Below are 80,771 nucleotides of genomic sequence, written 5' to 3'. Positions count from 1 at the left end.
GTTTGGGTTTGGCGTTTGCTTTCGGTTTTGCTGTTGCTTTGGCTTTGGCGTTGGCTGTTGCTTTGGCTGTTGCTTTGGCTTTGGCTTTGGCTTTGGCTGTTGCTTTGTCCCTTCTCCCGCATGCGGGAGAAGGTGCCCGAAGGGCGGATGAGGGGAGCTCTCCAGCTTTTGCTTGTAGAGCTTCCCCTCACCCCAACCCCTCTCCCGCGAACGGGAGAGGGGCTTTTGTCTGCTTGGATTTCTAGATCTTGTTCCTTGCCACCAATTGTTTGGCAATGATGATGCGCTGCATTTCATTGGTGCCTTCACCAATGCACATCAGCATGGCGTCGCGATGGAAGCGCTCGATGTCGTATTCCACCGAGTAGCTGTAGCCGCCAAAGATGCGCATGCCTTCCTGCGCGCAATAGGCGCCGGTTTCGGTGGCGAAGTACTTGGCCATGCCTGCTTCCATGTCGCAGCGCTCACCTTTGTCGTAAGCATTGGCCGCACTCTCGATCAGCAGCTTCGACGCTTCAACCTTGGCCGCCATCTCGCCCAGCTTGAGCTGGATGGCCTGGTGCTCGGCGATCGGTTTGCCGAAGGTCATGCGCTCCTGTGCATAACGCACCGACAAGCGCAGTGCACCCTCGGCAATGCCACAACCGCGCGCAGCAACATTGATACGACCCAACTCCAGGCCACCAACCGCATGCTGGAAGCCCTGGCCTTCAACGCCGCCGAGCAGGCAGTCCGCCGGCACCTTGTAGTCCTGGAATACCAGCTCGCAGGTATCGATGGCGCGGTAGCCGGACTTCTTCATCTTCTTGGCGACGATGAAGCCCTCGCCCTTCTCGGCGATGAACATGGTCATGCCCTTGTGGCGCGGCTGCGCCTCCGGGTCGGTCTTGACCAGCAGCAGCACCATGTCGCCATACATGGAATTGGTGATCCAGGTCTTGGCGCCGTTGATGACGTAATGATCGCTATCGCGCTTGGCTACCGTGCGGATTGCCTGCAGATCGGTGCCGGCGCTGGGCTCGGTCAGACCCAGCGCGCCGCGCAGCTCGCCGGTCGCCATGCGCGGCAGGTACTTCTGTTTCTGCGCTTCGGTGCCGCAACGCTCGATGGCTGCGGCCATGATCAGGTGCGAGTTGAAGATGCCGGTCGGTGCCATCCATACCGACGACACCTTGATCACGATCTTGGCGTAGATGCGCGCAGGCAGCCCAAGCCCGCCGTACTCCGGCGAGATGGTGGCACCGAACAGACCAAGGTCCTTCATCTCCTCTACCAGGTGATGCGGGTACTTGTCTTCGAGGTCGTACTCCTGCGCGATAGGCGCGACCGACTTCTCCACCCAATGGTCAATCGAGTCGAGAAGTGCCAGCTCTTCGTCAGGGCCCCACAGTTGTTCCGGTTCGGTGCTCATCATTGCGCCTCAGTAGTTGACCTTGTCTTCCACCGAATGGCCGCGCTTGGCGATCAGCATGGTGCGGTTGAAGGTGCAGACCAGCTTGCCGTCCTGGTTGAAGCCGTCGGTACGGCAGGTGACGATGCCGGCACCCGGGCGCGACTTGGATTCGCGCTTTTCCAGCACTTCCGATTCGGCAACCAGGGTGTCGCCGACGAACAGCGGATGGGTCATCTTGATCTCGCTCCAACCCAGATTGGCCACCGCCTTCTGGCTGACATCGGTGACGCTCATGCCGACCATCAAGGCCACGGTGAACGGTGAGCAGACGATGACCTTGCCGAACTCCGACGCCTTGGCATATTCCTTGTCGAAGTGCATCGGATGGGTGTTCATCGTCAGCAGGGTGAACCAGGTGTTGTCGGTCTCGGTGATGGAGCGGCCCGGGCGGTGCTCGTAGATGTCGCCGACATTGAACTCTTCGTAGTAGCGGCCGAAGGTTTCGCGGAAGCGGTTTTCGGAAATCTGCTTGACGTTCTGAACCATGACAATGTCCTTTTGGTGCGGGTTGGGCTGGCGCTGGGCGCAGCTCGGTCAAAGAGGGGTGTGATCAGGCGTTCAATGGAGCGTTGAGGTCAGCCGGCGCGGACGCCGAGTGCACCCAGTGCGATTGCGCGTTCGGCAGCAATTTCGATCGGGCGATCCACCAGCTTGCCTTCGAGCTGGATGGCTTCGCCGCCGCTGGCGGCCAGTGCCGCAACCACGCGCTGGGCACGGTCGTACTCGGCGGCGGTTGGCAAATAGCGGTTTTGGATGGGCTCGACCTGGGCCGGATGGATCGCGGCCTTGGCAGTAAAACCAAGGTCGATCACGCGGTCGGTTTCATCCACCAGGCCGGCTTCGTCCTTGATGTCGAGGAAGGGCACATCGAGGCAGCCGACGCCTGCTTCGGCGGCAATCGTTGCCAGCTGCACGCGCGGGTGGAAGAAACTTTCCCAACCAGCGCGGCCACGCAGCGCGACGATGTAATCGAAGCCGCCAAACATCAGCGCCTGCAGGCGTGGAATGGCAATGGCCAGCGCGCGTGCATCTAGCAAACCCTTCGGCGTTTCGATCTGCGCAATGAACACGGTATCGATGCTCGCGAGTGCGGCATCGGCCTGTTGCAGTTCGGCCACGGTTTCGACTTTTGGCAGCATCACGAAGGCCGGAGTCAAGCCGGATGTCGCCAATGCGTTCAGATCCGCTTGACCCAGCTCGGTGGACAAGGGATTGATGCGCAGACCTATCTCACCATGGCTTTCTGGCTTGTCCGCAAGAAACGCGAACAGCGAAGCACGCGCACTTTCCTTGTCGCCCGGCGCGACCGCGTCTTCCAGATCAATGCAGACCTGGTCGGCGCCGGTGGCGACCGCCTTGGCATAGCGCTCCGGGCGCGAGCCCGGCACGAACAGCAGGCAGCGGCGCGGGTTGTTCAGTGCGGCGCTCATGGTGCAGCCACCTGTGAAGCAAAGTGTTCGGCGATCTGACGACGTGTTGCGTACCAGGTGCCTGGCTTCTGCGCGACGTATTGCAGGAACTTCTCGAACGCGCCGATGCGACCCGGGCGGCCGATGATGCGCAGGTGGAGGCCCAGCGACATCACCTTGGGGCTGTGCTCACCTTCGGCGTACAGCGTGTCGAAGCTGTCGACAGCGTAGTCCAGCCAATCCTTGGGCAGGTAGGACGGGGCCACCCACATCTTCATGTCATTGGTATCGAGTTGGTACGGCACCACGATCATCGGCTTGTCGCTGCCGTCGACATCGCCCCAGAACGGCGCATCGGCCGAGTAGTCATCCATGTGGTAGAGGAAGCCTTCTTCCTGCAGCAGGCGACGGGTTGATGCGGTGTGCAGGTAGCGCGACAGCCAGCCAACCGGACGTACGCCGGTGGTCTGTTCGATGCTGTCGGCGGCGTCGCGGATGAACTGACGTTCCTGTTCCTCGTTGAAGCGGAACTGGTGGATCCAGCGGTGGCCGTGCGAACACACTTCGTGGCGGCTGCCACGCAGGTAGTCGGCGATTTCCGGTGCGCGCTCCAGCGACACGGCAGCAGCAGTATAGGTGCTGGTGACGTTGAACCTGTCCAGCAGCGCGGATACGCGCGCATGGCCTTCGTTGATGCCGTAGCGGTAGTTGGATTCGTTGCCGTAGTTGCGCACCGGCTTGGACAAGGTCACGTGCAGCTCGTCCACCGGTTCGGTGATCTTGTCTCCCTGGCCCACGTTGTACTCGGACAGCTCTTCAACATTGACGACCACGGACAAGGCCAGGCGTGCGTTGTTGGGCCACTGGTAGACGGGTTTGGACATGGTGGTCTCGGTGCGGTTGTTGGTTGCGTGGTGGGGTTGCTTTGCTGCTTCTGCTTTGCTGCTTCTGCTTTGCCGCTTCTGCTTTGCCGCTTCTGCTTTGCTGCTTCTGCTTTGCTGCTTCTGCTCTTGTGCCGTCATTCCCGCGGAGGCGGGAATCGCTCTTCGTTCTTCGCCTTTGCGCTTTCGCCTTTGCCGTGGAAGTCAAAGGCCAGAGCGATTCCCGCCTTCGCGGGAATGACGATCTGAGAGTTGGTCGGGAATGACGATTTTCACGGTGGCCGGGAAAGCCCCTACCTCAATGGTTCTCCTCACCACCCGAAACATTGATCGCCTCGCCAGTGATGTACACCGCATCGTCCGAGCACAAAAACGCCGTTGCAGCGGCCGTATCCGAAGGCAGACCCGCGCGCCCAGCCGGAATGCGCGCACGCATATCCGCCAGGTACTGTTCCACGCTCTTGCCCTGCTTCTCAGAGAAATATTCGTTCTGCCATGCGCCAAGGCCCGTAGTCACATGGTTAGGGCACACTGCATTGACGTTGATCCCATGCGCACCCAACTCGAGCGCCGCGACGCGGGTCAGGCCAACCAGGCCATGCTTGGACGAGCAGTAGGCCGCCGCATGCGGAAACGCCGACTTGGCCGCCTGCGAGGCGATGTTGACGATGCGGCCGCCGCCCTGCGCGATCATCTGCCGGCCGGCGTGCTTGATGGTCAGGAAGGCGCCGCGCAGGTTCACACCCAGCACCGCGTCCCATTCCTTGGCATCGATGTCGACCAGCGACTTCATCAGGTAACCAATGCCGGCGTTGTTGACCAGGATGTCGAGGCTGCCAAAGCGTTCCACCGTGGCCTTGACCACCGCTTCCACCTGCGCCTCTTCCAGCACGTCCAGGGCCATTGCCACGCACTCACCGCCGGTGCTGGCGGCCAGCTCGGCGGCAACCTGCGCCAACTCCTCATCGGTACCCACCGCAGTGACCGGCATTTCGGCGCCACGCACCTGGCCGATGTCGGTCAGCACCACCTTGCAGCCTTCCTGCAGCAGACGGCGGGCAATGCCCTCGCCCAGGCCGGCGCGGCGACCAGCGCCGGTGATGAGTGCGACCTTGCCCTGCAATTCGGGGAAACGAGCCATGACCAAAGTTCCTTGTGCGCTTACAGCGCGCTGGTGAGGATGAACAACGGATTGTCAGCGTATTGCTGGAACTGCGCTGCACCGGCTTGAACGGCCGGATCGGCCAGGTCGGCGCCAAACGCAGCCATGTCCGGTATCCGCATCAGCTCGATGTACGCGTACGGGGAGCTGCCTTCACCAATCAACAGACCGCTGGCCTTGAGTACCTCGAACTTCTCCACCGACGGCAGCGCATTGACCACCGGCAGGTCGCTGGCACGCGCCCAGGCCTCGTATTCCTCACGGCTGACGCCGGCTTTGAGGTTGAACAGGACGATCACGGTTTGCATGGCTTCCTCCCAGGTAAAAGACTGTGGCACACTTTGTCCGGACAAAGTGTAGGCATGCCATTCGTCCCCGGTCAACGCCGGAGGCGGAAATCCCCCACCGGCGTATCTACCTGCCGTAACCCAAACGATTGAGGTGCTTTGATGAAGCGTTATTACCCGTGGTTGATGGCGGTAGTGGGAATGTTGGTGTTGCTGGTCTCCAACGGTCTGACCGTGACCGGCCTGACCGCCTTTGACGAATCCCTGCTCAAGGACTTCGGCTGGAGCCGCAGCGAGCTCAAGCTGCGCGACCTGATCACCCTGGTGCTGGCCGGCTGGATGGCACCGTTCCTGGGTGCGCTGATCGACAAGGTCGGCCCGCGCAAGCTGGTGCTGGCCGGCATCGCCTTGTTGGCGGCGCTGTATGCCGCCTATGCACACATCCATACGCTGGCCCATCTGTACTGGATCCACGTCGGCTTTGCCGCGGTGCTGGTCGCCGCCGGCTTGAACGTCGCGGTGATCTTCGTCTCGCAGTGGTTTGCCACCCATCGCGGCACCGCGATTGGTATCGCCCTGGTCGGCACCAGCCTCGGGGGCATGCTGTTCCCCAAGCTCGGCGTGCACTTGATGCAGAGCATGGACTGGCGTGCCGCGCTGCTGTGGGAAGCCGCGATTCCGCTGGCCTTCCTGATCATCGCCTTCCTGTTCGTGCGCAGCCCGCGCCCGGGCGGCATCCAGCCGTGGGGCGCGGACACGCTGGCCGCCAAGGCAGCCGTCGGCAAGCCGGCCGCGTCCTCGTTGCCTGACCTGAGTTACCAGCAGGCGATGCGCACCCGTACCTTCTGGGTGCTGGCATTCGTGGCTATGACTACGTTCTTCTCGATCATGGCGGTCGCGTCCAATCTGTTCCTGCACATGCGCGACCTCGGCTTTGAACCGGCCACCGCAGGTAATGGCCTTGGCCTGATGTTCGGCCTGGCAATGGTGGGCAAGTTCATCTTCGGCTTCCTCGCCGATGTATTGCCGGCCAAGCGCGTATTCCTGGTCAACCTGAGCATCATGGCCGCAGGCGCATTGATCCTGGCGACGATGCGCGCCGACCTGATCTGGTATTCGCTGGCCCTGTTCGGTCTGGGCTGGGGTGGCCTGTACACGATGATCCAGCTGCTGGCGGTCAACGCCTTCGGCTTGAGCTCGGCCGGCAAGATCCTCGGCACCATCACCCTGCTCGATGCGACCACCGCCGGTCTCGGCATCTGGGTGACAGCCAAGATCTTCGACATCACCAAGAGCTACCACATCGCTTTCAGCCTGATCTGCGTACTGATCGTGCTGGCCCTGCTGGCCGCAACGCTGGTGCGCGACGAACGTTCGCGCGCTTCGGCTGCCTGATCCCCACTGCTGCAACGGAGAGACCCCATGCCCGTGATGGAAACGTCCAACCTCACCGCCCGCCAGTACTGGGAGCAGGTCAAGGCCAACCCCAACCGCGCCAAGTTCGGCTTCGGCGCGCGCCCGGCCATCGTCAACATCGATGTGCAGCGCGCCTATACCGACATGGACGCGTTCAAGACTGCGTATGAGACCGACCCGCGGCAGATCGAGCACATCAATGCGCTGTCGGCGCAGGTACGTGCGCTCGGCCTGCCGGTGGTGTGGACCTATGTTGCCTATCTGGAATCGGGCGAGGACGCCGGCACCTGGGGCACCCGCACCAACACGCCGGACTCGCTGCAGAACATCAAGCACGGCTCCGAGCGCGCGCAATTCGACCCGCGCGCCGATGTGCAGCCGGGCGATATCGTCATGCACAAGCGTATGGCCAGCCCGTTCTTCGAAACCAACCTGTGGTCGCTGCTGACCTTCCACAAGATCGACACGCTGATCATCACCGGCGGTTCGACCTCGGGCTGCATCCGCGCCTGCGTGATCGACAGCCTGTCGCGTGGGTACCGCAGCATCGTTCCTGAAGAATGCGTGGCCGATAAACACGAGATTCCGCACTTCGCCAACCTCAGCGACATCATGCTCAAGTACGGCGACGTGGAATCGGTCGAGTACGTGGCCGCACAGCTGCAGGCCTTGAGCGCATGAACACCACACCGAAGTCCGATCCGGGCCTGTTCGATTACTGGCCCTATGACAGCCGGCCGAAGATCGAATGGCCGGGCGGGGCCCGCGTGGCGCTGTGGATCGCGCCCAACATCGAGTTCTACGAGTACGCGCCGCCGGCCAACCCGCAGCGCAAGCCGTGGCCGCGTCCGCTGCCGGACATCCAGGGCTATGGCACGCGCGACTACGGCAACCGCGTCGGCCACCAGCGGATGATGCGGGTGATGGACCAGTACGGCCTGCGCGGCTCGGTATCGCTGTCCACGGCCATGCTCAAGCACCATCCGGAAGTGATCCAGATGGCGGCCGAGCGCAACTGGGAATTCTTCAGCCACGGCATCTACAACACCCGCTACACCTACGGCATGGACGAGGCGCAGGAACGCGAGATGATCGCGCATTCGATGGCGCTGATCACCGAGCACACCGGCCAGCATTGCGATGGCTACCTGGCACCGGCGCTGTCGCATTCGGACGCCACCATCGACCTGTTTGCCGAGGCCGGTGGGCTGTATACCTGCGACCTGTTCCATGACGACCAGCCGACGCCGGTGAAGACCCGCTCGGGCAAGCGCTTCGTGTCGGTGCCGTACTCGCTGGAGCTCAACGACACCATCGTCTACGTCACCAACAAGATCGAGCCGCGCCGCTACGGGCAGATGATCAAGGACGCCTTCGACCGCCTGTATGCCGAAGGTGAAAACTCCGGCACGGTGATGTGCGTGCCGCTGCATGCCTACCAGGTCAGCCATCCGCATCGGTTGGCGGCGTTCCACGACGCAATGGACTACATCTGCAGCCACGACAAGGTGTGGAAGGCCACCGGCCGCGAGATCGCCCAGCACTATCTGGATAACCACTACGACGATGCGCTGGCCTCGATGGCGGCGATCAACGCGGAGGACGCGGCATGAGCCTGGATCGCAGCTTCCTCGAGTATCCGCAGCTGCGCCACGGCATGGACCACGCGCGCTACAGCTGGTCGATGCTGGCCGAGCGCCCGCCCGTGCGCTGGCCCGACGACAAGCCGCTGGCGCTGTGGATCAACCTGAGCCTGGAACACTTCCCGCTCAACCCCAAGGGCGAGGGCTTCAAGCCGCACGGCTCAATGGTCATGCCCTACCCGGACCTGCGCCATTACACCTTGCGCGACTACGGCAACCGGGTTGGGGTGTTCCGCGTACTGGATGCGCTGGAAAAGTATGGTCTGCGCGCCAGCACTGCGGTCAATGGCGAACTGGCCGAGCGCTACCCGGCCCTGCTGCGCAGGTTGAAGGCGCGCAGCGCCGAGCTGGTCGCGCACGGCTGGAACATGGACAGCGTGCACTACGGCGGGCTCGACCCGGCGCGCGAAGCTGAATACATCCAGCGCAGTTTGGCCGCGCTGGCCCCGTATTCGGACACCCCCATCCAGGGCTGGTTGTCACCGGCCCGCTCGCAGTCCGAAAACACGCCGGAACTGCTGCAACAGGCCGGTTTGCAGTGGTTTGGTGACTGGATCAACGACGAGCTGCCCTACCCCTTCCAGACCGCCAACGGCCCGCTCACCGCACTGCCGTTGTCACTGGAATTGGAAGATCGCTTCATCGTCGGCGAAAATCTGCATGCCGAGGCCGAGTATGCGGACCAGATGGTCGATGCCTGCGATTTCCTGCTGGAGGAAGCGCAGCGCAGCGGACAGGGTCGCCTGCTCGCGCTCAACATCCATCCGTGGGTGATGGGCCAGCCGCACCGCATCAAGCACCTGGAACGCGTGTTCGCCCATCTGGCAGACAACGCAGGGCTGATCTGGAACGCTGCGCCTTCGCAGATCATCGCCGCCTCACGTTGAGGCGGCGGTTCCAGGCAACCGTCGTCGCCCAAACCGCGCCGGCCTTTACCCAAGAGCCCTTGCATGAACACTGAAGCCAACACCGCCCTGCCGCCGCGCGAAGCGATGGAATTTGACGTCGTCATCGTCGGCGCCGGCCCTGCCGGTCTGGCCACCGCCATCCGCCTGCGCCAGCTGGCGGTCGAGAAGGGCCAGGAATTGTCGGTGTGCGTATTGGAGAAAGGCTCCGAGCCCGGCGCGCACATCCTGTCCGGTGCGGTCATGGACCCGCGCGCGCTCAACGAGCTGTTCCCGGACTGGAAGGAACGCGGTGCGCCGCTGCGGCAGGCCGTCACCCGCGACGAATTCCTGTTCTTGAATGAAACCGGTGCCAAGAGCACCCCGCACGCCCTGCTGCCGGAGTGCTTCCACAACGACGGCAGCTACATCATCAGCCTGGGCGAAGTCAGCCGCTGGCTGGCGCAGCAGGCCGAAGCGCTGGAAGTGTCGATCTTCCCGGGCTTTGCCGCCGCCGAAGTGCTGTACGACGAAAACGGCGCGGTGATGGGCGTGGCCACCGGCGACATGGGCATCCACAAGGACGGCACGCCGGGCCCTAACTACGAGCGCGGCATGGAACTGCATGCCAAGTACACGATCTTCGCCGAAGGCTCGCGCGGCCATCTGGGCCGCCAGCTGATCAGCAAGTTCAAGCTCGATGCTGGCAAGGACCCGCAGGCTTATGGCCTGGGCATCAAGGAACTGTGGCAGATCGATCCAGCCAAGCATGAGCCGGGCCTGGTGGTGCACGCCGCCGGCTGGCCGTTGGACAACGACACCTATGGCGGTGCGTTCCTGTACCACGCTGAAGGTGGCAAGGTTTCGATCGGCTATGTGGTCGGCCTGGACTACAAAAACCCGTGGCTGAGCCCGTTCGAGGAGTTCCAGCGCTTCAAGACCCACCCGGCGATCCGCAAGCACCTGGAAGGCGGCAAGCGCATCGCCTACGGCGCACGTGCGATCACCGCCGGCGGCATCCTGTCGCTGCCCAAGACCGTGTTCCCGGGCGGCGCGCTGGTCGGCTGCGAGGCCGGCTACCTCAACGTCAGCCGCATCAAGGGCAGCCACGCCGCGATCAAGACCGGCATGCTGGCCGCCGAGGCTGCGTTCGATGCGCTGGTCGCCGGTCGCTCGCGCGATGAGCTGACGGCGTATCCGGAGGCCTTCGAGAACAGCTGGTTGAAGACCGAGCTGCTGCAGGCCAAGAACTTCAAGCAGTGGTTCAAGAAGGGCCGCACCCTGGCCACGCTGATGACCGGCATCGAACAGTGGCTGCTGCCCAAGCTGGGCATCCGCAACGCGCCGTGGACCATCCACCGCACCAAGGCCGACCACGAGTGCCTGGAGCCTGCCGCCAGCCAGCCGAAGATCAACTATCCAAAGCCGGACAACGTGCTGACGTTTGATCGCCTGAGCTCGGTGTTCCTGTCCTCGACCAACCACGAGGAAGACCAGCCCAGCCACCTGACCTTGAAGGACGCCAGCGTACCGGTGAAGGTCAACCTGGCAACCTACGGCGGCCCGGAAGCGCGTTACTGCCCGGCTGGCGTCTACGAGTTCGTCGGCGAAGGCAGCGATACCCGCCTGCAGATCAACGCGCAGAACTGCGTGCACTGCAAGACCTGCGACATCAAGGACCCGACCCAGAACATCGTGTGGGTGACCCCGCAGGGTGGTGGCGGGCCAAACTATCCGGCGATGTAAGCATCGCCATCAACCCACAGGAGTTTTGATGAGCATTGTCAGTCCAGGCGCCCGCTTCCGCGAAGCGCTCCAGCAGGAAACCCCGTTGCAGATCCCCGGTGCGATCAACGCCAATCACGCGTTGCTGGCCAAGCGGGCGGGCTTCCGCGCGGTCTACCTGTCCGGTGGCGGCGTCGCCGCCGGCTCGCTGGGCCTGCCGGACCTGGGCATCAACACCATGGACGACGTGCTCACCGACATCCGCCGCATCACCGACGTCTGCGATCTGCCGCTGCTGTCGGACATCGACACTGGCTTCGGCCCGAGCGCGTTCAACATCGCGCGCACGGTGAAGTCACTGATCAAGGCCGGTGCGGCGGCCTGCCATATCGAAGACCAGGTCGGCGCCAAGCGCTGCGGCCATCGCCCCAACAAGGAAATCGTGTCGCTGGGCGAGATGGTGGACCGGGTCAAGGCCGCCGCCGATGCCAAGACCGATCCTGATTTCTTCCTGATCGCACGTACCGATGCGATCCAGATGGAGGGTGTGGACGCGGCGATCGAGCGTTCGCTGGCCTGCGTTGAAGCCGGTGCTGATGGCATCTTTGCCGAAGCCTCGTATGACCTTGAGACCTACAAGCGTTTTGTCGACGCGGTGAAGGTGCCGGTGCTGGCCAACCTGACCGAGTTCGGACAGACGCCGTTGTTCTCTACTGAAGAGCTTGGGTCGGTTGGTGTTGCGATGTGCATCTACCCGCTGTCTGCGTTCCGCGCGATGAACAAGGCGGCGGAGAACGTGTATACCGCGATCCGTCGAGATCGCCACCAGCGCAATGTGGTGGAGACCATGCAGACCCGTGAGGAGCTGTATGAGCGGATCGGGTATCACACGTTTGAGCAGAGTCTGGATAGGACGCTTGCCGCGAAGAAGTGAGGGTTGGGGTTGGGGGCGTAGAAGGCTTTGGGCGCTTTGAAAGTCCGAGTTTGAAAACTTGAAAGCTAAAAACCCTAAAGTTCTAAAAGCTGCCCTCACCCCTACCCCTCTCCCGCATGCGGGAGAGGGGCTACTTCGACGACATTTTGCTTGGGCCGGCATCGCTGACTTCGGCGCACTCCGCGAAGTCTGTCCAGTGCTCCAATTCCCGCTTCCAGCACACAGCTTGAACGCATGCTTCCCCCCCCTTTTTAACTGCAACCCTTCCTTGAGAAGTTTGCATTGGCGGCGGCCCAGCGAAGTCCGTAGAGATACCACCGCCTTTGCTGCTAGCTTCTGCTTCTAGATTTTTCTTTTGGCTCTTGGCTTTTGGCTTTTGGCTACTGACCAAGGAATGCATGAAGTCTCCCTTCTCCCGCGTGCGGGAGAAGGTGCCCGAAGGGCGGATGAGGGGGTCTTTGCTCCAAGCCTTTTCAAAACCTAAAAACCCACCCTACGCCCCCTTTGCTTTCCACTCCCAGCACCAGCCATCATTGCCAGCGCCGCACCACCACGGCCGCCATCGCAATGAGAACGCAATGCCCCGCCTGCCACTAATCGCGCTTACCTGCCTGGCACTCAGCTCCTGCGGCCAGCGCGATGCCTTCAACCACAGCGCCAATGCTGATCCGCATCAACGTGAACTCGAACGCGCCTTCGCCATCTGCGCTGGTTGCCACGACACCCGCGCCGAGCTCGGCCACCGCGTCGGCCCCAACCTGCATGGCGTGATCGGCCGCAAGGCCGGCACCGCTCCGGGCTACAACTACTCCGAAGCCATGAAGGCCAGCGGCATCACCTGGGATGCGCAGACCCTGGACGCCTTCATCAAATCGCCAACCAAGCAGGTACCAGGCAGCAAGATGGTAAACGCCACCTCCGACCCGGCGCGCCGCCAGGCCGTGATCGAGTTCCTGTCCACGCTACCCGAATAAACCGCGCATCAATCCAGCGTCTGCACGCCGCCGCCATTGACGAACAAGGTCTGGCCACTGACCCAGTTGGAGATCGGCGCAGCGAAGTACAGCACCGCGCCAGCAATATCATCGGCCTCACCCAGGCGCTTGATCGGCGTATGCGACAGCATTCGCTTCTCGATCTCCGGCGTCAGCACCGTCGCCAAGGCATCGGTGCGCACCGCCCCCGGCCCCACCGCATTGACCCGGATACCGGCCGGGCCATAGTCGTGCGCCAGGTTCGCGGTCATGTGATTGATCGCCGCTTTTGATGCAGCGTAAGCACTGATCGCCGGGCTCTTGTTGATCGAGCTCATCGACGACATGTTGATGATCGAACCGTAGCCGGCTTTCTGCATATGCGGCGCACACAGCTGCGACAGCCGCCACGCACTGAACACATTGATCTGGAACGGCCGCTCGAACTGCTGCAGGGTGATCTCGAATGGGCTCTCGCGGCCAGCACCACCGCCCCCGGCGTTGTTCACCAGGATATGGATACCACCAAGCTCACCCGCGGTGCGCTCGACCGTGCGCACCAGATCTTCGTCCTTGAGCACGTTGCACTCCAGTGCCAAGGCCTTGCCGCCGGCCGCCACGATATCTGCCGCCACCTTTTCAGCTGCAGCCAGCTTCAGGTCGGCGATGGCGACGGCGGCGCCATAGGCCGCCAACATCAGCGAGCTGGCGCGGCCGATGCCGTTGCCGCCACCGGTAACGATGGCCACTTTCCCAGAAAGGTCGAAATGCGCTTGCGGAATCATGGGACGTGCTCCTGTCCAGACGAATAGTCGATTCGCTGACCATACACCCAGCAGGTAGAAGCGAAGGTGATGCCCCTCCTCTCACATCACCTCGTTGGCCTGCCCGTGCACCAACAACAGAACGATCACTTGCCAATGTTCTGCATTCGCTGCTCAGCTGCAGTTATCCAAAGGCTCGGGTACGGGTCCGTGGCTGCTGTTCTACCCTTGCATTACCTTGTAATGGCAGGATGTGCATCTGTAACCGTAAACAGGAGCGTGTCGCCCCATGCGACTACCAAGGCGCCGCCAGTTCACACCCTTGTCAGCTGTGCTGCCATGCGCAATGCCGTCACTGGCCTCAGCCATGGCCCAGTGCCCGCAGGAATCCACCAAATCCGCTGCGTTCTGGCTGCTGGGCTGGTCGATCTTCGCGCTGTTCGTTGGTGCTGGAATTGTGTTGCTGCTGTTGATCTTCCGCGCGACACGCAATGCGCGGCCGCGACCACGCTGGCTGCTACGCATCGCCGGTGTTCCAGCGATGCTGGCGATGTGGATGCTGGGCTTCGGCATTTTCCTGGGCCAGTTCGTGCTGGCGTGCTGAGGCAGACCCTCAGGCGGGCGCATACCACCAAGGGGATGCGGTGCCGGTATTGATCAACAGCGCGCGTGCCCGCACGAAGCGGCGGATCGAGGCTGTGCCCATGCGTGAGCCGCCCATGCCGGAGAGCTTGAAGCTCTGCTTTTCGGCGGTCTGCACCATGCCGGTCAAGCAAGCGTCGTTGATCGAGATGCCACCGGCCTGCAGCTGACGCGCCACCCGCTGTGCGCGTTCAGGGCTTTGCGAAAATACCGCCGCCGACAAACCAAATTCGGTTGCGTTGGCACGCGCGATGGCTTCGGCTTCATCGGCCACCACCATCACCGGCAATACGCTGGCGAAACTCTCATCGGCGACCACGGCCATCTCGTCGGTGACATCGATCAGCACCGTCGGCGGGCACCAGACGCCGCCATGATCAATCAGCTCGCCGCCGGTCAGCGCACGCGCGCCCTTTGCCTTTGCATCGGCCAATTGGCTGCGCACCAGTTCAACCTGCGAGGCGGCAATCACCGGTCCGATCTGACCCTGCTTCGGGTCCGGCCAGGCCAGTTCCAATGTGGAGGCTTCCTTCACCAGTGCGGCGATGAAGGCATCGGCCACCGGCGCTTCCACATAGACGCGCTCGATCGACATGCAGCTCTGGCCGCCGTTGACGAAACTGCCCCAAGCCAAGGCGCGTGCGGCATGTTCGATGTTGGCGTCGGACAAGACCAGCGCCGGGTCCTTGCCACCGAGCTCCAACGAAGCCGGAATGAAGCGACGCGCGCAGGCTTCACCGACCTTGCGGCCGGTGGCGACCGAGCCGGTGAAACAGATCTGGTCGCTTGCTTCGATCACTGCCTGGCCAGTAGCACCGGCGCCGGTGACCAGTTTGAACACCTCGCCAAGACCGGCTTCATCCAACGCTTCACGCAGCAGCGGCACGAAGCGTGAAGTGACTTCGCTGGGCTTGGCCAGGATGCTGCAGCCAGCAGCCAGCGCAGGCACGGCATCGATCAGGGTCAGCATCAGCGGGAAGTTCCACGGACTGATAACACCCACCACCGCGAACGGCACCCAGGTCTGCTGGCTGTGGATGAAGGGAATGGCTTCCCGCTGGGCAGGCTTTTCAGCCAGACACCCTGCTGCCTGCTGCGCCCAGCGGCGGATCGCACCGACCGTGCCGTCCACCTCAATCTGCGATTCGTGCCAGCGACCGGTATCAGCCAGCAATGCGTCAAGAAGTCCGTCACGGCGTGCGACCAGCGCATCGGCCAAGGCATTCAGGCGCGTGCAGCGTTCTTCGATGCTGCACTCGGCCCAGTCCAGCTGCGCCTTGCGCAGCCCAGCACCCAAGGCAGCAACCTCGGCAACGGAGGTGATCGGCAGTTCGCCATCGGAGTGACCGGTACGCGGATTACGCAGCGGCAGTGTGGTCGCTTCAGTCATTGCCCAGTACTCCGGCGCTCAGCAGTGCATCAAGGGTGGCTTTCTGGCGCGCGGCGAAGTCGGCGCGCTGCGGGATCTTCAAGCTGTCGCCATCCAACAGCGCATTCGGCTTCAAGGCAGTACTGCCGAGGCCGGTGTTGATTGCTGCCTGCGGCAGCCGCGACAGGAAGTTGCCCATGCCCGGACGCAGGCGACGACGGCGCAGGCCGGCGATGTCCAGATCGGCGTAGGCGGCCATCGACTCGCCGGTACCGGCGGCGGACAGCACCCGGCCCTGGTCATCGACGATCTTGCTCATGCCATCGGCGCTGCCCAGCGGAATATCGACGCCACTGATGCCGGCGGTATTGGCCGAGACCACGTAGGCCATGTTTTCCAGCGCGCGGGCGCGTTTGGCAATGTCCTTCGGGGTCAGCTCCGGGCTGCCGACTTCACTGGTGGAATGCAGAAACACTTCGGCACCGCGCAGGCCCATCGCCCGCGCGATTTCCGGGTAAAGAATTTCTTCCGAGGCGATGCATGACAGGCGACCTAGCGGTGTGCGCGCGACCGGGAACACGCCGTCGATGCCGTACACGTCCAGATACTTGTCCCAGACATCATGCGGGCTGGGTGCGTACAGCGAGATCAGCCGTCGATAACGCAGGATCTGGTTGCCGCTGTCGTCGAGGATCACCGACGACTGGAAGTACAGCTCCGGGAAGTTGGGATCACGCTCGTAGGCGTTGGAACACAGATAGACGCCATTGTCCTGGGCGATGCGGCCCAGCTGTTCGTACTCGGCGCCATCCATGGAGAAGCAGCCCTTGGCCGCCCAGCCGGGAATGGTGTCGCCCAGCGGATAGCTGGTGGCGAAGTACTCCGGCAGCACCACCAGCTTCAAGTCGGCGCCGATGAAGGCCTTGGAAGCACGGATCTGCCGGCCTACCCGTTCGATGTTGTCAGCCACCGCTGCGGCGGCAGCGGCCGGCGTGGCGCAGGCATTGATGGCGCGGCAGGTAGTCTGCAGGGCCAGCGCGCGATAAGCGTCGATCATGGGGCATTCCCTTCGATTGCGGTGTCGTTGAGGTCTTGCGTCTGCACGCCATCGGCGAGCAGCACGCGGAAGCTGCCGGTGCCGGCCCGCAGCGGTTTGATCGCGGCGTAGTCGGCGCTGTGCCAGAACGCCAGCGCAGCAGCGCGGTCCGGCCAGCAGGAGATCACTGTCCGCGCCGGTGCGTGCTCGCCTTCCAGGCTGTGCTGGTCGCCGCCCATCACCAGATACTGGCCACCATGGCGTGCGACGACTGCTGGGGTTGTGTGGGCATAGGCAGCAAAGCCCTGCGGATCGGTGATGTGCGCTTCGATGATCAGATAGGCCGGCATGTGTATACCGGCCTCAGCCGAAACGCGGCGCGCGTTTGTCGAGGAAGGCAGCCGCGCCCTCGACGAAATCGCTGCTGCTGAAGGCATCGTTGAACGCCGCCTCGGCCTGCGCTGGCCCAATGCTGGCATCGCCGCCGAGGTGACCAAGCACAGTCTTGATGGCCCGTCGCGCCTGCCCGGAGGTGGCCAGCAACTGTTGGACCTGCGCCTGCTCGAGCGCCTCGATGCCGTCCTCACCCGCCAACTGGTTGACCAGCCCCCAGTCCAGCGCGGTGGCGGCGTCGAGCAGGCGCCCGGTCAACAGCATTTCGCGGGCGCGGGCCATGCCGACCGTGTTGACCAGCCGACGGCTGTCATCAGCGCTGTAAACTAAACCGAGCTTGGCTGGGGTGATAGCGAACCGGCTGCGGGCACTGGCCAGGCGCAGGTCGCAGGCCAAGGCCAGACCAAGGCCGCCGCCCACGCAGGCACCGTCGATGACGGCCAGCGTGGTCTGCGGCAGACGTTGTAGCTTGAGTTGGGTACGTTGGACCTGGGCGTTGTTGGCGGCAAAGGCCTCCGGAGCGGTGAGCAGCTGACCGAGTTCGTCGATATCGGCGCCGGCACTGAACGCCCCCGGCACACCCGACACCACCACGATCTGGGCGTCACTGGCGGCAATTTCATCCAGTGCGGTCTCGATCGCCGCCCAGTGGCGGGTGGCCAGGGCGTTGCGCTTGTCGGGTCGGTGGATGCCGATGCGGGCGAGCGCGCCGTCACGGCTCCAGCAAATCACGGTTTCTTCAGTGACCATGGCCTATCCTATTTGTTCTATCGTTATAGCATTAAGCCAAAGGAGGGTGAAGCGAGATGTCCCAAGACACACTGGCCACACTGTTAAGTGCCAACGCGCACAAGCTGTTGCGCAATGACTTGCCGACGCCGCTTTACCACCAGATGTTCAGCCTGCTGCGCGACCGCATCCTCAATGGCGAGATCCCGCGCGGCGCCCGCATTCCCACCGAGTTCGACCTGGCCGACGGCTTTGGCGTGTCGCGCATCACCGCCAAGCGGGCGCTGGACGAGCTGGCCGCCGAGGGCCTGGTAGAGCGCCGCCGCGGCAAGGGCACCCATGTCATCCACCGCTCCCGGCCCAAGCCGATGCACAGCCCGCTGACCGGCTTGCTGGAAAGCCTGGAAGTGCTGGCCGAACACACGAAGGTGCAGTTGCTGCAATTCCGCCGCGGGGTGCCGCCGGAGCCGATCCGCGCCCTGTTCGATACCGGCCCACGCGACGTGCTGGTGCAGGCCATCCGCCTGCGCCTGCGCGGCGATGTCCCGTTCGGCTACTACATCAGCTGGACCAACACCGATCACCCTGAATTCAACGAGGCACGGCTGGCCAACAGCTCGCGCTTGAAGCTGTTCCAGGCCGCCGGCATCCAGATCAAGCAGGTGGAACAGGTGCTGTCTGCAGTGAACGCCGACGCCATCGCCGCCCTGCACCTGAAGGTGGAACCCGGCACCGCGCTGTTGTCACTTGAACGCCGTTCCTACGATGGCGACGGCAATCTGGTCGACCTGCTCAACGTGCAGTACCGGCCGGATCAGTTCACCTATCAGATGACCCTGGACGTGGACGACGGCACCCCGCTATAAGCCGACAACACCACCAGCTCCCCGCTGCGAAAAACGCCGCCCCAACCGGGCGGCGTTTTGCGTTTTGCAGGCTGCGCCGCCTGCCCGGAAAGATATAAGGCTAAGACCTATATGCCTTTGCAGTGCAACACGGGAGGGCGGAAATTTCTGCCACTTTCCAATCTCGATCAATTGCTTATGCGCTTGCTGCAGCGCACGACGAAGCTGTGAAGGCTCCGCTCTTGCCACATTGATTGTCCGGACAAATAGCGAAAGACTGGAAAGCAGACGCACCGGCACACCACTGACCGCTGTGCGCCTGCGCCACCTATCCCCGTTCACGCTATGAGGCAGTCAATGAAGGAAGTTCTGTACCGCAGTGCGCTGGCAGTCGCGATCGTGACCGCCCTTGGCAGCAACCCCGCGCTGGCGCAGCAGGCCAGCAGTGACGATCAGGCGGTGCAGCTGGATCAGGTCAGCGTCACCGCGCAACGCCGAGAAGCGCAGATGCAGAAGACGCCACTGAGCATGAGCGTGATCAGCGGGCCGGAGCTTGACCGCATGCAGGTCAAGCGCGTGGATGACATCAAGTTCGCCGCACCCAACATCATCATCGAGCAGAACACCGGCACCAGTTCCGGCGCCAAGATCTTCATGCGCGGCGTGGGTGCCGATGAGTCGATGTTTACCAACGACCCGGCGGTCGCTCTATACATCGACGACGTCTACATCCCGCGCCAGAACGGGGCGATGTTCGACCTGTACGACGTCGAGCGCATCGAAGTGCTGCGCGGCCCGCAGGGCACGCTGTACGGCCGCAATGCCACAGGCGGCGCGATCCGCTACATCTCGCGCAAGCCCACCGGCGAAAGCAAGCTGGCGCTGGATGGCAGCATCGGCAACCTCGGCCGCCGCGACGCACGCGTGAGTTTTGCCACCCGCATCGGCGAGACGCTGGACATCTCCGCCGCCGCGCTCAGCCGCCAGCGCGATGGCATCCTCAAGGACATCACCCACAACCGCATGGTCAACGACCAGGATGTGTTGGCCGGGCGTTTGTCGATGGCCTCGACCTGGGGCGAAGCCTCCTATGCAACGCTGAGCATCGACCGCCTGCGCGAACGCTCCACCCCAGCCTGGGGCACACCGGTGGCGCTGGATGCCAATGGCAACCAGGTGCCGCGCCTGGGCAGCTTCTACAAGACCGAAACCGACACGCTGGGCTTGAACGACATCGACCAGTTCGGCGTGGCACTGACCAACGAAACCGACTTCGGTGCGTTCTCCTGGCGCAGCATCGCGCACTACCGCACGCTGGATCATCACTTCTACATGGATGTGGATGGCACCGCGCAGACCCGTTATCACCTTGAACAGGACCAGCGCCAGAACCAGAAGGGTTACGAGGCGCAATTCACCTCGCAGCTGGACGGCCCTTTCAGCTGGGTAGCCGGCGTGTTCGCGTTCAAGGAACACAACGACCAGCCAACGCGCAGCGACATCTTCGTACGCGGCGGCACCAACTACATCGCCCAGGACACCTCGGCGTATGCGATCTACGCACAGGGCGACTACAAGTTCACCGACAAGCTGACCCTCACCCTGGGCGGCCGCTACAGCTACGAGAGCAAGGATTTCTCGGTGCGCGCGGTCAAGGCCAATGGCGACCCCAATTTCAGCAAGAACATGAGCAACAGCTGGAACCGCCCGGACTGGAAGGCGCTGCTGTCCTACAACTTCAATGACAATGTGATGGGCTACGCCAGCGTCACCACCGGCTTCAAGAGTGGCGGCTTCAATGGCCGCGGCAGCACCCCGGCAACCCTGGTGCAGGTGGATGCCGAAACCCTGCGCGCATATGAAATAGGTATCAAGTCGACGCTGTTGGACAACCGCCTGCGCTTGAACGGTAACTACTACCGGCTGGATTACGACGGCATCCAATTGGCCGCAGTGAACCCGGAAGGCATCTTCGTGGTCACCAACGCCACCGGCGCCCTGATCCAGGGCATCGAGCTGGAAGCCGAGGCGCAGCTGACGCGCGGGCTGAAGCTCAACGCCACGCTCGGCACCATCGATTCGGAATACCAGAAGTACAAGGCCATCAACGCCGCCTACTTCCGCGGCCACCCGATGAAGAACGCACCGAAGCTGCAATGGACCTTCGGCAGCAGCTACGTGCAGCCACTTGGCAATGCCGACCTGGTGTTCAGTGCACAGGCGCGCTTCACCGACGACTACTTCCAGAACCAGGATGCTTCGCGCCTGATCATGCGCAAGGCCGGGCATGAGTACAACGCGCGCATTGCCTACGAACCGCGCGATGCGGAATGGTCGGTGGCGCTGTGGGGCAAGAACCTGAGCAATGAATTCGCCTCCACCGGCGGCTTTGATATCGCCGGCCTGGGTGTGGGCGTGATCTACCCGAACGTGCCGCGCACCTACGGCGTGGAGTTCAGCTACCGGTTCTGGTGAGGGCTGATAGCGACAGGTAGTGCCGAGCCATGCTCGGCAGAGGCTTCAGCCGCCAAGGCCAGAGCCGCCCTCACCCCAACCCCTCTCCCGCACGCGGGAGAGGGGCTAAAGCGGTAGTGCCGAGCCATGCTCGGCAGGGGCCTTCCCGGCGGCGCATCAGCCAGCGAGAGCCCCTCCCAACCCAACCGATTACCGCCCGAAACACAACAAGGTCTATACCTGCAACCCTTTTAGCTATATAGATATATCATTAAGATTATTTCGGACCTGCCGGCAAACCACCGTGGACCCGTTCACCACCCAATCCCTGGAGGGCATCCTCCGCCGTGACCTGCACGCGCCGCTTTACCACCAGCTGCAGGGCTTCCTGCGTGGGCTGATCGAACGCGGCGAGATCGGTGACGGCGAGCAGTTGCCGCGCGAGGAAGAACTGGCCCGACGCCTGCGCATCTCGCGGGTCACCGTGCGCCAGGCGCTGCAGCTGCTGGCCAACGACGGCCTGCTGGTACGCCAGCGCGGCCGCGGCACCCGTGTGGTCGGTGGCAGTACCAGCCGCAGCTCCAGCATCCCGATGCCGTTGAAGACACCACTGGGCGAGCTGATCCACAGCCTCGACACCCTGGCCAGCAACACCCAGGTTCGCCTGCTGGGTTGGGAACGCGTGGTCCCGCCCGAGCCGATCCGCGAGCAGTTCGGCAGCGGCCCGCAGGAAACCCTGGTGCATTGCGTGCGGGTGCGCTCGCGGCACGGCCAGGCCTTCGGCTACTACGCCAGCTGGACCCGCACCGCACATCTGGAATTCAACGCCGAACAACTGGCCTATGGCTCGCGCATCGCTTTGTTCCGCCGCTGTGGCATCCGCTTCGTGCAAGTCCAGCAGACCGTCAGCGCGCTGCGTGCCGGCGCGATGACCGCCATGCACCTGCAGATGTCGCCCGGCCAGGCGGTGATGAACCTGACCCGCCGTTCCTACGGCCCCGACCAGCAGTTGCTGGATCTGCTCGACATCCAATATCGCCCCGACCAGCTGCGCTACCAGATGCGCCTGGACTACGAAGCCAACAAACCGGAGACATTTGTTTGAGTGCAACGCTTGCCGAAAAAATCCTCGCCCGTGCCTGTGGGCGTGAGGCAGTCCAGGCAGGTGAAATCCTCACCGCCAGGCTCGACCTGCTGATGATGCATGACTCCGGCGGCCCGCGCCGGGTCGCCTCACGGCTGGAAAAGCTCGGTGCCAAGGTGTGGGACCCGAACAAAGTGGTGGTGGTCTCCGACCATTTCGTACCGGCGGTGGACATGGAAAGCGCCGACATCCTCGCCCTCACCCGCAAGTGGGCGCAGGCGCAGGGCGTCACCCATTACGACATGCTCGGCATCTGCCATGTGGTGCTGCAGGAACACGGCCACGTGCAGCCGGGCATGTTCTGCGTTGGCGGTGATTCGCACTCGCCCAGCGGTGGCGCCTTTGGTGCCTTCATGGTCGGCATGGGCGCCACCGACATCACCGGCGCACTGGTCACCGGTGAGGTGTGGCTGCGTGTGCCGCAGACCACCCGCGTGCAACTCGATGGCGTGCTCGGTGCCGGCGTCAGTGCCAAGGACGTGATGCTGATGCTGTGCGGCCAGTACGGCATGGGCAACGAAGGTCAGGTGTTCGAATACGGTGGCAGCGCGGTACAGGCGATGCCGATGCATGAGCGCCTGACCCTGTGCAACATGGCCGCCGAGCTCGGCGCTGAGACTGGCATCGTCGAACCCGACGCGATAACCCTCGCCGCGCTGGAACAGGCCGGCAAACCTTTCAACGGTGATCTTGCGCAATGGCGCAGCGATGCCGATTGCAACTACCTCCACCACTACCGCTATGACGCAGCGCAGATCGCGCCGCATGTGGCAGCACCGCACAGCCCGGCAAACAGCCGCCCGGTTGCCGAGCATGGCAAGGTGCACGTCGATCAGGCATACATCGGTGCCTGCACCGGCGCCAAGCTCACCGATCTGCGCATGGCAGCCGAAGTATTGAAGGGCCGCACGATCGCCAAAGGCACGCGCTTGCTCATCGCCCCGGCCTCGGTGGCGATGACGGCACAGGCAGCAGCCGAAGGCACGCTGGCGACGCTGACTGAAGCCGGCGCCATCCTGCTGCCGTCCGGCTGCGGCGCCTGTGCCGGCATGGGCGCGGGCATGCTCAGCAGCGGCGAAGTCTGCATGTCCACCACCGCGCGCAACTTCAAGGGCCGCATGGGCTCGGCCGAGGCACAGGTCTATCTTGGCTCGCCGTACAGCGTTGCCGCCGCCGCAGTGAAGGGCGAAATCTGCGATCCACGCGAGTTGTTGGGAGAGAACGTTTGAACGTCCGTGGCAAGGCTTTCGTGTTCGGCGACCGCATCGATACCGATGTGCTGGCGCCAGGTCCGTACATGCGCGAACCAATGAGCGTTCTCGCCAGCCACTGCCTGGAAGCGGTGGACCCGGACTTCGCCAGCGAAGTTCGCCGCGGCGACATCGTGGTCGGCGGTGAATCCTTCGGTATTGGTTCCTCGCGCGAACAGGCGGTGCAGGCACTGGCTGAACTCGGCGTAGGCGCGATCATCGCCAAGTCATTCGCGCGCATCTTCTATCGCAACGCACTCAATCTCGGCGTGCCCGCGCTGGTTTGTGCGACGCTTGAAGCATCGCGCGGCGATGAACTGGAAGTACGACCGGTGGAGGGACGCATCATCAATCACAGCACAGGTCGCGAATTCGATTGCGAGAAGATTCCCACCGAGTTGATGGCGATCGTTGCTGGCGGCGGGCTGATGCCGTGGCTGGAGCGCAAGCTGGCCACGGAGCGGCGCACATGAACGCGCCGCATCTAAAACAGGGCATCATCCATGCGACCTTGATTGCGCCGGACCTGCAGCAGGTCTGCGACGCCTATGCCACGCAGTTGGCGTTGCAAGTGCAGAAACGCGACACGCTTGGTGCTGAGGATGCTGCCGCACTCGACCTGCCGGATCTGATCGGCACGCCATTGGCATGGCTGGCCAACAGCGCTGGCGAGCCGGTGCTGAGGGTGATTGAAGACCCGCATGCAGTCATTGCCGAACCCATGTTCCGCCACGGCTGGTTGTCGCTGGAGGTGCTGGTGGGCGATATCGACAGCTTGGCTGCCGGCCTGCGGGCTCCCTTCAAAGTACTGGGACCGGCTGCGAATCTGGAACTGAGCGCTGCCATCCGCGCAGCGCAAGTGCTTGGACCGTGTGGCGAACTGCTCTACCTCACCCAGATCAAGGCAGCAGTGCCACCCTTTGATCTGCCGATGACCGACGCGACGGTTGCGAACACCTTCATCGGGGTGATGACCACGCCGGATCGCGATGCCTCGCAACGCGCCTGGTCTGCATTGTTGGGCAGCAAGGGCTGGGCCTTCGATACCAAGATCACCGTGCTGAATCGTGCCTATGGCAAGGCCGTGGACGGACGCTACCCGGTAGCCGTGGTGCCGATGCCCGGGCAGTGCATGGTGGAGATTGACCAGGTGGCGTTGCCTGTTGCCTCCAACACGCGATATGCAGGGCAATACAGTTTGGCGCTACGTCTTCCGGCAACGAACGACGACATGCTGCTCGCTGTTGGATGGCAGCTGTCGGTTGTCGGTGAACAGCGTAGCCTGCGCGGGCCCGCCGGGGAGCACGTGCAACTGTTTGCGGGGTAGTCGCCAATACGACCTTTGAACGAGATCGCTTCGCTGCACTGCTGCGGGCTGAGCGATGTCATGGCTGCGGGATGCCAAGAATGGCGACTCTCCGCAGTTGACGAAATTCCCCTACCGTTTAGCCACGTACAAGCTGCCATCGCTTTGGCTTTTTCCTGAATCCAAAAAAGTTTCTGAAGTCATAGATTCCTTTCACCCCTACTCGTGGGTGCGAAAAGGATCTGTCATGTGCTTATGGATCAGAGCAAGCGCTTTTTTACTGGTTCTCATACCAGCAATCGCATCTGCCAGATGCCCAACCGTGCGCCCGGTATCCGCATCGGTTCCCAACACCCCTTTGTTCCTCGCACCCGCAGCGGGCGCCTTCCATGGTGGTGACGTTCCCGAAAACTTCGGCGTCTACGACTGGAGTGAAGCGGCGGACGCCTGGGTCCTTTCGGAGGCAGCCTATCTACCAAGTGCGGAGGGCGAGCAGGTCTCGCAGTCCGACGAGGTGATTTCACTTGAGACCCCAACAGGAGGAGGAGGAGGAGGAGGAGGAGGTGGTGGTGGTGGTGGCGGAGGCGGTGGCGGTGGCGGTGGGTCGACTCGCCCACAAGCCAATTGCAACACAACCGACCTGCCATCAATCACTGTGCGTGCTTCGCGCCCTTCGTTCAGCGGCGCCGCCACACTTCTCATATTCCGCAGCTCAGCGCTGCGTTCACAAGGCAAGGCGATAGCGCGGAAGCGTCGAGGGGGAACGGTACAGGGCGACAAGAACATCACCTGCGCCAACTCTGATGATATGACGCGAAAGCTTGCTGCTCTCGATAAGCTCAACGGCATCAGGCCAAAGGGTTCACTCTGGCTGGTCCGTTACGGTCACGGAAACTGGCAGTTGTGGCAAGTGACCAATCCCCTTTTTTCGGACAAAGGACTGATGCCTGCGAGCCCATGCATGAGCGCAAGCTGATTCATTGATGTGTCCTCCTGATGGCCTGCAGAAGATTGCTTATGCGAGCGCGCCCTTTCTCCATATTCCTTACCTTCGTACTTGCCTGCCTGGCAATCTTGCTCGGCTTCCATCGCCAACGTTTTGGGGACATGCAGACCGCTGCCACAGCAGAGGTAGCGGCATCGGAAAGATTGAACGCCGTACCCAACTCCCGCACCGTGGACGGGACTGTGCAGCAAGCGCAATCAAGCACAGAATCGGCAGCCAATTCAGCTTCGCAAGCATCAATTACCAACATCGACAGAGCGATGGAAATGGAGAATCTGGCTGATATATGCGGCTACACCCAGCAACACCGCAGCACGTCCTTTGAAGAAATCGCCAAGCGCAGCCGGTCACCGGAGAGGCGGACATTGGAATCTGCCTACATACTTGACGCCTATGTTTCTTCGCACTGCTCCAGGTCGCGCGCGCAACCGATGAGGAATTCGCCTCCTTTCGATGACACCTTAAGGACATTGGCCGACAACGGCGATCCGGAAGCCCGTCGCATGCTCTTTGCAAGCGACGTGCTTGGCGATGAGCAAGCCCCCCACCAAGCTCAGGAGCACGCCCTCATGATCTTGGATGAACTGATGGCAACCACAGCGCACGCTTCGATGTTCGAGCACGCAGGGGTATTGCTGGCATCTCACGCGGCAACCGAACCCCTGTTGGCCGCTGACGGATCCGCAATGGAGCCCGAGCAGCGCCTTGCTGCAGGAGCCGTTGGCACCCTCATCGCCCGCTGCCGGATCTTCGGCGGCTGCGCTCCAAACAGCGTTCTCACACTGCGTGCCTGCATGCCAGACATGTGCACGGCGAAGGGCATGGATGGGTATCTACAGCAGATTCTCAGCGCCAACGAGATGGAGAACAGTCATCACCATGCTGATGATCTGGTGGCCAGGCGCCAGACGCGCTGATGCAGTTCACTACCTCGCCGCTCGATCTGCAACCTTCAAAGGATCGACGACGAACCTGCCTGCGACGCCTCACCGTTGGCGCTGAGGCCTGTTGACCCGTGAGGATGCGGGCAGTTGAGGATCCAGTGCATGATTGTCTCTGTTGGGCAGCCCATGACCTTTGCCATGTGTGACCAGCACTACACAGGCATAGCGTCAGCGTTTACCCAAGGACTTGAGGTAGGCGCAATGCGGACCCTGACGCTGGCTGCAGCCATCGCCACAATCACCTGCCTGGCCATGGCAACGCCAGCCACCGCGCAGGTCTCGCCGATGACACCGGACATCACCGGCAAGAAATTCGTCGCCCCGCAGCCCGCCCGCGATTTCGAGAAGCGCGAGGTGATGATCCCAATGCGCGATGGAGTCAAGCTGTATACGGTGATCATGATCCCCAAGGGCTCGCACAACGCACCTATCCTGTTCACCCGCACGCCGTACAACGCCGCCGGCCGCGTCGACCGCACGCCGGGCGCGACGCGGCTGGTCGATGCGCTCGCGCAGGGCGACACCGTGTTCGCCGAGGACGGCTATATCCGCGTGTTCCAGGATGTGCGCGGCAAGTACGGCTCGGAAGGCGACTACGTGATGACGCGGCCGCCACGCGGTCCACTCAACCCAAGCAAGATCGACCACAGCACCGATGCCTGGGACAGCATCGACTGGTTGGTGAAGCATCTGCCCGAGTCCAACGGCAAGGTCGGCATGCTCGGCTCCTCCTACGAAGGCTTCACCGTGGTGATGGCGCTGCTTGATCCGCACCCCGCGCTGAAAGTGGCCGCGCCGGAAAGCCCGATGATCGACGGCTGGATGGGCGATGACTGGTTCCAGCATGGCGCCTATCGGCAGGTGAATCTTGGCTACTTCAGCGGGCAGATGACTGCACGCGGTGCCGGCACAAAAATCGCCATGCCGACCGGCGATGACTACAGCAGTTTCCTGCAGGCGGGTTCGGTCGGTTCCTTCGCCAAAACACTGGGGTTGGAGCAGATACCGGCCTGGCACAAGGTAAGCGAGCACCCGGCCTACGACGCGTTCTGGCAACAGCAGGCGCTGGACAAACTATTGGCCAAGCTGCCCGAGATCACCGTTCCCACCATGTGGGAGCAAGGGCTCTGGGATCAGGAAGACATCTACGGCGCACATACCGCCTGGGCTGCACTGGAACCCAAGGACCACGACAACACCCGCAACTTCCTGGTGATTGGTCCGTGGCGGCACAGTGGCGCCAATTACAACGGCAGCTCGCTGGGTGCGCTGGATTTCAACGGCGACACCGCCCTGCAGTGGCGGCGTGATGTGCTCAAGCCGTTCTTCGACCAATACCTCAAGGACGGCGCGCCGATCGCCAACACGCCGCCGGTGTGGGTCTACAACGCCGGCAGCAATCGCTGGGACAGCTACAGCAACTGGCCGCAGAGCTGCACGCAAGGCTGCGCCGCCAACGCACGCAGGCTCTATCTCAATGCTGATGCCCAGCTCGGCTTCAACAGCGCCACCAGCGGTGCGCAGTACGCCGAATACATCTCCGATCCCGCCAAGCCGGTGCCCTTCGTGCCACGCCCGGTCAACATGGGTGATCGAGATGTCTGGACCACATGGCTGGTGCGCGACCAGCGCTTCGTCGACGGCCGCACCGATGTGCTGACCTATACCGGTCCCGTACTGGACAAGCCGATGAAACTGGCTGGCATTCCGCAGGTGCAGCTCAGCGCATCCACTTCGGGCAGCGACAGCGACTGGGTGGTCAAACTGATCGATGTCTATCCCGATCAGTATCCCGACAATCCGAAGATGGCCGGTTACCAGCTGCCATTGGCGATCAGCATCTTCCGTGGCCGCTACCGCGAAAGTTTCAGCCAGCCGAAAGCGACTACGTCGGATGCACCGCAGACCTACAGCTTCGATCTTCCCAACGTGAACCACACTCTGCAACCCGGTCACCATTTGATGGTGCAGGTGCAGTCCAGCCTTTTCCCGCTCTACGACCGCAATCCACAGAAGTACGTGGACAACATCTTCTTCGCCCAACCCGGGGACTACCACAAGGCCACGCAGCGTATCTGGAACAGCAGTGAGCATCCCAGTTTCATCACGCTTCCGGTTGTTGAGTGATGGTGTTCTGGTAGCTGCAGTGGCGGCGGCGATCACCTTGCAAAGCCTGCACGATGATCGCGGATATGAATCTGCTGATGACCGATTCGGCTGCAACGGAAGCGGCGTAAGCTTCGCGGCCTACGCCGCTCCTGGCAACAGGCGATAGACCTTGTTTCTCTGCCGTTGCAAGTGCGTCTGTTACAGCTGTAGATAGCAATACCGCCTGCAACACAACGGAGCATGTATGAAGCGCAGAAGACTGAACCAGCGCAGCATCATCCTGATCGGCATCGCCGTCATCGGCTTGGTCATCGCCGTGTCGGTTGCGCCTTGGTGATTGTTAACGCTGCGTGGCAGACCGCTACGCAGCGCACATCAATGCTGTGATTCGGCTGTGCAGATGCGCAGCAATGCCGGGAATGGGAACTCTGTCATTGCCGCACGTTCATGCTACAGGCTATAGCTTGATAACGGGATTCGGGGGGATCGCATACCGGAGTAATGCCAATGGACAAGATTAAATTTTTCCTCGAAGGGCCTGGCCGTCAGCTTCGACTGGTCACCCTGCTGGCAACCGAGTCCAAGAACATCGCCAAGGGCAGCAGTGATGGCCGCCGTGTCGCCACCATGGGTCTTAGCGATGTCTGTTTCCATACGATGGTCGACGAACAGGGCAACATCGCCAAGCAGGTCGATTTCGATGGCTACCGTTTCAAATTCCATGATTCCAATCTTCCCTGGGATCTGATGATCGCTTGAGCCGCGATGAACAGGGCAGCCCGTTCATTACGCGAAATTTGCGTTTCCTGCACCTGCTCATCACCGGATGCAGGCATCGGCTTAATCGCGCTGCGTGCACCCTGCAGTTGGAGCATCGTTGCTCTGATCGGAGACACGTCATGGATACCCGCAAGATGAAGCAACTGCTGTTCGCAGGCATGATCGCCATTGGCTGCGCAGGCACTGCCCTCACCGTGCAGGCCGCTGGTCAATCCACGCACGGTCATGAGTCCGAACAGCCCGGCACCGATACATGGATCACCACCAAGGTGAAAGCCGAGTTGCTGACCACCAAGGATGTGTCCGGCATGGAGATCAAGGTCGAGACCGTCAACGGTGTAGTGGCGCTGAGTGGCACTGTCGCCAGCAAGGTCGAAGCCGACCGGGCCATTGCCGCTGCCAAGGGCATCAAGGGTGTCAAAAGTGTGGACAGCTCGGCGCTGATGGTGGCTGCAGCGCACTGATGCGCTGATACCACCGCAAATCTGCGCTTGGAGGCAGACATGGAAAGCGGCACCATCCGGTGCCGCTTTCTGTTGCATCGACGCCTACCGGCCGCTTCTACTCGAGCGGCAACAGGCCGAACGCCTTAGATCAGGTCCACCCGTACCGCATCCTGCACCAGCAACTCGGCATCCAGACCAGAGTGCTGATAGACAACATACGAGATGCCGCCGATGGAGTGTTTGCCCATTGCTGCCCAGTCGCCCAGATCCGGGCCGCCAACACCGAGCAGATCATCCAGCTTGACCACGTCGCCAGCATTGCCCTTCACCATCATCTGCACGGTCTGCTTTGCGCCTTGATGGAACAGGTCAAGTTGGCCATTGGCCAAAACGTCCTGCAGTGACAGGCTCAAACTGTTGCTGCCGGTACCGGTGATATCAAAAATTTCGATGGAATCGATCCTGTCTTTCAACATCGCCAGATCCAACTTCTGATTGGCACCAGTGAGCTTGAGCGTGTCCACACCAGCACCACCGGAAACGCCGCCGCTGCTGGCAACCATCAGGTTGGCGACATTGGCCAGCGAGAACACGTTGTCCTCGTCACCGCCATGGTAAGTGCCAGTCTGGCCATCGATGCTCTGGTTGGTGAGCACATTGAGCTCACTTGCACCGCTGCGTATCTGGAAGTCATCCAAACCAATCCAGTCCCATGAACCAATACCGGTGAAGCCCGGCACCTTGTAGCCGGTGCTCACCACCATGTACGAGAAGTCCTGTCCGGCCGGCGCCTTGAACGAAGCATTCAAGGAGTTCGGCCAATACGCAGACAGCGACAGCTGCCCGACCAACGCACCACTGGCCGTGTAGAACTTGACCACGGAGGGATCGAACTGACCTGCCTGCAGATTGGTCACCAGGAACTTGAGCTCGGAAACCGGGCCTTCGGTGAAGTCGATGCGGGTACGCCCGGTGACGCCGATCTTCATGCCGGTATAGACCGCGGGGTCGTAGCTGGTCAGTCCGGTGATCGCGTCAGGTAGCTGCCAGACATCATGATCGACCTCGGAGGTGATACGCAGCCCGTTGTAGGTCGTGCTTTTCCCGCTACTGAGATTTACGTAGCCGGCGTTGTTGAAATCGATGAGCTTGTTGTCGCCCATGTCGCGGTACTTCGAACTGTTGCCAGCCTTGTCGATGATCGCGGCCATGACGTCGCCGCTGGCGACAGCGAATCCCGGGTACACCCGCACGCTTCCCGCCGCCACATCCTGGGCGGTCAGTGCCTGGTCAAAGCGCTGTCCATTCAACACAACGCTGACGACGTCGCCAGCGGACACGGCCGCTGTTTTGAATGCCACCGTCAGGTAGGAGCTGTTGACGCTGAGTCTGGTTGGCGCATCCGGCGCCAGGGTATCGAGGAATACAGCACGCGATTCCACTTCGCCGCTGCGTCCGGCGTCATTCACCACCATGGTCTGGATCGACCAGTTGCCGCTGTGGCTGTTGTTGTCCTGCGCGGCCCAGCTGAGACCATCCACCGACGCCACGCTCCAGCTCAGGCCACCGTCGGTAGACACAAGCAGGCGTTCATCTGCAGCCAATTGCGCGCTCAGCGAACCCTGCATCAGGCGCCCGGCGCCGCCATCATTGGTGAGCCAATCGCTGCTGCTCACGCCCCAGTCCTTGCCCATCGCAGTGACAGTTGCAATCTGTGTGGGCACCGCTGCCTTGACCACGATGATGTGCTTTTCCGAATGGTCTGAGGCATTGCCGGCCTGGTCGGTCATCACCACTTCAAATTCATGCTGACCATCAGCAAGCTCGGCATCCGGAGTAAACACCCAGCTGCCGTCGTCGGCGACCAGCGTCTCACCAATCACTTGACCATTGTCGATGATGGTGACGGTAACGCCCGCCTCGCCCTTGCCCGACAGCGTGGGGGTGTTGTCATCCGTGCCGCCGCCATTGCTGATCGCACCAGTTTGCGGCCCAACATCATCCAGCACCTCGCTTATTGACGGTGCCTCGGGAGCCACCTTGTCAACGAAGATCACATACGGTTCGGACAGATCGCTGACATCGCCGTCGTCGGATTCATGCAGGATGCTGATGCTGTGCCTGCCATCAGACAGCGGAAAAGCTGGCGTGAAAGTCCACGCGCCATTTGCTGCTACCCGAACCCGCCCGAGCAGTTCAGAACCATCATAGATATGGATGAGATCACCGGGATTGCCTTTGCCGGTGATCTCCGGGCGGCCATCATCGGTATAGCCACCGTTGCCGATATCACCCGTCCTGCTGCCCTGATCGTCGATGATCGCGTCGATCACAGGGGCGCTGCCTCCGGCATACACATCGAGATGGTTGAACTTCGCCGTCTGCGGGATCTGGCCGTAACTCACTGCGTTCACTTGTTGTCTCCATTGACTTGAATAGGCCGTGCAACTGCGTTGCAACGGCTGTGTGCCTGACGTCAGAACTGAGCCTGTGGTCATGGCGCTATCTGCACGCGCACGACGGCGCGGCCTCCGGCGCCATTGCTTGGGGGTCGTTGCCGACAAATGCGTGTCTCGTCGCGAGTAGCTGGGCAAGGCAGCATCAAGACGCCTCCCCAAACGGCTCGCTGTAGCGTTCCAATCAGTCGATTGGGGGTGCTTTACCTTGGCGCATTGAATTCCGCTCTTGATGCAGTCTGCTGCTTAGCCACCAGGTAGCCGTACAGCGGGTGACGGCTCTCAAGTTCCAAATCAAGGACCTCGTTCCTGCTGCATGAATCCAAACCAGCGCCGCCACAAAGCGAAATTCCTTTCATGTGTTCACGCGCGGCAACAAGTCTCCCTGCTGGCTTGGAGCGTATGGGCGTTACAAGCAGCCAATGCAACGCCGTCGGCACGATTATCGACAGCTACCCTGAAGAGAAACATGGGAATCAACTTGAATTCCTCGCCATGCCAGGGACTTGAAACACGCAGATTCATCTGTGAAACGAAATGCCGCTGGACGCTGGAATTTCGCCCGAACTAGCTTCACATCGGAAACCTCACCAACTGCAGCACGGGGAACTGCAGACGCGCGTCTTGCTGGATCCCATTTATCGCCCTTTCCGAAAACCAACACGGGCAACCCGATAGTCCTGCTACTCATCCACCCCCACTCGACACTTCGCTGCGAGCACATCGAAGGCGAGGCCGCGTTTGTCAGGATCGATCAGCCAACCTGCCGCACGGCTTTCGCCTCATGCAGCAGAAGTCTGTAGCGCGTTGCACATCGATCACCGCAAGCAAAGTTCCCCAAAAGCCCAGCTAATTTATGTACTGGTCAGTTTGGTATTCAGGGTGGATTCCGTCGGCTAACGGATAATTCACAACTATCGAACGGCCACAGATTCAGGCCGTAACGATCAAGACCAATAACGAGGTAATGCCGAAATGAAGACTTCTTTGATCGCTTTGGGCCTGCTGGCCGCCCTGCCGTTCGCCGCTTCGGCTGCCGATGGCCTGTCCTACAACTATGTGGAAGGCGGCTATGTGAACACCGATACCAAGGGCGGCGACGCCGATGGTTTTGCGGTGAAGGGCTCGGTCGCGGTACATCCGAACTTCCATGTGTTCGGTGAGTACAACGCGCAGGAAACCGACAAGAGCAAGGTTGACGTGGACCAGTGGCGCCTGGGTGTTGGCTACAACTACACCGTGGCCCCGAACACCGACCTGCTGGCACGTGCGGCCTACCAGAAGCTGGATCTCGAGTACGGCCCGAAGTTCAGCGGCTACAGCGCTGAAGTCGGCGTGCGCACTGCCTTCACCCAGAACATCGAGGGCTACGCCCTGGCCGGTTACGAGGACTTCAGCAAGAAGCGTGGTTACGATCCGGACGGCGAGTTCTACGGCCGCGTTGGCGCCACCGCCAAGTTCAACCCGAACTGGGGCCTGACCGGCGAAGTGAAGCTGGCCAAGGCTGGCGACAAGGAATGGTTCGTCGGCCCGCGCTTCACCTGGTAAGCGACAAAGCTGCAAGCAACAAATAGTGGTGTTGTATGGCGCGTGACCTCTCTCCCACGCGCCGCTGGAAGCCCGGTCCTCCCCCGACCGGGCTTCTTTTTGGGCGGCGTCCGGGTTTTTGTAGTTCCGAGCCATGCTCGGCAAGGGCCTTACCAGCACGGCCAAAGCTACCCCTCCCCAACCCTCCCCTTGGCTGCGCCAAAGGGAGGGGGCAAAAAAAAGCCCGGCATTGCCGGGCTTCTTCGTCAAACTTCGCTCATTCTTACTTGAAAAGCGTATCCGGGTATTCCGGCTTCTGCTCACGGGCCAGCAGTTGCTGCAGGCCTTCGGACGGGCTCAGTTCGCCATGCAATACCGACTGCACTGCCTTGGAGATCGGCAGATCAATGCCGTGACGGTCAGCCTGGCGCATGACTTCATCGGCGGTCTGTACCGATTCCACCACCTGGCCGATTTCCTTCACTGCATCGGGCAGGCTTTGGCCACGTCCGAGCGCCAGACCCAGGCGGCGGTTGCGCGACAGGTCGCCGGTGCTGGTCAGCACCAGATCGCCGAGGCCGGCCAGACCCATCAGAGTTTCCGGCTTGCCGCCGATGGCAGCCGCCAGCCGCAGCATTTCATTGAGCCCGCGGGTGATCAGGCCGGCACGGGCGTTCAAGCCCAGCTGCATGCCATCGGCCACGCCGGTTGCCACTGCCAGCACGTTCTTCATCGCCCCGCCCAGCTCGGCGCCGACCATGTCGTCACCGGTATAGGCGCGGAACGCCGGGCCGTGCATGGCGTCAGCTACCTGCTGGGCGAACGCCTCCTCATCACCGTGAACGGTAATGGCGGTGGGCAGGCCCAAGGTGACTTCCTTGGCGAAGGACGGGCCGGTAACGACAGCCAACGGCACGTCCGGGCCCAGCACTTCACGCGCTACTTCATGCAGGAAACGGCCTGAGCCGGGCTCGAAGCCCTTGGTTGCCCAAGCCACGCCTGCCCCAGCCGGCCGCAGCGGCGCCAGCGCGCGCACGGTCTCGGCAAAGGCATGCGAAGGCACCACCACCAGGATCCAGTCTGCCCCGGCAACGGTGGCAGCCAGGTCGGTGCTGGCGCGCAAAGATTCTGGCAAGGGAATCCCCGGCAGATACCGGGGATTCTCATGACGCTGATCAATCGCCTCGATTACCGCTGCATCACGTCCCCACAGCACGGTCGTATGACCGTGCCGGGCCAACAGTGTGGCCAGCGCGGTGCCCCAGGAGCCCGCGCCAACAACGGCGATCTTTTCTGCGTCGTTCGTACTCATACAGAAGCGCAGGCGCCGATCAGGCGTTGCCAGCCGGCTCAGAGTCGGCCAGCGACGGCTCGCCCTGCTGCTGACGCTGACGCAGGGTTTCGGCGTACAGGCCTTCAAAGTTGATCGGCTGCAGGTAGAACGGCGGGAAGCCGCCAGCCTGGATCAGGTCCGACACCATCGAACGCACGTACGGGAACAGGATGTTCGGGCACTGGGTGCCGAGCAGCACGTCGATTGCCTGCGGCTCCAGACCGATCAGGCCGAACACGCCAGCCTGCTCGACTTCGGCCACATAGGCGGTCTTGTCGCCGGCCTTGCAGGTCAGGGTCACGCCCAGCACCACTTCGAAAGCGGTGTCGGACAGGCGCTGCACCTTCTGGTTCAGGTTCAGCTGCAGGTCCGGCTGCACGTTCTCGTTGAAGATGACCGGGGAGTTCGGCGACTCGAACGAAACGTCCTTGACGTAGATCTTCTCGATGGTGAAAGCCGGGCCGGTGGCGGATTCGTCGGCCGGGACTACGCCGTTGGTGTTCTCTTCGGACATTGCTCAAGACTCCAGAACAGATTGTTCATTGAATGGGATTAGTACAAGACCAGCGATGGGGGCGGTTGCCCACCTACACAAGCCCTGACTGAAAATTTGCTGACTCAGTTGCGGCCTTTGACCAGCAGCAGATCTGCTGCCTGCCATGCCGGCAAACCGCCGTCGAGCACATAAACCTGCTCGTAACCGGCTTTTTTCAGTGCTTTGGCTGCTGTTGCCGAGGCATTGCCGGTACGGCACAGCAGTACCACCGGGCTCTGCTTGGCGTTGGCCAGCAGCTTGTGCGCGGGGGTCAACTGGGCCGGCTGCACATTGCGGCTACCGGCAATATGGCCCTTCTCGAAGTCGGCGGCAGCCGACAGATCGATCACGGTCGCACCGCCGGCATTGATCATATGGGTCAATTCGGACGGCTTGAGCGACTTGTAGCCGCGGAACAGGCGTGCGACCTCGGTGGCAATGATGGCCACCGTCAGGCCGACCAGGGCCAGCGACAGCATCGGATTTCGGCCGGCGAAGGCCAGCAACTCTTCGTAATTCACTCAGGTCACGGGTCGATAAGCGGGCAGGGATTGTCGCACAGCCGGTGAAAATGCAGCCAATGCCTCATTGGCCCTGCCAAAGATCGGGTAAACCGGCCGCCTGCCACCAGCGCTTGGCCTCCGGATCCCAGCGCCAGCGCTCATTCACCATTACCAGCCGTTCGGCCTGGGTATTGCGGTTGATCACGCCCATTTCCACCCGCCGCTCGATGCTGCCATCGGCGCCGGTAGCTACCGAACGCTCGCGGTAGCTGGACACCTGGATCTGCCGGTAGCGCTCACGCTGCAGGTCGGTGATCGGGCGCTGCAGCAGGTACTGCGGGTCGATAAAGCCTTCCGCCTTGTCGAAATCGCCCCAGCGCACGGCCGCGACATAGGCATCCTGAGTCGGCAACAACTTGCTGCGTTGGGACCGGCTCGGCCCTTCGGCCTGGGCTGCACCGGCCACCAGCAACAGGGCGATGACGGCGGACTTGAACAGGTTTCGGTACATGCAGGCCCCCTGAGTGATGACCGATCTTAGCCTTTGCCGAGGGCAACGAAGCGCCCTTCGAATTCGGCCGCGCCACCTTCGATCGCCGAGCGTACCGTCACCCGCGCACGGCCGCGCTTGATGAACGTGGTCAGGAAGTCATCCCAGTCCTGGTCCGGTGCCAGCCGTGCGGTCGCCAGCAAGTCGCCATAGACAGGCGCGCGGTAGCGGATGTTGCTGTCGGCCACGTACACCTCGGCCTGCTTGCCGGCCAAGCCCAGGCGCATGCTGACCAGCGCCCAGCCCGATAGCGTCATTACCGAAGCCAGACTGCCACCGAAGGCATTGCCCTTGTCGTTGATGTTGACGTCCAGTGGCGCCTGCATGCGCAGCACGCCATTGTCGTAGCCGGCAATGTGGATGCCCATCGCCGCAACCGGCGGCATTGCGGTGAGAGTGCGCTGAAGGTTTTCCAGCAACACGGGGTCATCAAAATGTTTGGACATGGACGCGCACGCAAAACGGAAAGCGCCCGCATAATGCATGGAATGAACCGCCCCGCCTATGTGTCAGCCGACACGGTCTGGCATCTCATCTCGATGCGTCCGCAAGGGCAGCACGACACCTTGCGCAGCGCAGCTGCGCGTTTGGGTGCACGTACGCTGGCGTTGTCGCCTTGGCGGCTGCAGATGCGTACCGATGAGGCCACCCGCCAGCAGCTGAACGCCGCCCGCGAATACGATCGACTGGTGTTCACCAGCCCTGCCGCCGCCGAAGCCGCTGCGCGCTTGCTGCCGTTGGCCGAGCTTCGGGCAGGCAGCCTGATAGCGGTTGGTGAAGGCACCGCGCGCGCCTTGCGCCGCCGTGGCGCAACCAGCGTGCAGGCGCCGACCCGGATGGACAGCGAAGGCCTGCTGGCCTTGCCCGCCATGCAACACCTGCACGGCCTGCGTGTGGCCTTGGTCACCGCGCCCGGTGGCCGCGGTGTGATTGCCGCGCAAGTGCGCGAGCGCGGCGCCAACCTGCACCGTATCGACGTCTACGAACGCGTACCGTTGCCGGTCAGCAAGACCACTATTGCCCGTTTGCAGGCGCTGCCGAGCCCGTACGCCATAGCGATCAGTAGCGGCGAAGCGTTGCAGACGGTGCTGCCGTATCTGCCGCCAGACCTGCTGGAACAGTGGCAGCAGGCCGCTGCAGTCGCCGCCAGCGCACGGCTGGCGGAACTTGCCAGCGAACATGGTTTCCGCAGTGTCAGCGTGGCCGCCGGGCCCCTGCCTGCACAACTGGCCAGCGCCGCCCACGCCGCACTCTTCCCGGCCGCAGGCTGAGCACGCAACCAAAGGCGACTTGCAGGCATGCTGCGCGCGGGCGATGCTTTGCCTGCACCAAATACGTGGTCACCCTTGTGTCGTGGCCATGCCCGCCAAGGATGTTGCCCCCCGATGAATGAAGATGTCGCACCCGTTCAACCGCGCCGCCCGCTGCGCTGGCTCCTGCCACTGATCGCCATCGCCGCGCTGGGCGCTGCCGGCTGGTTTGGCTGGCACAGCTGGCAGAGCCGCCAGCAGCAGGCCGAGCTGGCCCGCGACAGTGCCAGCCAGCAACTGACCGCCTTGCAGCAAGGCTTGGAAGCGCTGCGCCGCGACCAACGCGCCAATGCCCGCAGCATCCAGGACGCCGCCGCCACCAACCGCGTGCTGCGCGATGAAGTGCTGGGGCTGAGCCAGCGCAACGCACTGCTGGAAGAAAACCTCGCCCAATTGGCCGACAGCTCGCGCCAGGGCGCGCAGGCCGTACGCCGCGAGGAGGCTGAACTTCTGCTCAATCAAGCCCAGCAGCGGCTGACCTTTGCCGGCGATCTGGACGGTGCGCGTCGCCTGTATGCATTGGCCGCCAGCGCACTGGAAGGCATCGACAGCCCCGACTACCTCAACCTGCGCCAGGCGCTGATCCAGGAACGCAATGCACTGGACGCATTGGGCCCAGGCGTGCGCGTCCGCACCGCTGCCCAGCTTGAACAATGGTCCGCTGAACTGGAACGCCTGCCCGAACACCTGCAGCTGCCCGCCGACAGCCAGCAACCATGGTGGCAGCAGATGCTGTCGCCGCTGGTGCAGATTCGCCCGGCCGACGGCAAGGTACTGGTTGCCCGCTCCGAACGCATCGCCGCCAATGACTCGCTGCAGATCGAGCTGAGCCTGGCCCGCGCCGCCCTCGAACGTGGCGATGACAAGGCCTGGCAGCAGGCACTGGACCGCGCTGATGGCTGGCTGCAGCGGCTATGGCCGGACTCGCCGCAGCGTCAACAGCGTCGCCATGAACTGCGCGAGATGCGCGGCGTGGAACTGCGCCCCAACCTGCCCGAGCTCGGCAGCACCCTGCAGCAACTGCGCAGCACGCGCGCCGCCAAGGACGCACCATGAAGGCATTCCGCTCCCTGTTGCTGGTATTGGTGGTGGCCGCTCTCGGCATCTTTGGCGCGCAATGGCTGGGCCAGGACTCGGTGCGCGCCCTGGGCGAAGTGATTGTCCGTGCCGGCGACCACGACTACATCGCCACCTTGCCGCAGGCCGCATTGGCGGTGCTGATCGTCACCTTGCTGCTGTGGCTGCTGTGGTCGCTGATCAGCACCCCGTTCCGCGCCTGGGCACGGCATCGCCGCAAGCAGGGCCGTGCACGCTTGATCGATGGCCTGCAGGCATTGGACAACGGCCAATGGCAGCGCGCCGAAAAACTGCTGCAAAGCGCCGCAACGGAGAAAGCCGTACGCCCGATCGCACTGGTTGCCGCCATGCGTGCGGCTGAAGCACGCGAGGACAACAGCAGCGCCGGTCAACACCTGCAGCAACTGGCGGAAGCCGACCCACACCTGCACGCCCTGCACAGCGCCGAGCGCTGGCTGCAGCTGGACAAGCCGCTGGAGGCGATCAACGCGCTGGACCTGCCGGCCCTGCAACCCTTGCCGCCACGCGGCCTGTGGCTGCGCACCGAGGCATTGCAGCGCGCCGGTCGCGCCGAGGAGGCGTACGGCCAATTGGGCGCATTACGCCAGCAACAAGTGCTGCCACCTAGCGCCGTTGCCGGACTGGAAACCACGCTCGCCCTGCAGATGCTCGACGAGGCCAGCGACGTCAATACGCTGGCTGCACGCTGGGAAGTGCTGCCCAAGTCGCTCCGCGTCAGCCCACAGGCGGTGGCGCGCTACGCACAGCGCGCGGTTGCATTGAACTGGACCGATGTCGCCCTGCGCAGCATCGAGCAGACCCTGGACAGCCACTGGGACGAGGCGCTGGTCAGCCTGTACACGCAGCTGCCGGTGGAGAAATTCGATTCGCGCCGGGCAAGCGCACAACGCTGGCTGCAGTCGCATCCCAACAGCCCTGCCCTGCTGTTGGGCTTGGCGCGCCTGGCCGCCGGTCAAGGCCAATGGGCGCAAGCCGAGGAGTTCCTGCACCGCGCCATCGCCCAGGATGCCGGTGCGGACGCCTGGGAAGCCTTGGGCGAGGTGTTTGCCGCACAGGATGAGCAAGCACTGGCAAACCAATGCCTGCTCAATGCGGTGCGTCAGCGCCGCGGCGAAACGCCGCAACCGATCCAACGCCGCAACCTGCACCAGCAGATCCAGGACCAGGCCGTGGCCGAAGAGCGCGATGCGCATGGCTTCCCGCGTTTGCCGGGCTGAGCACCTGCAGGCGCACCCTCAACGCTTTCCGTAACGAGCCGTAATGAACATACCTCCGGATATCCATGCGCGCGTGGTCGAGCTGACCGATGCCATCCTCAATGCCAGCGAGGATGGCGAGGAAAACATCAGTGCTTCGCTGTATACGCAGCTGCACGCCTACTGCGATTCAATCGCCGCTGCCGGCCGCGATCATCCGTTCCTGTGGGAAACGCTGGCCGACTTCACCGGCGATGACCATGTCGCCATTGAGCACTACAACCACGCCTTGATGCTTGCCAACGCAGCGCAGGCGATCAGCTACGAAGCCTCGATTCATCTGGCGCTGGCCGAACGTCATTCCAACCTGGGCGATGTTGCCGCCGCCCAGGATCATGCGCTGCGCGCAGATGCATTGGCGCAGCGTACCGATGACCTGCCGCTGCGCCAGGCCATCAGCCAGTTCCTGCTGGATCTCGCGCAAGCGAGCGACGCGGACTGAGCCGGCGCTGCATGGCCCGGGCTGCTGCGTAGCTCACTGCCGACCTAGTCGCGGCGATACGGATAGCGCGGTAGGCGCGCCAGAAACGCCGGCGATACTCCGCGGTATACCGCCAGGCTCACATCGATCTTCTTGGGCTTGAGTATCTGCATGCCGATCAGGCCCCACAGCACCATCACCAGGAACGTCAGTATCCCCAGGCCGATCACCGCGCCACTGTCGAACAGAAAACAGCCGAACAGCGGCACCAGCGACGCCCACGCCATCAGGATGAAATTCAGCCGCCGCTTGCGGTGCGCCGAACACAGACCGACGTTGTGCACCGCCGTCTTGCGCACTGCCAGTGCGGCAATCAGATAGACCAGGAAGTGCAGCAGGATCAGCAGGTACATCCACGGCGAGTGCCAGTAGAACTTGCGCTGGCGGTACTCCAGCGCCGGCTTTCCACATTTGACGCAGTAACGCGGCAGATCGCTATGCGGCAAGGCCAGCAGCTGATCACCATCGCGCCAGCAGGTCCCGTTATCCGGACTGGTGTTGGCAAGCGGCGGCAAGGCCTCCGGCGCGGCATACGGGTTGAACTCATCCATTGGTTACGTCCCTTGTGAGATTCGAACAGGCCACCTCCTGGGCGACCCGCACCTGCGTCTTGGCATCACATGCGGCCGCTGGCACTTTCCACGCGACGGGGAAGGCCCGCCGCTGAGCTGTCTGCGGAACAACGCCACTCAGCGCTTGGTCGATGTCGACTCGGCGCCAGCGGCAGCGGCAGCGGCAGCGGCTGCATCTGCTTCCGCAGCGGCCGCTGCTGCGGCAGCGGCATCCATGGTCGTTCCACCCGTATAGGCGGCATCTGCAGCAGCTTCTGCCGCATATGCTGCAGCTTCGACTGACGCATCGGCCGCCGTCGCAGCGGTATCTGCTGCCGCCTGCGCTGCCTCGGGCGACATCCCCGGGGTGCCGGCAATGCGCGCAGTTGTCCCATCCGTCGACTCTTTGGCTGGCGGTGCATTCGCATCCACCGCCATGGTGTTCATCGGGTTGTTGTCGGCGATAAGCTGCAGTTGCTGTGCGATTTCGGCAACGTATTGGCGACGCGTGCGTTCGCGATTCTGCGCAAGCACCAGACGTTCCGGGAGTGGCTGTAGGCGCTCGAAGCGCGCGCGCGCGGCATCGAAGCGCGACAACCTGCGCTCCCATTCGCCCAACAACATCTGGCAGTACAGCCAGGACTCATCGCGTTCGGCAGCGGCGCGCGCATCCGGACATTGTTGGGCAACTGCCGCCGATGCGGCCTGCACGTAACGTGGGTATTGTTCGGGCGATGCCTGCCAGGTAGCGCTCTGTAGCACACCGGCTCGGTCTTTCAGTGGCGCATCGACCGCTTCGAACAAACGCGCCAGCAACCAGTAGCTGGTTTCAGTGCCACGCATGCGCTGGTAGTCGTCGCTTTCGACCACGGCCGTCAGGCGCTTGATCTCGTCGGCGCTGTAATCGTCCTTGTAGATGACGAAGCCGTTGCCCGGGCAGGACACCAGTGGCCACGGAGATTGGATGGCGCCGTGCAGACGACCGTCGAGGAAGTGGCCGAACGCCGTGCCAGAGCCCATTTCCTGCGCACTGAAGCGCTCACCGCCAATCGGGCAGACATGCTCCACTTTCATGAAGGTCATCGCAGCGGCTGGCGCCGCCCATCCTGCCAACAGCACTGCCAAACCAATCGCGATGCGCTGCATGTCTTACCCCCATCCATTGGTGAGCAAACTGTAGTGCCGAGCGATGCTCGGCAGGAGCACTACCACGTAGTGCCGACCCATGGTCGGCAAGAGGCATTACCGGGAACGCCTCTGCCGAGCATGGCTCGGCACTACAGAATTACATCAACGCTCGACGATGGCGACCACGCCCATGCCACCGGCGGTGCAGATCGACACCAGCGCGCGACCACCACCGCGTGCGGCCAATTCCTTGGCCACGGTGCCGATGATGCGGGCACCGGTGGCGGCGAACGGGTGGCCGGTAGCCAGCGAGGAACCCAGCGGGTTGATCTTGGCCGGGTCGATACGGCCCAGCGCTGCATCCAGACCCAGACGGTTGCGGCAGTAGTCCTCGCTTTCCCAGGCGCTCAGCGTGCACAGCACCTGCGCAGCGAAGGCTTCATGGATTTCATAGATATCGAAATCCTGCAGGGTCAGGCCATTGCGCTTGAGCATTTCCGGCACGGCAGTGGTCGGTGCCATCAGCAGGCCTTCGCCATGCACGAAGTCCACTGCTGAAACCTGCGAATCACGCAGATAGGCCAGCGGCTCATGGCCGTGCGCACGAGCCCACTCTTCGCTGGCCAGCAGTACCGCAGCGGCACCATCGGTCAGCGGGGTGGAGTTGGCAGCGGTCAGGGTGCCGCGGCCAGAGACCTTGTCGAAGGCCGGCTTCAAGGTGGCCAGCTTTTCCAGCGAGGTGTCCGGGCGCAGCACGTTGTCGCGCTCGACGCCGCGGAACGGCGCGATCAGGTCGCTGAAGAAACCGCGCTCGTAAGCAGCAGCGAGCTTCTTGTGCGAGGACACCGCCCATTCGTCCTGTGCTTCACGCGAGATGTTCCATTCCTTGGCCATGTCCTCGCAGTGGTCGCCCATGCTCTTGCCGGTGCGCGGCTCGGCCACACCGGGGAACTCAGGCTTGAGTTCGGAGAACTTGAAGCCCTTGAGCAGCGTGCGGATCTTGTCGCCCGTGCTCTTGGCACGGTTGGCTGCCAGCAGACGTGCACGCAGCTTCTTGCCGTAGACGATCGGCACGTCGGAGGTGGTATCCGAACCACCGCCGATGCCCGACTCGATCTGCCCCAGGGCGATCTTGTTGGCGACGGTGATGATGCTGTCCAGCGAGGTACCACAGGCACGTTGCAGGGTGATGCCCGGAGTCAGCGGCGACAGGCCGGACGACAGCGCGGCCTCTCGGCCCAGATTCCAGTCGCTGGGATGTTTGATCACCGCGCCCATCGCCACTTCGCCCAACTGCTGGCCGTGCAGGCCAAACCGTTCAACAAGTGCCCCGAGCGTACGGACCGACATGCCAAGATTGCCAACGTCCGAATATGCGGTGTTCTGACGGCAGAACGGGATTCGGACACCACCGAGGATGGCGACGGGTCGAGCGCTGGGCATGCGGGTACCTGACATGGGAATGAGTGTTCAAAGTGGCCTGCACGCGATAGCAGGCATAATGGTGTTGAGTGTAGCTTCGAGGCCGTGATGGGCCAACCGCGAATCATGAGCAATTCAAACCCCGACGTGAACGCCCTTGGCGTAGTGGCATTGGAACTGGCTGGCGGCGAGCAGCCCGGCAAGGCGGCCTTGGGCTCCGAGCAGGCTGGCGAGCTGGCAGCGCTGATCGGCCGCGACCTGACCAAACTGGTACCGCAGGTCAGCGAACTGGATCTGGTTTTCGCCGCCGCGCATTTCGACCCGGCCGAAGTGCTGCGCCCCGGCCTGCCCATTCATCGGCGCCTGGAAGAGCTGCAGATGCGCGCACCTGGCCGCAACCACGGCGCGCGCCTGCTGGCCTTTGGTGCCGATGCCAACGGCGAGATCCCGCTGCCGCTGCAGGCCGATCCTGCGCTGACCGGTGGCGCGCTGCGGCTGCTGCCGTTTGTGCTGGCTGGCGGTGAAGCGGCGCTGCGCCATGAAGTGCGTGATGCGCTGGAAGACGTGCTGCTGGCCAATGGCATGGCACAACCGGACACCGCGCTGCTGGCGCAGAACAGCTTTGCCGCGCAGATCGAACACGCACGCTATTTCACCGTCAACGATCTGGCCGCGATGATGGCCATGCAGTACGACAACCAGGGCTTGGCGGATTTGTGGCCAATACTGGAAACGGCGATGTTCGCGCCCCACGAAGAACAATGGCTGGACGCCTCACCCGAGCCGCTGCTGCGTTATGTCGGCGGCGAAGTGCGGATGGCCTTGTTTGATCCGGCAGGCTGGTGCGCGCATTACGCGCAGGACAAGAACGACTGTGATCGTCTGCAGCGCGTGTACGAGCAGTACATGATGCGGCAGCGGCAGATGGCCGCCGTATTGGAAGCGCATGGCATCGACGTGCTGTATGTGCACGTGAATGCCGGGCAGGATGCCAAGGCCTTGCTGGCGCATTGAGTGTGCGTTGGTTATTGCAGAGAGGCCGCGCAAGCAGCCTTTTCTGTTTTGAAGCAAGGCGAAGCAAAAGCACCCCTCCCCAACCCTCCCCTGCGCGTTGCGCAAGGGAGGGAGACAAGCTGCCCTCCGCTTGCGGAGGGAGTCCATCACTGCGCTTTTGCGATCACCGCACACGCCAGGCGCGCACCGGCATTGCCGGTCGGCTGGGTCTTGTAGTCATCCGGGTCGGCGTGGACGATCAGGCCGCGACCGACGATGTCGAAACCATCGCCAACACCGACGTTGACGTTGCTTGCCACCGGGCCATCGATATGCGCGTTGCCCTGCGCGTCGGCCTTGATATTGGGCATGTCGCCACCGTGATGCATCGCCGCGCTGATGCTGCCGTGCTCGCTGCTGCCCGGGTTGAAGTGGCCGCCAGCGCTGGTGCCGTCCGGCGCGCTGCAATCGCCCTTCTCGTGGATGTGGAAGCCGTGCTCGCTGTCCGGCTTCAAGCCGGTGATGTCGCCGCTGGCGCGCAGCTGGCCGTCGACCAGGCTGAAGTTGATCGTGCCGGCGACCGTGCTGTCCTTTGTGGGCTGCAACTGTGCAGTCGCAATCGGCTTGGCCATTTCCGGTGGTGCGGCCGGGTCGGCAACTGGCGTGGTGGCCGCTGCGGCCGCGACGGTCTCAGCCGGTGCGGCATCGGGCTCTGCGCCCTTGTTGCAGGCGGTCAGGGCCAAGGTGCTGGCGAGGAACAAGCTGGTATGGATCAATCGCATCTGGGTAACTCCCTTGCTGGTCTGGATCGAATCGGTGTCCGCGTGCTTGGAGGCACGCTCAGCGCACTACGCGGATCACCGCGCAGGCGACACGCGCGCCGGCATTGCCGGCCGGTTGACTGCGGTAATCGTCGGCTGACGCATGTACCACCAGTGCGCGCCCAGCGACGTCGTTTGCAGCACCACCGCCGAGGGTAACGCCGCGAAGATGAACGTCCACGTTCGCCACGCCCTTGGCATCGGCCTGCAGGTTGTCCATGTCGCCGGCATGATGTGCGCCCGCAGCGGCGCGGCCGTGCTGCTGCATGCCCGGGTTGAAGTGGCCACCGGCACTGCTGGCATCCACCGCACTGCAGTCACCCTTCTCATGCACATGGAAGGCAGCCTGCTGACCACGTGGCAAGCCGCCGATCACGCCGGTGATGTGCACGCCACCGGCTTCCGGCACCAAAGCCAGACGCCCGCTGACCAGACTGGCCGAGGCCGGGGCCAGATTGGCTTCGGCCATTTTGGCGGTGCTGACCGTAGCCATCGGCGGCGGGGCCTCCGGCTTGGGTGCAGGCGTGGAACCGCAGGCGCTGAGCAGCGCGGCAGTAATGCTGGCGGTGAGAGGAAGCAGGATGCGCATCGATATCTCCTTGCAACAGATCAGGCGGGCCGGTGCCATGCTCAACTGCCGCGACGGCGGCCAGGCCCAAGTTTGCGGGTAACGGTGTTACGGCCAAGTCCCAGCCGCGTGGCGGCATCGGCGCGATGGCCATCGGTGAAATCCAGTGCCACTTCCAGCAGCACAGCGTCCAGGCGCTCACGTGCCTCGACATGCAGGCCGCTGGCGCCTTCGGCCAGACGCTGCCTGGCCCATGCCGCCAAGGCCTTGTCCCAGTGCTGCGGGGCCACCGCGGCGGTACTGCCGGTGGCACGCCCACCGCGGTTCAAGGCGGCCTGCACGTCCTCGGCCGATACCGTATCGGCGACGGCCAACGCCGCCAGACGCCAGCAGACGTTCTCCAGTTCGCGGACGTTGCCCGGCCAGTGGTGCTCGCGCAGCGCTTTCACCGCGGCCACAGACAGGCGCTTTGGCGGCATGTCGAGCCGGCGCGCGGCGTTGGCAAGGAAGTTCTCGGCCAGTTGCGGCACGTCGCCAAGACGCTCGCGCAGCGGCGGCAGCAACAAGCGCACCATATCCAGCCGGTGCAGCAGATCGGCACGGAAGCGCCCTTGTTCGACCAGCGCTTCCAGATCCTGGTGGGTGGCGGCAACCACGCGCACATCGACGCGGATCAGCTCACGACCACCAACGCGGAAGAACTCGCCTTCGGCAAGAACGCGCAGCAATCGCGTCTGCAAAGCCAGCGGCATATCGCCGATTTCATCGAGGAACAAGGTGCCGCCGTCGGCCTGCTCGAAGCGTCCGATATGGCGCTTGGTCGCGCCGGTGAAGGCGCCGGCTTCGTGGCCGAACAATTCGCTTTCCAACAGCTCGGCCGGTATTGCTGCGGTGTTGAGTGCGACGAACGGGCCTTTGGCGCGCGGTGATTCGCGATGCAATGCGGTCGCCACCAACTCCTTGCCGGTGCCGGTCTCTCCATTGATCAACACTGACAAGGGCGCCTGTGCGAGACGGCCGATGGCACGGAACAACGCGCGCATGGCCGGCGTATCGCCGATCAGCTGTGGCGGGCCTTCTTCTTTTTTGGCCGGTGCAGGCACGACAGCCGGTGCGGGTAGCTCCTCGGTTTCTGGCAGCGCGCGCCGGGCCAGCTCCACTGCATCGTCCAGATCGAATGGCTTGGACAGGAACTCGTGTGCGCCACCGCGGAAAGCACCCGCCGTGCTCGCCACATCGGTATAGGCCGACATCACGATCACTGGCAGCTGCGGATGCGCGGTCTTGAGCTTGTCCAGCAACACCAATCCATCGTCACCGGGCATGCGCACATCAGTGAACAGCAGATCCGGCACCGGCTGCCTCGCCATCGCTGCGAGCGCAGCGGCAGCACTGTCGAAACCTTCCACCGTGTAGCCGGCGTCGCGCAAGGCGGTGGTCAGGACGAAACGCACCGAACGATCATCATCGACTACCCAGACGGTCGCGGCTTGTGTCGACTTATGCATCACCCACCTCCGGCGCTTCCTCGGCGGCAGGTAACGGCAGCAGCACGGTGAACACGGTGTGGCCGGGGCGCGAGCGGTAGCTCAAGGTGCCGCGGTGTTCGCGGGCGACCTGCTGGGCCAGGGCCAGGCCAAGCCCGGTGCCTTCGGCGCGGCCGCTGACCAACGGCAGGAACAGGTGCTCGGCCAGTTCCTCCGGAACGCCGCGGCCGTCGTCGGCCACTTCCAGCCGCAAGGCAAGCGCGTAGGGCTGTTCGGCAATGCGCAGGCCATGCTCGACACGGGTGCGCAGGGTGACGCTGGTGGCGCCGGCCTGGATCGCATTGCGGACCAGGTTCAACAAGGCCTGGGTGAGGCGGTCGCCATCGCCGGGGAACTCAGGAATGCTGGGGTCGTAGTCGCGCAGCAGGCGTACCGACCAACCGGCTTCGTTCTCGACCAGACGCAACACGCGTTCCAGCGCGGCGTGAATGTTCAGCGGCGCATGCGGGCGTTGCGGGGCCGGCGACAGCAGTTGTTCCAGCAAGGTATTGAGGCGCTCGATCTCGGCGCCGATCAGTTCGATCAGCTCGCGTTCGTCGGCATCGCGGCCGGCGGCGCGCCGGGCCAGCAACTGGGCGGCGCCTTTCAGCCCGGCCAGAGGATTGCGCAGCTCGTGGGCCAAACCCTTCAAGGCCGCGCTGAACGCGCCAGGCAGTACCTGCGCCGGATCGGCACCTTGGAACTCATCCACCGGGTGCGCTTCCAGCAGCCAGCCGCCCTGCTCCACCGCACTCAACCAACCATCGGCAAAGCGCGGGGTCTCTCCTGGCAGAGCCAAGGTCAGCCGCGGCAGGCGGGTCAGGTCGGTGGCCGGATTGGCCAGGCGCTGCGCCAGAACCTCGCCCTGCGCTTCCAGCGACACCAGTGGCTGGCCGAGCAGGCGCCGTACGCTTACCCCCAGCCAACGGCAGAAGGCCGGGTTGGCGCCCTGGATGCGGCCGTCTGCGCCACACCAGACCAGTGGTGTGGCCAGCAATTCCGGGGTGGGCGAGAACTCTACGTCGGTCATTGCACCAATATAGTGCAAAGCAGGCCGATCACTGCTTCTGCTGCAGCAGGGAATACAGGATGCGGGCGTCTTCGGCGTCGAGTTCAGAGGGCAGGCTGTCGCTGCCGCGGAAGCGGCGGTGGAAAGCGCGCGCAGCGGCGGCGCGGTCGTCCAGCGCGTAACCGAAGGCCTGCATTGCCATCCAGCTGTCAAAACCTGCGGGCGCCGGGCCGTGCCTAGGGTCCGGCCACAGGCCGAAACCGGCCTCGGCCAATTGCTGCCACGGGAAGTAACGACTGGGGTCGGCCTTGCGGGTCGGGGCCAGGTCGGCGTGGCCGATGATCTGGCTGCGCGGGATGTTGTAGCGCTTGCAGAGATCGTCGAGCAGGCGCAGCAGGCTGGCGATCTGCGGCGCGGTGAACGGGCTGTCGCCGTTGTTGTCGATCTCGATGCCGATCGAAGTGGAGTTGAGGTCGGTGAAGCCGCCCCAGCGGCCACCACCGGCATGCCAGGCGCGTTCGCCATCGGCCACGAGCTGATAGAGCTCACCATCGCTGCCAACCAGATAGTGCGAGCTGACCTTGCCGCCGCTGTTGGCGCTGCGCAGCGTGTCCAGGCTTTCCTGCACCGAATCCTGCTCGGTGTGGTGCAGCACGATCAGCACCGGCTGGCGATCGTTGTAGTTCGGCGACGGCACCCACTGCGCGAGCGGATTGCGCTCCGGTGTGGAGGTACAGGCAGTCAGCGTGGCCAACAGGGCGAGCGGCAGCAGTTTGGTCTTCATGCAGGCCATTGCACGTTGCTGCGCTCGGCTTTGCAAGTGCGGTCTGGCATGCGCTGGAGTCGTTGCCCACAGATGCGACGGAATAGGCTGCTTGCATTGGAGGGCCTGCTCAGGGAGTTGGGGAGTCCGGTGTGATGCCGGTGCGGAACATGCACTGCATGTTCAAAACGCTTTCCGCTGGGGATGGCTGCCCATTCTGTCTAGGCTATGCAGGCTCGTTTTTCGACGATCTGCTGGAGAAGCAATGCGTGATTCATTGAAACAGAAAATCGTTGCGGTCTGCGATGCCAAGATCGCGGCGAAAGGGTCGACGGTTGGCTTGTCGTTCTATGCGTTTTTTGCCAATCGCAATGATGATCCCGAGCTGCTGATGGAAGCGGCTACGTGGTGGATATCGATCCATCGGCTGGATCATTTCGAGAAGGCTGAAAAGGTAAAAGCGCTGGTGCTGGCGGAAGGCCTGTAGTGCCGAGCCATGCTCGGCAGGGGTCTTACCGGTAATGCCTCAAAAGCTGCCCTCACCCCAACCCCTCTCCCGCAAGCGGGAGAGGGGCTATCAATGCAATTGCAGGGTTTTCGGTGCCTTCACTCTTTGCACCGAGAGCGCCCTCACCCCAACCCCTCTCCCGCAAGCGGGAGAGGGGCTTAAGCGGTCAGGCCTCGTACGCCGATTCGCCGTGGGTGGTGACGTCCAAACCGGTGCGCTCGGCTTCTTCGCTTACGCGCAGGCCGACCAGGGCCCGAACCAGCAGCAGGATCACAGCGGTGACTACGGCCGACCACAGCACGGTGAAGCCGACACTGACTACCTGCACCCAAACCTGGTGGCCGATATCCAGATCAACCTTGGTGCCGCCCAGCGACTGTGCGCTGAACACGCCGGTGAGAATGGCGCCAACAATGCCACCCACGCCATGCACGCCGAAAACGTCGGCGGTGTCGTCCGCCTTCAACAAACGCTTCAGGCCAGTCACGCCCCAAACGCAGACGATGCCGGTGACAAAACCAATGACGATGGCGCCCAGCGGACCGACAGTGCCGCAGGCGGGGGTAACACCGACCAGACCGGCCACAGCGCCTGAGGCTGCACCAAGCGCTGACGGATGGCCCTTGGTGACCGCTTCCACCAGCGTCCAGCCCAACACGGCCGCTGCGGTTGCCAACACGGTGTTGATGAAGGCCAGCGAGGCAACGGTGTCGGCGGCGGCGGCGGAGCCGGCATTGAAGCCGAACCAACCCACCCACAGCAGCATTGCGCCGATCCAGGTCAGCGGCAGGTTGTGCGGCTTCAACGCGGTCTGGCCATAACCCAGGCGCTTGCCGACGAACCATGCGGCAACCAGGCCGGCAACACCGGCATTGATGTGCACCACGGTGCCACCAGCAAAGTCGATCGCTCCCATCTCACCGAGGTAACCACCACCCCAGACGATGTGCGCCATCGGGATGTAGCTCAGGGTGAACCACAGCGCCGAGAACAGCAGCACCGCGCGGAACTTGATGCGCTCGGCGAAGGCGCCGACGATCAGCGCGGTGGTGATACCGGCAAAGGTCGACTGGAAGGCGACGAACAGGAAGTCCGGCAGGCCGACGATTGGCGTATTGCCCACCGAGTCCGGGGTAAAACCCTTGAGGAAGGCAAATTCGGTGAACGAGCCAAAGAACTGGTTGCCCGCACTGAACACCGCGCTGTAGCCATAGGCCACCCACAGGATCAGCACCAGCGAGAACACCACCAGCACCTGGCTGAGCACCGACAGCACGTTCTTGGCCCGCACCAGGCCGCCATAGAACAGCGCAAGGCCGGGTACGACCATCATCAAGACCAGCAAGGTGGCGGTGAGCATCCAGGCCACGTCGCCCTTGTCGAAGCTGGGTGCGGCAGCGGCTTCTGCAGCAGGTGCAGCTGCGGCCTCCACCGGCTGTGCAGCCACTTCAGTCGCGGCAGTGGGCTGTGCCGGTGTTTCCTGGGCCCACGCACTGCTCGAAAACATGCCCAGCACGACGGCGGTGAGCATGAATGACAGGCACAGGCCTCCGAGCCGGGCTTTCAACCCGGTGAAAAATTCCGTTCGCATTGTCGACTCCGGTTGTGGGGGTGGAACCTGCCAGCGACCTGTTGTCACCTGGCGGTCGCTGCCGCCGGAGGACGGGTCGGTAGCGGGTTCTTAAAGCGCGTCGGCGCCTGTTTCGCCGGTGCGGATACGCACCACTTGTTCAAGCGCGGTAACGAAGATCTTGCCGTCACCAATCTTGCCGGTGCCAGCAGCGCCCTGCAGGGCTTCGATCACGGCATCGACGTTGTCGTCGGTGACGGCGGTTTCAATGCGGATCTTGGGGAGGAAATCGACGACGTATTCGGCGCCACGGTACAGCTCGGTGTGGCCTTTCTGCCGCCCAAAGCCCTTGACCTCGGTGACGGTGATGCCGGAAACGCCTGCGGCGCCCAAGGCTTCACGCACTTCGTCGAGCTTGAATGGACGGATGATCGCGGAGATTAATTTCATGCGCATGTCCCGATGTGGAGGAGACCGGCCTGCGGCTGCGGGCCGGCATCGTGTCTTCCACCGGCCGTTGTGCGGCCGCTGGCTGTTGCGCCGAACGCATCATGGGCCTGGCTGTTGCCACCGGCAGTGCTACCGGCCGCTACAACCACGCGGGAGGGAGGAGTGGCCCATGCCGCGCGCTCGGATTCTCTTGCCCCTGCAAGTGTGTTGCTGGCTGTTGCATCACCTTTGTGCTCCCCAGCAACAAAGGCGGCGGCGATGACACAGATGGGAGGGGGAGGGTCTACGCCACCGCCGCCAAATAACAGCTAGTAACTACACCTGGTGTTGCCGGCGGCCAGCGCTATGCGATGGCCGCCGCTACATCAGCTTGTTGACTCAGCTTGCGTAGTACAGCTGGTACTCGAGCGGGTGGGTCGCTGCGCGGAACGCGGTGACTTCCTTCATCTTCAACGCGATGTAAGCGTCGATGAAATCGTCGCTCATCACGCCGCCGGCCTTGAGGAACTCGCGGTCCTTGTCCAGCGCTTCCAGTGCCTGGTCCAGCGAGGAACAGACCTGCGGGATCAGCTTCTCTTCTTCCGGCGGCAGGTCGTACAGATCCTTGTCGCTCGGTGCGCCCGGGTCGATCTGGTTCTTGATGCCGTCCAGGCCGGCCATCATCAGCGCGGTGAAGGTCAGGTAGCCGGACTGGATCGGATCCGGGAAACGCATTTCGATGCGGCGTGCCTTCGGGTTGGACACCCACGGAATGCGGCACGACGCCGAACGGTTGCGGGCCGAATAAGCCAGCATCACCGGTGCTTCGAAGCCCGGAACCAGGCGCTTGTAGCTATTGGTGCCGGAGTTGGCGAAGGCGTTGATCGCACGGGCGTGCTTGAAGATGCCGCCGATGTACCACAGCGCCATCTGGCTCAGGCCACCGTAGCCGTCACCGGAGAACAGGTTGGCGCCGCCCTTGGCCAGCGACTGGTGCACGTGCATGCCGCTGCCGTTGTCGCCGACCAGCGGCTTGGGCATGAAGGTGACGGTCTTGCCGTTGCGGTGGGCGACGTTCTTGATGACGTGCTTCATGCGCTGCAGTTCGTCGGCCTTGGTCACCAGGGTGTTGAACTTGGCGCCGATCTCGCACTGGCCGGCATTGGCCACTTCGTGGTGGTGCACTTCGACTTCGATGCCGACCTTTTCCAGCACCTTGCACATCTCGGCGCGGATATCGTGCAGCGAGTCGGTCGGCGGCACCGGGAAGTAACCACCCTTCACGGTCGGACGGTAGCCGGTGTTGGTGCCGTCGTAGCTCTTGCCGGTGTTCCAGGCGCCTTCTTCAGAATTGATCTTGTAGAAGGTGTTGCCCATGTCGTTGGCGAACTGCACCGAATCGAAGATGAAGAATTCCGGTTCCGGGCCGAAGAACGCAAGGTCGGCGATGCCGGAGGACTTCAGGTAGGACTCGGCGCGCTTGGCGATGCCGCGCGGGCAACGGCCGTAGCCCTGCATGGTGGCCGGGTCGAGCACGTCGCAGATCAACACCAGGGTCGGGTCGGCGTAGAACGGGTCCAGGTAGGCGCTGTCGGCGTCCGGCAGCAGCACCATGTCCGACTCGGCAATGCCCTTCCAACCGGCGATCGAGCTGCCATCGAACATCTTGCCTTCCTCGAACAGCGACGGCTCGATGATCGAGACCGGGAAGGTCACGTGCTGCTCGATGCCACGCATGTCGACGAAACGCAGGTCGATGAACTCGATCTGGTTGTCCTTGATCAGCTTCTCAACGTTTTCCAGCGACATCGGGTGCAACCTCGGATGGATGATGTGCATGTATCAAAGCAAATGACGTGCCAACTTTCAAAACCCGGTAACACATTGTTTTTATTGACTGTATGCAGATGGTGTCAGTGGTTATAAGCACCAATCTGGTGCTGTTTTCATGCCATGCACCATTCAGGTGCATAACACTTAATGTTCTATGCTGTGCCCGCCTTTCCCATACCAGCCCTCATGTCCGACCTGCTCTCCGCCCTGCTACTGGGCATTCTCGAAGGCCTCACCGAATTCCTCCCCATTTCCAGCACCGGCCATCTGTTGATCGCCCAGCATTGGCTGGGCGCGCGCTCGGACTTCTTCAATATCGTCATCCAGGCCGGCGCCATCCTGGCCGTGGTGTTGGCGTTCCGGCAGCGTCTGTGGTCGCTGGCCACCGGCTTGAACCAGCGCGACAACCGCGACTACGTGATGAAGCTGGGCGTGGCCTTCCTGGTCACCGCCGTGGTCGGCCTGCCGGTGCGCCTGGCCGGCTGGGAACTGCCTGAAACCGTCACCCCGGTGGCCTGGGCGCTGGTCATCGGCGGCGTCTGGATGCTGGTTGCCGAACGCTTTGCCGGACGCCTGCCCGACAGCGACACCGTGACCTGGAAGGTTGCCGTGGCGGTTGGCCTGGCGCAGGTGGTGGCCGGCGTGTTCCCCGGCACCTCGCGCTCGGCCGCAGCCATCTTCATGGCCTTGCTGCTGGGCCTGACCCGTCGCTCCGCGGCCGCCGAGTTTGTTTTCCTGGTTGGCGTCCCCACCATGTTCGCGGCCAGCGGCTATGCCCTGCTTGAGATGTTCAAGAAAGGCCAGCTGGGCAACGAAAACTGGACCGACGTTGGCGTAGCCTTCGTGGCAGCGGCGATCACCGGCTTCATCGTGGTGAAGTGGCTGCTGAGCTACATCAAACGCCGTCCCTTCACCGGCTTCGCGCTATACCGCATTGCATTGGGCTTCGGCCTGCTGTTGTTTTTGCCTGCTGGTAACTGAACGTGCAGTAGCAAGTGCAACCCCGTCATCCGGCCTTGGCCGTTTGACGTCCTGACTTTTCCAAAGCACCACAAGGAGTTCACCATGAAGCGTCTTCTTCTGTTGGCACTGCCCATCGCCCTCATGACCGCCTGCAGCAACCCGCCGGCCACCACCAAGAGCGAAACCGCAGCCACCCCCGACACCAGCACCGCCGCTCCTGCCGCGAACCTCGACACCACCCAGCTGGCTGCAAACCACTGGCTGCTGGACAACGCCGTGGACGCCAGCGGCAAGCGCATCGACGGCCTGTTCGTGCAGGCCGACAAGCCGCTGACCCTGGACTTCAAGGACAACCGCCTGTCGGTCAGCAACGCCTGCAACAACATCGGCGGCGGTTACACGCTGGAAGCCGGTGCCCTGACCGTCGGCAACCTGATGTCCACCAACAAGGCCTGCCAGGGCCCGCTGATGGCGGTTGATGGCCTGATCAGCGAGCGCCTGCAGGGCAAGCTGACCGTGCGTGCACTGGACGCTTCGGCAATGACCCTGGTCACTGCTTCTGGCGACGTGCTCAGCTTCCGCGCCGAGCCGACCGCCGAAACCCGCTACGGCGGCCCGGGCGAGATCGTGTTCATGGAAGTAGAGCCGCAGACCAAGCCCTGCCCGCACCCGCTGATGAAGGACGCCACCTGCCTGCAGGTGCGTGAAGTGAAGTACAACGAGCAGGGCCTGGAACAGGGCAAGCGCGGTGAGTTCACCAACTTCTACGGCAACATCGAGGGTTACACCCACGAGCCGGGCGTGCGTAACGTACTGCGTCTGAAGCGTTACCAGATCAAGAACCCGCCGGCCGATGCGCCGTCGCAGGCCTACGTGCTGGACATGGTTGTCATGTCGGAAATGGCCAAATAAGCCATCACCGTCGAACAAACAGAAAGGGCGCCGCAAGGCGCCCTTTCTGTTTTGCAGGTCTGTAGGAGCGGGGGGGGGGGGCGCCGCCGCCGGGCAGAAAAAAACAACCACCGCCAGGCGCGCGCCCCGCCGCACCACAACCAACCCCCCCCCCCCACAACCACCCCACCCCCCCCCCCCCCCCCCCCCCGCGCCCGGGACCCCCCCCCCCCCACCCCCCCGCCCGCCCTCACCCCCGCCCCCCCGCCCCCCCCCCCCCCCCCCCCCCCACCTGTGCGTGCGCCCGCGGACCCGCGCCCGCCCCGCCCCCAACCCCCATAACGTTTCCAACCCCAGCCTCCGCGGATTACCCCGCTCCTACAAAACAGGCATCACGTTCAACCCAGCTTCGGGTTCAACGTATACGTGCCATGCACCGTCGCTTCGGCCAGCACATGGCCCTGCATGGCGCGATGAACGTCGCCGGCGGTGAATGCACCGTCGACCGGCAGACGCTCTAGATCCAGCGCAAACAGGCGGAAGAAATAACAGTGCAGGCGCTCGTCGTTGAACGGCGGATAAGGGCCGTCGTAACCGTAGTAGGTGCCGCTCATCTGCGCATTGCCGGCAAACCAGCCGGTGTAATCGTTGATGCCCTGACGTGCGCCGGCCGGACCGGCCGGCTGGGCCTTGCCGTGCGCTGTGAAGCCATCACTGCAGCTGCCGGCAGCGATTTCGCGCAGGTCCGCAGGAACATCCACCATTACCCAATGCACGAAGTCGGCCCGCGGCTGATCCAGCGGAATGCTGACGTCATCACGACCGACGAGCTCGGCAACGGTCGGCACGTCCGGGTCCACGCAGATCAGGGCGAACGAGCGTGTGCCTGCCGGCACATCGCTCCACCCCAGCTGCGGGTTGCGGTTGCCAGCAAAGCCATTGGCATCACCTGCGGCAAACTCGGCCGTAATCGGCTGCCCGTTCTGAAAACTCTGACTGTCCAGTTTCATCATTGCTCCTTGATCAGGCTTCGGGGTAACCCAGACGCACGGCAACCGGGGTCAGCACCGCAAACTCCGATGCCAGCACCTGTGCGTAGTTACGCCAGTGGCCGGCCGGGATGGTGCTCTGGCCAAGACTGCGCACCGGCGGGAAACGCAGGCCAAAGGCCTGCTCCAACAATGCCCCCATCGCCGCCGGATCATTCACCGCATCGTCGGTATGAATGATCATGTGGGTATACAGATTCTGCTCATGCAGCAGCGCTATCTGCGCCAGCGCGCGTGCCAGCCATTGCGCCGCCTCGCTGGACGAGGTCACCGCCAACGGTGCTGGCGCACCCAGTGCCAGCCATTCCACCAGCATGTCGCGTGGGTCACGCAGGGCAATGACCAAACGGCCTTCTGGTAGCTGCGGGCGCAACGCCCACAGCAGGGCGTTGTCCCACCACAACAGCCAGTCGATCACGTTGCCGTCTTCGATACCGCGCGCCGGCAGCGCTGCGCGCCATTGCTGCACCAGCTGTTCCGGCGTCAGTGCGTCGGTGGCCAGACGCTGCAAGGTCAAGAAATTCTGGAAGGCGTCATCGGGCGGGGCCGGGCCGAAACGGTCGTCGCGCAGCACGCGGCTGCCGGCGGCCATCACCATTGCTACACGTTCCACGCCCGAACCCGGCGCGCCCCACAGGAACATCGGCCGCACCGGATTGTCGCCAGCCACCTCGCCCATCACAGGCCACTCGGCCGGTGCACGTGCCTGCTGCGGCAGCGGTAGACGGTTAGGTGCCATTTCTTCATGCACACGCAACCAGCTAGCCAAGGCCCCGGCGCGATCGCCTGCACGGTCTTGTACTGCACCCAGCCAACTGCGCACACCGATGCGCGCCTGCTCCGGCGCGTTGTCCATCAACGACTGCACATGCGCAATCGCCGCGCTCGGCTCGCGCTGCAACAGCGCTTCGACAATACGCTGTTCGCCACTGACCCGGCCCGGCTCCAGTTCGATGATGTGGCGGGCCACGGCTTCGGCCTCTTCGGCCTGGTCGTTCATGTCATGCAGGCTCATCCTTGCTTCCAGCGCCGGCAGGTGCTCAGGCATTGCGCTCAGCCAGCGTTCGACGACATCGACGGCTTCTTCGCTGCCCACCTGAGCCACGGCCAAGCGCGCCATCCACAGATCATGCAGCTGCGGGTTCGCCTGCACGGCGGCTTCCAGCTCGCTGCGCGCTTCTTCCTCGCGGCCCAAGCGCTGCCAGGCCATCAACAGCATCTGCAGCGTGGGGCGGTCACCCGGCACCTGCTGCAGCAATGGGCGCAGGTGCTCCAGTGCCTGCAGCGGTTGGCCCGAGGCCAACTCCAGTTCACCGGCCAGACGGCGCATGCCCGGGTTGTCACCCTGCGGCGTCGCCAGTACTTCGCGCATCATTTCCGCTGCGTGGTCCAAATGGCCCTGGCGCAAGGCCAGCTGCACCACCAAGCCGCGCAATGCGTGGTTGCTGGGGTTCAATTCGATGACGCGACGGAACGCCTGCTCGGCAAAAGCGACCATGTCCTTGCCCAGGTAAGCAAAGCCCAGTGCATACAGCACGCGGACATCGCTCGGCCGCTTGGCGCTGGCGGCCGACAGAACCGCCAGCGCGCGGTCGGCGTCGCCACGGCGCAGCGCGACCATGCCTTCAATCGCGCCCAGCTCGGGGCTGTCCGGATCGACACGCGCGGCCATTCGACCCAAGCGGTCGGCTTCGTCGATATCGTCGCGGCCCAGCGCCAGATGCGCCTGCATCAGGTAGGCAGAAAATTCGTTGGGGTTGAGCGTGGTGCTGCGGTCCAGCGCCTGCCCGGCGGCGTCGATCTGACGCTGCGCCAGCAGCAGTCCGGCGTGCTGCAGATGCAGGGCGGCGTCATCCGGGGCCAGCGCCAGGGCTTGGTCCAGGCTGGCCTGGGCCGACTCCAGCTGGCCGTGCTGTTGCAAGGCCAATGCCAACCAGCGGTGGGCCTGGGCCTGCTGTGGTTCTGCGCCAACCCATGCGTGGGCCAGGCTCACGGCCTCGTCGGTGGCGTTACGGCGCAGGGCTTCAATGATCTTGTCTTGCATGGCGGTCCAGCGTTAGCGCAAACCCGCATTGTAGCGGGCGCAGCCGCACGCGCCGGGTTCAGGCGACGGCGGCGGCCAGATGCTGCGCCACCCAGCGCTCGGAGAAACCATCACCCCGCAGGTTCTCGATGAAGCCGCAGTGGCCACCCCAGCGCGCGATCTCCAGGTGGGCATTGGCCGGCAGTTGCCAGTGGTCGAAGGTGGTGAAGGGAATCACCGGGTCGTCGGCGGCCATCAGGATGTCGGCCGGCACCTGCAACGCGGCCAGTTTGTTGCCAGCGATGGAGTAACCGTCGAAATACTCCTGCAGCGAGCCGAAATCGGTATGGCGATCGACCAGCCAACCGGTCAGTGCGCGGATATCCAGCTTCAACACGCTGTCGTCGCAGTCGGCCAGCTCGGGGAACAGCGCGCGCTTGCGGCGCAGTGACCCGGTCCATTTGCGACGGAAATACCAGTCATACATCACCGGCCCGCGCTCGATGCTGTCCATGGTGATGGCCGGGTCCAGCACCGGGCACACCGAGGCCACGTGCAGCAACGGCACACCGGCGGCAGGCGCGTGCAGAGCCAGGCGCAGCACGAAGTTGCCGCCCAGCGAATAACCCGCAGCCACCATTGGCAGGCCGGCAAAGCGCTGCGCAACATCTGCGGCGGCATTGACCACTTCGCCGATGCGGCAGGAATGGAAGATGCCCGGATTGAGATGATGGGTATTGCCGTGATCGCGGAAGTTAAGCCGCACCACATCAAAGCCCTGCTCCAGCAGCCGTGCAGTGGTCATGCGCATGTAGCTGGATTCCGCGCTGCCTTCCCAGCCATGCAGCAGCAACGCCAGCGCCTTGGGCGGAGCGCCCTGCGGACGACTGTGCCAAGCCTGCAGACGCACGCCGTCACCACCGTCAAGCATCAATTCGTGGGTGATTGCGCCGCTGGCGGCCAGCAACTGGCGGCCACGGCGCAGCCGTAGCCGGCTCGACGCCAGCATCGATTGCAGATGCGGATTACGCAGCCAGCGTGGCGGCTGGTAGTTGCAGGCGCTCAGCATGACCGACCCGGTGGGCGTTGACTGCCCAACTCAGCGTTGGCCGCGATCTGCACCTTACGGTCCTTCCATCACCGCCACGATGCGCGCCCGCGAGGTCTCGGCGATGCGCCGGCGACCTTCCAGATCCTGGCTGGCGATCGGCTCAAGGAAATGCACCTCGCCACGCCGCGCCGGCTCGCCGAGCAGGCGCAGGAAGTTGCCGAAGAAGCTCTCAGCCGGACCGAACGCCACCGTGGTCTGCGCATCACCGCGCACACCATAACGCAGCGCGATCGGCTGCACCGGCACACCGGCCTCCACCGCCGCCTGGAAGATGCGCGCATGGAACGGGCCCACGTCCTTGCCGCCACGGGTGCGACCCTCCGGGAATACCGCCACCGGCCGCTGCTCCTGCAGGCGCTTGACCATCTCTTCCATCACCCCGCCCAGCGACTCGGTGTTGCCGCGCTGGTGGAAAATGGTGTGGCCACGGCTGGCGACCCAGCCGACCACCGGCCAGCCAGCGATCTCGCGCTTGGCGACAAAGCCGACCATCTTCTGGCTGTGGATGACGCAGATATCGACCCACCCCACGTGATTGGCGACAAACAGCACCGCACCCGGCAAGGGCTGGCCGTAACGCTGCAGGCGGAAGCCGAAGATCCACATCAAACCGCCCGACCACCAGCGCACCACCCGCTCTTCCAGCGGGTTGCTGGCGGGGCCGATACGCCCCAACGGCTGCGTCATCAGCAGCAGGATCAGCGGCAGGAACAGGACAATGTGAACCAGTAGCAGCGGGGCGCGGTACAAGTAACGGAACACGCGGGCCACACCGCCCTGGCGGGCGGGACGGGGGGAAGTCATCCCGTCACGATACCGGATGCGGTCCAGCTTCCGCCAGCAGGGGCACCATGCCGATTGGCACTCGCTACGACGCGGCCAAAGAGTGCGCCGTGCCACACTATCGGCAGGAAGTACCGGTCGGCCCGGATTTTGAGGGTACGCCGGCAACATTCCCGGCATGAAGTGTGTACAACAACACTATCGTTCAGGGGGACGGCATGATGGACCGGCAGCTGCTGTCATCGACAGAAGACATGCTGCATTTGTTCTCGGCGGCATTGGAGCAGATCGGCAATGGCGTGATTCTGTTCGACGACGCCAACACCATTCTGTACGTGAACCATGCCATGGAAGCCATTTCCGGCTGGTCACGCGCTGAACTGCAGGGCAAGAACCTGGGCACGCTGGCCCCGGCCAGCATGCGCGAGCGCTACAACACCCGCCTGTACCCGGGTACCAGCAACCGTGTGGAAGAGCTGGCCGCCGATCCGCATGACATCCAGATGATCCGCAGGGACCAGAGCACCTGCTGGATCAGCGTCAGCCTGTCGCAGATTGCCGACGGCGAGCGCAACATCCGCATGGTGCTGGTCAGCGACGTCACCGCACGCCGCCAGGCACAGGCGCGCGAGCGCCTGCTTTCGCTGGGCTTCGATGAAACCCAGAGCGCGGTGTTGATCACCGATGCCGAAGGCCGCATCGTGCATCTGAACAAGGGCTTCCGGCGCCTGTTCGGCTTCCTTGATGCCGAGGCGATGGGACAGTACGTGCCGGCACTGTTGGCACCAGACAGCTTTTCACCCGAGCAGTTGAACGCCTATACCGCGCGATTGCTGGCAGGGCAGCCAATCCGCGCCGACGAGCGGCTTTATCGCAAGAACGGACACCCCCTGTGGTGCTCGGTCAGCACCAATCCCATCTTCGATGACTACGGCACCCTGGTGAATCTGGTCATCGTGCTGATGGACATCACCCGCACCAAGGTGCACGAAGTCCTGCAGCACAAGATGCTCGATGCGATGGTGCGCGAGGTTCCCACCGCCGAGGTGATGCAGATGATGTGCCTGGAGGTGGAGAAGATCGCCCCGCAGGTGCTGTGCTCGGTGCTGCGGGTCGAAGACGGACGGCTGCGCCACCTGGCTGCGCCCAGCCTGCCCGAGGCCTATACCCGGCTGGTGGATGGCGTCCCGGTGGGGCCGAAAACCGGCGCCTGCGGCACCGCCGCCCACAGCGGCCAGACCGTGGTCAGCCGCGACATCGCCACCGACCCCAACTGGGAAGGCATCAGCCACCTGGCCCTGCAACACGGCTTGGCTGCCTGCTGGTCCACTCCGATCAAGGCCAACGATGGCCGCGTGCTTGGCACCTTCGCCTTCTACTACCGGCAACCCTACGACCCGGACAGCTTCCACCATCGCCTGGTCGAGGTGATCGTGCACCTGTGCGCGTTGGCACTGGAGCGCGAGGAAGCCCGCAACCGGATCCGCCGGTTGGCGTTCTACGACGACCTCACCGGCCTGCCCAACCGCAGCCTGCTGCACGCACAGGCCGACCAAGCCATCACCGCCGCCAACCATCACGGGCAGACAATGGCGGTGATGTTCATCGATCTGGATCGCTTCAAGCAGATCAACGACTCCTTCGGCCACCCCGGCGGTGACGAACTACTGCGTACGGTGGCACGCCGCCTGCAGGAAGAAACCGGGCCGATGGACATCGTCGGCCGGCTCTCCGGCGACGAGTTCGTGGTGATCCTCAACCGCTGCGACATACCCACGGCCAGTGAGCGCAGCGAGCGCATCCTGCGCACGCTGGGCCTGCCATTGGCGCTGGGCGAGCTGGAAATCCGGCCCTCGGCCAGCATCGGTATCAGCATCTTCCCGCATGACGGCAACAACATGGATTCGCTGCTGCACCATGCCGATGTCGCCATGTACCAGGCCAAGCACAACGGCCGCAACCGCGTACGCTTCTACAGCAGCGAAATGGACGAATGCGCGCAGGAGCGCATGGCGCTGGAAGCGGCACTGCGCGAAGCGCTTGAACAAGGCCAACTGCAGCTGCACTACCAGCCGCAGATAGAAATCCACAGCGGCCGCCTGCACAGCGTCGAGGCGCTGGCACGCTGGCAGCATCCGCGCCTTGGCAGCGTGCCGCCGATACGCTTCATTCCCTTGGCTGAAGAGGCTGGGCTGATCGGCGACCTCGGCCAATGGGCATTGCGCGAGGCCTGCCGGCAACTGGGGCGCTGGCGTCATGAAGGCCTGGAGGTACCATCGGTGTCGGTGAACCTTTCACCAACCAACTTCCACAGCGAGGCGCTGCCGGACTGCATCAGCCAGATCCTGCAGCAGGAGTCATTGAGCGCTGACGACCTGATCCTGGAGATCACTGAAGACGTGCTGCTTGATGGCGACCCGATCACCCTGCAGACGCTGCGGCAGGTGCATGCACTTGGCGTACGGCTGTCGATGGACGACTTCGGCACCGGCTATTCCAGCCTCAGCTACCTGCGCCAGTTGCCGATCAGCGAACTCAAGCTGGACCGCAGCTTCGTGCGCGGCATTGAAGGCGACAAGGTTGCCAGCGCCTTGACCCAGGCCATCGCCCACATCGGCCAGAGCCTGCAGTTGAAGGTGGTGGCTGAAGGCGTCGAGAGCCTGGAGCAACTGAAGCTGCTGGGCGCGCAGGGTTACGAGGTGGCGCAGGGTTTTCATTTCACCCCGGCCTTGCCGGCGCCAGCCTTGGCCGATTGGGTGCGCGAGCATTTGCCGGTGGCGGTGATGGTTTAGTTGGTGGTTGCTGGGGCAGGAGCAAGAGCAACGGCAACAGCTACCCCTCCCCAGCCCTCCCCTTGCCTGCGGCAAAGGGAGGGGGCGCAGCTTTACCCCCTCCCTTTCGCGCAGCGAAGGGGAGGGTTGGGGAGGGGTGCTCTTGAGCTCTTAGCTCCAAGCCCCAAACACCAACCTCTCACCCAACAGCCACAACCGCCAAAGTCAGCCGCGAAATACACACCGGCTTGCCGGCCTCGTCTTCGATGCGGATCTCCCACACCTGGGTAGTCCGACCCACATGCAGCGCGCGTGCAGTACCAGTAACCACTCCACTACGCGCCGCCCGCAGATGGTTGGCATTGATCTCCAGCCCGACACAAACCTGCTGGGTCGGGTCCACGCACAGATTGCCGGCGCTGCTACCCAGCGTCTCGGCCAGCACTACCGAGGCACCGCCATGCAGCAGACCGTAAGGCTGCTTGGTACGCGCATCCACCGGCATCGTTGCCTGCAGCCAATCATCACCAGCGGCGGTGAAGACAATGCCCAGATGATCGATCAAGGTGTTGCGGCTCAGTTCGTTGACCAACTGCAGGTCAACCGGCGCGCGGAATACTTGGCTCATTGCAGCTACCTATCTGGGAGAACAAAAGCGATCAGAGGATGGGGACCAGCCCCGCGCCGAACGCGGTCAGCATGCGCACCAACACCCACTTGGGGCCGACGTCGACTTCCGGGAAGTCACCAACTGCGGTGTAGCAGTTGTGGAAACCCGGGTCCTGCCGACGCAGCGGCTGCGGGCAATCCGGGCCGGGCTTGAAGGCGTAGTCGGTGGCATAGCGCCAGGGCCAGAAATCCAGGATCGGCAGCGCCTCGGACGCCTTGCCGATGCTGTAGTTCAGGCCAGACAGCACCGGCGGCTTTTCGCGTGGCGCCACCACCCAGGAGTTGTCCGGGTGCACGTCACGCAGGATGCTCTGCGCCAACTGCTCGGCAAATGCCGGGTCCTCGATGATCACCGCACCTTCGGTGTTGTAGTTCTCGCTGCGCGGATCGAAGTTGTGGGTACCGATCACACCAATGCGGCGGTCCACCACCAGCGACTTGGCGTGCAGGCCCATGCGCGCGCCGCGACGGGTAACCGGCAAGGGCCGATTGACCGCACGCGTACCCAGGAACGACGGCCGGGTTTCGGTACGCAGCACCTCACGCTCGACTTCGCTGCCATCGGCACTGAGCCGGCGCCCGGAACCGCTGCCGCGCACATTGCTGCCAGCCGCACTGCCGCCAATCACCCGGTTGCGGCTGGGGGCCACGCTCGGCTCACCATCCAACGGCGCCGGCAACAGCTGCGTATAGTCGATTGGCGCATCCAGCGGGAATGGCTTGTATTCGTAGATATTGAAGCCCAGTTCGCGCAGATTACGGCGTTTGTACTTGTACGACAGCGCATAGACGATGGGGTTGTCGGTGGCCGCCAGACTATTGGTCGAAACGACTACCCGCGGCGGCGTTTCGCGCTTGCGCAGGTTCTTGAACAGCGCCTGCGCGGGCTTGGACAACACCAGATAGGGCGTCTGCAGCAGCACCTCGGTCTGTGCCTGCGAGATAAGCGCATCCAACTTGGGCTCGGTCACATGCTGGCCGTTGAGCGGCTGTGCCTCGCGTTCACGACGGTGTTTGCGTGGCAGGTCGGCGACATAGCTGACCGCACTCACCGGCAGCGCCGTATCAACAAACGCCTGTTCGATGAACTCCGGGTCCGATGCCTCGGCATTCACCCGCGCAATCCGTTCCGGGCGTCGGAACGTGGCCTCCGGCAAGGCCGGCACGCCCTCGTTCAACAAGGTCTTTCCGACGTCGTTCAGGCGTTCGGCCGGGACACTGCGACGCGCCACCCAGAAGGCCTGGAAGTTGGCCGCCATCTCGCGCGCCTCCGGCCCGGCCACCACCACGTCGCGGTCGCGGAAGTTGTACTCGCTGTCCCAGTCGTAATAGTCGTCCTGGTAGTTGCGCCCACCTACGATACCGATCACATCGTCGATCACCAGCAGCTTGTTGTGCATGCGCTGGTTGAAACGGCGGAAGCAGCACAGCACGCTGCCGGCATAGTCGAAGTAATTGAGCTTGGCCTTGCCGAACGCCGGGTTGTAGACACGCAGCTCGAAGTTGGCATGCGCACCGGACAAGGCACCGAGCATCTGCAGGTCGGAGATCGCCGAAAGCTGGTCGATCAGCACCCGCACCTTGACCCCACGTCGGGCAGCGGCCACCAGCTCGTCGATCACCAGCCGTGCGCTGTCGTCGGTATCGAAGATATAGGTCTGCAGGTCCACGCTGCGGGTGGCGCTGCGGATCAGGTTCAGCCGCGCTATCAGCGACAGTTCGCCCTCATCGAGGATGGTGGCGTAGTGGCGAGGTGCCTCCACCGTCGATTCGGCGATGGCTTTGCCGCCGAGCGCGCGCAGGGGCGAATCCAGCGCACAACGATCGGGCTGGTTGCAGTCCACCACGGTGGAACGCGCGGCCACGGCAATGCCTTCGGCACGCTCACGCTGCTGATTGGACAGCGAAGCACAACCGCTGGCCAGCAGCAGCGCCAGCACCGGCAGGATACGAAGGACAGCTTTCACTTTTTGGGGGCGCCAACCAGGCGTGTACGCAGTACGAATATCACTCGATCACTCAGGGCCATCTGCCAGCTATCCATGCCATATCGGCCGCGCAGGATGGTACCGCGGCTGACGAGGTCGCAATCATAGCCGGGCCGCGCGCATTCAGGCTTTGCCAGTCGCATCACTTCGGGCCGGCTGATGCCACGGATCGACAAGCGCCCCTGCACGTCGCCGCCGGTTTCGGTCAACCGCGGGTCATAGGGGTCGGAATCGAATTCCACCACCGGGTAGCGCGCCGCATCAAAGAAGTCCTCGCCACGCATCCAGCCGGTATAGCGGGGCTTGTCGGGGATCTCCACATATTCGCTGTACATGCGCAGCCGGACCTGGTGGCGGCCATCGGGCAGCACCGTGATCCAGCCCTCGAAGCGCGGAAAGACACCCTCCACCTTCTGCCCGAAGCGGGTACGTATTTCAAAACCAAACCGGGAATGCGCCGTGTCGAAATGCAATGGCTCGGCCGCAAGGGCCGAGCCAGCCAGCATCAACAGAATCAGCAGCAGCCCAAACCGCGCCGCCGCCATGGACTCAGGGCCACCAGAATGCGGTCAACTTGGCGATGCCCGGTTCGATCGGTGAATCCTTCGGCAAGGACAGTACCGCGACCGATGCCGGCGGCATGCCGCGGTAATCACCGGTCTGGCCGCTGTTCAACAACGCCACCAGCTGCTCCAGCCCGGGGTTGTGGCCCACCACCAGCACGCGCTCAACCTCATTGTGCTCGTCCAGCAGTGCCGCCAGGGTGCCCGGTGCGGCGTCATAGATGCGTTCTTCCAGGCGCTGCTCGACGTAACCGGTACGCTCCAGCACGGCCTCCAGGGTTTCGCGGGAGCGCCGCGCCGGCGAGCACAGCACCCGGTCCGGCACCAACTTGTTTTCCTGTAGCCAACGGCCGGCAGCCTCGGCCTCGGCCAAGCCATGCGGTGAGAGGGGCCGGTCGAGGTCGGCTTGGCCATTGGCCGCCGGTTCGGCATGGGCATGTCGCAGCAGGATCAATTCACGCATGGTCGGTTAGTACTCCTGATCAGACCTTGTTCAACCACTTGAGTAGCGGCTCCCAGTCTTGCTGGTGCTCGCGTACCTGTGCAGAGTGATAGTCGAACAGGCTGCGCCCAAGCCCGACCATCACCACATAACTCTGGCTGTCACGCAGCTGCGTGACAACCTCATACGGCCATTCGGCCAGCATCTGCCGGGCCTGCTGCGAGGTCTGCGTCCATGGCTTGGTGCGGTTGAGCACCAGCCCCACCGGCACCGCCCGCGAATGGATGCGCTTGATCCTGGACAGGCTGTTGAGGAAGCCGACGATGGCCTCGATGTCCAGCGCCGAGGGCAGCACCGGCACCACCACCGCATCGGCGATGTCGATGAAGCGCTCCAGGTCCTCGCCATAGGCACCGGCCGGGGCATCGATGATGACCTGCTCGGCGCCGTCGGGGATGAGCTTTTCCCAGTTCTTCTTGCGGTGCACGTCTACCGGCAGCACGGCGCTGTCCAGAATGGAACGGCGTTGCGCCCAGCGGGTGCTGGAGCCCTGCGGATCGGCATCGGCGATCACCGTTGCCTGGCCAGACAAGGCCGAGTGTGCGGCCAGATGGGTAGCGATGGTGGTCTTGCCGACACCGCCTTTGGAGCCGGCTACCAGAATCGTCTTCATGCACGCCTCGTTTCCGCGGGACTTGTCCGCAGCGTACACCGGCCCGCGTTACCAAAGGTAGTCATCCGGTGAGGACGCCGCCCCGGCAAGCCCTGCGGCTTTGCTATCGTGTCGCCCCCGGCATTGGAACCACCATGAGCGAGCTGCAGGACCTGACCGCACTGATCCGCGCCAACACGCCGCTGATCGTCATCGAAACGCAGGATGAAACCCGTATCGTGGGTCTGTTCCGCGAGGCCTTGATGCATGTGTGGCGTTCGCTGTTCCGTTGGTCCATCACCGAGGGCCTGCGCCGCATCGACATGGACCGCGAGGACGAGGCAGTCGGCCCGCCCGACGCCAGCGCCGCCCTGCGCATGATCCAGGAGGCCGACCAGCGCGGCATCTACCTGTTGCTCGATTTCCATCCCTACTTGGGCTATGCCAGCCACCAGCGGCTGCTGCGCGACATCATCCAGCGCCGCCACAGCCAGCCACACGTGGTAGTACTGGTCGGCGCCAAGGTCGAGCTGCCGGCCGAGCTGGAAGCCTTGGCCACCCGCTTCAACCCGCGCCTGCCCGATGCCAATGCGCTGCTGAAGATGCTGCGCGAGGAAGCGGCCAGCTATGCCCAGGAGAACGGTGGGCGCCGGGTCGAGGTAGACCAGGAGGCGGTGCAGCAGATCCTGCGCAACCTGCGCGGGCTGAGCATGACCGACGCCCGCCGCATCGCCCGCCAGCTGATCTTCGCCGATGGTGCGCTGCAGGCCGATGACCTGCCGCAGCTGGCCAAACTCAAGTTCGAGCTGCTCAACCGCAGCGGCCACCTGCACTACGAATACGACTCGGCCCGTTTCAGCGACGTGGCCGGCGCGCGTCGGCTCAAGCGATGGATCGAGCAGCGCCGCGCGGTGTTTGTCTCCGGCAACGCCCCGCCCGGCTTGGACCCGCCCAAGGGCATGCTGCTGCTGGGCGTGCAGGGCTGCGGCAAGTCGATGCTGGCCAAGGCCACCGCCGCCGGCTTCGGCGTACCGCTGCTACGGCTGGATTTCGGGACGCTTTACAACAAGTACCACGGCGAGACCGAGAAGAACCTGCGTGACGCGCTGGCCTCGGCCGAGCAGTTGGCGCCCTGCGTACTGTGGATAGACGAAGTCGAGAAGGGCCTGGCCAGCGGCGGCGAAGACGGCGGCGTTTCGCGGCGCGTGCTCGGCTATCTGCTGACCTGGATGGCCGAGCGCAAGGCGCCGGTATTCATCGTCGCCACCGCCAACCAGGTGCAGGAGCTGCCGGCCGAACTGCTGCGCAAGGGCCGCTTCGACGAAATCTTCTTCGTCGACCTGCCCTCGCCCGACACCCGCGTCGAACTGCTGCACCTGCATCTGCAGCGCCGCCAACTGCAGCCGGACCTGTTCGCCCTGCCCGCCCTTGCTGCTGCCAGCGACGGCTTCTCTGGTGCCGAAATCGAGCAGGCGGTGGTCGCGGGCCAGTACGCCGCCCACGCCGAGCAGAAGCCGCTGGACACCGAGCTGTTGATGGCCGAAATCCGCAACACACGACCACTGTCAGTACTGATGGCCGAGCAGGTGCAGTCGCTGCGCGACTGGGCGCGCGAACGCACCGTGCCAGCGGATTGAAGTAGCCCGGAGGTTCCGAGGCAACCCAAGGGCACAAGTGCTCGCGTAGCACAGGTAAGCGCGGCGCATCCGAACTACATGAACAGCGCAGACACGCTGTTTGTAGGAGCGGCGTAAGCCGCGAAGCACCCACGGCATCAGAGGTCATCGCCGCGAAGCATTTCGGCATGGCCAGCTTCGCGGCTAACGCCGCTCCTACAAGCGAAACCCTAGCCCGGGGAAAGCGCAGCGCAGCCGAGAGTAAGCCGTTTCGACCGAAAGAAACGCAGTACCACCAGTCACAGACAGCACGCCGTGTGTTCTCAAAGTCCCTTAAACGAGCAGCAAAGCCGTGCAACCGACATCCCGGGTGCGCGTCATTTGCCCGGGCCAGGGAACCTGAGGCTGCGGGTCAGGGCGCAGCCAACTTGGGCTGCCAATCAACAGGCGGCAGCACCGGCACACCATAGGCTGCAAGCAAACGGCGCATGGCTGGCAGCTCGCCCAGTTCTGCGAGCCAGCGCGTGTATTCGGCAGGGCTCACCTTGGCGACCTTGCTGGTTTCGTCACCAAGGATCGCTGTGGCTTCGGTGGTGATCCACTGCAGCTCGCGCTTGCGTGCCAACCACGATGCCTGCGCCGGACCTTGCCCCAGCTCTGCCATGCGCGAAGCCCCATAGCCTGCGAGCAGAAGCGAGCTGCTGTTCGCCATTACATTGAACAAGTGTCGGCATTGCTCGCGCCTTGCCACGTCAGGCACGGGCTTGGGGCAGGTCTCCAACGCCTGTTTCAAATCCGCCGGAGAATGCATCGCAGCGATGCTGAACAAAGTGACCGTTCGCTCCTGTTCAAGATAACTGCCGCTGTTGTGGCGCTGCCACTCAGCTGCCTGCGCGGGATCGGTCAGCTGCCAGGGATAGTCGCGCGTGGCCACATCCATGACGCCGATCAACGTCGCTGCGGGGTCGCGGTAGCGCGATGCTTTTGCCACACGTTGCCAGGTGCGCTCCGCCTCGATCGGATCCTTGCGGTGCTCGGCCAAGCGCATCAACAACAGCTGGCTTCCAGCATCTTCCGCATCCGCAGTCGCAAGCGTGATGCGGGCCTGCTCCACATCGCATTCGTCCGCCTGGATACAGCGGGTAACCGCAGCCGCTGCGATCACCGGATCATCACTGCCAGTGCGTATCGCGCGCATCAACCAGGTGTCAGCCTCCGGCGAGTAGCTGGTTTTCCCACGTGCCAGATCCAGGCTCATCGGTGCCAGCAGCCATGCTGCATACAGCTTGCGCGGCTGGCCGCTTGCGGCGAGCTCCCGCCCAAGCTGCAACCGTGCGGTGTTGCTCGCTTCGATCTGCGCGAGCATCTGCTCCGGCGTGGCTTCAGCTTTCGCCGGTTGCGCAATCGCGCCCGCCGTTGCCGCCATCAAGGCCAAGCCAGTAAACATCAACCAAGGTTTACGCATCCTGCTTTCCTCGTTGTGGAGAACCGAAGCTTACATACTGACTCAAACCAGCCGGTCCAACATCCATACCCAAGCCGGCAAGGTGACCAATGACAACACAATGCCATAACCGACCATTGCCGCTGCCAATCGTGGCGCCAGCCGGTGGGAGATGGCCAGGGCGGCGGCGGTGATCATGGTCGGCATCGCGGTTTCCAGCACGTTGACCCGCAGCATTTCGCCCTCCAGGCCGAATGCCCAGGACAGCGGCAACGCGACGGCGGGTAACACCAGCAACTTGAGCAGCAGACCGATGCCCAGCGGTGCGAGTTCAGCGCGCGAAAGCCGCAGCTGGATGGTCAGGCCCACCGCCAGCATCACCAGCGGCAGCATCGCGTCGGATACATTTTTCAATGCGCCGGCAATCCATGTCGGCGGTGATGCCGGCATCACCAGCAGGGCGAAGATCAGTGCCCACAGCGGCGGGAACCGGGCGATGCGCAGCAGGATCTGGCTGGTGCTCGGCGGGGTATCACCGCTGTAACGCGCCAGCACATACAGGCCGAACGTCGACAGCATCACGAAGGTGCCGAACTGATCGTAGACCACCGCATATGGCAGGGCGTGGTCACCCAGCAGCGCGCGCACCATCGGGTAGCCGATGAAGCTGGAATTGCACAGCGCCACGCACAGCAGCAACACCGCATGCACCTGCCGCTCGAAACCGAATACGCGAGTGGCCAGGCTTACCAGGGCGAGCGTCAGCAGCATCAACAGCCACGGCGTGAGCATGATGCCGATCAACGAGGCATCCAGCTGCAGTCGCGGTACATAGGTGAGCACCGCCGCCGGCAGGCAGATGTACAGCACCACCTTGTTGAGCACGTCGGCGGCGTTGTCCGGGAATACCCGGAAGCGTGCGAATACCATGCCCAGCGCGAGCATGGTCAGGATCAGTGCGAAAGCGTCGAATGCCATGGTGCAAGCATGCGCCGGGCCGCACCGCAGGGGGAATCAGCGCCGGCTCAAAATCTCCTGTTACGGCATCCGCAGTGACGCGGATGCCGGCCTACGGGTGCCGCATTACGGCCATGCCGGCGGATTGGCCGCCCACGCCTGCTGTACCTGGGCCAGCTGCGTGCGTTCGGCGTCATTCCAGGACGGCAGCAACTGCGCATATGCCGCTGTATCGCTCCATTGCCCCGGCTCGGTGCGCACGGCTGCCGCATACCAGGACACGGCTTCGTCCTTGCGATCGAGATTCCAAAGCACCAGCGCCAGCGTTTGCGGCAACCACGACGGATTGCCACGGGTACCCTCGGCGGCCTTGGTCCACAGGTTCAACGCGTCCTGCGCATCGCCGCGGCGGTACAGATCCCAGCCGTGGTTCCAGCGCAGGCTGCGGGCCTGCACGGAGGTATCGGCAACGGAGGCCATGGCCTCGTCATACAGCTTGCCGCCCAGCTCGGTACGCCCATCGCGGTAGGCGATGCTGGCCAGCTGCGCGGTTGCTTCCACGCCCTTGCGGCCGCGCTCGCGCAGCTTCATCAGCTGATCCACCACATCTGCCTGTTCAGGCGGCACGGCGTGGATCGGCTTGGCCGCCACATCGTCATCGAAGTAGAACTCGTTGATCTTCGGCAGGCTCTGCGCCTGCACGTTTGTAACAAACAGGCCCGCCAGCAGCAACGCGCCAGCGACCATGCGCTTTGTAACCCCCATGACTGCAATCCCCATCAAACAGTTATCCCCCACCCGGCCCCGATCCTAACCGCTCCGGGCGCTACGCGCGACGGGTTACAGGGTGATGAAAGCCCCCACTGCTACAATCCGCGGCTGCCACCGGCGCCGCCGGCTGGCATCCGCCAGCCGTTTCCGCAATGGGCCAGCCATGACCAGCACTGCCGAACTTACTTCGCCTGCCTCCGCCAACGACCCGCTGATCGGCGTGCGTGATTCCGATTACACCCTGGAACACAAATACACGCGCACCGATGGCCGCATTTATCTGAGCGGCGTGCAGGCCTTGGTACGCCTGCCCTTGATGCAGCAGCAGCGCGATGCCGCGGCCGGTCTGAATACCGGCGGCTTCGTCAGCGGCTACCGTGGCTCGCCGCTGGGCGGCTTCGACCTGGAGCTGTGGCGCGCGCGCAAGCACCTGGAAGCGGCCAAGGTGAAGTTCGTGCCGGGCCTCAATGAAGACCTGGGCGCGACCATGGTCTGGGGCACGCAGCAGACAAACCTGTTCCCCGGTGCCAACGTCGATGGCGTGTATGGCATGTGGTACGGCAAGGGCCCGGGCGTGGACCGCTGCGGTGACGTGTTCAAGCACGCCAATGCCGCCGGTGCTTCCAAGCACGGTGGCGTGCTGGCGCTGGCCGCCGACGACCATGCCTGCCGCAGCTCCACCCTGCCCCACGGCAGCGAAGAAGAATTCGTCAGCGCGATGATGCCGGTACTGAACCCGGCCGGCGTGCAGGACATCCTCGACATGGGCCTGGTCGGTTGGGCGATGAGCCGCTACACCGGCCGCTGGATCGGCTTCAAGACGATTGCCGAGACGGTGGAATCCTCGGCCTCGGTGGACGTCAACCCGTTCGCCCGCCAGATCATCCTGCCGGAAGACTTCGATATGCCGGCCGCCGGCCTCAACATCCGCTGGCCAGACCCGCCGATGGAACAAGAAATGCGCCTGCACCGTTATGCGGTGAAGGCGGCGCAGGCCTTTGCCCGCGCCAACGGCATCGACAAGGTGGTGATGGATTCGCCGCAGGCGCGGCTGGGCATCGTCACCACCGGCAAGAGCTACCTGGACGTGCTGCAGGCACTGGAATACCTGGGCCTGGACGAAAAGGCCTGCGCCGATATCGGCATCCGCGTGTACAAGGTGGGCATGACCTGGCCGCTGGAACCGCAGGGCATCGGTGAGTTCTCCCGCGGTCTGCAAGACATCGTGGTGGTGGAGGAAAAGAAGGCCTTCATCGAGCGGCAGATGAAGGAATACTTCTACAACTGGCCGGCCAGCTGGGGCGCACGCCCGTCCATCGTCGGCAAGTACGACGAGCAGGGTGAGTGGATCCTGCCGTCCACTGGCGAGCTGACCCCGGCGACGATTGCCGGCGTGATCGGCCGTCGCATTCAACGGTTCTTCAACACCGAATCCATCGAAGAGCGCCTGCGCTGGATGGACGTCAAGGAAGCCGAGATGGCGCTGCCGCGCGCGCAGTTCCCGCGCGTGCCACATTACTGCTCCGGCTGCCCGCACAACACTTCCACCAAGGTGCCGGAAGGCTCGCGTGCGCTGGCCGGCATCGGCTGCCATTACATGGTGACGTGGATGGACCGCGACACCGACACCTTCACCCATATGGGCGGCGAAGGCGTCACCTGGGCCGGGCAAGCCGCGTTCACCGACACCGAGCACGTGTTCCAGAACCTCGGCGATGGCACCTATTTCCACAGCGGCTCGCTGGCGATCCGCCAGGCCATCGCCGCTGGCGTCAACATCACCTACAAGATCCTCTACAACGATGCGGTGGCGATGACCGGCGGCCAGCCGGTGGACGGCACCCTGACCGTGCCGCAGATCGCCCACCAGATGCGCTCGGAAGGCGTGCACACCATCGTGCTGCTGTCCGATGACATCGCCAAGTGGAAGTCACGTCGTCACGAGTTCCCCAGTGATGTGGAATTCCACGACCGCACCGAACTCGATGCCGTGCAGCAACAGCTGCGCACGGTGAAGGGCACCAGCATCCTGATCTACGAACAGACCTGCGCCACCGAGAAGCGCCGCCGCCGCAAGCGCGGCAAGATCGTCGACCCGGCCAAGCGCACCATGATCAACTCGCTGGTCTGCGAAGGCTGCGGTGACTGTGGTGAGAAGAGCTTCTGCGTGTCGGTGCTGCCCAAGGAAACCGAATTCGGGCGCAAGCGCGACATCGACCAGTCCAACTGCAACAAGGATTTCACCTGCACGACGGGCTTCTGCCCGAGCTTCGTCACCGTGCACGGCGGCCAGCTGCGCAAGGGCAGCAAGAGCGGCTCCGCCAGCCTGCTCGAAAACCTGCCGGCGCCGACCTTCCGCACCGATTTCTCGCAGCCCTGGAACATCCTCATCACCGGCGTCGGCGGCACCGGCGTGGTGACCATCGGCGCGCTGCTCGGCATGGCCGGCCATCTCGAAGGCAAGGGCGCCAGCGTGCTCGACCAGACCGGTCTCGCGCAGAAGGGCGGCGCAGTCACCACCCATATCCGCATCGCCAATACGCCGGCCGACATCCACGCGGTGCGCATCGCCGCCGGTGAAGCCGACCTGGTGCTGGGCTGTGACATGGTGGTGGTCAACGACTACTGGGCACTGTCCAAGGTGCGCGGCGAGCGCTCGCAGGTGGTGTTGAACACCTACGAAGCCATGCCCGGCACCTTCACCACGCACCCGGACATGCAGTTCCCGGCCGCCGACATCATTGCCGGGGTGAAGCTGGCACTGGGCGGACGCGACCCGATCCTGCTCGACGCCACCCAGCTGGCCACCGCCCTGCTCGGCGATGCGATTGCCTCCAACCTGTTCATCCTCGGCTTCGCCTGGCAGCAGGGCCTGGTGCCTCTGTCGCTGGAATCGCTGATGCGTGCAGTGGAGCTCAACGGCGCCGCCGTGACCATGAACCAGACCGCGTTCGCCTGGGGCCGTCTTGCAGCAATCGATCCGCAAGCCGTGCAGCAGGCCGCCGGTCTGGTGCGCAACGCGCCGACCGATGCCGAGCGCAAGCCGCACGCGCTGCGCGAACTGCCGCCGGGCGAATGGGAAGGTAACGAGGCCGGCGCACCGTCGGCACCGCGCAACCCGGGCAACGAGCCGGACGTGCGCGGCCTGCCCGCCGCCAGCCGGACCAGCGGCGAAGCCGCGTTCGCATCGCTGGACGATGCGCACCTGTCGCGTTCGCTGGACGAGTTGATCGCCCGCCGCAGCAGCTTCCTCACCGACTACCAGGACGCTGCTTACGCCAATCGCTATCGCACGCTGATCGATGCCGTGCGCAAGGCCGAACAACAAGCGATCCCGGGCAGTACCGCATTGAGCGAAGCCGCCGCGCGCTACTTCTTCAAGTTGATGGCCTACAAGGACGAATACGAAGTGGCCCGCCTGTACACCAGCGGCGACTTCGCCAAGCGCGTTGCAGAGAAATTCGAGGGCGACTACCAGGTACGATTCCACCTGGCCCCGCCGCTGTTCGCCAAGCGCGATGAACACGGCCAGCTGCAGAAGAAGGAATACGGCCCGTGGATGTTCAAGGCCTTCGGCCTGCTGGCCAAGTTCAAGGGCCTGCGCGGCGGCCGCTTCGACGTGTTCGGTTACACCGAGGAGCGTCGCGGCGAGCGTCAGTTGATCAGTGACTACGAGAAGACCCTGCAGGAACTGATCAGCTCGTTGGATGCGCGTCGTCTGACGTTGGCGGTGGACATAGCCAGCATCCCCGAGCACATCCGCGGCTACGGCCACGTTAAGGAAGCGCATCTGCACGAAGCCAAGGCCCGCGAGGCGACACTGTTGGCGACGTGGCGCAACCCGAAGGCGCTGCATATCGTGCAGGCGGCCTGAGCAGGCAACGGATAGGTTGCTTATGCGCAATGCAATCTATAGGTTGCAATGCGTAAATGAAACCTATAAGTTGCATTTCCAATAGGCAAGGTATAGCTTGCCTATATCGCCTTCCGGATGCCCGATATGAGCGGCAACAGCCATCCCATCCGTGCCGCCCACCAGCTGGGCCCATTGATGCGGGCATTCCGCAAACAGGCCGGGCTCAGCCAGGCCCAGCTCGCCGAACGCCTTGGCATCACCCGCCAGGCGATCACTGCGCTGGAACGGGAACCCGAAGCGGCCACCTTTGAACGCTTGATGCGGGTGTGGGCCGAACTCGGCTTGGAGTTCTCCCTGCAACCGCGTCCCCAAGACGCCGCATCCACCACCATGGAGTGGTGAGCCATGAGCGAACTGCGCATATGGATGAACGGCGCAGAGGTAGCCTCCTGGCAGGAGCACACGCGCACGGGACCACGGCTGACCTATCTGCCCTCGTGGCTGGCATCAGAACAGCCTCGTCCATTGTCGTTGTCACTACCGCTGCTTCCCGCTGGTGAAAGCCACCGTGGCGAGGTAGTCACGGATTACTTTGACAACCTGCTGCCTGACAACGACAACATCCGCAAGCGCATCCGCGATCGCTTCGGACTGCAGTCGACAGACACCTTCGATCTGCTGCAGGAGATTGGTCGTGATTGCGTGGGCGCCGTACAGCTGCTTGCTCCTGGCCAAACACCGGACGACGTCCACGGTATTCACGCTTTGCCGCTCAGCGATGCCCAGGTAGGCAACCGCCTGCAGAGTGTCACCAGCGCTGCATTGCCGGGCCAACATGTGGATGACGAGTTCCGCATCTCCATCGCCGGTGCACAGGAAAAAACCGCCTTCCTTTGGCACGACGGGCAATGGTGCATACCCACCGGCAGCACACCGAGCACGCATATCTTCAAGCTGCCACTGGGTCTGGTCGGCAATATGCGGGCGGACATGCATGCCTCGGTCGAGAACGAATGGCTGTGCATGCAATTGCTGGCTGCGTTCGGCATTCCCGTCGCCAACACATCGATGGGGCAGTTTGGCGAGCAGCGTGCATTGATCGTAGAGCGCTTCGACCGACGCCTTGCCCGCGATGGCCGATGGTGGCTGCGCCTGCCGCAGGAAGACATGTGCCAGGCCTTTGGGCTGCCATCCACGCGCAAGTACGAAAGCGATGGCGGCCCGGGTATCGTGCAGATCATGGAACTGCTGCGCCAGTCCATGCAGCCCCAGGACCGCGCGACCTTCTTCAAGACCCAGGTACTGTTCTGGTTGCTGGCCGCAACCGATGGCCATGCCAAGAATTTCAGCATCCATATTGAAGCTGCAGGCCGCTTCCGGCTGACGCCCGCCTATGACGTGCTTTCGGTGTATCCGATCCTTGGCAGCGGCCCCAACCAGTTGGCCGCGCAGCGCGCAGCATTGGCGATGTCGGTAGCAGGCAAGAATCGGCACCGCCAACTGCTGCGCATACGCCGCCGCCATTGGAACCAGACCGCGCGTGCATGCGGCATCGCCGAAGGCGCAGAGCCATGGATCGCGGAACTGCTTGAACGTATCGAGCCCGCGATCAATGCCGTGCAGGCGCTGTTGCCTGCTGGCTTTCCGGAGCATGTGGCGACGTCGATTATTTACGGACTGCGGCAGGCGGGGACGCGGCTGGCCGAGATGTCTGAGAACGATTGAAGCGCGACTACCCACAGCGCAGCCCTTCACGCAAAGAATCCGCGAGCCATCCTTGTGGATTGCGCATCCCAAGCTCCACCAGCCTCCTATGCTCACCTCCGACAATGGTGCGCAGGAACAAGGGCTATGCGATTTCCTTTTGCTGGACTCAAAGGCCAGCGCCAGAGTCCGTTGATCAACAGCGCTGCAGGATGACGCCCTACATGCATTGGCACTAGCCGGCTGGGGGAACTTTTTACTGCAAAGCCACTCGTGAAGGCGGACTCTGATCCTTATTTTCGACCCAGCTTTCCGGGCAACCGCGAACAAATAGACTGTGTCTGCGACCATTGGTCGCGCAAACCGCGCGCGCGGTTGTCTACAATCCAAGGGCTAACCAACAGGCGGCGGTCACCCATCTCGTTTACGCAGTTGAACCGACAAGGAAGCGGAATGACGGTATTTCATCGATATGCACTACTAATGGCGCTGGTTGGCGCGGGCCTCACTGCAACGCCGGCAGAGGCAAACACCGTTGTCGCACGATGCGAGGTGATACCCGAATCAATGGCGGCATACCCTCCTTCGATAGGGGAAACGAAATTTCCGTCCCATACGATGAAGCCAGCACACGATGTGCGCCTGAGGGTTGTTGTGGGTGCCAACGGCACTGCGATGAACGTCGATTCGGAAAGCACCGAGAACCCTGAGCCCGCACGTCGCAGCGCGTCGCTCTGGCGCTATCGATGCGACGGCAACCAAGGGGGGACGGCCGAGTGGGTACTGCACTATCCAGCACAAAAGTGTCTGTTCAATATCTCAAGCAAGAACTTCAATCCGCCCCGCTATCCTACCGAGGCTTTCAAGGCCGGCGTGGAGGGAACCGTACTACTTGCCCTGCAACCCCAGGGCAATGGGCTGCCCCCTGGCCGGGCATATGTGGCGCAAGGCAGCGGTTCGTCGCTGCTGGATGAGTCTGCGCGCGACGACAGCAAGCGTTGGAGCTTTTATTGCGTCGGACCAATTGATGAATCCGAACCGGCCCAAGAAGTACCAGTGAAGTATTTTTTGTACTGAACGCCATGGCCGCGTGTGCCACTCACAGACACTGTTCATTGCCGGATCAATCTGGAAACTCAGCAACACGCAAGAGCACCAGGACCGCGCTCTACATCAGCTCAGACAGAAAGATGCGGTTCAAACTATCTGCGGCGTGTAAGCAGAGCTGCACCATGTAACGGGAGCTGGGCGCCAGCTTGGCCAGCTCCCATAGCCCGTACCACGATGCCGCCAAGCAGTGTCGCCAACTTGATGCCAACGAAAACCTGGCACGCCTCAGGACCGGATGTTGGGATCGGATACCTGATGGAGTGGAAAAACTGGTGCTTGAAGCCCTCTCTCGTTTGCAGTGGAAAGCAGATAGGGTGAGGTAAAACAAGCTGCATCATGACGATTCAAAAGAGATCCGCCCCAGTTGACTGGGACCAAACTGGCCCATCGAGTCCCCTGACCCCGAAGCTTGGCTCTGGACTCTGCTATCAGCTGCGGCGGCGCATTCTTTATCTTCACAACTTCTTGTCAAGGACGACCCTGACAAAAGGCCTCCAGTGGTCGTCAATCAGTTGCGCCCATGTGCCAGCCAACTGCAAACCATCGTCGCTGAAGCGGCCATCGAAGCGCTGTACGTCCCCATCAATCACGTAATCGAGCCCGTCGATCCTGGATACGAAGTCATTCGTGCTGCCATCGGAATCGTAGCTTCGACTGAAGAACTCACCGGAAGAGGCGTTGATCCCGATTATCTCGATCGACTGCACGCGCTGCGATCCCATCATGGCGTCCACTTCATGCATCAGGAAATGTCCGTTCGGCAGCCACGAATAGATATCAGATGCCTGCGATGTGACCCCTTCGCTGCCATCAGGCTCCAGCGCGGTGATGGTGGTCTGCCATGACCCATTGAGGATATCGAGGCGGCGGTGATGGTCGGAAGGGAAGCTGTTCTGGGCCATGAAATTCTCCTGTGTGTATCAACTCGACGAACCAGAGCGGTGAATCTCGACATGCCGGCGCTTATTTTTTTAAATTCCCGGACTGGGAAGCACACATGCTGCCGATCCGAGCTAGTGACACCTCCCCGCAGCGGCCGCTCCAATCGCTGATTCAGAGCGTACGCCCCGACGCACACCGACATCACCGCCCCCTTGCGGCCAGAAGCAGACATCACTCCACTTCCGCCTACGTTGGTGGGGGGGCGAGGGGGGGGGGGGGGGGCCGGCGGGGGGGGGGGGGGGGGGGGTGGGGGGGGGGGGGGGGGGGGTGTGGGGGGGGGGGGGGGGGGGTTGGGGCGGGGGGGGGGGGGG

Annotated in this window: 76 protein-coding genes; 35 read left to right on the top strand and 41 right to left on the bottom strand. The window is 63.4% G+C overall.

The genetic code is table 11. From position 1 onward, the window contains the following. The coding region (locus ACVOK8_RS05780) for a hypothetical protein (protein ID WP_481565998.1) at positions 1-245 on the top strand (245 nt) is incomplete at its 5' end. Here the strand turns inward: ACVOK8_RS05780 and ACVOK8_RS05775 are convergent. The 6 genes from ACVOK8_RS05775 to ACVOK8_RS05750 form a co-directional block, all read right to left on the bottom strand. Next, positions 242-1,411: an acyl-CoA dehydrogenase family protein gene (locus ACVOK8_RS05775; protein WP_481565997.1), complete on the bottom strand. Its 1,170-nt coding sequence runs from the start codon at positions 1,409-1,411 to the stop codon at positions 242-244. The genes ACVOK8_RS05780 and ACVOK8_RS05775 overlap by 4 nt on opposite strands. A gap of 9 nt (positions 1,412-1,420) precedes the next feature. Then, on the bottom strand, positions 1,421-1,939 hold the full coding sequence (locus ACVOK8_RS05770; RefSeq protein WP_057634054.1) for a MaoC family dehydratase: 519 nt from the start codon (positions 1,937-1,939) through the stop codon (positions 1,421-1,423). 89 nt (positions 1,940-2,028) lie between these two features. Then, complete coding sequence (locus ACVOK8_RS05765; RefSeq protein WP_481565996.1) at positions 2,029-2,883, bottom strand: HpcH/HpaI aldolase/citrate lyase family protein; 855 nt, start codon at positions 2,881-2,883, stop codon at positions 2,029-2,031. Then, positions 2,880-3,746, bottom strand: a complete 867-nt coding sequence (locus ACVOK8_RS05760; RefSeq protein WP_481565995.1) for a polysaccharide deacetylase family protein — start codon at positions 3,744-3,746, stop codon at positions 2,880-2,882. The genes ACVOK8_RS05765 and ACVOK8_RS05760 overlap by 4 nt, the downstream gene beginning before the upstream one ends. A gap of 295 nt (positions 3,747-4,041) precedes the next feature. Then, on the bottom strand, positions 4,042-4,884 hold the full coding sequence (locus ACVOK8_RS05755) for an SDR family NAD(P)-dependent oxidoreductase (protein WP_481565994.1): 843 nt from the start codon (positions 4,882-4,884) through the stop codon (positions 4,042-4,044). A 20-nt stretch (positions 4,885-4,904) separates the two neighbouring features. Further along, positions 4,905-5,213 (bottom strand): hypothetical protein, encoded by a 309-nt coding sequence (locus ACVOK8_RS05750; protein ID WP_481565993.1) that lies wholly within the window; start codon positions 5,211-5,213, stop codon positions 4,905-4,907. A gap of 141 nt (positions 5,214-5,354) precedes the next feature. On the opposite strand from ACVOK8_RS05750, the gene ACVOK8_RS05745 reads away from it, so the two are divergent. The 7 genes from ACVOK8_RS05745 to ACVOK8_RS05715 all read left to right on the top strand — a co-directional run bounded on the left by ACVOK8_RS05745 (position 5,355) and on the right by ACVOK8_RS05715 (position 12,768). Further along, positions 5,355-6,587, top strand: a complete 1,233-nt coding sequence (locus ACVOK8_RS05745; protein ID WP_481565992.1) for an MFS transporter — start codon at positions 5,355-5,357, stop codon at positions 6,585-6,587. Between the two features lie 27 nt (positions 6,588-6,614). Next, positions 6,615-7,289, top strand: a complete 675-nt coding sequence (locus tag ACVOK8_RS05740; RefSeq protein ID WP_481565991.1) for an isochorismatase family protein — start codon at positions 6,615-6,617, stop codon at positions 7,287-7,289. After that, entirely contained in the window at positions 7,286-8,221 is a 936-nt protein-coding gene (locus ACVOK8_RS05735) for a polysaccharide deacetylase family protein (protein ID WP_481565990.1), read from the top strand. Before ACVOK8_RS05740 ends, ACVOK8_RS05735 begins: the two co-directional genes overlap by 4 nt. After that, complete coding sequence (locus tag ACVOK8_RS05730) at positions 8,218-9,138, top strand: polysaccharide deacetylase family protein (protein WP_481565989.1); 921 nt, start codon at positions 8,218-8,220, stop codon at positions 9,136-9,138. The genes ACVOK8_RS05735 and ACVOK8_RS05730 overlap by 4 nt, the downstream gene beginning before the upstream one ends. Positions 9,139-9,201: 63 nt before the next feature. Next, positions 9,202-10,881 (top strand): electron transfer flavoprotein-ubiquinone oxidoreductase, encoded by a 1,680-nt coding sequence (locus ACVOK8_RS05725; protein WP_481565988.1) that lies wholly within the window; start codon positions 9,202-9,204, stop codon positions 10,879-10,881. 28 nt (positions 10,882-10,909) lie between these two features. Beyond that, positions 10,910-11,794, top strand: a complete 885-nt coding sequence (prpB, locus tag ACVOK8_RS05720; protein ID WP_481565987.1) for a methylisocitrate lyase — start codon at positions 10,910-10,912, stop codon at positions 11,792-11,794. A gap of 578 nt (positions 11,795-12,372) precedes the next feature. Beyond that, positions 12,373-12,768, top strand: a complete 396-nt coding sequence (locus ACVOK8_RS05715; protein ID WP_481565986.1) for a c-type cytochrome — start codon at positions 12,373-12,375, stop codon at positions 12,766-12,768. 8 nt (positions 12,769-12,776) lie between these two features. On the opposite strand, the gene ACVOK8_RS05710 is transcribed toward ACVOK8_RS05715, so the two are convergent. Next, on the bottom strand, positions 12,777-13,553 hold the full coding sequence (locus ACVOK8_RS05710) for a glucose 1-dehydrogenase (protein WP_481565985.1): 777 nt from the start codon (positions 13,551-13,553) through the stop codon (positions 12,777-12,779). A 325-nt stretch (positions 13,554-13,878) separates the two neighbouring features. Between ACVOK8_RS05710 and ACVOK8_RS05705 the strand changes: the two genes are divergently transcribed. Further along, positions 13,879-14,136, top strand: coding sequence for a hypothetical protein (locus ACVOK8_RS05705; protein ID WP_481565984.1), 258 nt, complete (start codon positions 13,879-13,881; stop codon positions 14,134-14,136). A gap of 9 nt (positions 14,137-14,145) precedes the next feature. Here the strand turns inward: ACVOK8_RS05705 and ACVOK8_RS05700 are convergent, their stop codons facing one another. From ACVOK8_RS05700 to ACVOK8_RS05685, 4 genes are read right to left on the bottom strand one after another with little or no spacing between them, the layout of a single operon-like run. Beyond that, entirely contained in the window at positions 14,146-15,564 is a 1,419-nt protein-coding gene (locus tag ACVOK8_RS05700; protein WP_481565983.1) for an aldehyde dehydrogenase family protein, read from the bottom strand. Further along, complete coding sequence (locus tag ACVOK8_RS05695) at positions 15,557-16,600, bottom strand: nitrilase-related carbon-nitrogen hydrolase (RefSeq protein ID WP_481565982.1); 1,044 nt, start codon at positions 16,598-16,600, stop codon at positions 15,557-15,559. The genes ACVOK8_RS05700 and ACVOK8_RS05695 overlap by 8 nt, the downstream gene beginning before the upstream one ends. Continuing rightward, a complete protein-coding gene (locus tag ACVOK8_RS05690) occupies positions 16,597-16,929 on the bottom strand; it encodes a DUF1330 domain-containing protein (RefSeq protein WP_481565981.1) in 333 nt (110 codons plus the stop codon). Before ACVOK8_RS05690 ends, ACVOK8_RS05695 begins: the two co-directional genes overlap by 4 nt. 13 nt (positions 16,930-16,942) lie before the next feature. Beyond that, positions 16,943-17,722, bottom strand: a complete 780-nt coding sequence (locus tag ACVOK8_RS05685) for an enoyl-CoA hydratase/isomerase family protein (protein WP_481565980.1) — start codon at positions 17,720-17,722, stop codon at positions 16,943-16,945. Positions 17,723-17,778: 56 nt separating this feature from the next. Between ACVOK8_RS05685 and ACVOK8_RS05680 the strand changes: the two genes are divergently transcribed. The 11 genes from ACVOK8_RS05680 (at position 17,779) to ACVOK8_RS05630 (ending at position 30,003) form a co-directional block, all read left to right on the top strand. After that, positions 17,779-18,567, top strand: a complete 789-nt coding sequence (locus ACVOK8_RS05680; protein ID WP_481511811.1) for a GntR family transcriptional regulator — start codon at positions 17,779-17,781, stop codon at positions 18,565-18,567. 336 nt (positions 18,568-18,903) lie between these two features. After that, entirely contained in the window at positions 18,904-21,021 is a 2,118-nt protein-coding gene (locus tag ACVOK8_RS05675; RefSeq protein ID WP_481565979.1) for a TonB-dependent receptor, read from the top strand. Between the two features lie 283 nt (positions 21,022-21,304). Next, the gene (locus ACVOK8_RS05670; RefSeq protein WP_481565978.1) at positions 21,305-22,105 is read left to right on the top strand and encodes a GntR family transcriptional regulator; all 801 of its coding nucleotides are present in this window, start codon (positions 21,305-21,307) and stop codon (positions 22,103-22,105) included. Then, complete coding sequence (locus ACVOK8_RS05665; RefSeq protein ID WP_481565977.1) at positions 22,102-23,373, top strand: 3-isopropylmalate dehydratase large subunit; 1,272 nt, start codon at positions 22,102-22,104, stop codon at positions 23,371-23,373. The genes ACVOK8_RS05670 and ACVOK8_RS05665 overlap by 4 nt, the downstream gene beginning before the upstream one ends. After that, complete coding sequence (locus ACVOK8_RS05660; protein ID WP_481534653.1) at positions 23,370-23,867, top strand: LeuD/DmdB family oxidoreductase small subunit; 498 nt, start codon at positions 23,370-23,372, stop codon at positions 23,865-23,867. The genes ACVOK8_RS05665 and ACVOK8_RS05660 overlap by 4 nt, the downstream gene beginning before the upstream one ends. Next, complete coding sequence (locus ACVOK8_RS05655) at positions 23,864-24,721, top strand: hypothetical protein (protein ID WP_481565976.1); 858 nt, start codon at positions 23,864-23,866, stop codon at positions 24,719-24,721. The genes ACVOK8_RS05660 and ACVOK8_RS05655 overlap by 4 nt, the downstream gene beginning before the upstream one ends. A 55-nt stretch (positions 24,722-24,776) precedes the next feature. Further along, positions 24,777-25,676, top strand: a complete 900-nt coding sequence (locus ACVOK8_RS05650) for a hypothetical protein (protein ID WP_481565975.1) — start codon at positions 24,777-24,779, stop codon at positions 25,674-25,676. 131 nt (positions 25,677-25,807) lie between these two features. Continuing rightward, positions 25,808-26,623, top strand: a complete 816-nt coding sequence (locus ACVOK8_RS05645; protein WP_481565974.1) for a hypothetical protein — start codon at positions 25,808-25,810, stop codon at positions 26,621-26,623. A gap of 228 nt (positions 26,624-26,851) precedes the next feature. Next, positions 26,852-28,777, top strand: coding sequence for a CocE/NonD family hydrolase (locus ACVOK8_RS05640; protein ID WP_481565973.1), 1,926 nt, complete (start codon positions 26,852-26,854; stop codon positions 28,775-28,777). Between the two features lie 489 nt (positions 28,778-29,266). Further along, positions 29,267-29,518 (top strand): hypothetical protein, encoded by a 252-nt coding sequence (locus tag ACVOK8_RS05635; protein ID WP_481534656.1) that lies wholly within the window; start codon positions 29,267-29,269, stop codon positions 29,516-29,518. A 179-nt stretch (positions 29,519-29,697) separates the two neighbouring features. Further along, the gene (locus tag ACVOK8_RS05630) at positions 29,698-30,003 is read left to right on the top strand and encodes a BON domain-containing protein (RefSeq protein WP_481566000.1); all 306 of its coding nucleotides are present in this window, start codon (positions 29,698-29,700) and stop codon (positions 30,001-30,003) included. 125 nt (positions 30,004-30,128) lie between these two features. On the opposite strand, the gene ACVOK8_RS05625 is transcribed toward ACVOK8_RS05630, so the two are convergent. Next, on the bottom strand, positions 30,129-32,399 hold the full coding sequence (locus ACVOK8_RS05625) for an Ig-like domain-containing protein (protein WP_481565972.1): 2,271 nt from the start codon (positions 32,397-32,399) through the stop codon (positions 30,129-30,131). Positions 32,400-33,416: 1,017 nt separating this feature from the next. Here ACVOK8_RS05625 and ACVOK8_RS05620 point away from each other — a divergent pair. Next, the gene (locus tag ACVOK8_RS05620; RefSeq protein WP_481534658.1) at positions 33,417-33,989 is read left to right on the top strand and encodes an OmpO family porin; all 573 of its coding nucleotides are present in this window, start codon (positions 33,417-33,419) and stop codon (positions 33,987-33,989) included. A gap of 262 nt (positions 33,990-34,251) precedes the next feature. Here the strand turns inward: ACVOK8_RS05620 and ACVOK8_RS05615 are convergent, their stop codons facing one another. The 5 genes from ACVOK8_RS05615 to ACVOK8_RS05595 form a co-directional block, all read right to left on the bottom strand. Continuing rightward, positions 34,252-35,280 carry an NAD(P)H-dependent glycerol-3-phosphate dehydrogenase gene (locus tag ACVOK8_RS05615; protein WP_481565971.1) on the bottom strand — a complete coding sequence of 343 codons (1,029 nt, stop codon included), beginning with the start codon at positions 35,278-35,280 and terminating at the stop codon, positions 34,252-34,254. A gap of 19 nt (positions 35,281-35,299) precedes the next feature. After that, positions 35,300-35,815, bottom strand: a complete 516-nt coding sequence (gene secB, locus ACVOK8_RS05610; protein WP_481565970.1) for a protein-export chaperone SecB — start codon at positions 35,813-35,815, stop codon at positions 35,300-35,302. A gap of 104 nt (positions 35,816-35,919) precedes the next feature. Continuing rightward, positions 35,920-36,357, bottom strand: a complete 438-nt coding sequence (locus tag ACVOK8_RS05605) for a rhodanese-like domain-containing protein (protein WP_481534660.1) — start codon at positions 36,355-36,357, stop codon at positions 35,920-35,922. A gap of 64 nt (positions 36,358-36,421) precedes the next feature. After that, positions 36,422-36,850, bottom strand: coding sequence for a hypothetical protein (locus ACVOK8_RS05600; RefSeq protein WP_481565969.1), 429 nt, complete (start codon positions 36,848-36,850; stop codon positions 36,422-36,424). Positions 36,851-36,876: 26 nt separating this feature from the next. Further along, positions 36,877-37,335 (bottom strand): YiiD C-terminal domain-containing protein, encoded by a 459-nt coding sequence (locus tag ACVOK8_RS05595; RefSeq protein WP_481565968.1) that lies wholly within the window; start codon positions 37,333-37,335, stop codon positions 36,877-36,879. A gap of 42 nt (positions 37,336-37,377) precedes the next feature. Here ACVOK8_RS05595 and ACVOK8_RS05590 point away from each other — a divergent pair, with 42 nt between their 5' ends. From ACVOK8_RS05590 to ACVOK8_RS05575, 4 genes are all read left to right on the top strand, one after another. Further along, positions 37,378-38,160 (top strand): uroporphyrinogen-III synthase, encoded by a 783-nt coding sequence (locus ACVOK8_RS05590; protein WP_481565967.1) that lies wholly within the window; start codon positions 37,378-37,380, stop codon positions 38,158-38,160. A gap of 114 nt (positions 38,161-38,274) precedes the next feature. Beyond that, complete coding sequence (locus tag ACVOK8_RS05585; RefSeq protein WP_481565966.1) at positions 38,275-39,255, top strand: uroporphyrinogen-III C-methyltransferase; 981 nt, start codon at positions 38,275-38,277, stop codon at positions 39,253-39,255. Continuing rightward, on the top strand, positions 39,252-40,514 hold the full coding sequence (locus ACVOK8_RS05580) for a heme biosynthesis HemY N-terminal domain-containing protein (protein WP_481565965.1): 1,263 nt from the start codon (positions 39,252-39,254) through the stop codon (positions 40,512-40,514). The genes ACVOK8_RS05585 and ACVOK8_RS05580 overlap by 4 nt, the downstream gene beginning before the upstream one ends. A 43-nt stretch (positions 40,515-40,557) precedes the next feature. Beyond that, entirely contained in the window at positions 40,558-40,995 is a 438-nt protein-coding gene (locus ACVOK8_RS05575; RefSeq protein WP_481565964.1) for a hypothetical protein, read from the top strand. Positions 40,996-41,039: 44 nt separating this feature from the next. On the opposite strand, the gene ACVOK8_RS05570 is transcribed toward ACVOK8_RS05575, so the two are convergent. From ACVOK8_RS05570 to ACVOK8_RS05560, 3 genes are all read right to left on the bottom strand, one after another. Continuing rightward, the gene (locus ACVOK8_RS05570; RefSeq protein ID WP_481565963.1) at positions 41,040-41,585 is read right to left on the bottom strand and encodes a hypothetical protein; all 546 of its coding nucleotides are present in this window, start codon (positions 41,583-41,585) and stop codon (positions 41,040-41,042) included. Positions 41,586-41,723: 138 nt separating this feature from the next. After that, positions 41,724-42,731: a hypothetical protein gene (locus ACVOK8_RS05565; RefSeq protein ID WP_481565962.1), complete on the bottom strand. Its 1,008-nt coding sequence runs from the start codon at positions 42,729-42,731 to the stop codon at positions 41,724-41,726. Between the two features lie 144 nt (positions 42,732-42,875). Next, on the bottom strand, positions 42,876-44,171 hold the full coding sequence (locus tag ACVOK8_RS05560) for an acetyl-CoA C-acetyltransferase (protein ID WP_481516046.1): 1,296 nt from the start codon (positions 44,169-44,171) through the stop codon (positions 42,876-42,878). 90 nt (positions 44,172-44,261) lie between these two features. Between ACVOK8_RS05560 and ACVOK8_RS05555 the strand changes: the two genes are divergently transcribed. Then, a complete protein-coding gene (locus ACVOK8_RS05555) occupies positions 44,262-45,149 on the top strand; it encodes a hypothetical protein (RefSeq protein WP_481565961.1) in 888 nt (295 codons plus the stop codon). Between the two features lie 146 nt (positions 45,150-45,295). On the opposite strand, the gene ACVOK8_RS05550 is transcribed toward ACVOK8_RS05555, so the two are convergent. Genes ACVOK8_RS05550 through ACVOK8_RS05530 form a run of 5 tightly spaced genes read right to left on the bottom strand, consistent with a single transcriptional unit; the run spans position 45,296 to position 49,836 of the window. After that, on the bottom strand, positions 45,296-45,910 hold the full coding sequence (locus tag ACVOK8_RS05550; protein ID WP_481565960.1) for a superoxide dismutase family protein: 615 nt from the start codon (positions 45,908-45,910) through the stop codon (positions 45,296-45,298). 58 nt (positions 45,911-45,968) lie between these two features. Next, on the bottom strand, positions 45,969-46,538 hold the full coding sequence (locus tag ACVOK8_RS05545; protein ID WP_481565959.1) for a superoxide dismutase family protein: 570 nt from the start codon (positions 46,536-46,538) through the stop codon (positions 45,969-45,971). Positions 46,539-46,579: 41 nt separating this feature from the next. Next, the gene (ntrC, locus tag ACVOK8_RS05540; RefSeq protein ID WP_481565958.1) at positions 46,580-48,025 is read right to left on the bottom strand and encodes a nitrogen regulation protein NR(I); all 1,446 of its coding nucleotides are present in this window, start codon (positions 48,023-48,025) and stop codon (positions 46,580-46,582) included. Further along, positions 48,018-49,073: a two-component system sensor histidine kinase NtrB gene (locus ACVOK8_RS05535; RefSeq protein ID WP_481565957.1), complete on the bottom strand. Its 1,056-nt coding sequence runs from the start codon at positions 49,071-49,073 to the stop codon at positions 48,018-48,020. The genes ntrC and ACVOK8_RS05535 overlap by 8 nt, the downstream gene beginning before the upstream one ends. Before the next feature lie 28 nt (positions 49,074-49,101). Continuing rightward, complete coding sequence (locus tag ACVOK8_RS05530; RefSeq protein ID WP_481565956.1) at positions 49,102-49,836, bottom strand: N-acetylmuramoyl-L-alanine amidase; 735 nt, start codon at positions 49,834-49,836, stop codon at positions 49,102-49,104. A 244-nt stretch (positions 49,837-50,080) separates the two neighbouring features. On the opposite strand from ACVOK8_RS05530, the gene ACVOK8_RS05525 reads away from it, so the two are divergent. Next, complete coding sequence (locus ACVOK8_RS05525; protein ID WP_481565955.1) at positions 50,081-50,302, top strand: DUF6500 family protein; 222 nt, start codon at positions 50,081-50,083, stop codon at positions 50,300-50,302. A gap of 187 nt (positions 50,303-50,489) precedes the next feature. Here the strand turns inward: ACVOK8_RS05525 and ACVOK8_RS05520 are convergent, their stop codons facing one another. From ACVOK8_RS05520 to glnA, 3 genes are all read right to left on the bottom strand, one after another. Continuing rightward, the gene (locus ACVOK8_RS05520; protein WP_481565954.1) at positions 50,490-51,914 is read right to left on the bottom strand and encodes an ammonium transporter; all 1,425 of its coding nucleotides are present in this window, start codon (positions 51,912-51,914) and stop codon (positions 50,490-50,492) included. A gap of 90 nt (positions 51,915-52,004) precedes the next feature. Beyond that, positions 52,005-52,343, bottom strand: a complete 339-nt coding sequence (locus ACVOK8_RS05515) for a P-II family nitrogen regulator (RefSeq protein ID WP_481508674.1) — start codon at positions 52,341-52,343, stop codon at positions 52,005-52,007. Between the two features lie 378 nt (positions 52,344-52,721). Further along, the gene (gene glnA / locus ACVOK8_RS05510; protein WP_481565953.1) at positions 52,722-54,131 is read right to left on the bottom strand and encodes a type I glutamate--ammonia ligase; all 1,410 of its coding nucleotides are present in this window, start codon (positions 54,129-54,131) and stop codon (positions 52,722-52,724) included. A 210-nt stretch (positions 54,132-54,341) separates the two neighbouring features. Between glnA and ACVOK8_RS05505 the strand changes: the two genes are divergently transcribed. Together ACVOK8_RS05505 and ACVOK8_RS05500 are read left to right on the top strand one after the other, a co-directional pair. After that, positions 54,342-55,136: an undecaprenyl-diphosphate phosphatase gene (locus tag ACVOK8_RS05505; protein WP_481565952.1), complete on the top strand. Its 795-nt coding sequence runs from the start codon at positions 54,342-54,344 to the stop codon at positions 55,134-55,136. A gap of 84 nt (positions 55,137-55,220) precedes the next feature. Continuing rightward, entirely contained in the window at positions 55,221-56,030 is an 810-nt protein-coding gene (locus ACVOK8_RS05500) for a DUF4377 domain-containing protein (protein WP_481565951.1), read from the top strand. Positions 56,031-56,407: 377 nt separating this feature from the next. Here ACVOK8_RS05500 and ACVOK8_RS05495 read toward each other — a convergent pair whose 3' ends face one another. Genes ACVOK8_RS05495 through ACVOK8_RS05480 form a run of 4 tightly spaced genes read right to left on the bottom strand, consistent with a single transcriptional unit; the run spans position 56,408 to position 60,996 of the window. After that, complete coding sequence (locus tag ACVOK8_RS05495; RefSeq protein WP_481565950.1) at positions 56,408-57,019, bottom strand: YbhB/YbcL family Raf kinase inhibitor-like protein; 612 nt, start codon at positions 57,017-57,019, stop codon at positions 56,408-56,410. Positions 57,020-57,032: 13 nt separating this feature from the next. Further along, positions 57,033-59,102 carry a tetratricopeptide repeat protein gene (locus ACVOK8_RS05490; RefSeq protein WP_481565949.1) on the bottom strand — a complete coding sequence of 690 codons (2,070 nt, stop codon included), beginning with the start codon at positions 59,100-59,102 and terminating at the stop codon, positions 57,033-57,035. Positions 59,103-59,160: 58 nt separating this feature from the next. Further along, positions 59,161-60,147 (bottom strand): YheT family hydrolase, encoded by a 987-nt coding sequence (locus ACVOK8_RS05485; RefSeq protein WP_481565999.1) that lies wholly within the window; start codon positions 60,145-60,147, stop codon positions 59,161-59,163. Between the two features lie 57 nt (positions 60,148-60,204). Next, complete coding sequence (locus tag ACVOK8_RS05480; protein ID WP_481565948.1) at positions 60,205-60,996, bottom strand: lysophospholipid acyltransferase family protein; 792 nt, start codon at positions 60,994-60,996, stop codon at positions 60,205-60,207. A 197-nt stretch (positions 60,997-61,193) separates the two neighbouring features. Between ACVOK8_RS05480 and ACVOK8_RS05475 the strand changes: the two genes are divergently transcribed. Continuing rightward, positions 61,194-63,767, top strand: a complete 2,574-nt coding sequence (locus ACVOK8_RS05475; RefSeq protein WP_481565947.1) for an EAL domain-containing protein — start codon at positions 61,194-61,196, stop codon at positions 63,765-63,767. Positions 63,768-63,945: 178 nt separating this feature from the next. Here ACVOK8_RS05475 and ACVOK8_RS05470 read toward each other — a convergent pair whose 3' ends face one another. Genes ACVOK8_RS05470 through ACVOK8_RS05450 form a run of 5 tightly spaced genes read right to left on the bottom strand, consistent with a single transcriptional unit; the run spans position 63,946 to position 68,081 of the window. After that, positions 63,946-64,374: a hotdog fold thioesterase gene (locus ACVOK8_RS05470; protein WP_481565946.1), complete on the bottom strand. Its 429-nt coding sequence runs from the start codon at positions 64,372-64,374 to the stop codon at positions 63,946-63,948. Between the two features lie 31 nt (positions 64,375-64,405). Beyond that, a complete protein-coding gene (locus ACVOK8_RS05465; RefSeq protein WP_481565945.1) occupies positions 64,406-66,382 on the bottom strand; it encodes a phospholipase D family protein in 1,977 nt (658 codons plus the stop codon). Beyond that, positions 66,379-66,948 carry a YceI family protein gene (locus tag ACVOK8_RS05460; protein ID WP_481565944.1) on the bottom strand — a complete coding sequence of 190 codons (570 nt, stop codon included), beginning with the start codon at positions 66,946-66,948 and terminating at the stop codon, positions 66,379-66,381. The genes ACVOK8_RS05465 and ACVOK8_RS05460 overlap by 4 nt, the downstream gene beginning before the upstream one ends. A gap of 4 nt (positions 66,949-66,952) precedes the next feature. After that, the gene (locus ACVOK8_RS05455) at positions 66,953-67,429 is read right to left on the bottom strand and encodes a SixA phosphatase family protein (RefSeq protein WP_481534686.1); all 477 of its coding nucleotides are present in this window, start codon (positions 67,427-67,429) and stop codon (positions 66,953-66,955) included. A 19-nt stretch (positions 67,430-67,448) separates the two neighbouring features. Beyond that, positions 67,449-68,081: a nucleotide-binding protein gene (locus tag ACVOK8_RS05450; RefSeq protein WP_481508685.1), complete on the bottom strand. Its 633-nt coding sequence runs from the start codon at positions 68,079-68,081 to the stop codon at positions 67,449-67,451. 134 nt (positions 68,082-68,215) lie between these two features. On the opposite strand from ACVOK8_RS05450, the gene ACVOK8_RS05445 reads away from it, so the two are divergent. Then, positions 68,216-69,697, top strand: coding sequence for an AAA family ATPase (locus ACVOK8_RS05445; protein ID WP_481565943.1), 1,482 nt, complete (start codon positions 68,216-68,218; stop codon positions 69,695-69,697). A gap of 391 nt (positions 69,698-70,088) precedes the next feature. Here the strand turns inward: ACVOK8_RS05445 and ACVOK8_RS05440 are convergent, their stop codons facing one another. From ACVOK8_RS05440 to ACVOK8_RS05430, 3 genes are all read right to left on the bottom strand, one after another. Next, positions 70,089-71,141, bottom strand: a complete 1,053-nt coding sequence (locus ACVOK8_RS05440; RefSeq protein ID WP_481565942.1) for a hypothetical protein — start codon at positions 71,139-71,141, stop codon at positions 70,089-70,091. A 42-nt stretch (positions 71,142-71,183) separates the two neighbouring features. Next, complete coding sequence (locus ACVOK8_RS05435; RefSeq protein ID WP_481565941.1) at positions 71,184-72,098, bottom strand: AEC family transporter; 915 nt, start codon at positions 72,096-72,098, stop codon at positions 71,184-71,186. Positions 72,099-72,203: 105 nt separating this feature from the next. Beyond that, the gene (locus ACVOK8_RS05430; RefSeq protein WP_481565940.1) at positions 72,204-72,842 is read right to left on the bottom strand and encodes a tetratricopeptide repeat protein; all 639 of its coding nucleotides are present in this window, start codon (positions 72,840-72,842) and stop codon (positions 72,204-72,206) included. 169 nt (positions 72,843-73,011) lie between these two features. Here ACVOK8_RS05430 and ACVOK8_RS05425 point away from each other — a divergent pair, with 169 nt between their 5' ends. The 4 genes from ACVOK8_RS05425 (at position 73,012) to ACVOK8_RS05410 (ending at position 79,485) form a co-directional block, all read left to right on the top strand. After that, positions 73,012-76,722, top strand: a complete 3,711-nt coding sequence (locus ACVOK8_RS05425; RefSeq protein WP_481565939.1) for an indolepyruvate ferredoxin oxidoreductase family protein — start codon at positions 73,012-73,014, stop codon at positions 76,720-76,722. A gap of 126 nt (positions 76,723-76,848) precedes the next feature. Beyond that, positions 76,849-77,106 carry a helix-turn-helix domain-containing protein gene (locus ACVOK8_RS05420; protein ID WP_481565938.1) on the top strand — a complete coding sequence of 86 codons (258 nt, stop codon included), beginning with the start codon at positions 76,849-76,851 and terminating at the stop codon, positions 77,104-77,106. A 3-nt stretch (positions 77,107-77,109) separates the two neighbouring features. Next, positions 77,110-78,429 (top strand): type II toxin-antitoxin system HipA family toxin, encoded by a 1,320-nt coding sequence (locus tag ACVOK8_RS05415; protein WP_481565937.1) that lies wholly within the window; start codon positions 77,110-77,112, stop codon positions 78,427-78,429. Between the two features lie 432 nt (positions 78,430-78,861). Then, on the top strand, positions 78,862-79,485 hold the full coding sequence (locus tag ACVOK8_RS05410) for a TonB family protein (protein ID WP_481565936.1): 624 nt from the start codon (positions 78,862-78,864) through the stop codon (positions 79,483-79,485). Between the two features lie 488 nt (positions 79,486-79,973). Here ACVOK8_RS05410 and ACVOK8_RS05405 read toward each other — a convergent pair whose 3' ends face one another. Next, entirely contained in the window at positions 79,974-80,420 is a 447-nt protein-coding gene (locus tag ACVOK8_RS05405; RefSeq protein WP_481565935.1) for a DUF1579 family protein, read from the bottom strand. Positions 80,421-80,771 lie beyond the last annotated feature (351 nt).

The organism is Stenotrophomonas sp. STEN083 (assembly GCF_056759195.1).
Note: the sequence above shows the minus strand (reverse complement) of the source record. Positions and strands in the feature narration are given on the sequence as shown.

What these genes read in the sequence shown, in the direction of transcription:
- ACVOK8_RS05775 (WP_481565997.1), bottom strand. Translation starts at nt 1,411, where the DNA reads ATGAGCACCGAACCGGAACAACTGTGGGGCCCTGACGAAGAGCTGGCA.
- ACVOK8_RS05770 (WP_057634054.1), bottom strand. Translation starts at nt 1,939, where the DNA reads ATGGTTCAGAACGTCAAGCAGATTTCCGAAAACCGCTTCCGCGAAACC.
- ACVOK8_RS05765 (WP_481565996.1), bottom strand. Translation starts at nt 2,883, where the DNA reads ATGAGCGCCGCACTGAACAACCCGCGCCGCTGCCTGCTGTTCGTGCCG.
- ACVOK8_RS05760 (WP_481565995.1), bottom strand. Translation starts at nt 3,746, where the DNA reads ATGTCCAAACCCGTCTACCAGTGGCCCAACAACGCACGCCTGGCCTTG.
- ACVOK8_RS05755 (WP_481565994.1), bottom strand. Translation starts at nt 4,884, where the DNA reads ATGGCTCGTTTCCCCGAATTGCAGGGCAAGGTCGCACTCATCACCGGC.
- ACVOK8_RS05750 (WP_481565993.1), bottom strand. Translation starts at nt 5,213, where the DNA reads ATGCAAACCGTGATCGTCCTGTTCAACCTCAAAGCCGGCGTCAGCCGT.
- ACVOK8_RS05745 (WP_481565992.1), top strand. Translation starts at nt 5,355, where the DNA reads ATGAAGCGTTATTACCCGTGGTTGATGGCGGTAGTGGGAATGTTGGTG.
- ACVOK8_RS05740 (WP_481565991.1), top strand. Translation starts at nt 6,615, where the DNA reads ATGCCCGTGATGGAAACGTCCAACCTCACCGCCCGCCAGTACTGGGAG.
- ACVOK8_RS05735 (WP_481565990.1), top strand. Translation starts at nt 7,286, where the DNA reads ATGAACACCACACCGAAGTCCGATCCGGGCCTGTTCGATTACTGGCCC.
- ACVOK8_RS05730 (WP_481565989.1), top strand. Translation starts at nt 8,218, where the DNA reads ATGAGCCTGGATCGCAGCTTCCTCGAGTATCCGCAGCTGCGCCACGGC.
- ACVOK8_RS05725 (WP_481565988.1), top strand. Translation starts at nt 9,202, where the DNA reads ATGAACACTGAAGCCAACACCGCCCTGCCGCCGCGCGAAGCGATGGAA.
- prpB (WP_481565987.1), top strand. Translation starts at nt 10,910, where the DNA reads ATGAGCATTGTCAGTCCAGGCGCCCGCTTCCGCGAAGCGCTCCAGCAG.
- ACVOK8_RS05715 (WP_481565986.1), top strand. Translation starts at nt 12,373, where the DNA reads ATGCCCCGCCTGCCACTAATCGCGCTTACCTGCCTGGCACTCAGCTCC.
- ACVOK8_RS05710 (WP_481565985.1), bottom strand. Translation starts at nt 13,553, where the DNA reads ATGATTCCGCAAGCGCATTTCGACCTTTCTGGGAAAGTGGCCATCGTT.
- ACVOK8_RS05705 (WP_481565984.1), top strand. Translation starts at nt 13,879, where the DNA reads ATGCCGTCACTGGCCTCAGCCATGGCCCAGTGCCCGCAGGAATCCACC.
- ACVOK8_RS05700 (WP_481565983.1), bottom strand. Translation starts at nt 15,564, where the DNA reads ATGACTGAAGCGACCACACTGCCGCTGCGTAATCCGCGTACCGGTCAC.
- ACVOK8_RS05695 (WP_481565982.1), bottom strand. Translation starts at nt 16,600, where the DNA reads ATGATCGACGCTTATCGCGCGCTGGCCCTGCAGACTACCTGCCGCGCC.
- ACVOK8_RS05690 (WP_481565981.1), bottom strand. Translation starts at nt 16,929, where the DNA reads ATGCCGGCCTATCTGATCATCGAAGCGCACATCACCGATCCGCAGGGC.
- ACVOK8_RS05685 (WP_481565980.1), bottom strand. Translation starts at nt 17,722, where the DNA reads ATGGTCACTGAAGAAACCGTGATTTGCTGGAGCCGTGACGGCGCGCTC.
- ACVOK8_RS05680 (WP_481511811.1), top strand. Translation starts at nt 17,779, where the DNA reads ATGTCCCAAGACACACTGGCCACACTGTTAAGTGCCAACGCGCACAAG.
- ACVOK8_RS05675 (WP_481565979.1), top strand. Translation starts at nt 18,904, where the DNA reads ATGAAGGAAGTTCTGTACCGCAGTGCGCTGGCAGTCGCGATCGTGACC.
- ACVOK8_RS05655 (WP_481565976.1), top strand. Translation starts at nt 23,864, where the DNA reads ATGAACGCGCCGCATCTAAAACAGGGCATCATCCATGCGACCTTGATT.
- ACVOK8_RS05650 (WP_481565975.1), top strand. Translation starts at nt 24,777, where the DNA reads ATGTCATGGCTGCGGGATGCCAAGAATGGCGACTCTCCGCAGTTGACG.
- ACVOK8_RS05645 (WP_481565974.1), top strand. Translation starts at nt 25,808, where the DNA reads ATGCAGACCGCTGCCACAGCAGAGGTAGCGGCATCGGAAAGATTGAAC.
- ACVOK8_RS05640 (WP_481565973.1), top strand. Translation starts at nt 26,852, where the DNA reads ATGCGGACCCTGACGCTGGCTGCAGCCATCGCCACAATCACCTGCCTG.
- ACVOK8_RS05635 (WP_481534656.1), top strand. Translation starts at nt 29,267, where the DNA reads ATGGACAAGATTAAATTTTTCCTCGAAGGGCCTGGCCGTCAGCTTCGA.
- ACVOK8_RS05630 (WP_481566000.1), top strand. Translation starts at nt 29,698, where the DNA reads ATGATCGCCATTGGCTGCGCAGGCACTGCCCTCACCGTGCAGGCCGCT.
- ACVOK8_RS05620 (WP_481534658.1), top strand. Translation starts at nt 33,417, where the DNA reads ATGAAGACTTCTTTGATCGCTTTGGGCCTGCTGGCCGCCCTGCCGTTC.
- ACVOK8_RS05615 (WP_481565971.1), bottom strand. Translation starts at nt 35,280, where the DNA reads ATGAGTACGAACGACGCAGAAAAGATCGCCGTTGTTGGCGCGGGCTCC.
- secB (WP_481565970.1), bottom strand. Translation starts at nt 35,815, where the DNA reads ATGTCCGAAGAGAACACCAACGGCGTAGTCCCGGCCGACGAATCCGCC.
- ACVOK8_RS05600 (WP_481565969.1), bottom strand. Translation starts at nt 36,850, where the DNA reads ATGTACCGAAACCTGTTCAAGTCCGCCGTCATCGCCCTGTTGCTGGTG.
- ACVOK8_RS05595 (WP_481565968.1), bottom strand. Translation starts at nt 37,335, where the DNA reads ATGTCCAAACATTTTGATGACCCCGTGTTGCTGGAAAACCTTCAGCGC.
- ACVOK8_RS05590 (WP_481565967.1), top strand. Translation starts at nt 37,378, where the DNA reads ATGAACCGCCCCGCCTATGTGTCAGCCGACACGGTCTGGCATCTCATC.
- ACVOK8_RS05585 (WP_481565966.1), top strand. Translation starts at nt 38,275, where the DNA reads ATGAATGAAGATGTCGCACCCGTTCAACCGCGCCGCCCGCTGCGCTGG.
- ACVOK8_RS05580 (WP_481565965.1), top strand. Translation starts at nt 39,252, where the DNA reads ATGAAGGCATTCCGCTCCCTGTTGCTGGTATTGGTGGTGGCCGCTCTC.
- ACVOK8_RS05575 (WP_481565964.1), top strand. Translation starts at nt 40,558, where the DNA reads ATGAACATACCTCCGGATATCCATGCGCGCGTGGTCGAGCTGACCGAT.
- ACVOK8_RS05570 (WP_481565963.1), bottom strand. Translation starts at nt 41,585, where the DNA reads ATGGATGAGTTCAACCCGTATGCCGCGCCGGAGGCCTTGCCGCCGCTT.
- ACVOK8_RS05565 (WP_481565962.1), bottom strand. Translation starts at nt 42,731, where the DNA reads ATGCAGCGCATCGCGATTGGTTTGGCAGTGCTGTTGGCAGGATGGGCG.
- ACVOK8_RS05560 (WP_481516046.1), bottom strand. Translation starts at nt 44,171, where the DNA reads ATGTCAGGTACCCGCATGCCCAGCGCTCGACCCGTCGCCATCCTCGGT.
- ACVOK8_RS05555 (WP_481565961.1), top strand. Translation starts at nt 44,262, where the DNA reads ATGAGCAATTCAAACCCCGACGTGAACGCCCTTGGCGTAGTGGCATTG.
- ACVOK8_RS05550 (WP_481565960.1), bottom strand. Translation starts at nt 45,910, where the DNA reads ATGCGATTGATCCATACCAGCTTGTTCCTCGCCAGCACCTTGGCCCTG.
- ACVOK8_RS05545 (WP_481565959.1), bottom strand. Translation starts at nt 46,538, where the DNA reads ATGCGCATCCTGCTTCCTCTCACCGCCAGCATTACTGCCGCGCTGCTC.
- ntrC (WP_481565958.1), bottom strand. Translation starts at nt 48,025, where the DNA reads ATGCATAAGTCGACACAAGCCGCGACCGTCTGGGTAGTCGATGATGAT.
- ACVOK8_RS05535 (WP_481565957.1), bottom strand. Translation starts at nt 49,073, where the DNA reads ATGACCGACGTAGAGTTCTCGCCCACCCCGGAATTGCTGGCCACACCA.
- ACVOK8_RS05530 (WP_481565956.1), bottom strand. Translation starts at nt 49,836, where the DNA reads ATGAAGACCAAACTGCTGCCGCTCGCCCTGTTGGCCACGCTGACTGCC.
- ACVOK8_RS05525 (WP_481565955.1), top strand. Translation starts at nt 50,081, where the DNA reads ATGCGTGATTCATTGAAACAGAAAATCGTTGCGGTCTGCGATGCCAAG.
- ACVOK8_RS05520 (WP_481565954.1), bottom strand. Translation starts at nt 51,914, where the DNA reads ATGCGAACGGAATTTTTCACCGGGTTGAAAGCCCGGCTCGGAGGCCTG.
- ACVOK8_RS05515 (WP_481508674.1), bottom strand. Translation starts at nt 52,343, where the DNA reads ATGAAATTAATCTCCGCGATCATCCGTCCATTCAAGCTCGACGAAGTG.
- glnA (WP_481565953.1), bottom strand. Translation starts at nt 54,131, where the DNA reads ATGTCGCTGGAAAACGTTGAGAAGCTGATCAAGGACAACCAGATCGAG.
- ACVOK8_RS05505 (WP_481565952.1), top strand. Translation starts at nt 54,342, where the DNA reads ATGTCCGACCTGCTCTCCGCCCTGCTACTGGGCATTCTCGAAGGCCTC.
- ACVOK8_RS05500 (WP_481565951.1), top strand. Translation starts at nt 55,221, where the DNA reads ATGAAGCGTCTTCTTCTGTTGGCACTGCCCATCGCCCTCATGACCGCC.
- ACVOK8_RS05495 (WP_481565950.1), bottom strand. Translation starts at nt 57,019, where the DNA reads ATGAAACTGGACAGTCAGAGTTTTCAGAACGGGCAGCCGATTACGGCC.
- ACVOK8_RS05490 (WP_481565949.1), bottom strand. Translation starts at nt 59,102, where the DNA reads ATGCAAGACAAGATCATTGAAGCCCTGCGCCGTAACGCCACCGACGAG.
- ACVOK8_RS05480 (WP_481565948.1), bottom strand. Translation starts at nt 60,996, where the DNA reads ATGACTTCCCCCCGTCCCGCCCGCCAGGGCGGTGTGGCCCGCGTGTTC.
- ACVOK8_RS05475 (WP_481565947.1), top strand. Translation starts at nt 61,194, where the DNA reads ATGATGGACCGGCAGCTGCTGTCATCGACAGAAGACATGCTGCATTTG.
- ACVOK8_RS05470 (WP_481565946.1), bottom strand. Translation starts at nt 64,374, where the DNA reads ATGAGCCAAGTATTCCGCGCGCCGGTTGACCTGCAGTTGGTCAACGAA.
- ACVOK8_RS05460 (WP_481565944.1), bottom strand. Translation starts at nt 66,948, where the DNA reads ATGGCGGCGGCGCGGTTTGGGCTGCTGCTGATTCTGTTGATGCTGGCT.
- ACVOK8_RS05455 (WP_481534686.1), bottom strand. Translation starts at nt 67,429, where the DNA reads ATGCGTGAATTGATCCTGCTGCGACATGCCCATGCCGAACCGGCGGCC.
- ACVOK8_RS05450 (WP_481508685.1), bottom strand. Translation starts at nt 68,081, where the DNA reads ATGAAGACGATTCTGGTAGCCGGCTCCAAAGGCGGTGTCGGCAAGACC.
- ACVOK8_RS05445 (WP_481565943.1), top strand. Translation starts at nt 68,216, where the DNA reads ATGAGCGAGCTGCAGGACCTGACCGCACTGATCCGCGCCAACACGCCG.
- ACVOK8_RS05440 (WP_481565942.1), bottom strand. Translation starts at nt 71,141, where the DNA reads ATGCGTAAACCTTGGTTGATGTTTACTGGCTTGGCCTTGATGGCGGCA.
- ACVOK8_RS05435 (WP_481565941.1), bottom strand. Translation starts at nt 72,098, where the DNA reads ATGGCATTCGACGCTTTCGCACTGATCCTGACCATGCTCGCGCTGGGC.
- ACVOK8_RS05430 (WP_481565940.1), bottom strand. Translation starts at nt 72,842, where the DNA reads ATGGGGGTTACAAAGCGCATGGTCGCTGGCGCGTTGCTGCTGGCGGGC.
- ACVOK8_RS05425 (WP_481565939.1), top strand. Translation starts at nt 73,012, where the DNA reads ATGACCAGCACTGCCGAACTTACTTCGCCTGCCTCCGCCAACGACCCG.
- ACVOK8_RS05420 (WP_481565938.1), top strand. Translation starts at nt 76,849, where the DNA reads ATGAGCGGCAACAGCCATCCCATCCGTGCCGCCCACCAGCTGGGCCCA.
- ACVOK8_RS05415 (WP_481565937.1), top strand. Translation starts at nt 77,110, where the DNA reads ATGAGCGAACTGCGCATATGGATGAACGGCGCAGAGGTAGCCTCCTGG.
- ACVOK8_RS05410 (WP_481565936.1), top strand. Translation starts at nt 78,862, where the DNA reads ATGACGGTATTTCATCGATATGCACTACTAATGGCGCTGGTTGGCGCG.
- ACVOK8_RS05405 (WP_481565935.1), bottom strand. Translation starts at nt 80,420, where the DNA reads ATGGCCCAGAACAGCTTCCCTTCCGACCATCACCGCCGCCTCGATATC.